General features: G+C 70.5%; 110 protein-coding genes and 1 pseudogene (2 of these 111 only partly in view). 60 read left to right on the top strand and 51 right to left on the bottom strand.

The genetic code is table 11. The features are described from left to right. The 5 genes in view from GON04_RS07905 to GON04_RS07885 are tightly spaced (at most 26 nt apart) and all read right to left on the bottom strand, a layout consistent with a single transcriptional unit that may run on beyond the window. A protein-coding gene (locus tag GON04_RS07905) for an Ldh family oxidoreductase (protein ID WP_157397370.1) crosses the window boundary here: on the bottom strand, positions 1-460 show its start. 662 nt of this gene lie to the left of the window's left edge; the window shows 460 of its 1,122 coding nt (coding positions 1-460); it begins with the start codon at positions 458-460; its stop codon lies off the left edge, out of view. 26 nt (positions 461-486) lie between these two features. Next, positions 487-2,046, bottom strand: a complete 1,560-nt coding sequence (locus GON04_RS07900) for a UxaA family hydrolase (protein ID WP_157397369.1) — start codon at positions 2,044-2,046, stop codon at positions 487-489. Next, entirely contained in the window at positions 2,046-3,233 is a 1,188-nt protein-coding gene (locus GON04_RS07895) for a fumarylacetoacetate hydrolase family protein (protein WP_157397368.1), read from the bottom strand. The genes GON04_RS07900 and GON04_RS07895 overlap by 1 nt, the downstream gene beginning before the upstream one ends. Beyond that, complete coding sequence (locus GON04_RS07890) at positions 3,233-4,192, bottom strand: tripartite tricarboxylate transporter substrate binding protein (RefSeq protein ID WP_157397367.1); 960 nt, start codon at positions 4,190-4,192, stop codon at positions 3,233-3,235. Before GON04_RS07890 ends, GON04_RS07895 begins: the two co-directional genes overlap by 1 nt. A 26-nt stretch (positions 4,193-4,218) precedes the next feature. Continuing rightward, entirely contained in the window at positions 4,219-5,517 is a 1,299-nt protein-coding gene (locus tag GON04_RS07885) for an L-fuconate dehydratase (protein WP_338050921.1), read from the bottom strand. A gap of 103 nt (positions 5,518-5,620) precedes the next feature. Here GON04_RS07885 and GON04_RS07880 point away from each other — a divergent pair, with 103 nt between their 5' ends. Continuing rightward, positions 5,621-6,589 (top strand): LysR family transcriptional regulator, encoded by a 969-nt coding sequence (locus GON04_RS07880; protein ID WP_157397366.1) that lies wholly within the window; start codon positions 5,621-5,623, stop codon positions 6,587-6,589. Between the two features lie 7 nt (positions 6,590-6,596). Here GON04_RS07880 and GON04_RS07875 read toward each other — a convergent pair whose 3' ends face one another. Beyond that, the gene (locus tag GON04_RS07875; RefSeq protein WP_157397365.1) at positions 6,597-7,499 is read right to left on the bottom strand and encodes a LysR family transcriptional regulator; all 903 of its coding nucleotides are present in this window, start codon (positions 7,497-7,499) and stop codon (positions 6,597-6,599) included. A gap of 81 nt (positions 7,500-7,580) precedes the next feature. On the opposite strand from GON04_RS07875, the gene GON04_RS07870 reads away from it, so the two are divergent. Genes GON04_RS07870 through GON04_RS07850 form a run of 5 tightly spaced genes read left to right on the top strand, consistent with a single transcriptional unit; the run spans position 7,581 to position 11,420 of the window. Then, positions 7,581-8,468, top strand: coding sequence for an amidohydrolase family protein (locus tag GON04_RS07870; RefSeq protein ID WP_181653938.1), 888 nt, complete (start codon positions 7,581-7,583; stop codon positions 8,466-8,468). Further along, a complete protein-coding gene (locus tag GON04_RS07865) occupies positions 8,465-9,292 on the top strand; it encodes an SDR family NAD(P)-dependent oxidoreductase (protein ID WP_338050920.1) in 828 nt (275 codons plus the stop codon). The genes GON04_RS07870 and GON04_RS07865 overlap by 4 nt, the downstream gene beginning before the upstream one ends. 27 nt (positions 9,293-9,319) lie before the next feature. Next, positions 9,320-10,294, top strand: coding sequence for a Bug family tripartite tricarboxylate transporter substrate binding protein (locus tag GON04_RS07860; RefSeq protein WP_157397364.1), 975 nt, complete (start codon positions 9,320-9,322; stop codon positions 10,292-10,294). Continuing rightward, positions 10,294-10,812, top strand: a complete 519-nt coding sequence (locus tag GON04_RS07855; RefSeq protein WP_157397363.1) for a carboxymuconolactone decarboxylase family protein — start codon at positions 10,294-10,296, stop codon at positions 10,810-10,812. The genes GON04_RS07860 and GON04_RS07855 overlap by 1 nt, the downstream gene beginning before the upstream one ends. Before the next feature lie 5 nt (positions 10,813-10,817). Further along, positions 10,818-11,420 carry a hypothetical protein gene (locus GON04_RS07850; protein ID WP_157397362.1) on the top strand — a complete coding sequence of 201 codons (603 nt, stop codon included), beginning with the start codon at positions 10,818-10,820 and terminating at the stop codon, positions 11,418-11,420. A 394-nt stretch (positions 11,421-11,814) separates the two neighbouring features. Here GON04_RS07850 and GON04_RS07845 read toward each other — a convergent pair whose 3' ends face one another. Continuing rightward, positions 11,815-12,282, bottom strand: a complete 468-nt coding sequence (locus GON04_RS07845; protein ID WP_157397361.1) for a hypothetical protein — start codon at positions 12,280-12,282, stop codon at positions 11,815-11,817. A 242-nt stretch (positions 12,283-12,524) separates the two neighbouring features. Between GON04_RS07845 and ssuE the strand changes: the two genes are divergently transcribed. The 11 genes from ssuE to GON04_RS07790 all read left to right on the top strand — a co-directional run bounded on the left by ssuE (position 12,525) and on the right by GON04_RS07790 (position 22,937). Next, a complete protein-coding gene (gene ssuE, locus GON04_RS07840; RefSeq protein WP_157397360.1) occupies positions 12,525-13,106 on the top strand; it encodes an NADPH-dependent FMN reductase in 582 nt (193 codons plus the stop codon). 359 nt (positions 13,107-13,465) lie between these two features. Next, positions 13,466-13,681, top strand: a complete 216-nt coding sequence (locus tag GON04_RS07835; RefSeq protein WP_157397359.1) for a TOBE domain-containing protein — start codon at positions 13,466-13,468, stop codon at positions 13,679-13,681. Between the two features lie 8 nt (positions 13,682-13,689). After that, a complete protein-coding gene (locus GON04_RS07830; RefSeq protein WP_157398409.1) occupies positions 13,690-14,721 on the top strand; it encodes a methionine ABC transporter ATP-binding protein in 1,032 nt (343 codons plus the stop codon). Beyond that, on the top strand, positions 14,714-15,376 hold the full coding sequence (locus GON04_RS07825) for a methionine ABC transporter permease (RefSeq protein WP_157397358.1): 663 nt from the start codon (positions 14,714-14,716) through the stop codon (positions 15,374-15,376). Before GON04_RS07830 ends, GON04_RS07825 begins: the two co-directional genes overlap by 8 nt. Positions 15,377-15,410: 34 nt before the next feature. Continuing rightward, positions 15,411-16,202: a MetQ/NlpA family ABC transporter substrate-binding protein gene (locus tag GON04_RS07820; protein ID WP_157397357.1), complete on the top strand. Its 792-nt coding sequence runs from the start codon at positions 15,411-15,413 to the stop codon at positions 16,200-16,202. A gap of 83 nt (positions 16,203-16,285) precedes the next feature. Then, the gene (gene epsC / locus GON04_RS07815) at positions 16,286-17,197 is read left to right on the top strand and encodes a serine O-acetyltransferase EpsC (RefSeq protein ID WP_157397356.1); all 912 of its coding nucleotides are present in this window, start codon (positions 16,286-16,288) and stop codon (positions 17,195-17,197) included. After that, on the top strand, positions 17,194-18,192 hold the full coding sequence (locus GON04_RS07810) for an MYG1 family protein (protein WP_157397355.1): 999 nt from the start codon (positions 17,194-17,196) through the stop codon (positions 18,190-18,192). Before epsC ends, GON04_RS07810 begins: the two co-directional genes overlap by 4 nt. 116 nt (positions 18,193-18,308) lie before the next feature. Then, positions 18,309-18,563 carry a hypothetical protein gene (locus GON04_RS07805; protein WP_157397354.1) on the top strand — a complete coding sequence of 85 codons (255 nt, stop codon included), beginning with the start codon at positions 18,309-18,311 and terminating at the stop codon, positions 18,561-18,563. Between the two features lie 276 nt (positions 18,564-18,839). Further along, complete coding sequence (locus GON04_RS07800) at positions 18,840-20,156, top strand: hypothetical protein (RefSeq protein ID WP_181653937.1); 1,317 nt, start codon at positions 18,840-18,842, stop codon at positions 20,154-20,156. Between the two features lie 441 nt (positions 20,157-20,597). Beyond that, positions 20,598-22,337: a multicopper oxidase family protein gene (locus GON04_RS07795; protein ID WP_232532955.1), complete on the top strand. Its 1,740-nt coding sequence runs from the start codon at positions 20,598-20,600 to the stop codon at positions 22,335-22,337. Between the two features lie 12 nt (positions 22,338-22,349). Beyond that, positions 22,350-22,937, top strand: coding sequence for an SCO family protein (locus tag GON04_RS07790; protein ID WP_157397352.1), 588 nt, complete (start codon positions 22,350-22,352; stop codon positions 22,935-22,937). A gap of 18 nt (positions 22,938-22,955) precedes the next feature. Here GON04_RS07790 and GON04_RS07785 read toward each other — a convergent pair whose 3' ends face one another. The 7 genes from GON04_RS07785 to GON04_RS07755 form a co-directional block, all read right to left on the bottom strand. Continuing rightward, the gene (locus GON04_RS07785) at positions 22,956-23,825 is read right to left on the bottom strand and encodes an ABC transporter permease (protein WP_157397351.1); all 870 of its coding nucleotides are present in this window, start codon (positions 23,823-23,825) and stop codon (positions 22,956-22,958) included. After that, entirely contained in the window at positions 23,822-24,676 is an 855-nt protein-coding gene (locus GON04_RS07780) for an ABC transporter ATP-binding protein (protein ID WP_157397350.1), read from the bottom strand. Before GON04_RS07780 ends, GON04_RS07785 begins: the two co-directional genes overlap by 4 nt. Then, a complete protein-coding gene (locus GON04_RS07775; RefSeq protein ID WP_157397349.1) occupies positions 24,657-25,658 on the bottom strand; it encodes an ABC transporter substrate-binding protein in 1,002 nt (333 codons plus the stop codon). The genes GON04_RS07780 and GON04_RS07775 overlap by 20 nt, the downstream gene beginning before the upstream one ends. A gap of 8 nt (positions 25,659-25,666) precedes the next feature. Continuing rightward, the gene (locus GON04_RS07770) at positions 25,667-26,542 is read right to left on the bottom strand and encodes a TauD/TfdA dioxygenase family protein (protein WP_157397348.1); all 876 of its coding nucleotides are present in this window, start codon (positions 26,540-26,542) and stop codon (positions 25,667-25,669) included. A 4-nt stretch (positions 26,543-26,546) separates the two neighbouring features. Next, positions 26,547-27,179 carry an RBBP9/YdeN family alpha/beta hydrolase gene (locus GON04_RS07765; RefSeq protein WP_157397347.1) on the bottom strand — a complete coding sequence of 211 codons (633 nt, stop codon included), beginning with the start codon at positions 27,177-27,179 and terminating at the stop codon, positions 26,547-26,549. A 336-nt stretch (positions 27,180-27,515) separates the two neighbouring features. Further along, on the bottom strand, positions 27,516-28,523 hold the full coding sequence (locus GON04_RS07760; protein WP_157397346.1) for an ABC transporter substrate-binding protein: 1,008 nt from the start codon (positions 28,521-28,523) through the stop codon (positions 27,516-27,518). 209 nt (positions 28,524-28,732) lie between these two features. After that, a complete protein-coding gene (locus GON04_RS07755; RefSeq protein ID WP_232532954.1) occupies positions 28,733-30,373 on the bottom strand; it encodes an adenylate/guanylate cyclase domain-containing protein in 1,641 nt (546 codons plus the stop codon). Here GON04_RS07755 and GON04_RS07750 point away from each other — a divergent pair. Both GON04_RS07750 and GON04_RS07745 read left to right on the top strand, forming a co-directional pair. Then, on the top strand, positions 30,367-31,059 hold the full coding sequence (locus GON04_RS07750) for a Crp/Fnr family transcriptional regulator (RefSeq protein WP_157397344.1): 693 nt from the start codon (positions 30,367-30,369) through the stop codon (positions 31,057-31,059). The genes GON04_RS07755 and GON04_RS07750 overlap by 7 nt on opposite strands. A 453-nt stretch (positions 31,060-31,512) precedes the next feature. After that, the gene (locus GON04_RS07745) at positions 31,513-32,931 is read left to right on the top strand and encodes an ATP-binding protein (protein ID WP_198349234.1); all 1,419 of its coding nucleotides are present in this window, start codon (positions 31,513-31,515) and stop codon (positions 32,929-32,931) included. On the opposite strand, the gene GON04_RS07740 is transcribed toward GON04_RS07745, so the two are convergent. From GON04_RS07740 to GON04_RS07715, 6 genes are read right to left on the bottom strand one after another with little or no spacing between them, the layout of a single operon-like run. After that, positions 32,932-34,104 (bottom strand): PP2C family protein-serine/threonine phosphatase, encoded by a 1,173-nt coding sequence (locus tag GON04_RS07740; protein ID WP_157397343.1) that lies wholly within the window; start codon positions 34,102-34,104, stop codon positions 32,932-32,934. Next, positions 34,101-34,970 (bottom strand): patatin-like phospholipase family protein, encoded by an 870-nt coding sequence (locus GON04_RS07735; protein ID WP_157397342.1) that lies wholly within the window; start codon positions 34,968-34,970, stop codon positions 34,101-34,103. Before GON04_RS07735 ends, GON04_RS07740 begins: the two co-directional genes overlap by 4 nt. Then, positions 34,960-35,856: a patatin-like phospholipase family protein gene (locus tag GON04_RS07730; protein ID WP_157397341.1), complete on the bottom strand. Its 897-nt coding sequence runs from the start codon at positions 35,854-35,856 to the stop codon at positions 34,960-34,962. The genes GON04_RS07735 and GON04_RS07730 overlap by 11 nt, the downstream gene beginning before the upstream one ends. Before the next feature lie 13 nt (positions 35,857-35,869). After that, the gene (locus GON04_RS07725; protein ID WP_157397340.1) at positions 35,870-36,208 is read right to left on the bottom strand and encodes an anti-sigma factor antagonist; all 339 of its coding nucleotides are present in this window, start codon (positions 36,206-36,208) and stop codon (positions 35,870-35,872) included. Between the two features lie 21 nt (positions 36,209-36,229). Continuing rightward, positions 36,230-37,036, bottom strand: coding sequence for a response regulator (locus tag GON04_RS07720; RefSeq protein WP_157397339.1), 807 nt, complete (start codon positions 37,034-37,036; stop codon positions 36,230-36,232). Then, positions 37,033-38,427: an ATP-binding protein gene (locus tag GON04_RS07715; protein ID WP_157397338.1), complete on the bottom strand. Its 1,395-nt coding sequence runs from the start codon at positions 38,425-38,427 to the stop codon at positions 37,033-37,035. Before GON04_RS07715 ends, GON04_RS07720 begins: the two co-directional genes overlap by 4 nt. 74 nt (positions 38,428-38,501) lie before the next feature. Between GON04_RS07715 and GON04_RS07710 the strand changes: the two genes are divergently transcribed. The 3 genes from GON04_RS07710 to GON04_RS07700 all read left to right on the top strand — a co-directional run bounded on the left by GON04_RS07710 (position 38,502) and on the right by GON04_RS07700 (position 41,669). Next, the gene (locus tag GON04_RS07710) at positions 38,502-39,011 is read left to right on the top strand and encodes a GNAT family N-acetyltransferase (protein WP_157397337.1); all 510 of its coding nucleotides are present in this window, start codon (positions 38,502-38,504) and stop codon (positions 39,009-39,011) included. 371 nt (positions 39,012-39,382) lie between these two features. Next, complete coding sequence (locus GON04_RS07705; RefSeq protein ID WP_157397336.1) at positions 39,383-41,164, top strand: ATP-binding response regulator; 1,782 nt, start codon at positions 39,383-39,385, stop codon at positions 41,162-41,164. A gap of 52 nt (positions 41,165-41,216) precedes the next feature. Continuing rightward, on the top strand, positions 41,217-41,669 hold the full coding sequence (locus GON04_RS07700) for a VOC family protein (protein WP_157397335.1): 453 nt from the start codon (positions 41,217-41,219) through the stop codon (positions 41,667-41,669). A gap of 81 nt (positions 41,670-41,750) precedes the next feature. On the opposite strand, the gene trxC is transcribed toward GON04_RS07700, so the two are convergent. Beyond that, positions 41,751-42,206 (bottom strand): thioredoxin TrxC, encoded by a 456-nt coding sequence (gene trxC / locus GON04_RS07695; protein ID WP_157397334.1) that lies wholly within the window; start codon positions 42,204-42,206, stop codon positions 41,751-41,753. A gap of 102 nt (positions 42,207-42,308) precedes the next feature. Here trxC and GON04_RS07690 point away from each other — a divergent pair, with 102 nt between their 5' ends. Continuing rightward, positions 42,309-43,295, top strand: coding sequence for a CAP domain-containing protein (locus GON04_RS07690; protein ID WP_198349232.1), 987 nt, complete (start codon positions 42,309-42,311; stop codon positions 43,293-43,295). 22 nt (positions 43,296-43,317) lie between these two features. Here GON04_RS07690 and GON04_RS07685 read toward each other — a convergent pair whose 3' ends face one another. Further along, positions 43,318-44,445 (bottom strand): ABC transporter substrate-binding protein, encoded by a 1,128-nt coding sequence (locus tag GON04_RS07685; protein ID WP_157397332.1) that lies wholly within the window; start codon positions 44,443-44,445, stop codon positions 43,318-43,320. 265 nt (positions 44,446-44,710) lie between these two features. Between GON04_RS07685 and GON04_RS07680 the strand changes: the two genes are divergently transcribed. Beyond that, positions 44,711-45,985, top strand: coding sequence for a DUF445 family protein (locus GON04_RS07680; RefSeq protein WP_157397331.1), 1,275 nt, complete (start codon positions 44,711-44,713; stop codon positions 45,983-45,985). A gap of 19 nt (positions 45,986-46,004) precedes the next feature. On the opposite strand, the gene GON04_RS07675 is transcribed toward GON04_RS07680, so the two are convergent. After that, complete coding sequence (locus tag GON04_RS07675; protein ID WP_157397330.1) at positions 46,005-46,649, bottom strand: HD domain-containing protein; 645 nt, start codon at positions 46,647-46,649, stop codon at positions 46,005-46,007. Between the two features lie 345 nt (positions 46,650-46,994). On the opposite strand from GON04_RS07675, the gene sugE reads away from it, so the two are divergent. After that, entirely contained in the window at positions 46,995-47,315 is a 321-nt protein-coding gene (gene sugE / locus GON04_RS07670; protein WP_157397329.1) for a quaternary ammonium compound efflux SMR transporter SugE, read from the top strand. A 66-nt stretch (positions 47,316-47,381) separates the two neighbouring features. Here sugE and GON04_RS07665 read toward each other — a convergent pair whose 3' ends face one another. Further along, entirely contained in the window at positions 47,382-47,915 is a 534-nt protein-coding gene (locus tag GON04_RS07665; RefSeq protein ID WP_157397328.1) for a hypothetical protein, read from the bottom strand. A 388-nt stretch (positions 47,916-48,303) separates the two neighbouring features. On the opposite strand from GON04_RS07665, the gene GON04_RS07660 reads away from it, so the two are divergent. Together GON04_RS07660 and GON04_RS07655 are read left to right on the top strand one after the other, a co-directional pair. Then, entirely contained in the window at positions 48,304-48,708 is a 405-nt protein-coding gene (locus GON04_RS07660) for a hypothetical protein (RefSeq protein ID WP_157397327.1), read from the top strand. A 16-nt stretch (positions 48,709-48,724) separates the two neighbouring features. Then, entirely contained in the window at positions 48,725-49,177 is a 453-nt protein-coding gene (locus GON04_RS07655; RefSeq protein ID WP_157397326.1) for a DoxX family protein, read from the top strand. Between the two features lie 117 nt (positions 49,178-49,294). Here the strand turns inward: GON04_RS07655 and GON04_RS07650 are convergent, their stop codons facing one another. From GON04_RS07650 to GON04_RS07640, 3 genes are all read right to left on the bottom strand, one after another. Next, entirely contained in the window at positions 49,295-50,050 is a 756-nt protein-coding gene (locus GON04_RS07650; protein ID WP_157397325.1) for an aspartate racemase/maleate isomerase family protein, read from the bottom strand. Then, positions 50,047-51,021, bottom strand: a complete 975-nt coding sequence (locus tag GON04_RS07645) for a Bug family tripartite tricarboxylate transporter substrate binding protein (RefSeq protein ID WP_157397324.1) — start codon at positions 51,019-51,021, stop codon at positions 50,047-50,049. The genes GON04_RS07650 and GON04_RS07645 overlap by 4 nt, the downstream gene beginning before the upstream one ends. A gap of 284 nt (positions 51,022-51,305) precedes the next feature. Further along, positions 51,306-51,842 carry a histidine kinase gene (locus GON04_RS07640; protein WP_157397323.1) on the bottom strand — a complete coding sequence of 179 codons (537 nt, stop codon included), beginning with the start codon at positions 51,840-51,842 and terminating at the stop codon, positions 51,306-51,308. 240 nt (positions 51,843-52,082) lie between these two features. On the opposite strand from GON04_RS07640, the gene GON04_RS07635 reads away from it, so the two are divergent. The 3 genes from GON04_RS07635 to GON04_RS07625 all read left to right on the top strand — a co-directional run bounded on the left by GON04_RS07635 (position 52,083) and on the right by GON04_RS07625 (position 53,853). Further along, on the top strand, positions 52,083-52,595 hold the full coding sequence (locus GON04_RS07635) for a hypothetical protein (protein WP_157397322.1): 513 nt from the start codon (positions 52,083-52,085) through the stop codon (positions 52,593-52,595). 30 nt (positions 52,596-52,625) lie between these two features. After that, complete coding sequence (locus tag GON04_RS07630; RefSeq protein ID WP_157397321.1) at positions 52,626-53,375, top strand: class II aldolase/adducin family protein; 750 nt, start codon at positions 52,626-52,628, stop codon at positions 53,373-53,375. A 76-nt stretch (positions 53,376-53,451) separates the two neighbouring features. Beyond that, a complete protein-coding gene (locus GON04_RS07625; protein WP_157397320.1) occupies positions 53,452-53,853 on the top strand; it encodes a hypothetical protein in 402 nt (133 codons plus the stop codon). Between the two features lie 29 nt (positions 53,854-53,882). Here the strand turns inward: GON04_RS07625 and GON04_RS07620 are convergent, their stop codons facing one another. Beyond that, positions 53,883-54,812, bottom strand: coding sequence for a LysR family transcriptional regulator (locus tag GON04_RS07620; RefSeq protein ID WP_157397319.1), 930 nt, complete (start codon positions 54,810-54,812; stop codon positions 53,883-53,885). A gap of 75 nt (positions 54,813-54,887) precedes the next feature. Between GON04_RS07620 and GON04_RS07615 the strand changes: the two genes are divergently transcribed. Next, positions 54,888-56,069 carry an MFS transporter gene (locus GON04_RS07615; protein ID WP_157397318.1) on the top strand — a complete coding sequence of 394 codons (1,182 nt, stop codon included), beginning with the start codon at positions 54,888-54,890 and terminating at the stop codon, positions 56,067-56,069. 26 nt (positions 56,070-56,095) lie between these two features. Continuing rightward, positions 56,096-57,126, top strand: a pseudogene (locus GON04_RS07610) (aldo/keto reductase). A gap of 39 nt (positions 57,127-57,165) precedes the next feature. Here the strand turns inward: GON04_RS07610 and GON04_RS07605 are convergent. The 3 genes from GON04_RS07605 to GON04_RS07595 all read right to left on the bottom strand — a co-directional run bounded on the left by GON04_RS07605 (position 57,166) and on the right by GON04_RS07595 (position 59,507). Then, entirely contained in the window at positions 57,166-57,633 is a 468-nt protein-coding gene (locus GON04_RS07605; RefSeq protein ID WP_157397317.1) for an ester cyclase, read from the bottom strand. Between the two features lie 803 nt (positions 57,634-58,436). Continuing rightward, positions 58,437-58,880 carry a protein-tyrosine phosphatase family protein gene (locus GON04_RS07600; RefSeq protein ID WP_198349230.1) on the bottom strand — a complete coding sequence of 148 codons (444 nt, stop codon included), beginning with the start codon at positions 58,878-58,880 and terminating at the stop codon, positions 58,437-58,439. Positions 58,881-59,072: 192 nt separating this feature from the next. Next, entirely contained in the window at positions 59,073-59,507 is a 435-nt protein-coding gene (locus tag GON04_RS07595; protein ID WP_157397315.1) for a helix-turn-helix domain-containing protein, read from the bottom strand. A gap of 66 nt (positions 59,508-59,573) precedes the next feature. Here GON04_RS07595 and GON04_RS07590 point away from each other — a divergent pair, with 66 nt between their 5' ends. Then, positions 59,574-60,080, top strand: a complete 507-nt coding sequence (locus GON04_RS07590) for a hypothetical protein (RefSeq protein ID WP_157397314.1) — start codon at positions 59,574-59,576, stop codon at positions 60,078-60,080. 79 nt (positions 60,081-60,159) lie between these two features. On the opposite strand, the gene GON04_RS07585 is transcribed toward GON04_RS07590, so the two are convergent. Beyond that, the gene (locus GON04_RS07585) at positions 60,160-63,570 is read right to left on the bottom strand and encodes a CheR family methyltransferase (protein ID WP_157397313.1); all 3,411 of its coding nucleotides are present in this window, start codon (positions 63,568-63,570) and stop codon (positions 60,160-60,162) included. Positions 63,571-63,583: 13 nt separating this feature from the next. Between GON04_RS07585 and GON04_RS07580 the strand changes: the two genes are divergently transcribed. From GON04_RS07580 to GON04_RS07565, 4 genes are all read left to right on the top strand, one after another. Further along, positions 63,584-63,937 carry a CHRD domain-containing protein gene (locus GON04_RS07580; RefSeq protein WP_232532953.1) on the top strand — a complete coding sequence of 118 codons (354 nt, stop codon included), beginning with the start codon at positions 63,584-63,586 and terminating at the stop codon, positions 63,935-63,937. A 68-nt stretch (positions 63,938-64,005) separates the two neighbouring features. After that, positions 64,006-64,539 (top strand): hypothetical protein, encoded by a 534-nt coding sequence (locus tag GON04_RS07575; RefSeq protein WP_157397311.1) that lies wholly within the window; start codon positions 64,006-64,008, stop codon positions 64,537-64,539. Between the two features lie 109 nt (positions 64,540-64,648). Next, complete coding sequence (locus tag GON04_RS07570) at positions 64,649-65,617, top strand: Bug family tripartite tricarboxylate transporter substrate binding protein (RefSeq protein ID WP_157397310.1); 969 nt, start codon at positions 64,649-64,651, stop codon at positions 65,615-65,617. A gap of 135 nt (positions 65,618-65,752) precedes the next feature. Further along, positions 65,753-66,754, top strand: coding sequence for a ketopantoate reductase family protein (locus GON04_RS07565; protein WP_157397309.1), 1,002 nt, complete (start codon positions 65,753-65,755; stop codon positions 66,752-66,754). A 39-nt stretch (positions 66,755-66,793) separates the two neighbouring features. Here GON04_RS07565 and GON04_RS07560 read toward each other — a convergent pair whose 3' ends face one another. Then, positions 66,794-67,306, bottom strand: a complete 513-nt coding sequence (locus GON04_RS07560; protein WP_157397308.1) for a GNAT family N-acetyltransferase — start codon at positions 67,304-67,306, stop codon at positions 66,794-66,796. A 156-nt stretch (positions 67,307-67,462) separates the two neighbouring features. On the opposite strand from GON04_RS07560, the gene GON04_RS07555 reads away from it, so the two are divergent. Genes GON04_RS07555 through GON04_RS07535 form a run of 5 tightly spaced genes read left to right on the top strand, consistent with a single transcriptional unit; the run spans position 67,463 to position 72,384 of the window. Beyond that, positions 67,463-68,263 (top strand): ABC transporter substrate-binding protein, encoded by an 801-nt coding sequence (locus tag GON04_RS07555; RefSeq protein ID WP_157397307.1) that lies wholly within the window; start codon positions 67,463-67,465, stop codon positions 68,261-68,263. A gap of 43 nt (positions 68,264-68,306) precedes the next feature. Next, on the top strand, positions 68,307-69,299 hold the full coding sequence (locus GON04_RS07550; RefSeq protein WP_232532952.1) for an MBL fold metallo-hydrolase: 993 nt from the start codon (positions 68,307-68,309) through the stop codon (positions 69,297-69,299). A gap of 4 nt (positions 69,300-69,303) precedes the next feature. Continuing rightward, a complete protein-coding gene (locus GON04_RS07545; protein ID WP_157397306.1) occupies positions 69,304-70,263 on the top strand; it encodes a Bug family tripartite tricarboxylate transporter substrate binding protein in 960 nt (319 codons plus the stop codon). A gap of 1 nt (position 70,264) precedes the next feature. Then, complete coding sequence (locus GON04_RS07540; RefSeq protein ID WP_157397305.1) at positions 70,265-71,635, top strand: MmgE/PrpD family protein; 1,371 nt, start codon at positions 70,265-70,267, stop codon at positions 71,633-71,635. Continuing rightward, positions 71,635-72,384: an SDR family NAD(P)-dependent oxidoreductase gene (locus GON04_RS07535; protein WP_157397304.1), complete on the top strand. Its 750-nt coding sequence runs from the start codon at positions 71,635-71,637 to the stop codon at positions 72,382-72,384. Before GON04_RS07540 ends, GON04_RS07535 begins: the two co-directional genes overlap by 1 nt. A gap of 42 nt (positions 72,385-72,426) precedes the next feature. Here GON04_RS07535 and GON04_RS07530 read toward each other — a convergent pair whose 3' ends face one another. Then, entirely contained in the window at positions 72,427-73,491 is a 1,065-nt protein-coding gene (locus tag GON04_RS07530; RefSeq protein WP_157397303.1) for a beta-keto acid cleavage family enzyme, read from the bottom strand. Between the two features lie 30 nt (positions 73,492-73,521). Next, positions 73,522-74,442 carry a TauD/TfdA dioxygenase family protein gene (locus tag GON04_RS07525; protein ID WP_157397302.1) on the bottom strand — a complete coding sequence of 307 codons (921 nt, stop codon included), beginning with the start codon at positions 74,440-74,442 and terminating at the stop codon, positions 73,522-73,524. 275 nt (positions 74,443-74,717) lie between these two features. Here GON04_RS07525 and GON04_RS07520 point away from each other — a divergent pair, with 275 nt between their 5' ends. Then, positions 74,718-76,811, top strand: coding sequence for an alpha/beta hydrolase domain-containing protein (locus GON04_RS07520; RefSeq protein ID WP_338050917.1), 2,094 nt, complete (start codon positions 74,718-74,720; stop codon positions 76,809-76,811). A gap of 60 nt (positions 76,812-76,871) precedes the next feature. Here the strand turns inward: GON04_RS07520 and GON04_RS07515 are convergent, their stop codons facing one another. The 3 genes from GON04_RS07515 to GON04_RS07505 form a co-directional block, all read right to left on the bottom strand. Further along, entirely contained in the window at positions 76,872-77,750 is an 879-nt protein-coding gene (locus tag GON04_RS07515) for an EamA family transporter (RefSeq protein WP_181653935.1), read from the bottom strand. 61 nt (positions 77,751-77,811) lie between these two features. Beyond that, complete coding sequence (locus GON04_RS07510) at positions 77,812-79,314, bottom strand: tripartite tricarboxylate transporter permease (RefSeq protein ID WP_157397301.1); 1,503 nt, start codon at positions 79,312-79,314, stop codon at positions 77,812-77,814. 17 nt (positions 79,315-79,331) lie between these two features. After that, entirely contained in the window at positions 79,332-79,793 is a 462-nt protein-coding gene (locus GON04_RS07505; RefSeq protein WP_181654038.1) for a tripartite tricarboxylate transporter TctB family protein, read from the bottom strand. Between the two features lie 146 nt (positions 79,794-79,939). Between GON04_RS07505 and GON04_RS07500 the strand changes: the two genes are divergently transcribed. Continuing rightward, positions 79,940-80,359: a MarR family winged helix-turn-helix transcriptional regulator gene (locus GON04_RS07500; protein ID WP_370530041.1), complete on the top strand. Its 420-nt coding sequence runs from the start codon at positions 79,940-79,942 to the stop codon at positions 80,357-80,359. A 28-nt stretch (positions 80,360-80,387) separates the two neighbouring features. Here the strand turns inward: GON04_RS07500 and GON04_RS07495 are convergent, their stop codons facing one another. Then, the gene (locus GON04_RS07495) at positions 80,388-82,169 is read right to left on the bottom strand and encodes an ABC transporter ATP-binding protein (RefSeq protein WP_157397299.1); all 1,782 of its coding nucleotides are present in this window, start codon (positions 82,167-82,169) and stop codon (positions 80,388-80,390) included. Continuing rightward, the gene (locus GON04_RS07490) at positions 82,159-83,901 is read right to left on the bottom strand and encodes an ABC transporter ATP-binding protein (RefSeq protein ID WP_157397298.1); all 1,743 of its coding nucleotides are present in this window, start codon (positions 83,899-83,901) and stop codon (positions 82,159-82,161) included. The genes GON04_RS07495 and GON04_RS07490 overlap by 11 nt, the downstream gene beginning before the upstream one ends. A gap of 650 nt (positions 83,902-84,551) precedes the next feature. Between GON04_RS07490 and GON04_RS07485 the strand changes: the two genes are divergently transcribed. After that, on the top strand, positions 84,552-85,166 hold the full coding sequence (locus tag GON04_RS07485; RefSeq protein ID WP_157397297.1) for a DUF1003 domain-containing protein: 615 nt from the start codon (positions 84,552-84,554) through the stop codon (positions 85,164-85,166). Here the strand turns inward: GON04_RS07485 and GON04_RS07480 are convergent. Next, positions 85,132-85,950: an IclR family transcriptional regulator gene (locus GON04_RS07480; protein ID WP_157397296.1), complete on the bottom strand. Its 819-nt coding sequence runs from the start codon at positions 85,948-85,950 to the stop codon at positions 85,132-85,134. The two genes, GON04_RS07485 and GON04_RS07480, sit on opposite strands and share 35 nt — an antisense overlap. A 102-nt stretch (positions 85,951-86,052) precedes the next feature. Here GON04_RS07480 and GON04_RS07475 point away from each other — a divergent pair, with 102 nt between their 5' ends. The 9 genes from GON04_RS07475 (at position 86,053) to GON04_RS07435 (ending at position 94,004) form a co-directional block, all read left to right on the top strand. Then, a complete protein-coding gene (locus tag GON04_RS07475; protein WP_338050916.1) occupies positions 86,053-87,057 on the top strand; it encodes a TRAP transporter substrate-binding protein in 1,005 nt (334 codons plus the stop codon). After that, complete coding sequence (locus GON04_RS07470; protein WP_157397295.1) at positions 87,054-87,500, top strand: type II 3-dehydroquinate dehydratase; 447 nt, start codon at positions 87,054-87,056, stop codon at positions 87,498-87,500. The genes GON04_RS07475 and GON04_RS07470 overlap by 4 nt, the downstream gene beginning before the upstream one ends. Positions 87,501-87,555: 55 nt before the next feature. Next, a complete protein-coding gene (locus tag GON04_RS07465; protein ID WP_157397294.1) occupies positions 87,556-88,248 on the top strand; it encodes a TetR/AcrR family transcriptional regulator in 693 nt (230 codons plus the stop codon). 114 nt (positions 88,249-88,362) lie between these two features. Then, positions 88,363-88,917, top strand: a complete 555-nt coding sequence (locus tag GON04_RS07460; RefSeq protein ID WP_181653934.1) for a TRAP transporter small permease subunit — start codon at positions 88,363-88,365, stop codon at positions 88,915-88,917. Continuing rightward, positions 88,914-90,191 carry a TRAP transporter large permease gene (locus GON04_RS07455; RefSeq protein WP_157397293.1) on the top strand — a complete coding sequence of 426 codons (1,278 nt, stop codon included), beginning with the start codon at positions 88,914-88,916 and terminating at the stop codon, positions 90,189-90,191. Before GON04_RS07460 ends, GON04_RS07455 begins: the two co-directional genes overlap by 4 nt. 83 nt (positions 90,192-90,274) lie before the next feature. Next, a complete protein-coding gene (locus GON04_RS07450) occupies positions 90,275-91,279 on the top strand; it encodes a DctP family TRAP transporter solute-binding subunit (RefSeq protein ID WP_181653933.1) in 1,005 nt (334 codons plus the stop codon). A gap of 5 nt (positions 91,280-91,284) precedes the next feature. Beyond that, the gene (locus GON04_RS07445) at positions 91,285-92,148 is read left to right on the top strand and encodes a shikimate dehydrogenase family protein (RefSeq protein ID WP_157397292.1); all 864 of its coding nucleotides are present in this window, start codon (positions 91,285-91,287) and stop codon (positions 92,146-92,148) included. 30 nt (positions 92,149-92,178) lie between these two features. After that, on the top strand, positions 92,179-93,093 hold the full coding sequence (locus tag GON04_RS07440) for a VOC family protein (RefSeq protein WP_157397291.1): 915 nt from the start codon (positions 92,179-92,181) through the stop codon (positions 93,091-93,093). A gap of 41 nt (positions 93,094-93,134) precedes the next feature. Further along, the gene (locus tag GON04_RS07435) at positions 93,135-94,004 is read left to right on the top strand and encodes a sugar phosphate isomerase/epimerase family protein (RefSeq protein WP_157398399.1); all 870 of its coding nucleotides are present in this window, start codon (positions 93,135-93,137) and stop codon (positions 94,002-94,004) included. 85 nt (positions 94,005-94,089) lie between these two features. On the opposite strand, the gene GON04_RS07430 is transcribed toward GON04_RS07435, so the two are convergent. Then, positions 94,090-95,370, bottom strand: coding sequence for a hypothetical protein (locus GON04_RS07430; RefSeq protein WP_157397290.1), 1,281 nt, complete (start codon positions 95,368-95,370; stop codon positions 94,090-94,092). A 545-nt stretch (positions 95,371-95,915) separates the two neighbouring features. Here GON04_RS07430 and GON04_RS07425 point away from each other — a divergent pair. From GON04_RS07425 to GON04_RS07415, 3 genes are all read left to right on the top strand, one after another. Further along, positions 95,916-96,611, top strand: coding sequence for a DUF2306 domain-containing protein (locus tag GON04_RS07425; RefSeq protein ID WP_157397289.1), 696 nt, complete (start codon positions 95,916-95,918; stop codon positions 96,609-96,611). A gap of 164 nt (positions 96,612-96,775) precedes the next feature. Next, positions 96,776-97,192 (top strand): PPC domain-containing DNA-binding protein, encoded by a 417-nt coding sequence (locus tag GON04_RS07420; RefSeq protein WP_157397288.1) that lies wholly within the window; start codon positions 96,776-96,778, stop codon positions 97,190-97,192. Between the two features lie 66 nt (positions 97,193-97,258). Continuing rightward, positions 97,259-98,386 carry an ASCH domain-containing protein gene (locus GON04_RS07415; protein ID WP_157397287.1) on the top strand — a complete coding sequence of 376 codons (1,128 nt, stop codon included), beginning with the start codon at positions 97,259-97,261 and terminating at the stop codon, positions 98,384-98,386. 143 nt (positions 98,387-98,529) lie between these two features. Here the strand turns inward: GON04_RS07415 and GON04_RS07410 are convergent, their stop codons facing one another. Beyond that, positions 98,530-98,940: a PaaI family thioesterase gene (locus GON04_RS07410; protein WP_157397286.1), complete on the bottom strand. Its 411-nt coding sequence runs from the start codon at positions 98,938-98,940 to the stop codon at positions 98,530-98,532. Between the two features lie 185 nt (positions 98,941-99,125). On the opposite strand from GON04_RS07410, the gene GON04_RS07405 reads away from it, so the two are divergent. After that, positions 99,126-99,941 (top strand): class I SAM-dependent methyltransferase, encoded by an 816-nt coding sequence (locus GON04_RS07405; protein WP_157397285.1) that lies wholly within the window; start codon positions 99,126-99,128, stop codon positions 99,939-99,941. Between the two features lie 6 nt (positions 99,942-99,947). On the opposite strand, the gene GON04_RS07400 is transcribed toward GON04_RS07405, so the two are convergent. From GON04_RS07400 to GON04_RS07365, 8 genes are all read right to left on the bottom strand, one after another. Continuing rightward, positions 99,948-100,664, bottom strand: a complete 717-nt coding sequence (locus tag GON04_RS07400; protein ID WP_157397284.1) for a ribonuclease activity regulator RraA — start codon at positions 100,662-100,664, stop codon at positions 99,948-99,950. 35 nt (positions 100,665-100,699) lie between these two features. After that, positions 100,700-101,743: an Ldh family oxidoreductase gene (locus tag GON04_RS07395; protein ID WP_338050915.1), complete on the bottom strand. Its 1,044-nt coding sequence runs from the start codon at positions 101,741-101,743 to the stop codon at positions 100,700-100,702. After that, positions 101,740-102,708, bottom strand: a complete 969-nt coding sequence (locus GON04_RS07390) for a Bug family tripartite tricarboxylate transporter substrate binding protein (RefSeq protein ID WP_157397283.1) — start codon at positions 102,706-102,708, stop codon at positions 101,740-101,742. Before GON04_RS07390 ends, GON04_RS07395 begins: the two co-directional genes overlap by 4 nt. Before the next feature lie 33 nt (positions 102,709-102,741). Beyond that, complete coding sequence (locus GON04_RS07385; protein ID WP_157397282.1) at positions 102,742-103,731, bottom strand: Bug family tripartite tricarboxylate transporter substrate binding protein; 990 nt, start codon at positions 103,729-103,731, stop codon at positions 102,742-102,744. Between the two features lie 10 nt (positions 103,732-103,741). Continuing rightward, positions 103,742-104,689 (bottom strand): 2-hydroxyacid dehydrogenase, encoded by a 948-nt coding sequence (locus tag GON04_RS07380; RefSeq protein WP_157397281.1) that lies wholly within the window; start codon positions 104,687-104,689, stop codon positions 103,742-103,744. Beyond that, positions 104,686-105,669, bottom strand: a complete 984-nt coding sequence (locus tag GON04_RS07375; protein ID WP_157397280.1) for a tripartite tricarboxylate transporter substrate binding protein — start codon at positions 105,667-105,669, stop codon at positions 104,686-104,688. Before GON04_RS07375 ends, GON04_RS07380 begins: the two co-directional genes overlap by 4 nt. Positions 105,670-105,681: 12 nt before the next feature. Next, positions 105,682-107,427 carry an L-arabinonate dehydratase gene (araD, locus tag GON04_RS07370; protein ID WP_157397279.1) on the bottom strand — a complete coding sequence of 582 codons (1,746 nt, stop codon included), beginning with the start codon at positions 107,425-107,427 and terminating at the stop codon, positions 105,682-105,684. Between the two features lie 264 nt (positions 107,428-107,691). Next, positions 107,692-108,681, bottom strand: a complete 990-nt coding sequence (locus GON04_RS07365) for a Bug family tripartite tricarboxylate transporter substrate binding protein (protein WP_157397278.1) — start codon at positions 108,679-108,681, stop codon at positions 107,692-107,694. Between the two features lie 99 nt (positions 108,682-108,780). On the opposite strand from GON04_RS07365, the gene GON04_RS07360 reads away from it, so the two are divergent. Continuing rightward, positions 108,781-109,512: a GntR family transcriptional regulator gene (locus GON04_RS07360; RefSeq protein WP_157397277.1), complete on the top strand. Its 732-nt coding sequence runs from the start codon at positions 108,781-108,783 to the stop codon at positions 109,510-109,512. Between the two features lie 157 nt (positions 109,513-109,669). After that, positions 109,670-110,367, top strand: partial view of an IclR family transcriptional regulator domain-containing protein gene (locus GON04_RS07355; protein ID WP_338050914.1) — the beginning only. It continues 880 nt past the right edge of the window; only the first 698 of its 1,578 coding nucleotides appear in the window; it begins with the start codon at positions 109,670-109,672; the stop codon falls past the right edge of the window.

Below are 110,367 nucleotides of genomic sequence, written 5' to 3'. Positions count from 1 at the left end.
AGCAGGCGAGCAGCAGCAGCAGGCCCTGCTCGGCCGCGCGGCGGTGGTAGCTGGCCAGGCAGGCGATGTGGTGGCTGCGGCGGATGACGACCGTGCCGGTCCCTTCGCTGGCCGCCAGCCGCGATGCCTCGTCCAGGGCGCGCAGCACCAGCCAGGGACCCGGCAGCCGGCGGCCGTCCCACAGCTGCGACGCCGGCCGCGACGACAGCACGGCGGGGTCGCCGTCCAGGGCCATGCCGCCCTTCTCGATCTCGGCCAGGTAGGGCGCCAGCAGCTGCAGCCCGTGCGTGGTGTGGCCCATGAGGTCGCCGTCCACCAGTACGGTGGCGACGGCGCGGGCCTTGTCGGCGGGCATGCCCGCCCTGGCCAGCAGGGCGTCGGCGAAGGCGGTGAGTTGCGCAGGGGTGAAGCGGTCGCGGCCGGGCGCGTCCCCGCTGTCGCCGATGGGGTTCTGGGCCATGGGTGTCTGGAGTTCCGGGAAAGGGGTCAGGTGATCGCACCGAGCTGCCAGGGCACGAACTCGTTCTGGCCGTAGCCGTGCAGCTCGCTCTTGGTCCGCTCGCCGGAGGCGACGCGCAGGATGTGGCGGAAGATCTGCTCGCCCATGGCATCGATGCCCACCGCGCCGTCGGCGATGGGGCCGCAGTTGATGTCCATGTCGGCCTGCTGCCGCTGCCACAGCGCGTTGTTGGTCGCCAGCTTCAGCGAGGGCGCCGGCGCACAGCCGTAGGCCGAGCCGCGGCCGGTGGTGAAGCAGATGAGGTTGGCGCCACCCGCCACCTGGCCGGTGGCGCTCACCGGGTCGTAGCCGGGGGTGTCCATGAAGACCAGGCCGGGCGTGCGCACCGGCTGCGCGTACTCCAGCACGTCGACCAGGTCGGTGCTGCCGCCCTTGGCCACCGCGCCGAGCGACTTCTCCAGGATGGTCGTCAGGCCGCCGGCCTTGTTGCCCGCCGAGGGGTTGTTGTTCATGTCGGCGCCCATGCGCTCGCAGTACGCCTCCCACCAGCGGATGCGCGCCAGCAGCTTGTCGGCCACCGCCCGCGACCGCGCGCGGCGCGTCAGCAGGTGCTCGGCGCCGTAGATCTCGGGCGTCTCCGACAGGATGGCGGTGCCGCCGTGGCGCACCAGCCGGTCCATGGCCGCGCCCAGGGCCGGGTTGGCGGTCATGCCCGAATAGCTGTCCGAGCCGCCGCACTGCAGCCCGACGACGAGGTGGCGGGCCGCCACCGGCACCCGTTCGACGCGGTTGGCCTCGGGCAGCAGCGCCCGCACCGCCTCGACGCCGCGCTGCACGGCCAGCTCGGTGCCGCCCGCATCCTGGATGTTGTAGGCCTGCAGGGCCGTGCCCGTGGCCAGGCCTTCCTGCTCGATCCAGCCGGCGATCTGGTTGGTCTCGCAGCCCAGGCCGATCACCAGCACCGCGGCGAAGTTGGGATGGCGCGCGTAGCCGGCCAGCGTGCGGCGCAGCACGCGCAAGCCCTCGCCCTCGGCGTCGACCGCGCAGCCGGCGCCGTGGGTGAGCGCGACCACGCCGTCGACGTGGGGGAAGTCCGCCAGCGCCTCGGGCCGGATGTCGCGCCGGAAGCGGTCGGCGATGGCGCGCGCGACGGTGGCCGAGCAGTTCACCGAGGTGAGCACGCCGATGTAGTTGCGGGTGGCGACCCGGCCGTCGGCGCGCACGATGCCCTGGAAGGTCGCTTCCTCCTGCGCCGGCGCGGTGGGCCGGGCATCCAGGCCCGCCACCGCGGCGGCGTCGCGGTCGAAGCTGCCCATCGCCAGGTTGTGCACGTGCACGTGCTGGCCGGCGGCGATGGCCTGGGCGGCGAAGCCGATGATCTGGCCGTAGCGGCGCACCGGCTGGCCGGCGGCGATGTCGCGCACCGCCAGCTTGTGGGCCGGCGGCACCAGCCCCTGGACGCGTACGCCTTCCTCGGCCAGCCAGGTGCCGCCGAGCAGCTGCTGGCGGGCGATGACGACGTCGTCGTCCGGATGCAGGCGGATGGTGCGCGGCGCCCCGGCCACGGCGCTGTCGGTGGCGTCCATCACAGCCCCCGGTCCAGCAGGCCGCGCCGCGCCAGGTTGGCCATCAGGGCGCGCAGGCCGAAGGTCCAGGGCGCCGCCCGCTCGCTGTGGGTCACCCGGTTGCACAGCTCGCCCAGCCGGGCGCTGCGGATCGAGACCCGGTCGCCCAGCTTGTGGGTGAAGCCGCCACCCGGCGCGTCGCGGTCCTGGGTGGGCGCGAACAGCGTGCCCAGGAACAGCATGAAGCCGTCCGGGTACTGGTGGGCGGCCATCGTCTGGTCGACGATGTCCTGCGGCTCGCGGCTGATGAACGCCATCGAGTTGAGGCCTTCCAGCACGAAGCCCTCGGGTCCGTCCACCCGCAGGTCGACCGTCTCGCGGCGCACGTCGACCAGCCCGAAGCTGGCATCGAACAGGCGGATGAAGGGACCGATGGCGCAGGAGGCGTTGTTGTCCTTGGCCTTGGACAGCAGCAGCGCGCTGCGGCCCTCCAGGTCGCGCAGGTTGACGTCGTTGCCGAGCGTGGCGCCGACGATGCGGCCGCGGCTGTCGACGGCCAGCACCACCTCGGGCTCGGGGTTGTTCCAGCTGGAGTCGCTGCGGATGCCGATGTCGGCGCCCGTGCCAACCGAGGACAGCACCGGCGCCTTGCTGAACACCTCGGCGTCGGGGCCGATGCCCACTTCCAGGTACTGCGACCACAGGCCCTTGTCCTGCAGCAGCTTCTTCAGGGCCATGGCCTGCTCGGACCCCGGCTTGAGTTTGGACAAATCGGTGCCGATGCTGGCCACCACCTGGGCGCGCACGTCCTGCGCCTTGCCCGGGTCGCCGTCGGCCTGCTCCTCGATCAGGCGCTCCAGCAGGCTGGTGGCGAACGTCACGCCGGCCGCCTTCACCACCTGCAGGTCACAGGGGGCGAGGAAGAACGGCCGGCCCGCATCGCGGCCGGCTTCGTCGCTGTTGGCGAGGAGGTCGTCCACGCTGCCCAGGCGCTCGCCGCTGGCCGCGCGCGCGGCGCCCGCGGGGTCGGCCTGCTCGAGCAGGGTGGCCATGGTGGGGAAGGCCGCGCTCAGGTCGACCACGCCCTGCTCGCGCAGGGCCACCACTGCGGGGCCCTGCACGTCGGGCCGCCACGCGCGCGCCACCAGGGTGCCGGCGTAGCCGTCGTCCGGCAGGAAGCGCCGTGCTTGCAGGTCCAGCCCGGCCATCACTGACCCTTCAGGCCGAGCTTCTGGATGAGGGCGCGGTAGAACGCATGGTCCTTGGCCATCACGGCCGCGAAGGCGGGACCGTCGGCGTAGGCATAGCCCATGTTCTGCTTGTCCAGCGCCTCGCGCAGGCTCTGCTCCTGCGCCGTCTTGGCGGTGGCGGTGCGCAGCACGGCCACGACGTCGGCCGGCGTGCCCTTGGGCACGGCCAGCCCGCGCCAGGTGCCCACGGAAATGTCCAGGCCCTTTTCCTTCAGCGTGGGCACGTTCTCGAAGCCCTTGACGCGTTCGTCGGACATCACCGCCAGCAGCTTGAGCTTGCCGGCCGCCACGTGCGGGTAGACCTCGGCCGCGCTCACCGTGATGGCCTCGATGTGGCCGCCCAGCAGCGACAGCGCCGCCGGGTTGGCGCCGGCGAACGGGATGTGGTTGAACTTGGCGCCGGTCTTGTCCTCGATGGCCGCGGCGGCCAGGTGCCAGGTCGAGCCGTTGCCGCCGTTGCCGATGCGGAAGTCGCCCTTCTTGGCGGCGGCGACGAACTCCTCGACCGTGTTCCAGGGGGCGTCGGCGCGCACGGTGATCGCGGCGGGGTCGTAGTTGAGGCGGGCGATCGGCGTGAAGTCCTCGTGGGTGATCTTGGTCAGGCCCATGTTCGGCTGCGTCATCAGGTCGGTGGCGAGCACCACGACCTTGTAGCCCGGCTCGCGGCCGTTGAGCACGTCGGCCCAGCCGATCGCGCCGGCGGCGCCGGGCTTGTTCACCACCACCAGGGGCTGCGGCAGGTGCTTGACGGCGGCCAGCGCGAAGGCGCGGGCCAGCACGTCGGTGCCGCCGCCGGCCGGATACGGCACGACGAGTTCGATCGGCTTGGACGGGAAGGACTGGGCCAGCGCGGCGGTGGGCAGCGCCAGGGTGCACAGCAGGGTGGCCAGCAGGCCGCGGCGGGAAGTCATGGTCATGGGGAAGTCTCCTGTGGGGATGGTGGTCAGGCCCAGGCCGGGCCCTGCGGGAACTCGAACTGCTGCAGCGAAGCGGCGTGCATCTCGATGCTGTAGCCGGGACGCCGCGGCGGCATGTAGCGACCGGCGCGGATGACGACCGGGTCGACGAAGTGCTCGTGCAGGTGGTCCACGTACTCCAGCACGCGGCCCTCCAGCGAGCCGGACACGGCGATGTAGTCGAACAGGGACACGTGCTGCACGTACTCGCACAGGCCCACGCCGCCGGCGTGCGGGCACACCGGCACGCCGAACTTGGCGGCCAGCAGCACGACCAGCAGCACCTCGTTCAGCCCGCCCAGGCGGGCGGCGTCGAGCTGGCAGTAGTCGATGGCCCGGGCCTGCAGCAGCTGCTTGAACATCACCCGGTTGTGGCAGTGCTCGCCGGTGGCCACGCCGATCGGCGCGATGCGCTGGCGGATGGCGGCATGGCCGAGGATGTCGTCGGGGCTGGTGGGTTCCTCGATCCACAGCGGGTCGTAGGCCGCCAGGCGCCGCATCGCCTCGACGGCGGCGTCGACCTCCCAGACCTGGTTGGCGTCCATCATCAGCTTGCGCTCCCAGCCGATCTCCTCGCGCAGGATGGCGGCGCGGCGCAGGTCGTCCTCGAGGTTGCCGCCCACCTTCTGCTTGAAGTGGGTCCAGCCCTGGGCCACGCCTTCGCGGGCCAGGCGGCGGACCTTGTCCTCGGTGTAGCCGAGCCAGCCGGCGGAGGTGGTGTAGCCGGGGTAGCCGCGCTCCAGCATCTCGCGCTCGCGCGTCGCCCGGCCGGGCGCGGCACGCCGCAGCAGGGCCAGCGCCTCGTCGGGCGTGAGCGCGTCGGTGACGAAGCGGAAGTCGAGGCAGCGCACCAGCTCCTCGGGGGCCATGTCGACCAGCAGCTTCCAGACCGGCTTGCCTTCGGCCTTGGCCCACAGGTCCCACACCGCGTTGACGATCGCGGCGGTGGCCAGGTGGATGACGCCCTTGTCGGGGCCGAGCCAGCGCAGCTGGCTGTCGCCGGTGATGGCGCGCCAGAAGCCGCCCATGTCGGCGGTGATCTCCTGCAGCGTGCGGCCGACGATGAAGGGCTCGAGCGACCTGACCGCCGCGACGCAGATCTCGTTGCCGCGGCCGATGGTGAAGGTCAGGCCGTGGCCCACGTGGCCGTCGCCGGCGTCGGTGTGCAGGGTGACGTAGGTGGCCGAGTAGTCGGGCGCCGCGTTCATGGCATCGGAACCGTCGAGCGAGCGCGACGTCGGAAAGCGGATGTCGCGCACGGCGAGCTGGGTGATCCTGGCGGCCACGGGGTCCTTTGCGAATCGGGGGGCAGGGACGCAGCTTAGGCAGGCTTGCGATACCGATCCAATCGTCTTTTATGATGTGGCGATCCCATTTCCGGAATCAGTCATGGCGCAGCCACCGGCCACCACCCCGCCCGCCGACCTGTTCCGGCGGCTGCGGATCAAGAGCCGGCAGATCATGCTGCTCGACGCCCTGGACGCGCACCGCAACCTGCGCCGCGCCGCGGCGGCCATCCACACCACCCAGCCGGCCGCCACCACGCTGCTGCAGCAGCTCGAGGAAGGCCTGGGGGTGCCCCTGTTCGAGCGCCATGCGCGCGGCATGGAGCCCACGCTGTACGGCGAGGTGATGATCCGCTATGCCCGTAGCGTCCTGCACGACTTCGAGCACGCCGGCGACGAGATGGCCGCCCTGGTCGCCGGCCAGGCCGGGCTGGTGCGCATCGGCACCGTGATGGGCGCGATGCCGGTGCTGCTGACCGAAGCGCTGGCGCGCTTCAAGGACGGGCATCCGCGGGTGCGCGTCACCCTGCAGGTGGACACCAGCGACCTGCTGATTCCGGCCCTGGTGCGCGGCGACCTCGACGTGGCGCTGGGCCGGCTGCCCGACCAGTTCGAGGGCGGCGAGCTGGAGATCGAGACCATGGAGGGCGAGGCCATGGCCGTGGTGGCGCGGCCGGGCCACGCGCTGTTCGACCGGGCGGACCTGCAGGTCGCCGACCTCGTGGCCGAGACCTGGATCCTGCACCCCACCGGCAGCCCGATGCGCCGGCGCATCGAGCAGGCGCTGCAGGAAGCCAGCATGGCGCCGCCGCCGGACATCGTGGAGACCTCGTCCATCCTGGCGACCACCGCGCTGCTGGAGTCGACCGACATGGTGTCGGTTGTGCCGCTGGACGTGGCGCGTCACTACGCCAACTACGGCATGCTGGCCATCCTGCCGGTGGAGCTGCCGATCAGCATGGCCAAGCTGGGCATCCTCACGCGCAAGCAGAAGGACCTGTCGCCGGCGGTGCGGGCCTTCCTGCGCACGCTGCAGGAGTGCAGCGCCGAGCGCACGGCCGCGGGCAGGTGACCGGGGGCTAGGGCGCGCCCGGCGGCTTGCCGAACTGGCGCTGCACTAGCTCGCGCAGCAGCTGGGTGCCGGCCTGCAGCAGGCGGGTGGCCGGGCGCGCGGTGGGCACCGCCAGCACCAGCTTGTTGCGCACCACCGGCGCGTGGATGGCCGCCACGTGCAGCGGCGCCAGGCCGGGGGCCAGCCGCGGCGCGCTGGCCGGCAGCACGGCGTCGGCGACGCCGCGCGCCACCAGGTTCAGCACCGTCTGCACCGAGTCGACCTCGGCCACCAGCTGCAGCGACAGCCCGCGCGGGGCGGCGTGTTCGTCGAGCAGGCGGCGCAGCGCGTTGGGCGCGCTGGGCATCACCAGCGGGCGCTGCACCACCTCGGCCAGGCGCAGGCGCGGCGGCAGCGGCCGGCTGCTCACCAGCACCAGTGGTTCGCGCACCAGCGTCTCCAGCGCGATCTGCGGCGACGGCGCCGGGTCGAACAGGATGGCCATGTCGGCGCGGCCGCCCACCAGCCATTCGCGCAACCGCAGGCTCAGGCCTTCCATGATGGTGATGCCGGCCTCGGGGTAGAGGGCATGGAAGCGCTCGACCAGGTCGGCCGTGACCACGTGCGCCACCCGCGGCGGCAGCCCGATGGTCAGGCGCCCGCGCGGGTTGCGCTGGCGCTCGGCCATGTCGGTGCGGGCGCGCTGCGCCAGCTCCAGGATGGCGCGCGCATGGCCCAGCAGCGCGGTGCCGGCCTCGGTGGGGACGGCGCCGCGCCCGTGGCGCTCGAGCAGCCGCTGGCCGACCTCGGCCTCCAGCAACTGCACCTGCCGGCTGAGCGACGACTGGGTCAGGTGCAGGGCGGCCGCCGCGCGGCTGAAGCTGCCCGCCTCGGCCACGGCGGCGAAATACTGCAGGCGGGTCAGGTCCATGCGGTCGATTATGTGCAACGTCGATAGCTGGTAGCGGATTCCCCGTCGGCTGGCGGGCCCGGACGCCGACACAATCGCCCCGTGCCCCACGCCGATCCATCGCTCGTCCTGACCTACGACCCGACACCCGCCGCGCCGCGCCTGCGGCTGCCGGCCGGCGCCTGCGACACCCACGTGCACGTGTTCGGGCCGGCGGCGCGCTTCCCGTACGCGGCCAGCCGCAACTTCACGCCGGTCGACGCGCCCAAGGAGGCTCTGTTCGCGCTGCACCGCACACTGGGCATCGAGCGCTGCGTGATCGTGCAGTCGGCCGTGCACGGCACCGACAACCGGGTCGTGGAAGACGCCATTGCCGCCGGCCAGGGCCGCTACCTCGGCGTGGCGCTGGTGGCGCCGGACGTCGCCGACGCCGAACTCGCGCGGCTGGCCGGGCTGGGGTTCCGCGGCGTGCGCTTCAATTTCATGCGGCACCTGGCGGGCGCGTCCATCGATGCCGTGCTCGCCCTCACGCCGCGGCTGGCCCGGGCCGGCCTGCACCTGCAGGTGCACTTCGAATCGGCGCTCGTGCACCAGCTGGCCGCGCCGCTGGCGCGCAGCGCCGTGCCGGTGGTCATCGACCACATGGGACGAGTCAACGCCGCGCTTGGCGCCGACCACGCCGACTTCCGCGCCCTGGTCGACCTGCTCCGCAACCCGCTGTTCCGCGTCAAGCTGAGCGGTATCGACCGCATCGATGCCGCTCCCGCCGCGGCGCCGGCGTACCGCGATGGCGTGGACCTGGCGCGCCGGCTGCTCGAGGCCTTCCCCGAGCGCTGCCTCTGGGGCACCGACTGGCCGCATCCCAACCACACCCACGTGCCGACCGACGCCGCGCTGGTCGACGCGCTCGAGCGCATCGCGCCCACGCCCGCCGCCCGCGAGCAGCTGCTCGTGACCAATCCCGCCACCTTCTACCGCTTCGCCCCGTGACCACCACTCCCTCCCTCCTGTCGCTACAACGCCGGCTCGCCGGCAAGGTGGTGCTCGTCACCGGCGCCGGCTCGGTCGGTCCCGGCTGGGGCAACGGCCGGGCCATCGCCTGCCGCTTCGCCGAGGAAGGCGCGCAGGTGATGGGCGCCGACCGCGACCCGGCGCGGATGGAGGAGACGGCGCGCCGCATCGCCGAGGCCGGCGGCGTCTTCACCGCCACCGCCTGCGACGTGACCAGCGGCGAGTCGGTGGCGGCGCTGGTCGCCGCCTGCATCGCACGCTACGGCCGCCTCGACGTGCTGGTGAACAACGTCGGCGGCTCGGCCAAGGGCGGGCCGGTGGAGATGAGCGAGGAGGTCTGGGACGCCCAGGTGGACCACAACCTCAAGAGCGTGTTCCTCACCTGCAAGCATGCGCTGCCGCACCTGGTGGCGGCCGGCGGCGGCGCCATCGTCAACGTGTCGTCGACCTCCGGCCTGCGCTGGACCGGCGCCGCCCAGATCGCCTATGCCGCCACCAAGGCCGGCGTCATCCAGTTCTCGCGCGTGCTGGCCGTGCAGTACGCCGCCGATCGGGTGCGCGTGAACACCGTCGTGCCCGGCCAGCTGCACACGCCCATGGTCGAGGCGCGCCTGGCGGGCCAGCGCGCCGGCGGCGACGTCGAGGGCCTGCTGCGCCAGCGCCAGTCGCGCATCCCGCTGCCGTTCATGGGCGATGGCCGCGACACCGCCGGCGCGGCGCTGTTCCTGGCCAGCGACGAGGCGCGCTTCATCACCGGCACCGAGATCGTGGTCGACGGCGGCATGTCCGTGCGCTGCGACTGAACACCACCCGCAAGAGGAGACACAGCCATGGCAACCAACTCGATCACCCGCCGCACGCTGGCGCTCGGCGCCGCCGCCGCGCTCGCGCTGCCGTTCGGCGCCCGCGCGCAGGGCGCCACCACCCGCCTGATCGTCGCCTTCCCGCCCGGCGGTCCGGTCGACTTCGTCGCCCGCACCATCGCCGAGGCGCTGGGCAAGGAGCTGGGCCAGCAGGTCATCGTGGAGAACAAGGCCGGCGCCAACGGTGCCATCGCCGCCGAATACGTCTCGCGCGCCGCGCCCGACGCCAGCACGCTGTGGCTGACCAGCGTCGGTGCGGTCGCCATCAACCCGGCGCTCTACGACAAGCTGCCGTACGACGTCGAACGCGACCTGGTGCCGGTGTCGCTGGTGGTCAACAACGTCGAGGTGCTGGTGGTGGGCGCCAACGCGCCCTACAACACCGGCGCCGAATTCGTGGCCGCTGCGCGCCAGCCGGGCGCCAAGCTGACGCTGGCCTCCTCGGGCACCGGCAGCGTGCCGCACCTGGCGATGGAGCTGTTGAACGACGCTGCCAAGCTCAACGTGCTGCATGTGCCCTACAAGGGCGCAGCACCGGCCATCACCGACGTGATCGCCGGTCACGTGAACGGCTTCTTCGGCGACATCCCGGGCCTGATCGGCCACATCAAGAGCGGCAAGCTCAAGGCCATCGGCATCGCCGCGCCGCAGCGCCATCCGCTGCTGCCGCAGGTGCGCACCTTCGACGAGATGGGCGTGGCCGGCGTCGATTCCGACAACTGGTACGCGCTGTTCACCTCCAAGGGGACGCCGGCCGATGCGGCCGGGCGAGTGGCCGCGGCCCTGCGCAAGGCGCTGGCCAGCGAGACGGTGAAGGCGCGCCTGCAGGACTCCGGGGCCCAGCCGGCGGCGTCCACGCCGGCCGAACTTGCGGCCCTGCTGAAGAAGGACACCGCCAAGTGGACGCGGGTGGTCAAGACCAAGGGCATCAAGGCCGACTGATGCGCATCGCCCCCATCACGCCGGGCACGCGGCCCGAACTGGCCGAGCAGGAGAGCCGGATCCTGGCCGAGCGCGGCCGCGTCTCGCCGCTGTACCAGGCCCTGCTGAACAGCCCGCCGCTCGCCCACGGCTGGGAGCAGATGCTGTCGGCCGTGCGCAACCGCAGCACCGTGCCGCCCGACGTGCGCGAGCTGGTCATCCTGCGGGTGGCGGTGCTGAACCGGGCCGGCTACGAGTTCGACGCCCACGTGCCGCATGCGCTGGCCGCCGGCGCGCCGCAGGCGGCGATCGACGCCATGCGCGAGGTGCCGCTGCGCGACGACGCGCCGCTGTCGCCGCCGCAACGGCTGGCGGTGCGGCTGGCCGACACCATGACGCGCGAGATCGAGGTGCCCGACGCCCTGCACGAAGCGGTGCACGCCGCCTTCGGCACCCGCACCCAGCTCGACCTGGTGGCCACCGTTGCCGCCTACAACATGGTGTCGCGCCTGCTCGTGGCCCTGCACATCGGACATTGACGCCCATGGACGCCCGCCCCACTGACGTACTCCTGGTGCGCTGCAGCCTGGCCAGCCCGGACGGCCTGGCCGACGCGGCGCGCCGCCTGGTGGCGAACGCAGGCTGGCCCGCCACGCTCCAGCGCGCAGCCTGGTCGGCGCCAGCGCAGCTGGCCTACGTCTACCTGCAGCTGACCCGCGAGCAAGCGATCCCCGCCGGCGCGCTGGCCGACCTGGCGGCGCAGTGGCGCACCCTCTGCCCGCAGGCCGAGGCGATCGACGTGGCACGGCTGCAGCGGGCGCTGGACCTGGCCGGCGTTTCGGCCGGCGCCACGCCGCGCAACCACTACACCGTGGAGACCGATCCGCGCGAAGGCTGGGCGGACGAGATCGAGCGCTGGTACGCCGTGGAGCACCTGCCGGGGCTGGCGGCGGTGCCCGGCTGCATCCTGGCGCAGCGCTACCTGAACCACGACAGCGGGCCGCGCTCGCTGGCCTGCTACGACCTGGTGGCCGCCGAGGTGCTCACGACCCCGGCCTGGCTCACGGTGCGCGAGACCGAGTGGAGCGACCGGGCGCGCCCGCACTTCACGAACACGCGGCGCACGATGATGGAGGTGGTGGGATAGGGCGGCGCGGGGCTTGACCCGCATGACCCGATTCCCGTCATTGCGCGGCTTGACCCGGTGCCCGTCATTGCGGGCTTGACCCGGTGCCGGTCATTGCGGGCTTGACCCGCAATCCAGCTCCCGCGTCAGGTCCAGGTGCGGCCTGGTTCCGGAGATGGATGCCGGGTCAAGCCCGGCATGACGGCTGTGAGCCCGTCACGACGCTTGACGTGGTTCCGGCGGGGTCGATCTGAACCCCGTTACGGCGGACTCGACCCCGATGCCCCGCCATGGCGGGCGCGACCCGAAGCCCTGGTCATTGCGGGCTCGACCCGCAATCCATCTCCCGCATCAGGTCCGGGTGCGGCCTGGTTGCCGGAGATGGAAGCCGGGTCAGACCCGGCAGGCCGTGGCCTTACTTCGCCTGCGACTTGTAGTTCGCGTACGCGTCATCCATGCGCTGCTCGCGCGAGCCGCTGTCGGCCGGCGTCGCCGCCATGCGGTCCTTGTCGCGCGCCTTGCCGGCGCCCATGGCACGCGTGTCCTTGTCGTGCATGGCCTTGTCATGGTCCTTGCCCATGGCCTGGTCCTTGGCGTGCTTGTCCTTGCTGCTGTCCTTGCCGGCGCCCATGGCGTGGGTGTCCTTGTCGTGCGTGTCGGCCTTGGCCTCTTCCTTGGCGTTGTGCGCCTTGCCGGTCATCTTGTTGAACGCCTTCTTGGTGGACTGGCCCGCGTGCTTGGCGCCGTCCGTGATCTTGTGGCCGAACTCGGAGGCCGACTGCTGGGGCTGCGAGTCGCGCGCGACGGCAGCCTCGTTCTGGGCCAGGGCGGCCGAGCCACCAATGGCGAGGGAGCAGGCGAGGGCGATGTGCGAGAACTTCATGGTCATTCCTTCCTTGGGGAACTGGATGACGCCATGACACCGCAGCTGGACTGCATGTCCTGTCGGACCGGCACGGCATCGGCTGTCAGGGTCGGACGGGCCTGCACGCCGGGCGGCATCCCCTCGGGCCGTCGTCACTGCCGGATGTGCTTATGCGCATATCGTTGTGAGAACTCTGTCGTTCCCCCGCGCGGTCCGGCTGCCTACAGTGCGGGCACGACGAACGAAGCAGAGCCACCCGCATGTCCATCCTCCTCCTGGCCGGCAGTCCCTCCGAGCGCTCGCGGTCCGCGGCGCTGCTCGATGCGGTGGCGCTCGACCTGCGCGGGCGCGGCCAGCGGGTCGACCGGCTGCTGCTGCGCGAGCTGCCGCCCCAGGCGCTGCTGCTGGCCGACGCGGCCCACCGCAGCATCGCCGCCGCCATCGACCGGCTCCTGCGGGCCAGCGCCGTCGTCATCGCCACCCCGGTCTACAAGGCGGCCTACAGCGGCGTGCTGAAGGTGTTCCTCGACCTGCTGCCGCAGGCCGCGCTCAAGGGCAAGACCGTGCTGCCGCTGGCCACCGGTGGCAGCCCGAACCACATGCTGGCGCTCGACTACGCGCTGCGGCCGGTGCTGCAGTCGCTGGCGGCGCGCCACATCCTGCCCGGGGTGTACGCCACCGACGCGCAGGTCACGCTGCTGCCCGAGGGCGGCCACCACCTCTCCACCGACATCGCGGCGCGCCTCGGCGAGGCGGTGGCGCAGCTGCAGGCCGAGGGCCTGCGCGCGCCGATCGGCAGCTTCGCGCCGGTGCCGTTCGAGGCGGTGCGATGTAGCGTCTGAAGGCGCCGCCGCGCGCCTTCGCACCTCCCCGCATTCCCCTTCGCATTCCCGCCGTCAACCGCGGGCAGGGCGCAGCCTTGCCCGCACCGTCCCACCGGACAGAAAAGGACCTCGCCATGAACGATCGATTGCTTGCCCGACGCCTGCTCGCTCCCGCCCTCTCGCCGCTGCAGCGCCGGATGCTGCAGATCCGGGGCGTCACGGCCGCCGCCTGGGGCGTGCCGGCGCACTGAAGGCGGACGCCCGTCCGCGGAAGACGTGGAAGACGCCCCGAACAGTTTTCTGCGTCCGGGAGTCCCTCCCGCCCAACGACACCGTGACAGCAGTTATCCCGGCACCACCCACTGAAAGGACCCCCCATGGCCATCCAGGCAATCAACGTGCGCAACCAGTTCAAGGGACAGATCAAGGAGATCCTGCGCGGCGACGTGCTGTCCGAAGTCGACGTCCAGACGCCCTGGGGCGTCGTCACCTCGGTCATCACGACGCGCTCGATCGACGAGCTGCAGCTGAAGGTCGGCTCGGACGTGGTGGCGCTGGTGAAGTCGACCGAGGTGTCGATCGCCAAGCTGTGACGGCGCCCCTGATCGAGCTGCGCGGCATCCGCCAGCGCTACCCGGGCGCCGCCGAGGACGCGCTGCGCGGCATCGACCTGGCGGTGCGCCCGGGCGAGGTGTTCGGCATCATCGGCCGCAGCGGCGCGGGCAAGAGCTCGCTGGTGCGCACCATCAACCTTCTCAGCCGGCCCTCGGCCGGGCAGGTGCTGCTGGGCGGCGAGGACCTCACCGCGCTGCCGGCGGCGCGCCTGCGCGATGCCCGCCGGCGCATCGGCCTGGTGTTCCAGCACTTCAACCTGCTGTCCTCGCGCACCGTGCACGGCAACGTGGCGCTGCCGCTGGAGCTGGCGGGCGTGGCCCCGCGCGAGATCGCCGGCCGCGTCGACTCGCTGCTCGAACTGGTCGGCCTGGCCGAGCTGCGCGACCGCTACCCGGCGCAGATCAGCGGCGGCCAGAAGCAGCGCGTGGGCATCGCCCGGGCGCTGGCCAACCGGCCGCAGGTGCTGCTGTCCGACGAGGCCACCTCGGCGCTCGACCCCGAGACCACGCGCTCCATCCTGGCGCTGCTGCGCCAGATCAACCGGGAGTTCGGGCTGACCATCGTGCTGATCACGCACCAGATGCAGGTGATCAAGCAGGTGGCCGACCGGGTGGCGGTGCTCGACGCCGGCCAGCTGGTGGAGCAGGGCACGGTGCTGGAGGTGTTCGGCCATCCGCAGCACGCGGTCTCGCGCAGCCTGCTGGACGACCTGGTGCCGCAGCAGCTGCCCGACTCCGTGCTCGCCCGCATCCGCTACCTCATGGCCTGCAACGTGCAGCCGGCGCGGCTGCTGCGGCTGGCGTTCACCGGCGAGGAGTCGGACCGGCCGCTGCTGTCGGAGCTGGTGCGCCGCTTCGGCATCGACCTGAACATCGTGCACGGCCAGGTCGACGAGATCCAGGGCCGGCCGTTCGGCTCGCTGGCGGTGCTGGTGCGCGGCGCCGCCGGGTCGCTGGCGGCCGCGGTGCAGCACCTGCAGAGCAACGGCGTGCGCGTGCAGGAGGTGCCGCATGGGTAGCTTCTCGCCCCAACTGCTGGAGCTGTTCGCGCAGTCGTTCGGCGAGACGCTGGTGATGGTCGGGCTGTCCGGCCTGGCCGGCGCGCTGGCCGGCATTCCGCTGGGCGTCTACCTGCGCCTGTCGGACCGCGGCGGGGTGCTGGAGAACGCCGCCGCCAACCGCATCGTCGGCGGCCTCGTCAACGCGGTGCGCTCCACGCCCTTCATCATCCTGCTGGTGGCCATCATCCCGTTCACGCGGCTGGTGGCCGGCAGTTCCATCGGCACCGCCGCGGCGGTGGTGCCGCTGACCCTCGCTGCCGCGCCCTTCGTCGCCCGGCTGGTGGAGGCCTCGCTGCGCGAGGTGGACGCCGGCCTGGTCGAGGCGGCGCTGGCAATGGGCGCGACGACCCGGCAGGTGGTGTTCCGGGTGCTGCTGCCCGAGGCCCTGCCCGGCATCGTGGCGGGCCTGACCATCACGCTGGTCAGCCTGACCGGCTATTCGGCGATGGCCGGCGCCATCGGCGGCGGCGGCCTGGGCGACCTGGGCATCCGCTACGGCTACCAGCGCTTCCTGCCCGAGGTGATGCTGGCCGTCGTGGTGGTGCTGGTCGCCTTCGTGCAGGCCGTGCAGAGCCTGGGCGATTGGGCGGTGCGCCGCCTGTCCCACAAGTGATTTCCCAACCAAGCCATTCCCAGGAGGAGTTCCCATGCAGAAACGAACCATGCTGAGCGCGATCGCGCTGGCTGCCGCGGCCTTCGCCGCGCCCGTGCTGGCGCAGGACAAGCCGCTAAAGATCGGAGTGACGGCGGGGCCGCACGCGCAGATCCTCGAGCAGGTGAAGAAGATCGCCGAGAAGGACGGCCTGAAGCTGCAGATCGTCGAGTTCAGCGACTACATCCAGCCGAACGCCGCCCTGGCGGCGGGCGACCTGGACGCCAACAGCTACCAGCACAAGCCCTTCCTCGACCAGCAGGTGAAGGACCGGGCCTACCGCATCGTGCCGGTGGGCTACACGGTCAACTTCCCGATCGGCATCTATTCGCGCAAGGTCCACAACCTGAAGGACCTGAAGGAGGGCGCGCGCGTGGGCATCCCGAACGACCCCACCAACGGCGGCCGCGTGCTGCTGGTGCTGCAGGACCAGGGCCTGATCCGGCTCAAGCCCGAGGCCGACCTGAAGGCGACGCCGCTGGACGTGGTGGACAACCCGAAGAAGCTGCGCTTCGTCGAGGTCGAGGCGGCCCAGCTGGCCCGCACGCTGGACGACCTCGACGCCGCCGCCATCAACACCAACTACGCGTTGCCGGCCGGCCTGAACCCCGGCAAGGACGCCATCGCCCAGGAAAGCGCCAAGAGCCCCTATGTCAACCTCATCGCGGTGCGCGAGCAGGACAAGGACAAGCCCTGGGTCGGCAAGCTGGTCAGGGCGTACCAGTCGGACGAGGTGCGCAGGTTCGTCCAGGCCGAGTTCAAGGGCGCGGTGCTGGCCGGGTTCTGAACGGGGGCGTGGCGGCCGGCACAGGGGGCCGGGACGGTTCTGCGGTAAGGTTCGATCCCCGCGATCCATCCTTTCGCACCGCCATGACTTCCCCCTACGACGTTGCCGAGATCGTGCGTGGCCTGCACGCCGCCCGTGACGAATGGCGCACCGCCCGCAACCGCGGCGGCGAGACGCGCGGGCGCGAGCTGCCGTCGCCGCAGGCCGTGGAGGCACTGGTCGACGACCTCAAGGGTGCGCTGTTCCCCATGCGGCTGGGTCCGCCCGAGCTGCGCCAGGACACCGAGGACTTCTACGTCGGCCACACCATCGGCGCGGCCCTGCAGTCGCTGCTGGTGCAGGTGCGGCTGGAGCTGCGCCATGCGGCGCGCGACATGCCGGCCGCGCAGGAGGTGCTGGAGGCGCGGGCCACCACGCTGCTGGGCACGTTCGCCAAGGCCCTGCCGGCCATCCGCCGCGTGCTCGACACCGATGTGCTGGCCGCCTGGCACGGCGACCCGGCGGCGCGCAGCGTCGACGAGGTGCTGCTGTGCTACCCCGGCGTGCACGCCCTGATCCACCACCGCCTGGCGCACCAGCTGTACCAGCTGGGGCTGCCGCTGCTGGCGCGCATCGTGGCCGAGATCGCGCACGGGCGCACCGGCATCGACATCCACCCGGGCGCCACCATCGGCCCGGGCTTCTTCATCGACCACGGCACCGGCGTCGTGATCGGCGAGACGGCCATCATCGGCGAGCGGGTGCGGCTGTACCAGAACGTCACGCTGGGCGCCAAGCGCTTCCCGGTCGGCGAGGACGGCCAGCTCACCAAGGGCCTGCCGCGCCATCCGGTGGTGGAGGACGACGTCGTCATCTACGCCGGCGCCACCGTGCTCGGCCGCGTCACCATCGGCAAGGGCGCCGTGATCGGCGGCAACGTCTGGGTGACGCACGACGTGCCGGCCGGCGGCAGCCTGTCGCAAGCGCGCAGCAGCGAAGGGCACGGGGTCGGTTGAAGCGCATCGCCACCCACAGCGGCTCGTTCCATGCCGACGACGTGTTCGGCGTGGCCGTGCTCGCGGCCGTCTTCCCCGACCACGCCATCGTGCGCACGCGCGACGCCGGCGCCCTCGCGGCGGCCGACTTCGCCGTCGACGTCGGCGGCGAGTGGGACCCGGCGCGCGGCCGCTTCGACCACCACCAGCGCGGGTTCGACGGCGCCCGCACCCGGCTCGAGGCCGATGGCCGCACCGTGCCGGCCGAGGGCTACGCCGGCGCCGGGCTGGTCTGGCGCGAGTTCGGCAGCACCTACGTGGCGCAGGCCGCGCGGGCCCTGGGGCGCGAGCTGGAGGCCGGCACCGTCGCCGCCATCGCGGCCGACGTCGATGCTGCCCTGGTGCGCTACCTCGACCTGGTGGACACCGGCGCCGCCGACGTCGCGCCCGGCATCTTCGGCATCTCCAGCCAGGTCGCGCTGCTGAACACCACCTGGCTGGAGGAGCAGGGCCTGGGCGCCGACGCGCTGGCTGCCCTGCAGCTGGAGCGGTTCCGCCAGGCCATGGCGTTCCTGGGCCGGTCGCTCGAACGCTTCGTCCTGCGCGCGATCGGCCAGGTGCTGGCCGCCGACAGCGTGCGGCGGGCCGAGCGCCTGTTCGATGGCCGGGTGCTGCTGCTGGCCGACGGCGGCATGCCCTGGACCCGCGTCGTGGTCCGCGAGATGCCGCAGGTGCAGCTGGTCGTCTACCCCGAGTCTGGCCGGCCCCAGTACCAGATCCGCACCGTGCCGGCCGCCGAGGGCACGTTCGCCTCGCGCATCGACCTGCCGCGGGCCTGGGCCGGCCTGCGCGACCAGGAGCTCGTCGACGTGACCGGGGTGGCCGACGCGGTGTTCTGCCACCTGAACCTGTTCATCGCCGGGGCGCGCAGCCGCGAGGGCGCGCTGCGGCTGGCGCAGCTGGCACTGGACGGCGCCGCCGGTGACACGGGCGAGCCCGGCGCGCCTACACGCTGACACCACGGCGCCGTCGAGGCGCCTCGCAGCCGTCCTACAGCAGAACTTGCCAGGCGGAACACCGGGGGCGGCGCCCGCTTCGAACAATGGGCCACCGACACGATCAGGAGCCCTCCATGGCAGACGTCGCCGACCTCGCATTCGATTCCGAGCAGCGCTACCTGGCGCAGGCGCTGGCCGCCCAGACCCGCCAGCGTGTGCTGCAGCCGATGGGCAGCTGCCACCACTGCGGCAACGATGCCATCGGCCAGGGCCTGTTCTGCGATCCCGATTGCGCGGCCGACTGGGAGTACCAGGACGCGCTGCGCCGCAGGCTGGGATTGCCGGCCCGGGGCTGGACGGCGGACGCAGCCGCTGCCACGCAGCACTAGGCACCGGTCCGGCCGGGTCGCCGCGAGGCGCCCGGCGCTGGCACAGCCTCGGCTGGTCACAGCGCCGCGAGGGCCGTTACTGCCGCGTGGTGGAAACGGCCAAGCGGTCGCACCAGAATGAAGTGTCCTCGTGCGTGACGGTGGTACCGGCGGCGCGATCCCGGTCCTGGGCCGTCGCCTGCGCGGCCCGGGTGGCAGTCCGGCAGGCGAGTGGGGGACACCATGGTCGCAGCCCAATCCTGTCGCGCCGCGCGTCGGCGGCCATCCCGCTGGCCCATGCTCGTCCTGCCGCTGGCGTTGCTGGTGGCCGACTGCGGTGGCGGCGGAGGCGGTGACGGCACGGTGGCCACCACGGCCGGCGGCGATGCCGGCGCGGCCGCCGGCGGCCCGCCGGTGAGCAGCCCCGCGACGCCTACGACCACGACCACGCCGAGCTCACCGTCGTCGCCGACCACGCCCACCACCCCGGCCACGCCGCCGGCGGGCTCCGGCGCGACGCCTCCCGCGGGGCCGGCGGTGCAGCAGGCCACCTGGACCGTCGTCTTCAGCGATGCCACCGGCCAGGCTGGCCCGCGCAGTCTCAACCGCAACGGCCAGCTGGCCTTCACCGGCCTCACGGCGCTGGGCCCGCGCGCCCGCTACTTCGACGGCACGACGGTGCATGAGCTCGATGGCGGCGCGGCCAGCGCGGTCAGCGTCAACGAGGCCGGCCAGGTCGTCGGCCATTTCGAGGCGGGCGACTTCACCCGCGCCTTCCGCTGGCAAGCGGGCACGCAACAGCCGCCGCTGGTCCTCGACACCTCGCCCGACGTGTCGTCGGACGCGGTGTCGATCAACACCGCCGGCGTGGCGGCCGGCACGGAGAGCAGCCGGCGCAACCTGCCCGGCAGCGCGATCCGCTGGGCGGGCGGCGGGCTGGCACAGGCGCTGGCGCCGCTCGAGCCGTCGCCGCCGGGCAGCAGCCAGGGCCGCTTCATCAACACGGCCGGCGCCGTCGCCGGAGTGGCGCTGGGCATCGCCGGCAACCACGCGGCCTTCTGGGGGCCCGGCAGTGCGGTCGTGCTCGACGTGGGCACGCTCGGGGGCACCGAGTCGCAGCCGGCCGCGCTCAACGATGCCGGCCAGGTGGCGGGCCAGGCCACGACCGCCGACGGCCGCGAGCGCGCCTTCCTCTGGAGCGAGGCCAGCGGGATCCTGGACCTGGGAACCCTGGGCGGGCCGACCTCGAGCGCGAACGCCATGAACGCCGCCGGCTCGGTGGTGGGCACGGCCGACGCCGCCGATGGCTCCACGGCCGCCTTCCTCTGGCGCGACGGTGCCATGCGGGCCCTGGGCACGCTGGGGGGCCGCACCTCCGCCGCCTCGGCGATCAACGCCAGCGGGCTGGTCGGCGGCAACGCGGCCACGGCCACCGGCGTGCCGCACGCCTTCGTGTGGACCGAGGCGACCGGCATGGTGGACCTGAACGACCGGCTGACGGGCACGTCGCCGGGCGTGCTGCAGTCGGTGCTGGCCGTGTCCGATGACGGCAGCGTGCTCGCAATGGCCGACGGCGGCACGCTGGTGCTGTTGCGTCCGACGGCCAGCCCCTGAGCCCAAGCGGGGGTCGCGGTTGCCAACCTTGCAATCGGTGACGTAGCCCAGCCACTCATCCCTGACCACGGCCTGACCAGGGCCTGACCAAGGGCGGGCGCGGTCCGCGGGGCGGGCGCGCAGGCGGTGCCGCGCTCCTGTTTTCTGAGGATTGCCGGGTGCCCAGGCCGGCCGTCGAATGGGGTCATCCACTCCCTCCGCACCACGGAGCCACCCGCGTGAAAGCCGATCACCCCCGCGTGCCCGCGCACCCGCGCGACCGATGTTGACGGCTCCCTCGCTCCACCGGCCCGCACCGGCGTGAGCCCGGCCGCAGCGCCTCGCGGCGCCGCGCCGGCCACGCGACCACCCCGACACCCGCTGGCGGCCTGAACGCAGGCCGCGCGGATGGCCACGCCCTCGCGGCACGCCGCGCCCGCCCACCACGACCCACCAGCGACCATGCCGAGCAGCCATCCTTCGTCCCCCACCGATCCGGCCCGCCGCCGCTCCCTGCAGGCCGGCCTGGCGGCCACCGCCGCCGCGCTCACGGCGACCCAGGCGACCTCGCCCGCACAGGCCAAGGACCCGCCGCGGCCGCGCCGCGTCACGCCCTTCGTCACCGCGCTGCCGATGCTGCTGGTCAAGCAGCCCGCGGCCGCGCTGTCGCCGCCGCCCGGCGAGCTGGCCGTGCTGGGAGAGGCCGAGCGCGAAGGGCACCAGAAGTGGGCCCGCCACCTGCCGCAGAAGGTCTACGAACTGGACGTGGGGGCCGGCCAGCACTCGTTCCACCCGGAACTGCCGACGCAGACGATCTGGGGCTACGACCGGGTGTTCCCGGGCCCGACCTTCGTCGAGCGCTACGGCGTGCCGACCACGGTGCGCATCCGCAACAACCTGCTGCCCGACGCCAACGGCCCCGGTTCGCCGCAGATCTCCACCCACCTGCACAACCTGCATTCGGCCTCGGCCAGCGACGGCTACCCGGGCGACTTCTACCCGCGCCTGGCGGGCGCGCCGCCCGGCCAGTTCCGCGACCACCACTACCCCCACTGCTATGCCGGGGAGGAGGACGCGCGCTACAGCGCGACCGACGGCGACCCGCGCGAATCACTGGGCACGCTCTGGTACCACGACCACTGCCTGTTCTTCACCGCGCCCAACGTCTACCGCGGCCTGGCGGGCTTCTACCTGCTGTACGACGCGGTCGATTCCGGCAACGAGGCTGATCCGTCCCCTGCCGCGCTGCGCCTGCCCAGCGGGGTGAACCGCTACGACATCCCGCTGCTGGTGAACGATCCGCGCATCGACGCCAGCGGCTACCTGCAGTTCGACCAGTTCGACAACGACGGCCACCTGGGCAACCTGTTCTGCGTCAACGGCAAGGCCTACCCGTTCCACCGGGTCGAGCGGCGCAAGTACCGGCTGCGCCTGCTCAACGCCAGCGTGACGCGCTTCTACGAGTTCTACCTGTGCAGCGCGGACGGGGCCAACCAGGGCTTCGCCCACATCGCCAACGACGGCAACCTGCTGCCGGCGCCGCTGCGCAACCAGCGCAAGCTGGCGCTGGCACCGGCCGAGCGGGGCGACATCGTGGTGGACTTCTCGGCCTGGCCGATCGGCACCAGGCTGTACCTGGTGAACCGCCTCATCCAGACCGACGGGCGCGGCCCGGAAGGCGCGGCGGTCAACGTGCGCGGCAGCGATGGCCTGCTGCGCGCCGCCGGCACGCAGATCCTGCGTTTCGACATCGACGCCGATCCGCCGGTGGCCGATGCGAGCCAGGTGCCCGACCGGCTGCGCGACCTGCCCGAGATCCCGCAGTCGGAGGTGGTGCGCGAACGCACCTGGGAGTTCGACCGCGAGAACGACGTCTGGACCGTCAACGGGAAGATCTTCGACGACACCCGGCCGGCCGCCATCGTCAAGGCCGGCACCGCCGAGATCTGGCGGCTGCGCGGCAAGGGCAGCTGGCACCACCCGGTGCACATCCACATGGAGGAGGGCCGCATCCTCAGCCGCAACGGCAAGCCGCCGCCGCCGCACGAACAGGGCCGCAAGGACGTGTTCGTGCTCAACCCCGGCGAGGACGTGCGCGTGTACCTGCGGTTCCGCGACTTCGAGGGGCGGTACGTGATGCACTGCCACAACCTGATCCACGAGGACCACGACATGATGGTCCGGTTCGATGTCAAGCGCTGACCAGGAGGCACCATGCAGACCGAACAGGCGCAACCCCGGGAGCGGCGGGACTGGTTCAAGCGCGTGGTGGCCGGCGCCCTGCCGGCTGCCGCAGGTGGCGCCGCGGCGGCGCCTCCGCCCGCCCGTTTCCCCAACCTGCCGGTGGTCACGCACGAGGGCCGCGCGGTGCGCTTCTACGACGACCTGGTGCGCGGCCGCACCGTCGTCTTCAACATGATGTACACGGTGTGCACCGGCATCTGCCCGATCAGCACGGCCAACCTGCTGCAGGTGCAGCAGGCGCTGGCGCCGCGGCTGGGCCGCGACCTGTTCATGTATTCGATGACGCTGCAGCCGCAGTTCGACGACCCGCGGGCGCTGCGCGACTACATGCAACGCTACGGCATCGGGGCAGGCTGGACCTACCTCACGGGCAAGCCGCAGGACATGGACGTGCTGCGCCGGGCGCTGGGCTTCTTCGATTCCGACCCGGCGCTGGACGGCGACCTGCGCACCCACACCGGCATGGTGCGGGCCGGCAACGACGCGCGCAACCGCTGGCTGATGGTGCCGGCCGCCAGCACGCCGCAGCGCATCCTGGGCGCCGTGCAGCGGCTCTGACGCCGGCACCCGCGGCCCTCAGCGCTGCATGCCCCAGCGCCGCACCGTCACGCGCTCCAGCGTCTGGAACACCACGCCCTCGACGGCCAGGCCGATCACGATCACCAGCGCCAGCCCGGCGAAGACGCGGTCGGTGAACAGCTCGTTGCGGTTCTGGAAGATGTACCAGCCCAGGCCGCCCTTGCCCGAGGACGCGCCGAACACCAGCTCGGCGGCGATCAGCGTGCGCCAGGCGAAGGCCCAGCCGATCTTCAGGCCCGACACGATGGCCGGCAGCGCCGCCGGCACCAGGATCTGCAGCACGTAGCGCAGCCCGCGCAGGCCGTAGTTGCGGCCGGCCATGCGCAGCGTCTCGGGCACGCCCTGGAAGCCGGCATAGGTGTTGAGCGCCAGCGGCCACAGCACCGAGTGCACCAGCACGAACACCAGGCTGCCACGCCCGAGACCGAACCACAGCAGCGCCAGCGGCAGCAGCGCGATCGCGGGCAGCGGGTTGAACATGGCGGTGAGCGTCGCCAGCAGGTCGCGCCCGACCTGGCTCGACACGGCCAGGGCCGTGAGCACGAAGGCCGCGAGCACGCCGGCCAGGTAGCCCTGCAGCAGCACCAGCAGGCTGATGCGGGCCTTCTCCACCAGCTCGCCGCTGGCGAGGCCTTCGCCGAGTGCGCGTGCCGTCTGCAGGAAGGTGGGCAGCAGCAGGTCGTTGGCCTGCCAGCGCGCCAGCACCTCCCAGGCCAGGGCCAGCAGCACCAGGATCAGCCCGCGCCGCAGCCCGGGTTGCTGCCACAGGCGGGTGCGCCAGGGCAGCGGACGCGCGGCCGCGCGCTCGGGCAATGCCGCCACGGCAATTTCGTATTCGGGCCGGATCGGCGGGTTTAAAGCGCTCATGCCGTCCTCCGTGCGGCGTCGGCCGGGACCGGTTCGATGGCCTGGTCGAACAGCAGCCCGTGCACGCGGCGGATGGCGGCCTGGAAGGCGGCGCCCTCGCTGGCCAGGCCGAATTCGTGGCTGTTGATCTCGGCGCGCATCCGCCCGGGGTGCGGCGACAGCACGCCGATGCGGCTGCCGACCACCAGTGCCTCCTCGATGCCGTGGGTGACGAACACCAGCGTGAACCGCACCTCGTCCCACAGCGCGAGCAGTTCTTCCTGCATGCGCCGGCGCGTCAGCGCGTCGAGCGCGGCGAAGGGCTCGTCCATCAGCAGCACGCGCGGCTGCATCGCCAGGGCGCGGGCGATGGCCACCCGCTGCTTCATGCCGCCCGACAGCTGGTGCGGGTAGGCGTCGGCGAAGCGCGCCAGCCCCACCTTGTCGAGCCAGTGCGCGGCGCGCTCGCGGGCTTCGCGCCGGGCCGCGGTGCCCGAGGCGACGAGCGGGAAGGCGACGTTGTCGCGCACGGTCTTCCACGGCGGCAGCTGGTCGAACTCCTGGAACACGACCAGCCGGTCGGGACCGGGGCCGCGGACCGGGCGCCCGTCCAGCCGGATCTCGCCTTCCACCGGCGACAGGAAGCCGCCGATGGCCTTGAGCAGGGTGGACTTGCCGCAGCCCGAAGCGCCCAGCAGCACGAAGCGCTCGGCCCGGTGCACCTCGAAGCTCACCTGGTGGGTGGCCCGCACCAGGCGGTCGGGCGTGCGGTACTCGAGGCTGACGCCGTCGACCTCGAGCAGCGGGGCCGCCTCGCGCGGCGGGTGCAGGGGCGTGACGGTGGCCACGGTCTCAGCTCCCCGGCTGGGCATGGGCTTCCTCGAAGAAGTAATCCTTCCAGGAGCCGGCGCGGTTCTTCAGGACGCCCAGCTTGTGCAGCTCGTCGGCGTAGACGAAGGTGCGGTGCGGCGAGGCGGTGAAGTCGTTCTCCGGGTCCTCGATGATCCGCCGCACCAGCTCGCGCGACAGCCTGGACTTCTGCACGCGGATGAAGACGTCGGCCGCCTTCTGCCGGTCGGCGCGGATGACCTGGGCGGCCTCCAGCAGCGCCGCGTAGAACGCCTTGTAGGTCTTCGGGTTCTCGTCGTGGAACTTCTGCGTCGTGTACAGCACGTTGAAGGTGGCCGGCCCGCCGAGGATGTCGTACGAGCTGAGCACCTTGTGCACCCTGGGGTTCTCCAGCGCCTGGTAGTAGAACGGTGCGCTCGAGAAGTGGGTGTTGATCTCCGAGCCGCCGGCCACCAGCGCCGCGGTGGCCTCGGGGTGCGGCAGGCTCACCGAGATGGTGTCGAAGCGCTTGAAGTCGTCCCTGCCGAACACGCGGGCGGTCTCGATCTGCAGCGTGCGCGACTGGAAGCCGGTGCCGGCGGCCGGCACCGCGATGCGGTCCTTCTCGCCCAGGTCCTTCAGCGTGCGCACCTTGGGGTTGTTGGTGATCAGGTAATTGGGCAGCGAGCCCAGCGCCGCCACGGCCTTGACGTTCTGGCGGCCGCGCGTGCGGTCCCACAGGGTCAGCATGGGCGGCACGCCGGCCGACACCACGTCCAGCGAGCCGGCCAGCAGCGCCTCGTTCATGGCGGTGGCGCCGGAGATCTGGCTCCACTCCACCTGGATGTCCAGGCCCTGGGCCCTGCCGTGCTTCTCGATCAGTTTCTGGTCCTGCACGACGTCCAGGATCAGGTAGCCGATGCCGAACTGCTGCGCGATGCTGATGCGGCCCTCGGCGTGGGCGGCGGCGCCGGCGAGCAATGCGGCGGCCAGCGCCAGGCGGCGCAAGGTGGTCTGGAATGGCATGGGGGTCCTCAGAACGGGCGGTCGCCCTCGATGGTGGTTCGGTGGAGCTTGCGGCGCAGGTGGTCGGGCGTGCCGGCCGCCAGGTGGACGACCGAGCGGTTGTCCCAGAACACCATGTCGTGCTCCTGCCACTGGTGGCGCAAGACGAAGGCCGGACGCACGCTCAGCGCGAACAGCTCGTCGAGCACCGCGCGGCTCTCGTCCTCGGGCAGGCCGACGATGCGGGTGGTGAAGTGCTCGCTGACGAACAGTGCCTTGCGGCCCGTCTCCGGGTGGGTGCGCACCACCGGGTGGATCACCGGCCGTACCTCGTCGAGCTGCTGCTGCGTCAGCGCGGGGCGCCACGGGCTGCGCGCGCGCAGTTCCTCGTAGCGGGCCACGTAGGTGTGTTCGGCCGTCAGCGGCTCGACGAGGTCGCGCAGCGCCTGCGGCAGCGCCTCCCAGGCGGCATGCTGGTTGGCGAACAGCGTGTCGCCGCCCTCGGCCGGCAGCTCCTGTGCGTGCAGCAGCGAGCCGAGGCTGGGCTTGTCCTTGTACGACAGGTCGGAATGCCAGAACACGCCGGCATCGCCCAGGCCGATCGGGCGGCCGTTTTCCCGGATGTTGGACACCACCAGCACCTCGGAATGCCCCGGCAGCTGGAAGTCTCGCAGCACGTGGATCTGCAGCGGGCCGAAGCGGCGGCTGAAGGCGATCTGCTGCGCCGGCGTGATGCGCTGGTCGCGGAAGACAAGCACGTGGTGGTCGAGGTGCGCGCGGTGGATGCGGCGGAAGTCCTCGTCGGGCAAGGGCCGGGTGAGGTCCAGCCCCAGCACCTCGGCGCCGAGCGCGTTGCTCAGGGGGCGGATCTCCAGGCGCTGGAGCGTTGCGGTTGCGGATGCCATGGGTTCAGATCGCGATGTGGTGGAGGGGAACGGAGGCGACGGGAAGGAGCGACTGCAGCAGGGCCAGGCCGAGCGGCCAGTCGCCGTGCCCCGACTCGACGTTGATGTGCCCCGCGTCGGGCAGGCGCACGAACTCGCTGCCCCACGACCGCGCATAGGCGCCGGCCAGGCGCACCGGGCAGTAGGGATCGTTGCTGCTGGCCACGACGATGCTGCGGTAGGGGAGCCGACCGCTGGGGACCGGCGCGAAGCTGTCGAGGACGGCGCGGCGCTCGGGGTCCGCCGGCGCCACGAGCAGGGCTGCATGCACGCGCGCCGCGGCCGCAGGCGGCAGGTGCGCCGCCGCGATGCAGCCGAGGCTGTGCGCCACCAGCACCACCGGCGCCGGGGCGCGCAGGACCGCGGCGGCCAGCGTCGCCACCCAGGCGTCGCGCGCGGGATGCAGCCAGTCGTCCTGCACCACGCGCTGCGCACCGGGCAGGCGCTCGGCCCACAGTGTCTGCCAGTGCCCCGGCCCCGAATCGCGCCAGCCCGGCACGATCAGTGGGGTCGCGTGTGCCGCATCGGGTGGCGTCCAGTGGCCGGCGATGGCATGCGACCGCTGCGGGGTCCATGGCGTAGAGGTGCTGGCTTGCATGCGCCGCATTCTCGGCAGCGAGGGCCCGCGCACCAACGAACATTTCGTCGCTAACTTATGGGCATGTGCTCATGCCGATTCGTGGCTGAAGGGAAATGAACGTCGTCGATGCGGGCTTGACCCGCGTCCCGGTCCGGCGCGATCCGCGCACCGGAGATGGATGCCGGGTCGAGCCCGGCATGACGACGAGGAGCGCCAAGGGCTGGTGAGCGATTCCCCAACCCCGTCATTGCGGGCTTGACCCGCAATCCACCTCCCGACCGGGGTCCAGGTGTGGCCGTGTTCCGCAGACGGCTTCAGGGTCGCCACCCGGACTCGGTCCGGGTCGGCGTGTCATCAGCTGCCGCCGGCGAGGTGCGCATCGGGGAAGAAGTAGTCGCGCACGCTGGACGGCCTGTTGCGGATGGCGCCGACGCGGTGCAGGAAGCTGGCCAGGCCGAAGGTGTTCTGCGGCGTCGCCTTGAACTGCACCTCCGGGCTGCGGATGATCTTCACCAGCAGGTCGCGGTCGGTCTTCGCGCCGGTCACCCGCAGGTAGGTGTCGGCCGCCTTCTCCGGGTTGGCCGTCGTCCACTGCGCGGCCTCCTGCAGCGCATCGACGAAGGCCTTGTAGGTCTTCGGGTTGTCGGTGCGGAACTTCTCGGTCGCGTACAGCACGGTGGCCGAGGCCGGTCCGCCCAGCACGTCGTAGGAGTTCAGCACGATGCGCGCGCGCGGGTTGGCGGCCAGCTCCTGCTCCTGGAACGGCGGGTTGCCGAAGTGGCCGGTGATCTCGGTGCCGCCCTTGACGATGGCCGCCAACGCCTCGGGGTGGGGCAGGGCGACCTGCAGCTTGTCCAGCTTGTTGTACTGGGCGTCGCCCCACAGCTTCGCCGACGCGAACTGCAGCACCCGCGACTGCACCGAGACGCCGACCGCCGGCAGCGCGATGCGGTCCTGGTCGGTGAGGTCGGCGATGGTCCTGACCGCCGGGTTGTTGCTCACGAGGTAGTAGGGGAAGTTGCCCAGCGAGGCCACGCCGCGCACGTTCTGCCTGCCCAGGGTGCGGTCCCAGATCGTCAGAAGAGGCCCGACGCCGGCGCCCGCGATGTCGATGTTGCCGCCCAGCAGCGCGTCGTTCACGGCCGATCCGCCGGACAGCTTGATGTAGTCGACCTTCACGTCGATGCCGGCGGCCTTGGCGTGCTTCTCGACCAGCTTCTGGTCCTGCACCACGTTCAGCAGCAGGTAGACGATGCCGAACTGCTCGGCGATGCGCAGTTGTCCCTCGGCGTGGGCGACGGGGACGAGGGCGGCGGCCAGCAGCAGGGCGGCGGCGCGGGAGGCGAGGCGAGGGGCTTGCATGCGAGGTCTTCCGACAAAGCGTCGCACTGTACGGACGCGGTCGCCGCAGCGGAAATAGACATTCGGCGGAAGCTCAGAACGAAATCATCCGAGGCCCCGCTCGGATGATGGGGTTGTTTGCCTGGCGACGACGGGTAGCGGCCGTCCGGCGTGGAGGGACGCGCGCCGCCGCTGCAGGTGCGTGAACGCACACGAGCGCCGAAGCGAGCTCAGCGCAGCGTCAACGTGGCCGGCGAGCCGATGGGATACACGCCGAGCTCCTGCTGGCGACCGCGGATCGACAACGCTTGCCGTGCGAGTCCGCCCGGGTCGACACCGGCCGCGTCCAGGACGACCTCCGACACCACGAGCCGCACCTCGAAGGCCTTGCACAACTCCTGCAGGCGCGCGGCGGTGTTGACCGCGTCGCCGACGGCGGTGAACGTGCGGGTCGCCTGCCAGCCCACCTCGCCGACGGCCGCCCGCCCCGCGTGGATGCCGATGCCGAATTCCAGCCGCTGTCCGAAGTCGCGGTGCAGGCGCTCGTTGCCGGCCGCCAGACCGGCCTCGATGGCCTGGGCGCCCCGCAGGGCCTGGCGGCAGGCGGTGGGGAGATCGGTGTCCAGCCCGAAGATGGCCATCACGCTGTCGCCGATGAACTGGTTGGGCAGGCCGCCGGCGGAGCGCACGCCATCGCCCACGATGGCAAAGAACCGGTCCAGCACGTAGGCCAGGTCGTGCGGCAGGTGCTGCTCCGACAGCGTGGTCCACCGGCGCAGGTCGACGAACAGGATCGCCAGTTCGCGTTCGGTGCCCGCCTCCTGCATGACGCGCGGATGGCCGTCGGCGCGCAGCAGGGGCGTGACGGCAAGATCGCCGGTGGGCCGTAACTGGCACGCCAGGCGGACGTCGGCGGCGGCGCCGATGCGGTCCAGGGTGTGTCGTTCCGCGGCACCCGGCGGGGGACAGCTGGTCGCCTGGCCGGCGACACGCACGCGGCAGGTCGAACAGCGTGCGCGTCCGCCGCACAGGGACAGGTGGGGGATGCCGTGCGCACGGCTGGCCTCCAGCACCGACCACCCACGCGGGACCGAAATCCTGCGGCCGGGGTAGGCCAGCGTGATGGTCAGGCCCGCGCGCTTGTCGCGCCACGCGCGCCACCCCCGGGCGCCCAGCACCAGCACCAGCGCCGCCACGTATCCACCGGCCAGCATGTCCACGGCAGCCGATAGCCGGGAATACACGACTGCGTCGACCGGGCCGCGCCCGTGGACGGGTGGAAGGTGCTCCAGCTCGCGCGCCATCGCCAGGAAACCCAGTGCGGCCAGCACGGGCAGCAGCAGCGCCGCCGCGAAGGCGAAGTGCAGGTTGTTGCGATAGGCCGGACGATGGCGCAGGACGAAGTGAACACCGAGGCAGCCGTGCAGCCAGGCCATGGCCATCAGGATCATCTGCCGGATGCTGTTGGGGCCTTCCCAGAGGATGCCGACCACCCGCGCGTAGTCGTCCTGCAGGCCGAACCACTCATGGGCCAGCCGCGTGCCGACGAAGTGCGCCGCCAGCAGGACGGGCACGCACAGTCCGAGCACGATCCGCCCGGCCTCGAGTGGCGGCACGCGCAGGGTGCGGCGGGCGAGCAGGGCGGTCAATGCCAGTACGATGTGGACCGCCAGCGCGCCATAGAACAAGACGGTTCCCGGCAGGCTGCGCCAGGCGGCGAGGAACCACTCGCGTCCCGCTTCCGCCGCGGCCAGCGACACCAGGCCTGCCGCGTGGTTCAGCAGGTGGGTGGCGACATAGGTGAAGAGGACGATGCCGGACGCGAGGCGCAGCCCGCGAGCGGAAACGAATTGCGATTGAGGCGATGCCAAGAACGATCCAGCCATCCAGCCTGGGACTGAGAACCATCGACCTGCTGCAGGATCTGCCGGTCAGCCGGCTCGATGCCATCAGCCAGCAGTGCGACTGGCGGCATTATGAGGCGGGCCAACCGCTCGTGGCGCGGGACGCGGCGGACCGCGACCTGCACATGATCGTCAGCGGAACCGTCCGCGTGACCAGCTACTCCGAAGGCGGGCGCGAGACCAGCTTCCGGGACCTGCAGGCCGGCACCTCCTATGGCGAAGTGTCCGCACTGGACGGCCTGCCGCGATCCGTCGACGTGGTCGCCCTGACGTCCGCCGTCATCGCTTCACTGCCGCCGGCAGCGTTCCGCGCCTTGTTGCGCGACGAGTGGATGGTCAACGAGCGCGTGCTGTTGCGCCTGACCGACCTGGTGCGGCGCCTCACCGGCCGGGTCCTGGATCTCAGTACCCAGAGCGTGCAGCAGCGGCTCTGCGCCGAACTGCTGCGGTTGTCGCTCGCCGCCGGTACCGAGGGGAACACGGCGCGCATCGACCCGGCGCCGCGGCACGCCGACCTGGCGAGCCTGGTCAGCACCTATCGCGAGCAGGTGACGCGCGAACTGTCGGCGCTGGTCAAGCAGGGCGTGTTGGCCAAGGACGGCTCGGCGCTGCTGGTGATCGACCTGCAGCGCCTGCGCTCGCTGGTGCCCTGAGGTCGCTCAGGGAACCGCCCGGTCCGCGGGCGCATGGCCCGCGATGCGGGTCTGGGTGCTGCGGCGTGGCCGGTCCCCGGCGTGTCATCCCAGCCACGCCGGCCCTGGAAATCGCCGGCCTCGGGCCGCGCTGCCCAAAAATTCAGCAATCCGTTGCAGGCCGCGCCGTTGCTCGATTGCGCACGGTTGCCAGTCGGTTCTCCACAGGTTTCTCCACGCGCCCTGTGTCCTTGCACGGGCCGGCCTTGTGGTAAGCCCGTGCCTGGCCATGAACGGCTCGAGGCGCCTGGCCGGCCCCGACGTCCGCTGCCCTCGCCACCCATCCCGGACGCCACCCCACCTTCCTGGGGGCTGCTGGGCTAGCATAGGGTTCGACGCGGAGGTGAACGATGGCCAGCCAGGTCCCGACAGCGCGGTGGATGCACGACAACACGAGCGGACCGGAGGTGCGCCGTGGTTAGTCTGAGCCAGTGGCGCAACCGCTCCGCCGGCCCGTCCGTTCTGCTGGAGCAGCAGATCCGGATCGACCCGCAGGAGGCTGCGCTCTACAGGACGCAACGCCGGCGCCACTTCAACGTGGCCGTGCACCCGATGGTGCGGGCCCTCGGCTTCCAGCTGCTGCTCCTGGTGCTGCTTGGCCACAACGCAGCGCGGCCCGACGTCGGCTCCTGGAACGCCACGGTGGCCTACATCGTCGTCGTCGAGCTGTACTGCCTCCTGTCCTGGCGTGTCCTGGTCCACGCCTACGACCGGGTCAAGGCGTTCGACCTCGGCCTGGTGTTCCTCACATGCGACCTGCTCCTGTGGACCGCCGCCGTCTACGTGTCCGGCGGCTACCGGAGCTGGCTCTTCTTCCTGCTCGCCTTGCGCGTGGCGGACCAGAGCTTCGTCAGCTTCCGCCGCGCCGCCGCGTTCACGCACCTGGCCCCGGCCTTCTACCTCGCCATGGTCCTCTACCAGCGGTTCGTCGATGGCACCGCCGTCGACTGGCCGGCAGCCGTCGCCCAGCTCCTGCTGCTCTATCTCTCCTCGTTGTACCTCCTGCTGTGCGGACGCAGCGCCGAACAGCTGCGCGAGCGCACCACGGCAGCCGTTCGCCTGGCCCGCGAGTCCGTCAAGCAGGTGCAGGAACACGCCGAACAGCTGGCGCGCGCCAAGGAGGAAGCCGAGGCCGCCAACGCGGCCAAATCGCAGTTCCTGGCCAACATGAGCCACGAACTGCGCACGCCGCTGAACGCCGTGATCGGCTACAGCGAGATCCTGGAAGAGGAACTGGCGGAAGAGCGTGCATCGCCAGCGGTCCTGGACGACCTGGGCAAGATCAAGGGCGCCGGCGAGCACCTGCTGGCCCTGATCAATGACGTCCTGGACCTCTCGAAGATCGAGGCAGGGCGCATGGAGTTGAGCGTCGAGCAGTACGACCTCGGCCAGATCGTCCACCAGGTGTGCGCCACCGCGCAGCCGCTGGTGGCGGCCAATCGCAACCGTCTCGTCGTCGAGCTGCCCGACAACCCCGGGGAGCTGCGCGTCGACGCGACGCGGTTGCGCCAGGCCCTTCTCAACCTGCTGTCGAATGCGGCCAAGTTCACCAGCGACGGAACGATCACGTTGCGCGTTCGGCGCGAGGCGTTGCCGGACGGCGAGCGGGTGGTCTTCGACGTGCAGGACACGGGCATCGGCATGACGCAGGAGCAGATGGCCAGGCTGTTCCAGTCCTTCGTGCAGGCCGACTCGTCGACCACCCGCAAGTACGGCGGCACCGGCCTGGGCCTGGTGATCAGCCAGCGGCTGTGCCGCATGATGGGGGGCAACGTCGTGGTGGAAAGCGAGCCGAACCGCGGCAGCTGCTTCACCGCGAGCGTGCGGGCCTGATCAGGGGCCACCGGCGCCGGCGCGCGCCACGCACAGCAGCGTGATGTCATCGTGCGGCTCCAGCGTTCCGACGTGCTGCGCCACCCGCTCCTGCAGGCGGCGGATGAGTCCCCCGGGGGCGTCGAAGGGCTCCGCGACACTCGCCAGGAGTGCCGGTTCGCCGAAGGCGCCGTGCAGGCCCATGGCCTCCGTCACCCCGTCCGTGTAGGCCAGCAACCTGGCGCCGGGTTCGAGGGTCGCGGTGCCGATCGCCCAGCGCTGGCCTTCCACCAGGCCCACGGCCGGGCCGGTGGGCTCCAGCCGCGACGTCCCTGCGCTGCCCACCAGGAGAGGCGACTCGTGCCCCGCGTTCAGGTAGTGCAGGCTGCCGTCATCGAGCCGCAGCAGCGCGAAGAAGAGGGTCGAGAACATGTTCTCGTGGCCGTGCACGCTCACGCTGTAGTCGTTGACGAAGCCGACCGCGCGCGCCAGCGTCGCCGCAGGCGCCTCGTCCGGGGCACCGTGCGTGGACATCGCGCGCAGCAGCGTGCGGAACAGTGCCATGTAGAGGGCCGCGCCCACGCCCTTGTCGCACACGTCGGCCAGAACCAGGGCCAGCGCTCCGGACGGCAATTCGAAGACGTCGTAGAAGTCACCCGAGACCTGGCGCGCAGGGACGCAGCAGGCCGCCAGCTCCCAGCCCGACGGACGCGGGAGGGCCTGCGGCAGGAAGCCGCGCTGGATGCGCCGCCCGATCGCCAGCTCGCGGGAGAGCGCGTCGTACCGCGCCCGCCGGTGGTCGGCCAGCCGCTTCTTGGCCAGGGACGATTCGATGCGCGCCTGCAGGAGCACCGGATTGAAGGGCTTGACCAGGTAGTCATCGGCGCCCAGTTCGAGGCAGCGCACGACGCTGTCGATCTGGTCGATGGCGGAAACCATGATGACCGGGGTATCGGCGATGGCGGGGTCGGCCTTGATCCGGCGCAGCGTTTCGTAGCCATCCATGCCGGGCATCGTGATGTCCAGGAGCACCAGGTCCCAGGCCTGGGCACCCAGGAGCTCCAGTGCGGCCACGCCGTCGACCGCCGTGCGCGCTTCGTGGCCCAGGCGGGACACGCGCCGCACCAGCAGGTCGCGGTTGATCTCCAGGTCGTCGACGACCAGGATGCGCATCGTGCGTTCGGCGTCGCTCATGCTGCACGCAGCGGCGCCGCCTCGAGCAACCGCCGCAGGTAGGGCATCTCGCGCTCGGCCGCGAGAGCGCCCTGTTCCACGAGCCAGGGGACGAGATGGACGTCGCCCAAGCCGACGGGGCGGTCGAATTCGGGCATCACCAGGACCGTCTCGGCGTCATGGGCGAGGTTGAAGAAGGCGTACTGCGCACGCAGCAGCTGGTTGACCATCAGGCTCGTGACCTGCCGCACCAGTCCCATGCCCGAGTGGAACTGCAGCTCCAGCGGGTTCTCGAATCCGACCGCGACGATGATGTCCGCGCCCTCGCGCACCGCGACGTCCACCGGCAGCGGGTCGCACACGGCGCCGTCGACCAGCATGCGCCCGCCTTGCGGCCAGGGCGGCAGGATCAGGGGCAGCGCGATGCTGGCGCGGATGGCGTCGAACAGGCGCCCGCTGGAGATCACGATCTGTTCGCCGGTCTCGAAATCGGTCGCCACCAGTTGCAGCGGCGTGTCGAGGTCCTCGAACCGGAGCTGGCCGAACTCCGCTGCGATCGCGGCGTTGATCGCACGGTCCCTGACGATGCCGCGTTTCGGCGTGAAACCCAGCCAGCGCGGAAACACCGACGCCAGGATGGCGCCGTAGTCGACCTCGTCGAAAGCACCGCCCCAGCCGCGCGCGAAACGCTCGGCGACCGCCTGGGCGTCGCCGCCGCCCGCGGCCAGCCAGGCTGCGCAGAAGGCGCCGCCGCTGCATCCGATGATGCGTGCAATGGGGATCCGATGGTTCTGCAGCACGCGTGCCACGCCGTAGGCGGCGGCGCACTTGAGCGAGCCCGCGCCGATCACCAGCGCGACGCGCGGCTCGCGCCCCTCAGGCCGCACGCAGTTGCCCTTCGGCCAGCAGTCGGTGCAGGTACGGCAGCTGCTGCAGCGCGGCCTGCTCGCCTTCGTCGATGATGTAGGCCAGCTTGCCGGTGTCGAACAGGCGCACGCGTTGCTGGAACTCCGGCAGGATGATGATCATCTCCGAATGGTGCGCCGCGCTGTGGAAGGCCAGCTTGGCGCGCAGCAGGTTGTTCGCGAGGATTGCGCTCAGCTGGAAGGCGAACCGCCCGGCGCTGTCGACGCGCTCCTGGTACGGGTTCTCGAAGCCCACGGCGACGATGACGCGCGCGCCGTGCTTCATCGCCACGCTCACCGGCAGCGGGTCGGCCAGGTAGCCGTCGACCAGCAGGCGGCCGTCCAGCTGGTGCGGAGTGAAGGCCAGCGGCAGCGCAAGGCTGGCGCGGATGCCGTCGACCAGCGAGCCGCGCGCCAGTTCCACCAGCTCGCCGGTCGCGAAATCGGTGGCTGTCAGGTGCAGCGGGATCGGCGCGTCCTCGATGCGCTTGTCCCCGAACGCGGCCTCCAGCCGCTGCAGCAGGAGGCGATCGTTGCGCAGCGAGAACTCGGCCGCCTTGAAGCCGAACAGGCGCGGCGCCAGGGCGCGCAGCAGGCCCAGCGTGTTGCGCTGGCCCGTCAGCTCGCGCGTCCACAGGCGCATCGTCATCGCCCTGGATTCATCGGTGGAGAACCCGAAGGCGATGAGGGCGCCGAAGATGGCCCCGGCGCTGCAGCCCACGACGCGCTCGATGCCGATGCCGGCGTCCGCCATGGCCTTGGCGACGCCCAGGGCCGCCGCGCACTTGACGCTGCCCGACCCGATGACGAGCGTGACCTTGGGCGACGCGGCGTCCACGGGTGAGAAGGCGGGAAGGGTCGCAGCCATGGCGCGTCGTCCCTCAGGCCTGGTAGCTCGCCACCGCGGCTTCGACGTCCGGGAACACCTTGATGATGCTGGTGAAGCCGGCGATCGCGAGCACGCGCTCCACCTGCGGCTGCAGCCCGGCGATGCGCAGGTCGCCGCCGCTGCGGCGGCTGTCCTTCACGGCCCCCAACAGCGAGCGCAGGCCGGCACTGCTCGTGTAGTTGACGCGCGAGAAGTCGGCGATCAGCCGCACGCGCCCCTGTGCAATGGGCGGGGCGAACGTGGCGCTGAGCTGTTCGGCGTTGAGGCTGTCGACGCTGCCGGTGATCGTGATGATCGTGGCGTTGTCGCGCTCGGTCAGGATTGCTTCCACTCCGGGACCTCCAAGGTTCTGTCAGTGATTCAGGCGCCGCGACATCACGAACACGTTTCCGCGCACGGGATCGCGTTGGTACGTCAGTTGGTCGCACAGCTCGCGGATCAGCGGCAGGCCCAGGCCGCCGATCTCGCGTGCCTCCGCACTGGCGGTGAGGTCGGGGGCGGCCTGGGCCAGCGGATCGAAGGGCCGGCCCTGGTCCTCGATCGTCAGCAGCATGCTCGGCTGCCCGTCCAGGCGCCCCGGCCGCACGGTCAGCGTCAGGGGCCCGGGCGCGCCGGCGGGGTAGGCGTGGCGCATGACATTCACGCACGCCTCCTCGGCCACGAGCTTGAGGTCGTGGCGCGCTTCGGCAGGCACGGCATGGCGGTCGCAGGCAGCGTCGACGACCGCCAGCAGGCGCGGCAGCGCGGCCAGTTCGGCCGGTGCGGTGATCTGCAGCGGATCGGCCGCCGCCGCGGGCACGCGCTGGAGCAAGGCGTCGATCTTGGTGAACAGCCGCTCGAACTCGACCGGCTTGGTATCGAAGTCGTCGCAACCCGCGGCGAGCGCCTTCTCGCGGTCACCCGACATCGCGTGCGCGGTCAGCGCGATCACGGGCAGGTGCGCGATGGCGGGGTCTGCCCGCAGGCGGCGCGTGGCCTCCCAGCCGTCGATGACCGGCAGGCTCATGTCCATCAGCACCACCGCCGGCTGCTCGCTGGCCGCCATGGCCAGCCCCTGGGCGCCGTCGACGGCGATCGCCACCTCCCAGCCGCGCCGCTTCAGCCGGCGCGACAGGATGTCGCGGTTCATCTCGTTGTCTTCGACGACCAGGACTTTCATGCCGCTCCCATCTTGTCGGCCCGCACGACGGCGGTGAAGACGCTGCCGACGCCGGGGGCGCTGGTGGCCGTGACGTCGCCCCCCAGCATCCGGCAGAGGCGCCGGCTGATCACCAGGCCGAGCCCCGTGCCGCCGTACTTGCGGGAGGTCTCGGCGTCGGCCTGGACGAAGGCCTGGAACAGCTTGCCCAGTTGCTCCGGCGTCATGCCGATGCCGGTGTCGGCCACCTCGAAGGTGGCCACCGGGCTTCCCTGGTCGTCGGTGTCCATGCGCACGGCCAGGCGGATCGTGCCTTCGTGCGTGAACTTCGCGGCATTGGCGAGCAGGTTGAACAGGACCTGGCGCAGCCGCGTCGCATCGGTGCGGATGCGGCCGATGCCCGGGCCGAGTGACAGGTCGAAGCGGTTGCGGTTGACGGCCAGCAGCGGTTGCGTCGTGGACATCACCTGGTCGAGGAGCTCGGGAAGCTCCACGTCCTCGAAGGACAGCTCGATCTTGTCAGCCTCGATCTTCGACAGGTCCAGGACGTCGTTGATCAGGCCCAGCAGGTGGCGCGCCGCTGTCTCGATGCGCCCCAGGTCGGTCATCGTCGAGGGCCCGACCGGCTGCCCCTCCGCGAATTCGTCGGTCAGCAACTGCGCGTAGCCGATCACGGCATTGAGCGGCGTGCGCAACTCGTGGCTCATGTTGGCCAGGAAGGCGCTCTTGGCCCGGTTGGCATGTTCGGCCTGTTCGCGGGCAAGTTCCGCCGCCTGGCGCGCCTGGTCGAGTTCGAACGTCTGCTGCTCGATCAGGCGATTGCGTGCCTTGACCTCCCGGTTCGCCTGGATGGCGGCGCGCGTCTGGGCGTGCGACTGCACGCCGAACATGATCATGAACAGGCACCAGGTGATGGCCGTGAGCAGTTGCGTCGTCTCCGACGCACGCAGGTAGCCACGGAAGTCGCCGGCCGCCGCGCCCAGGAATGCGCCGAGCAGGAAGACGGCCACGCTCCAGGTCGCGAAGCGCTTGCCGCCCACGCTCAGGTTGGTGGTGAGCATCCCCATCAGGAAGACGGCCGTGACCAGGATGTCGAAGCCGAGCTGGCCCGCCCAGAAGGCGAGGATCAGCGTGTCGGTCAGCAGCCATGCGAGCTCGGCGCGCTTGCTGTCCTGGGCGCGGCGAGCCAGCCAGTACGCCAGGTGGGGCCACACCAGCGCCGTGAATGCCAGCCATGCCCAGAGGGGCGCCGACGGCGGCCGCGAGAGGAGAACGGAAATGATGACCGATGCGCTGGCCAGGTGGCCGACGATGCGGATCGGGTAATCGAGCTTGACGATGGGGTGCACGCGGCGCGCGGGCGCCGGCGCTTCGTCGGCGACCGCGGTGGCCAGTGCCGCGGCGCCGCTCATGCTGCGGCGCTGCTTGTGCCCCGGCAGGCCCAGCCGTAGACTGCCCGTCGTCCGCAACCTCCGGTGCCGCGCCGATGTCCGACAACCCGTCCCCCGCCGTGTTCGTCCGCCGCGCCCGCCACGAAGACGTCCAGTGCATGCGCGACTTCGTGCAGCAATTGAGCAGCACGTCGCGGCGCAACCGCTTCCATGGCGTCGTGAGCGGCGACTCGCCCCAACTGCTGAACACCCTGCTCGACGACGATCGCGAGCGCCACGGCGCCTGGGTCGCCTGCGTCTGGGGACCGAATGGCGAGCAGATCATCGGCGAGGGCGGCTGGCACATCGTCGATGCGGCGCAAGGGCGCGCGGAACTGGGCCTGAGCGTGCTCGACTCGTGGCAGGGATCGGGCGTGGCGCACGCGCTGATGACCAAGCTGATCGACGGCGCGCGCGAGGCCGGTGTCCAGTCGCTCTACGGTGAGGTGCTCGAATCGAACGAACGCATGCTGGCGTTCATGCAGCGGTACGGGATGCAGCAAAGCGCCGACGACTGGCCCTGGGACCGGGGAGGAGCGATCCGCATGGAGCGCAAGCTGGCCTAGGCCGGCCGCACCAGGCGACGCCGCGTCGCCTGCCAATGCTTCCAGATGCCGCTGGTTTGCCATGCTGCTCCTTGAGTGGATGGCTCAACTCGTGGTCGGTCGCTGTGCAAGCGATGTGAACGGGATGCATTCTCGATGAGAATGTTGGCGATAGCAACAAGGTGCAGCGAAGTACAACGGCGGTGCCGATGAGCGGCCGCCGGCTCCCAGGTCGCGCTGCTCCCTGAAGCGTTGCTACCCGCTGCGCAGGCTGGAGACATCACCGGCTCTGCCCCCAAGGTCCCCGATGAGTTCGCCGGAAGCGGACTCTTCGCGAACCCGTCCGCGCCGACAATGTGCGAGCTGTGGCAAGTCACGCGCAAGGACAAGCAATGCATACCAAGGAGGACCGCACCAGCGAGGGGACAGCCCTGGACGGCGAGTTCACGCGTCGCAGCCTGGGCATCATGCTGGCCCAGACGCGCGCCAGTGCAGTGGCGCTCACCCTGGCAGGCCCCCTGTATGGCCTGGTGATCGTGCCCCGGACGGGATGGCTTCCCTGGCTCGTTTGGTACGTCACGCTGGTGGCCAGCCTGCTGCTGCGCCAGCGCTACTTCATGCACCTGGTGGCCCGTGACGGCTACACCGGGCAGACGCTGCACCGGGTGTCGCTCTGGGCCGGCGTGACGGGCCTGCTCACGGCTGCCTGCGTGCCGTTGTTCGTTCACTGGCTCACCCTGACCGAGGTCGCCATCATGACGGTGCTGACGCTGGGGCAGCTGCTCGTTGCGGTGATCGGCGTCAAGCCCCGCATGTACGCCGTGTACATGGCCGGGTCGCTCTCGATGGTGTATGTCGGCTGGCTGGTGCACGGGACCGGTATCCACAAGCTCGTCATCGGGCTGGCGATGGTGCTGGGCGGCACCATGATGCAGCGCGCGGTGCACACCTACTGGAAGACGCTGCGCGACAACGCCGAGATGGGCGCGAGCAAGGCGCAACTCGTCGACCAGCTGCGCGCCGCGCTCGAGAGGCAGCACGACATCCAGCTTGCCCGGTCGCGCTTCCTCGGCGCCGCCAGCCACGACTTGCGGCAGCCGGTGCAGGCGCTGATGTTCCTCACGGACATCTTCAAGCGCACGAGCGACATGGCTCGGCGCGAAGCCATCGCGCCGCAGATCGTCCGCACCGGAGAGTCGATCGACACGATGTTCAGGCACCTGGTCGACTTCGCGCAGATCGAAGCGGGCACCTTGCGGGCCAATCTTCAACCGGTGCACCTGGGGCGGCTGATCCAGGCGATCGTCGCGGGCTTTGCCGAGAAGTGCGCGGCCAAGGGCCTGCGATTTCGCGTCGACATGCGATCGGACGGCGCCGTGATGGCGGACCCCGTGCTGCTCGAACGCGTGCTGCGCAACTTCCTCGACAACGCCGCCAAGTACTCGCTGGTTGGAGAGATCGTCCTGACGGTGCAGCAGTCCGGCGAGGACCTGGAGATCAGCGTCGAAGACCAGGGCGTGGGCATGGACGAGGAGGACCTGGCGCTGGTCTGGAACTCCTTCCACCGGGGCCGGTCCGCGGCACTGGCGGAAGCCGAAGGCATCGGCCTCGGTCTGGCGATCTGCCGCCACATGGCCGACATGATGGGCGCCCGCCTGGGGCTGTCCTCGCGGCCGGGCCAGGGCACCCGCGTGACCATCTGCCTGCCGAGGCCTGCCGAGCCGGTGTGCGTGGCGCGGCTCGATGACAACCTGCGCGAGCTGAACCTGCAGGGCCGCCTGATCGCGGTCATCGAGGACGATGGCGCGACCCGCCGGGCCCTGACGTCGTGGCTGCAGGATGCCGGCGCCGCCGTCGTGGCAGGCGCCGGCTTGAGCGAGACGCAGGAGGCGCTGCTGGCGTCGGGACGCCGTCTCGACTGCATCCTCGCGGACTACCGCCTGTCCGAAGGCGACGGTGTCACCGCCATTGCGGCGCTGCGCCAGCAGCATGGGGCGGTGCCGGCCCTGATCCTGTCTGCCGAGCCCGACCTGCAGGAGCGCGGACTCGGTCTGCCGTGCCTGCAGAAGCCGGTGGCGCCCGAAGCCTTGATGGCGCATCTGCGGCAGCTGTTTCCCGACCCGGGCAGATCGCTGGAGAGCCCGGATCGAGGCGAGACGAGCGTCGCCGTGTGACAGGCCATGAACACCGTCCCGGACATTTTGGTCAAGAGAAAGCGGGGTTGAGATGGGTCTCAAGCGGATGGACAACGTCGGCATCGTCGTCGAATCTCTGGATGCCGCCATCGCGTTCTTCCACGAGCTCGGCCTGAAGCTCGAAGGGCGAGCCATGATCGAAGGAGAGTGGGCCGGGCGCGTCACCGGATTGCCGGACCAGCGCGTCGAGATCGCCATGCTGGTCACCCCGGACGGCCACAGTCGGCTCGAGCTGTCGCGGTTCCTGACGCCGCGCGTCGTCGCCGACCACCGGAACGCCCCGGTGAACGCGCTTGGCTACCTGCGCGTCATGTTCACGGTGGACGACATCGACGCCACGCTCGACAGACTCCGTGGCCTTGGAGCGCAGCTCGTCGGCGAAGTGGTCCAGTACGCAGACGCGTACCGACTCTGCTACATCCGTGGCCCCGAAGGACTTCTCATCGGGCTCGCCGAGGAGCTCAAGTCCGGTGACCCGGCGTAGGCGCGATCGTCGGGGGCGAGGACTGCTTGCCGCCATGCCTGTTCCCGGCCGGGAGTGGCCGAAGGCGGCAGGCAGGGTTGCTCAGGCGTTCGGCTGCCCCGCGTGCATGCGGGCCCACTGCTGGATCTGGGCCGCCGATCCCATCGCGCCTGCCTGCCGCGCGGTTTCGCGGCCACCGATGAACAGCGCCAGGGTCGGAATGCTGCGGATCCCGAACCGGCTGGCCAGTTCAGGGACCGCTTCGGTGTCGACCTTGCACACCCGCATGGTCGGCTCCAGCGCGGCCGCAGCCTGGCGGAACGCTGGCGCCATCATCCGGCACGGCCCGCACCACGGCGCCCAGAAGTCGACCAGGATCGGGACCTGCGTCCGCGCGACGATCCGGTCGAACGCCGCCGCCGTCGCGATGTCCACCGGCTCGCCCGTGAAAAGCGGCCGCTTGCATTGCCCGCAGACCGGTTCGCTGCCGAGCTGTTCGGCGCGGACGCGATTGGTGGCCAGGCAGTGCGGACAGGAAACGTGCAGGGGTTCGGTCATGCCTGCAGGTGGGGACGGCCGGGTTCGCGTTCAAGCGCCGTGGATCGAACACCTCGCTTGCGGAAGAGGTGAACCGTGGGCGCGCTGCGGAGTCGACCGGTGATGGCGTCGGCAGGCATGGTGTCGAAACGGTTGCGCACGGCAAGCCAGCTCGTCTGGGTCGCGGCGCTGCTCGCCAGCGGCTGTGGTGGCGGCGGCGGCGGTGGCGGCGGTGGCGGTGGCGGTGGCGGTGGCGGCGACAGCGCGCCGGCGACCGCGCTGCCCACGGTCGCCGTCGACAGCGCCAGCTACGCCCCTGGCAGCCCACAACGGCTGGCCTATGACCAGCTCAATGCCGCCCGGTCGCGCTGCGGTTTCGGGCTGCTGGCGCAGTCGGCGCCGCTGGACCAGGCTGCGGCTGCGCATGGCAACTACATGAGCCTCAACAGCGAATTCGGCCACGGCGAGGTTCCCGGCAAACCCGGCTTCACCGGCGCCACGCCGCTGGACCGCACCCGGGCCGCGGGCTATGCCGCCCGTGCCGTCGGCGAGGACCTCTCGGCAGGCGGATCGTTCAGCGGCTCGACGGCAGCCGACGCGATCCGCAACCTCATGGCCGCCCCGTACCACGCCCAGTCCCTCCTGACCGGCTTTCGTGACGTGGGCCTCGCGTGGAACGTCGTGGGTTCGCTCAACACGTTGACCGCCGACCTGGGCGTTCCCGTTTCGGCGCAGTTCCAGTCACCGCAGGGTGTGGCCACGTTCCCTTGCGCGGGCACCACCGATGCCGTGCCCCGCGGCAGCAATGAATCGCCGTCCCCCTTCCCGTCCAACCCGGACGCGCAGTGGGGCCAGCCCGTCACCGTGACAGGGCCCGATTCGCTGCGCCTCACCTCGGCCACCATCACCAGCCCCTCCGGACCCGTGGCTCTCCTGGTCATCTACGGCTCGGGCGCGACCGTCGACCCGAATGGGGCCTTCACCGACGGATGGTTCTCCGTCATTCCGGAGGTGCTGCAGCCCAGCACGAGCTATGCGGTCGCGATCGACTACACGGTCCTGGGAACTCCCGGCGCTGCGCGCTTCACGTTCACGACGGGCCCGCGCTGACGCCCGCTGGCACGCCGGCCCGTCAGCGGATGAATTTCCCGCCGGCGTCCACCATCGTGATCTCGACGAAGCTGGAGCCGTGCCGCCTGCGGTTGTCGAAGGCGAGACGGTAGCCGCCCAGGTCCACCTCGCCCATGCGCTCGAGCGCGGCCTGCACCGTGGCGGGCGTCGCGCGCGGGCCGGCGCGCCGCAACACCTCCACCAGGATCGACGCATTGAGGAAGCCCCACAGGCGATCGTAGGTCGGTGCGAGCCCCGCCGCGGCCGCCGCTGCCGTGAAGCGCCGCGCGAGCGCCGTGGTCGCCCGCTGCGGTGAAGGGATCACCTGCGTGAAAGCCATGCCGCGCGCCACCGGTCCGAGCTCTTCGAGAAGGGCGGTGGTCCCGGCGAGCGACAGCGCGTACACCGGCACGCGCACGGCCGGCAGCGACTTCATGAAGCCGATCACCGCGGCCCCCGCCGCCAGCAGCAGGATGGCCTGCGGCTCGCGGGCGGTGATCGCTGCGGCCGCGTCCCGCGCGTTGGAGCCATCCGGTGCCACGGCCGCCTTGGCCACGAGCTGCACCCCGTGCTGGTCGGCGATGGCTTGCACCTGCGGCAGCATGAAGCGCCCCAGCTCGTTGTCCTGGTAGGCGACCGCCAGCTTGCGCGTGTTCAGGGTCGCCAGGTTCTGCACCATCGCCTGCACCTCGTCGCGCAGGCTCGCGGTGGTCGTGAAGAGCCAGGGGTGCGGGTCCCGGCGCACGACATCGGCCCCGTTGTACACACCGATCAGCGGGACCCGGCGCTCGTCCAGCAGCGGCAGCGCCCGGACCAGCCCGGGAACGAAGGCATATCCGAACAGCGCCACCACCTTCTGGTCGTCCAGCAGGGAGCGGGTCAGCTCCTCGGTGCGCGCGGGCTGGGTGGTGTCGTCGAGGGTGACCAGATCGATCGGCGTCCCCTGCAAGCCGCCCTGGGCGGCCACGGAGGCGAGCAGCAGTTGCTGGCCTTCTGCAATCGGCTTCACCACCGGCGCGAGCGGTCCGGTGAGCGGCAGGCATTGGCCGATGCGCAGCGGCGCCGTGGCAGCGCGCGCGGTGCCCGCGAAGGGCAGGGCGCAGGTGGCGGCGAGCAGGGCGCGACGGCCGACGGCGGGTTGTCCCGACATGTTGACTCCTGAGGATGGGACCGTGACCGTAAGCAGGCCCATGCGGATGCTTCCCCCCGCCGGTGGGGGGGGAGGGGTCAACCCTGAGGACCCCGCCGCCGCGGGAGAACACCCGTGCGGGAATGCGATCTCTCCCCGAAACTCGCGCTGACCGGGTCTGGACACCGCCTCGGCCAAGGGATGACGGGCATCCGCCTCTGGCAGACTGCATTGCGGCGCGTGCCCGGACCTTGCGCCAGGACCCGGCCGCACCGGAGAGGGCATCGTGGAGCACAAACGGAAGGAACTCGCGCACGCCAAGCGCCAGGCCAGCTTGCTGCTGGCCCTCGCGGCGTGCATCTTCGGGATCACGATGCTGGTGACTCCCAACCCGTGGGTGCTCGCCATCCGCGCGATCACCGAGGCGGCCATGGTGGGCGGGCTGGCCGACTGGTTCGCGGTGAGCGCGCTGTTCCGGCGCATCCCCACCGGCATCCCCTTCATCACGGCGCACACGGACGTCATCCCGCGCAGCAAGGACCGCATTGCCGACAACCTCTCCGCCTTCGTCAGGGAAAAGTTCCTGGCGCCCCATACGCTGGTCGACCTGATCCGCCAGCACGATCCCTCGCGGTTCGTCGCCGACTGGCTGACCGACCCGGCCAATGCGCGGCGCCTCGGCGCGCACCTGGCACGTGCCATCGAAGGTGTCCTCCACGTGGTCGAGGACGCCCGCATCGAACAGCTGGTGCGCGACGCCGCACGCGAGGTGTTCAAGGGCGTGGACCTGACCGGCTCCCTGCGCGGCGTGCTGGACACGCTGACCAGCGATGGCCGCCACGACCAGCTGCTGGAACAGGCGCTGGACCGCGCGCTGGGGCTGATGGACCGCCCGGAGACCCGCGCGTGGATGGCCGCGCAGGTGATCGACTGGCTGACCCATGAGCATCCGCGCAAGCAGAAGCTCCTGCCCAAGCAATGGATCGCGCGGAACGTGGCGACCGCCATTGCCGATGCCGTCACCGCTCGCCTGGAGAGCATCCGGGCCAATCCGGCCCATGCCTACCGGCAGCTGTTCGACCAATGGGTGCGCGATTTCGTGCTGCGGCTGCAGTCGGACCCCGCGCTGCAGGCGCGCGGCGAGGACATCAAGCAGTACCTGCTGAACGATGCCACCTTCGGCAGCTACGTCGGCAGCCTCTGGGGTTCGTTCAAGACCTGGCTGGCAGAGGACCTGCGCAATCCGCAGTCGGTGTTCCACCAGAACGTCGCCGCCGGCGGCACGTGGCTGGGCGAGCAACTGACGCGAGACCCGCAGCTGCGCCAGGCGCTGCGCTCACAGCTCGAGGATGCCGCCACCCGGCTCGCGCCGGACTTTGCCGAGTTCCTGACCCGCCATGTGCGCGACACGGTGCGCGCGTGGGACGGTCGCGAGATGGCCGACCAGATCGAGCTGAACATCGGCAAGGACCTGCAGGCGATCCGCGTGAACGGCACGATCGTGGGCGGAGCGATCGGCCTGGGGCTGCACCTGCTCACGTATCTGGCGTCAGGCGTGTGAGCGCTTCAGTCAGGCGGGTTCATCCATGCCACTTCGACGCATGGATGACGGTGCACATGTCGACCCGGTGGAAGTGCGGATCCTTGTGCGCGAGGAAGTCGTCGTTGAACGTGCCGATGGTGCTGTCGGGGCGGTGCTTCATGCCCTGGTAGAAGGCGTCGATGATTCCGCTCTTGAAGTCGGCTTCGCGCGGAAACGCGGCGAGCACGGCCTTGCGCTGCGCGTCGGTGAACTGGTCGTAGCCGCGACCGGCGACATCCATGCCCGCGCCCGCCTGCACCAGCGCGATCTCCGGCCGCATGAACTGCGGAATGCCGGGCGTCGAGTGCAGCGCCACGGCGTTCCAGACCGTCTCGATGTCGCTTTCGGCAATGCGGTGGCTTCGAAGAAAGTCGCGCGCCGCATTCGCGCCATCCACTTCGAAGCGCAGCTGGCTGTTCTCGTAGCGCGCGGTGAGCCCGATGTCGTGGAACATGGACGCCGCGTAGAGCAGTTCGGCGTCGAACTTCAAGCCCATCCGGTTGCCCGCCAACACGCCCCAGCAATAGACGCGCAGGGAGTGGTGATAGAGCAGGTCGCTTTCGGTGTCACGAATGAGCTGGGTCAGTTCGCGGGCGAGCTGGCTGTCCGGAATGCGGATCCCTGGGACATCTGTGGGCGTCATGATTTGATCGAGCGGTTGATCGAATGGCAGGGTGCCGCGTCGCGCTGCAAGCGTGCAGGGCCTGGCGGCCTGACAGCGATCATCCGCGATGACATCGCTCGATGGAACTGAACTCTGTGCAGATGCACCGTGCAGCCCATTCAAGTGGGCCGCCGGTCCTTGACAGGTCGACGGTGACAGTGACGCCGGGAAATGCAGCAAGCGCGAACGTTGTGCGGCAACCACCCACGTGCGATGCGGGCATCTCACCCTTCTCCGTGCTCATGCCTCCACTGCGCTAATCTGTCGCTGCGGGGACGACCCCGCCCATGCATCGCAAGGGGACGGCTCCTGCAAGGGGCTTCCATGTCCTGGTTCATCCTGATCGTCGCCGGCATCTTCGAGATCGGCTGGGCGGTCGGACTCAAGTACAGCGGCGGATTCACCCGTCTCTGGCCGTCGATCGGTACCTTGGGCGCGATGTCGGTGAGCGTCGTCCTGCTCGGTCTGGCCATGGAGCAGCTGCCCGTCGGCACCGCCTATGCAGTCTGGACCGGCGTGGGCGCCATCGGCACCGCGCTGCTCGGCATCCACCTGTTCGGTGACCCGGCGTCGGTGGCAAGGCTCGCCTGCCTCGCGTTGATCGCAGCAGGCATCATCGGCCTGAAGCTGGTGTCGAGCAGCTGAACCTGCGAAGAGGTCCGGAACGCGCCGTCCCGTCAGGCTGGGTCGGAGTCGACCGGAGCCGAGGAGTCAGGCCGGCATTCCCGTGCGCATGTCGAGCCTGACCTGCTCGCCCATGACATCGACGTCGATTTGCTCTCCTTCCACCTCGTAGCTCCAAGGAGGTTCCACGAAGCGGGACCAAAGCCTCGTGCCTTGCGTCGTCCAGACGGATAGCTCGAGTTCACAGGCCATCACCACCAGGTTTCCGTGCTGCTGCCAGCCCGAGAAGCCAACACTCGTCTCATGGCACTCGATCAACGCGGGACTCTCCAGCGAGTAGCTCCGGGCAACGGTGCCGGCGCCGATGAACGCCACGGCAGTTTCCGGAACGACCAGGATGCCGGGAAGGAACCCGCTCCTTGGCCCCGGCGAGTACCACCCGTTCACCAGGAGCAGTGCGCTGCTCCCTCGCCGCCAGATTGCGATCGAAAGGTAATCACGGTCGTCAGCTTCGCATTCCAGGCGGCTCCGCAGAACATCCCTGGAATCCGGCATGTCCATCGCCTCGTCCGGCGAGAGCGCCACGGACACGACGTAGGGGACGACACTGACTTGAAGCATGGGCTCTAGCGTCTGACTGAAGCGGCGCGGTCAGGCCTGCGCTGGAAGCCTGTGACCTGTGCGCCCTGGCGCTCCCATGCGAGTCTAGGCCTGCGATGGGCGCCTTTCAATGGACGTGTCCGTGCAAACGCTAGAGAGCCCGTAGCGGTGCTGCGAAGTGCGCTCTGGCGGTCGAGCACGTAGCCCGGGAACACCAGCGCGGGATGGATGCGGTGCGGCCCTCGCGGGGCGTGGACCAACCGGTCGACGGGCCGATCGGCTCAGGTTTCATTTTCTGGTGCGTGAACGCACATCCGGCGCGGCGGCACGTGGACACAATTTCTCCTGTCGGCAGCGCAGTCCTCTGCGACCGCTGATCGAAACCTCACCACAACCGCCAGGATTGACCATGAACAAGCTCCACCTCACCCTCGCCACCGTCGCCCTCGCCCTGGGCGCGCAAGTCGCCTCCGCGCAGGTCGCCGGCCCGTTCGAGGGTGGCCAGTCGGCCAATGCCCTCGCCACCGCGCCTTTCGCGGGCGGTGCCGACCGCGCGACCGTGTCCGCCGAGGGCCGTGAGGCCGCGCGCCGCCTGAATTCGCGAAGTGGCCAGCAGAACGAGACCGAGCGTGTGATCAACTCGCGCTTCGCCGGCACGCTCAGCCGGGATTCGGTGCGCGCCGAAGCCTCGGCCTCGCTGCGCGACGGCGGTTCGCAGGTGTTCGAAGGCGGCCAGGCCGGCACCATCACCAGCCGCGCCGTGGCGCCGGTGCCGTCCACGCTCGCCAGCGGCACGCCGGTGATCGTGCGCTGAAGACAAGGAATCCTCCATGGCAACCCTGACCCACGGCGCCACCCGCGTCGTCACCACCGACTCGTCCGACACCGCGCAGAACCTGGCCACCCTCATCGGTCGCGTGCTCCTGGCCTGGCTGTTCGTGCCGGCGGGCTTCGGCAAGATCGTCGGCTTCGCCGGCACGGTCGGCTATATCGCCTCCAAGGGTGTGGCGATGCCCGAGGTCAGCGCGGCCCTCGCGATCGCGGCCGAACTGGGCCTGGGCTTGCTGCTGCTGGTGGGCTGGCGCGCACGCTGGGCGGCGCTGGGGCTGGCCGTCTTCGTGGCCGTGATCACTCCGCTGTTCCACAACTACTGGGCCGTGTCCGAGGCGCAGCGCATGATGCAGTCGCAGGCCTTCTGGAAGAACATGGGCGTGCTCGGCGGCCTGCTGTTCGTCTGGGCCTTCGGTCCGGGTGGCTGGAGCCTGGACGGCGCCCGTCGCTGACACACCTTCTCTCTGGCCGCCGCCTTCGGGGGCGGCCGCGCTTCTGCGGACCGCGCGGCCGCGGTCTCCCACCGCCAGGCGCCGCTCCCTGGCGCCCGTCCAACGCCGGGGGCAGGGTTAAGTTGACAACACCATTCCCCACCGCGGGTCAGCACGGGGAGTCTCGGCCGAGCCCGTCTCCTTGGCACGCGCGCGCAAGGCATTGGCGGTGGTGCTCAAGATGTTCAGCAACACCGGTCGCTTGAACTCGGCCTCCAGGATCGGTGCGGCGTGAATGGCGAACCACAGGCCGCCAGGCATCAGGAGAGCTTCGGCTTGCGGTGCCGCAGTCAACACCTCACGCCCCAACTTGAGCGCCAGTTCATGGTCTGCCAGGGCGTTGGCGGTCTTGTTTTGCGACAGGGACCGGCCGTGGGAGCGGTGCGCCAGCACCTCGATGCCGGCCAGCTTCAGATACGCAATCAAGGCGTTATTCACCGCGTCGGACCAGCGCGTGGCCAAGGCAATGCGGCTGACGCCGAGGTGCTTCAAGGTAGCGATGTGCGCTTCCAGATCGGTATCACAGACCAGGCCCGTTCGTTCGCTGGCCTCGCCAATCAGGCGCAAGGTACGCTCACGACCCAGCGCGGCGGCCACCGGCACTCCGCTGAGCGCAATGCGGTCCACCGCCTTCTGGGCCAGCAGATCCAGGCAGGCGGAAAACGCAGGCATCTGCGCTTCCACCGAGGCCAGGGTGTATTCGGCCAGGTCCAGGCCGGTGGTGACCAGCATCATCCCTTCCGGCGCGACCTTGTAGAACTGGTACGCATCAAGGTCCGTGTACCGATGCGGAATGATGTAGCCGAGTTGATACCAGGGAGCGATGGGGTTCATTCTGCTTTGATCCCCGCGGCCTTGACGACCTTGGACCATTTGACGATTTCCTTGTCGATGTATCTGGTCAGTTCTTCCGGCGAACTGCCAATCGGGTCGATGCCGTTGCTGACCAGGAGCGTCTGGAAATCGGGTTGCTGGAGGATTTTCAGGATCGTTGTGTTCAGCTTCATCACGATGTCCCTCGGCGTCCCTGCCGGTGCCAGGACCCCATACCAGACGCTGGAGTCATAACCGGGGACGCCAGCTTCGGCCAGTGTGGGGACGTTGGGCAGACCGGCCGACACCCTGGTACCCGTGATGCCCAAGGCGCGCAAGCGTCCGCTCTTGACGTGTGGGCTGGCGCTGACCGGGGGCGCAAAGAGAACCTGCACGTGACCCGACAACACATCCGACAGCGCTTGGCCGCCCCCCTTGTAAGGGGTGTGAACCATGCGGGTGCCGGTCATGCTGTTGAACAATTCGGCGGCCATGTGCGCCCCGCTGCCGTTGCCGGACGTGGCGTAATTCAGCTCGCCCGGCTTGGCCTTGGCCAAGGCAATCAACTCGCTGACCGAATGGACCGGCAAGGAAGGGTTCACGACCAGCAGATACGGTCCCTCGGCCAGCAGCGTGATGGGCGCGAAGTCGCGTCGAGGGTCGTAGGGCAGCTTGTCGAACAGGCTGAGATTGACGGCCAGTTGAGGCGTCAGCGCCAACAGGATGGTGTACCCATCGGCCGGTGCGCGCGCCACGTACTCCATTCCGATATTTCCGCCGGCGCCGCCACGGTTATCCACGATCACGGGCTGGCCGAGTTCGGCGGCCAGCCTGAGCGCCAAGGGACGCGCCAATGTATCGGTGCCCCCTCCCGGCGGATAGGGCACCACCAACCTGATGGGCTTGGTGGGATAGGTCTGTGCGCTGGCAGGCGAAACCAGCGCAAAGCAGGCCAGTGCCAGCGAACCGATGAGTGATTGGAGTTTTCTCATTTCATTCCCACCTCTGTCACCGCCAGCGTGCCTGCGTGCGTCCGCTGGCGTGGCCGAGTTCAGATGCTATTTCAAGCAATTGATTCAAGCAAGCGTTTTATTTGATGTTCCGCCGAGGCAGCCGGCAAGCGCAGGCACTGGGCGGCCTTCGACGCGGGCCATCCCAAGCCGGCGGAGCGCAGACCGACGTCTCGACACCGAGGCTGCTTGAAACGACGGCTGTCTTCGGCCAGGAGCAGGCGCCACGCCAGCGAGCGCACCGCGACCCGGAATGCCGTGGACTGCTAATGCCGGGCCTTGTCCTTGTTGACCTGGGACAGTCGCTTCCCGAGCCACTCCGCCGCAAGACGCAGGCGGTGAAGGTCGTTGCTCGTGGACCCGTCGACGACATCCGTGCTGAAGGCGCAGAGCGTCCCGTACACGGCGCCATCCGTGAGCCGGATCGGCGTGCCCAGGTGCGTTCCGATCTGCATGCTTGCCTGGGGGACCACGCCCGCATCGATCCAGCTCTTCGCATCCAGGACGAACTCCGGCAGACGTCCACTGACGACGCTGTAACACCAGGATCGCTCCAGCGGCTCCGTCGTCCCCTGCAGGAATGAAACGACCGCCGGCTCACTTTCCACCAATTCCAGGATACGGGTGCCATCCTTGAAGCGGGACACGAAGATCACGTCCTGACCGAGCTTCAGGCGCAGCTGCGCCAAGGCGCGCAGCGTGGCAGGGTCTTCGAGCGGATCGCTGCCCTCGTTCCCGAGCAGCTGCGCGACCTTGAAGTCGGAGTCGTCGGGTTCGTCGCCGGGTGAGCTCAGTTCTGCCACGACCGCATTCTGTTCCGCGAGACCGGCGGTCGGAGGTCGGTGTGACGGTTTGCGTCAGCGGCGGGATTCGCGTGGGTTGGCCGGAGCGGCGCTGCCATCGTGGCCGCATGTTGCTGGCGCCGTGCGTCCGGCACGAGATGGACCCCATGCGGGGCCAAGTGCCTGTCGAACCGATCGCCCTTGAAACGGAACCGGATCAGGACGAAGATGCCTGGAGGCGAGACCCAACTCGGAGCGTGTATGACAGGCATCCTGCGACCCCTGGTGGCGACGGTCGGCACGGTCTGCGTGCTGGTCCTGGTGGGCTGTGCAACCGGCTACAACCTGCAGCCGGGCGCGAGCCGCGAAGAGGTGCTCAGCAGCATGGGGCGCCCTACCGCGGTGGTGAAGCTGCCCAACGGCAACGAGCGCCTGCAGTACTCGCTGCAGCCGGCCGGCCAGTACGCCTACATGGTGGACCTCGATGGCAACGGGCGCATGGTGTCGCTGCGCCAGGTGCTCAACGCGAACGACCTCGGCCGCCTCAACACCGTCGGCATCGGCCAGTGGACGCGCGCCGACGTCGAGCGCGAGTACGGCCGCCCGGCCCGCATCGAGCATGTCGCCAGCTGGAAGGGGGACATCATGACCTACCGCTGGAACGAAGGCCCGGAGATGGACCGCTTCTACTGGGTCTACCTGGATCCGCAGAACGTGGTGCGGCGCGCGCACCCCGGCATCGAGACGCTGCGCGAGGGGCCGACGCGGGATTAGGGCGGGACGCATTCCCGGGGACCTCCATCGATGAGTCAAGAGAACGACGACGACGTCTGGCGCGCTCGCGTCCATCTGGCTGCGGCGAACCGGCTGGCTGTGTACGACGACCTGGAAGAGGGCATCGACAACCACTTCACGATGCGTGTTCCGGGCCAGGAGGACCGGTATCTGGTCCTGCCGTTCGGCCTGCACTGGTCCGAGGCGAGGGCGAGCGACCTGATCATGTTCAACGAGGCGGGCGAGGTGCTGGAAGGCACCGGCAGCCTGGAGCTGAGCGCGCGGAGCATCCACGCGCCGCTGCACCGGATCACCGGCGCGAACGTGATCCTGCACACCCACCAGACCTGGGCGCTGGCGTTGAACATGCTGGAGGACAACCGCCTGCTCCCCGGGAGCCAGACAGCCGCGTTCCTCACGCGGAGCATTGCCTACGACGACGGCTACACGGGCCTGGCCGCTTCGCTGAGCGAAGGGGAACGGCTCGCGGCCGTCCTGGGCAACCGGCAGATCCTGTTCATGAGGAACCACGGTGTCCTGGCGATCGGCGACACCGTCGCGCAAGCGTACCGGCGCCTTTACAAGCTGGAGCGCGTCTGCCAGGCGCAGGTCCTGGCCATGTCCACCGGCCGGCCGCTCGCGCTGCTCGACGACGAGATCGTCAGGAAGGTGGAGACTCCGAACCCGCGCAACAGCCACTCGCAGGCGGAGCGCGAGGCGCTCTACTTCGCCGCGATGATGCGCGTGCTGGATCGGGTGATGCCCGGCTATGCGGATTGAGGGCGCCTGACGCCTGCTTCTCGCCGGAAGCAGACGTGCAGGGGCGCGGGGGCTTGTTCATCGATGGGGAAAAATGATGTCAAGCGATTGGAAACGCCGCGGCAGGCTGTTTGTCCAGCGCTTCTGGCAGCCGACCAGCGCGTGCATGACATGCATGCCGGGTAGCTGGGGCAATCTCCTGAGCCTTGCCCACTGGACACTTGCGCTGCAGACAGGTCTCGCCACCGGAATCCTGGCCGTGGTGCTGACGTGGACACCGGCGGCCAAGCTCTACTCGAACCGATACGGCAATGCCCTGGTGGTCGGCTGCCTCACGATGCTGGGCGACGCCTACTCGCACGCCAATCATTACGGCATTCCGTTGGCGGAGGCCATCGTGACGGGTGTGGTTTCGGGTCTGCTGACACTGGCCGGCTCCTATCTCTTCGAAGACCGCGCCCGACGCGTGCGGGCGATCTGGGCGAGGATGACTGGATAGCCAACGCCGGCGCGGCCGTTCGCCACGCCTCAACGTCGGACGGGCTTCGGCGAGCCGTCGATGCGCGCGTGCAGATCCAGGAAATCCAGGAAGGCCCGCACCCGGGCCGGCAGCCTGCCGCCCTTGCCGAGATAGACCGCGCTGACCGGCTCCATCTCGCCGGGGTTGCAGTTCTCCAGGACAGGAACGAGGGCGCCGCTGGCGATGTCGGCGCGGATATGGAACACCGAAAGACGCGCCAGGCCGGCGCCTGCCAGCACCAGGTCACGCAGCGCCTCGCCATCGCCGGCCCGGACACTGCCCGTGACGGGGATCTGCAGCAGGCGTCCCTTCGTGCGCAGCGGCCAGTCGCTGGTGCTGCGACGGAAGCTGAAGCCCAGCAGCTCATGCCTCTCCAGGTCAGCGGGCTTGAGCGGGGTGCCGCGGCCCGCAAGGTACGCCGGCGACCCCACGATGACCTGGGCGGTCTCACCCAGGCTGCGCGCGACGAGGTCGGACGCCGGCAGCCGGCCCCAGCGGATGGCCACATCGGCACGCTCGTCCATCAGGTCGACCACCCGGTCACTGAGGGTGATGTCCAACGTGATCTGCGGATGCATCTGCAGGAACAGCGGCACCTTGGGGATCAGGTAGTGGCGGCCGAACGGCACATTGGCATTGACGCTGACCCGCCCGCGCGGCGCCGCGGACACGGCCGCGCAACTCTCGGCCTCGTCCATGTCCGCCAGTACCCGCACGCTGCGTTCGTAGAAGGAGCTGCCCTCGGGCGTGAGCTGCAGCTTGCGTGTGGAACGATGCACCAGCTGCGTGCCCAGCCGGGCCTCCAGCCGACCCACGAGCTTGCTGATGGCCGAGGGCGTCATTTCCAGCGCCCGCGCGGCCGACGAAAAACCGCCGCTTTCCACCACCCGCACGAAGGCTTCCATTTCACCGGAGCGGTTGACGTCGAGCCGTGGCATTGTGAATTCAGTTCACAGGTTCATGTCCATTCTTCATTCTAGTCAAGGGCTCCGCGCGTCCGCACAGTTCGGGGCATGCCCATCGCCCTTCTCGCCCTCACCGCCGGTGCCTTCGGGATCGGCACCACCGAATTCGTCATCATGGGGCTGCTGCTGCAGGTCTCGGCGGACCTGCAGGTCTCCGTCGCCGCTGCCGGACTGCTGATCTCGGGCTATGCGCTCGGCGTCGCCGTCGGGGCCCCCTTGCTGACGGTGGCCACCCGAAAGCTGCAGCGCAAGACCGTGCTGCTGGCCCTGATGGCGATCTTCACCCTCGGCAACCTGGCCTGCGCCCTGGCACCGAGCTACGAATGGCTGATGGCAGCGCGCGTCGTCACGTCGCTGGCGCACGGCACGTTCTTCGGCGTCGGCTCGGTGGTGGCCACCGGGCTGGTCCCACCCGAGCGCCGCGCCTCCGCCATTGCCATCATGTTCACCGGACTGACGGCCGCCACGCTGCTGGGCGTGCCCGCGGGCGCCTGGCTCGGCCTGCACTTCGGCTGGCGCTCGGCGTTCTGGGCCGTGACGGCGATCGGAGTCGCCGCTTTCACGGTGCTGGCAGCCTTCGTGCCGCGCGGCACGGTCGAGACCGCCCCTTCGGCGCTGCGCCACGAGCTGTCCGTGCTGGGGCGGCCGCAGGTGCTGCTGGGTCTGGCCATGACGGTGGCCGGGTATGCCGGTGTGTTCGCCGTCTTCACCTACGTGCAACCACTCCTGACGCGGATCACGGGCCTGGCCGACAGCTCGGTCTCGGGCGTGCTGCTGCTGTTCGGCGCCGGCATGGCGGCCGGCAACCTGCTGGGCGGCAAGCTGGCGGACGGCGGACCGATCCGCGCGGTGCTGATCACGCTGGCGGCGCTGGCCGCCGTGCTGGCCGCGATGGCGCCGGTCATCGCCACGCCGGCCGGGGCCATCGTCTTCTTCGGCGTGCTGGGCATCGTCTCGTTCGCCACCGTGGCGCCGTTGCAGATGCGGGTGCTGGAAAAGGCGGATGGCGCCGGGCAGAACCTCGCCTCCAGCCTGAACATCGCCGCCTTCAACCTGGGCAATGCCATCGGCGCCTGGGTGGGCGGGATGGTGATCGAGCGGGGCCCCGGCCTGGCCGCACTGGGCTGGGTGGCCGCCGTCCTCACGCTTGCGGGGCTGGGCCTGGCGACCTGGAGCCGTCTCATCGACCGCCCGGGCAGCACGGCCGACGCTGCGGCGGCATGTGCCTGAACGCCACATCACTTCGAAAGCAACTCATGGAACAACGATTTCTCGGCCGCTCCGGCTTCAAGGTGCCCGCACTGGGTTTCGGCGCCGGCACGTTCGGTGGACAGGGGCCGCTGTTCGGTGCCTGGGGCAACACGGACGAGGCCGCGGCGCGCCGCATCGTGGACATCTGCCTGGATGCCGGCGTGAACCTGTTCGACACCGCCGACGTGTACTCCGCGGGGGCGTCGGAGTCCATCCTGGGGGCCGCCGTGCGGGGCCGCCGCGACAAGGTCATCCTCTCGACCAAGCTGTCGCTTCGATCGGGCGACGGACCGAACGAGGTGGGCGCCTCGCGCCACCACCTCCTCGCCGGAACCGATGCCGCGCTGAAGCGCCTGGACACGGACTACATCGACATCCTCCAACTGCATGCCTCGACGCCATGACGCCGGTAGAGCAGGTGCTGGACACGCTCGATGGCCTGGTGCGGGCGGGAAAGGTCCGGTACATCGGCGCCTCGAACTTCTCCGGCTGGCAGCTGATGAAGTCGCTGGCCGCAGCCGACCGGCTGGGCCTGCAGCGCTACGTGGCGCACCAGGCGTACTACTCCCTGATCGGTCGCGACTACGAGTACGAACTCATGCCATTGGGTCTCGATCAAGGGGTCGGCGCGATCGTGTGGAGTCCGCTCGGCTGGGGTCGGCTGACCGGCAAGGTCCGGCGCGGGCAACCCCTTCCGCCGGGCAGCCGCCTTCACGAGACAGCGGGATTCGCCCCGCCGGTGGACGAGGAACGCCTGTACCGGGTGGTGGACGCGCTGGACCTCGTCGCGGCCGAGACGGAAAGGACCGTGCCCCAGGTCGCCCTGAACTGGTTGCTGCGGCGCCCCACGGTCTCCAGCGTGCTGGTGGGCGCACGCGACGAGGCGCAGCTCCGGCAAAACCTGGGCGCCCTCGGCTGGACGCTCACGCGCGAACAGGTGGCGCTGCTGGATTCGGCGAGCGCGGTGACGGCGCCCTACCCGTACTACCCGTACTGGAACGGGCAGTTCTCGGAGCGCAGCCCGGCGCCGGTCTAGTCACGGTGGCAGCGCACGCGGCGATGCGAGTCGGTCCCGCTATTGGCCGCTGGCGTCTTGCGCACCCGGCGCCCCTTGGAGACGGCCGATGAGGCCATGGATGTCGCCCAACACCCAGAGGTCTCGGACCAGGTTGCCGTCGAAGGTGAAGATCGGAGTGCCGTACCACCAGACATGACGCCCCGAGGGCTGGACGTCGAAGAGTTCGCCCCGGTGGTATCCATGGAAGCGAAGCTTTCCGAAGACCTGGTTCCCCTCTTCCCCGAGGGCCAGGATGTCGGACGTGTAATGCTCGAGCGCGCCGGTCACAAACCTCACGTAGCCGATGAACTCTTCGTGCCCGACGAGCTGTGGGCCCAAGGATCCGCGGAAGGTGAAGTCCGGGTGAAAGATTTGCGGCACGAGAGACGTATCGGCGTGATCCCACATTTCCTTGTAGAAGACCCGTACGACCTCCTTCTGGGGAGACCAGTGGGCCTTCGAGAGATCCAGGATCGCTTCGTGCATTGGGGGGCGAGGGGAGGCATCTGACGCTGTCGGAGCTCATTGTCAACCGCTTGAGGGGCCTCCAGGTCGTCCTGCGCTCACAACCGGTCCAGCTCGACTTCCGGAAGCCGAGCCCGGATAGCCGCTCTTGCGGAGGGCGGTGCACTCCTCAGCTGGGTTGGCGTTGAACGGTCGACTGCCTGCGCAAGGCAGAGCGCCGTCCATGCTGGATCGGGAACCTGTCTCTGCGGCTGTCGCATGGCCCAGCCACGGGCCTTGCTTGAATCCCACGGCCACCACGCCATACTGGTCGCTTCCTCGCGGAAAGGAGCCAGTGATGTGTCTTCTAGCTCGTGAACGTGAAGCCGCCCAGTCATTGGGCGGCATCGACACACCGCCCAGCCCGGGCCGGTTGCGTCCGCGCTGGATCGGCGCGGGCCTGGCTCTGGCGGCCGGCATGGCCGTGGCTGCCTGGGTGCTGCCACCCTCGGCCAGCCCACCGCCCACAACGAAGCAAGTGCAGGAACCCGCGGCGGCAGCCGTCCCGGTGACGCTGCGTGCCACCATCGGCGGGGGTGGCACCGAGCAGCCATTGGCCATGGACGATGACGTCCCGACTGCAGTGACGTCCAGCACACACTGCGCACACGCGCATTGAGCGCATCTGAGCGGCGCCTCTCGCTGGGCGAGGGCGGACGTTGGCGTCGCAAACGGTCCCTTGAGCCCGTGGGCCCCGCCTCCGGGCCTGCCGAAACGCCAGACCTGGCTCGTCGTGCTGGCGCCGCCCAAGGCCTTAGGCCATGCTGGTGCGGCCCCCAGCGCGTTCAGGCTTCCGGTTGTCCCGACAAGGCCAGCATGGACGAGCGCACCCAGGTCTTGTATTCCTCGAAGGCGCAGAAGGGTGCGTCGTCGAGTTCTGCCGCATGGATGACCTCTGCGGGCGTCACGCCGGCCTTGAGCCCCGCGTACATGTAGGCCACGGCCGAGGACCTCGGGCCCGCGCGGCAGGAGACCAGCGTCGGCCGCGGCAGGACATCGAGCGCCGCGACATGCTGGCGCGCGAGGTCCAGGTCGAGGACGCGAGGCGGATCGCTCACCACGCGGGCAGTGTGTTCGACCGCCTGTTGCACCTGCGCGTAAGACATGCCTCCCTCCATGGAGGCAAACTCGTCGCCGACGATGAACAGCCAGGAACGGACGGCCCGGTCTTTCGCATAGGCGAGCGGATCCTCGATGCGGGATCGGTTGAACTTGAGGTCGTCGGGCAATCGGAAGCCTGCCATTGCTGTCCCTTCAGAGGTGGTGGGGTCGGACGCGTTTGGCCCTGATGGTGCGCCCGTGAGCTGGAGATGGGGGCACATTCAACGCGTCGACTCGTCAGGATATTGCATCGACGTGGTCGAAGCAGGATCCACCAGCACCTGCTGAGCCCTCGTGGCCACTCCGTGCGCGCAGCCGGATCAGGCAGGCTCTCCGAGCCGCCGCTTCCTGCCAAGACCAGTCGTCTCGCGCGTCCCAGCCGCCGCCGCGCGCAGCAGCCGCTGGAAGGTCGGGCACTCCGAATGGCTGGGCGCAGGGCAGACCGCCGCATGCCGCAGGCTCTTGCTCACGGCCTGCAGGCGCCTGATGGTCCGCTCGATCTCATCGGCCTTCGCGGCCAGCATCTCCCGATCCAGACTCGGCCGGCCGTCCGGCGAGAACATCGACCGGATCTCGTCGAGCGCGAAGCCGGCGGAACGCGCCAGGGCGATGAGGGCCAGCTGGTCGAGCACGCCCGGCGCGAAGCGGCGCCGCAATCCATCCCGGCCGACCGAGGTGATCAGTCCCTTCTCCTCGTAGAAACGCAGCGTGGAAGCAGGCACGCCGGAACGCTTCGCGACTTCCGCGATATCCATGGGCAACCCCTTGACTTCAAGTGCACTTGAACTTCTATCCTGCCAGAACCATTCCAGGAGAACCACATGACCATGACACTCGATGCCCTTGCCCGTGAATGCCGCAGCCTGCTCCAGGCGGACGGCTCGCCTGCCGGCCGCGCGCAAGTGGCGGCCTTGCTCGGCCGGGCACTGCGCGATCGGGAGTTCGTGCGCGCCCAGTTCGCCGGCGGCATGCCGGAACGCAAGATCCTTCATGAGGACCGCGAGCTCGGCTTCTGCATCCTCGGCCACGAGTACCACGACGCCAGGGAAGGCGGTCCGCACGACCACGGCCCGTCCTGGGCGATCTACGGGCAGGCCGAGGGCGAAACGACGATGACCGATTTCGTGGTTGTCCAGCCGGCTGGCGGCGGCATGGCGGGCAAGGTGCGGCGGGGCCGCAGCTATGCGCTGCGCCCTGGAGACGCCCACCTCTACAACGAAGGCGCCGTCCACGCGCCGAGCCGCAGCGGACCCACGCGGCTGATCCGGATCGAGGGGAGGGACCTCGCGAAGGTGGCACGCGGGACTTACGAGGTGGTGGCCGATTGAACCGCGCTGCGTCCGGCTGAGTGGTTGCCAGGAGCGCAAGGCCGGGTATGCGGCGGGCTCGTGCCCGTACCGCGGGTTCCTAGTCCTTCTGCCGCACCGGAGCCGAGGCAACGAGCCGCGCCAGCGCATCGATGTCAGCCGGCTTGACCAGGCGGGCATCGAATCCGGCGCTGGCGGCCAGCGCGGAGTGATCGGTCGGCGCCCAGCCGCTCAGGGCGACCACCAGCATCTGGCTGCGCCAAGGCTGCGCGGCCAGACGGCGCGCGACTTCGTAGCCGCTCATGCCGGGCAGCCCGATGTCCAGCAGGATGACGTCGGGTTGCCAGCTTGCGGCCAGATCGAGCGCCGCCGCGCCGTCGTGCACGACGCGGGCGGTATGCCCCCTCGTCTCCAGCACCAGGGCCAACGATTGCGCGCCGTCGGGGTTGTCGTCCACCACCAGCACCCGGCGCGGCGCCACGGGCGCGACGTCCTGTGCCGGCGCGGCCTCTGGCGGTTCTGCCTCGATCGCCATGTCCGGCAGGGGGAGCCGGACCACGAACTCGCTCCCGCGGCCCACGCCCGCGCTGTGGACGGACACCGTGCCGCCGTGCGCCTCGATCAGCTGCCGGGCGAGGGTCAACCCCAGGCCCAGCCCGCTGCGCGAGCGCTCCAGCGACGGGTCGACCTGCATGAACAGGTCGAAGATCTTTGCCAGGTGGTCGGCCGCCAGGCCGATGCCGGTGTCGGCGACGGTCAGGACCGCAGTCGCCGCCTCGCGCTGCAAGGTCACGGTGACCTGCCCGCCGGCATCGGTGAACTTGCAGGCGTTGCCCAGCAGGTTGGTGATGACCTGGGTCAGCCGGGTGGGGTCGGCGTCGATCGGCCAGGGACCCACGGGAAGGTGGGCGGTCAAGGCGACCCGCTTCGCTTCGCAGCCCGGCCGCGCCGACTCCACGGCCTCCTCCACCAGTTCGACCAGCTCGATGCGCCGCGGACGAACCAGCACGCGGCCATGATGGATGCGTGCCACGTCCAGGAGGTCATCCACCAGCTGCGTCAGGTGGCCGACCTGCCGATCGATCGTCCCCAGCATCCGGCTCGCCGTCTCCTCGCGCACGCCCGGGCTGGTCAGCACATGATGGGCATTGCGCAAGGGCGCCAACGGGTTGCGCAACTCGTGCGCCAGCAGCGACAGGAAGGTGGTGCGGCTGCGGTCCAGCGCATCGAGCTCGGCGACGTGCTGGTTCACCTGCTCGGCCAGGCGCTCGATGTCGGTCCGGTCCTCGATGGCCAGCAGGATGCGCGAGGCGACCGAGCCGTCGCGGACGATGCGGCGAGCGCCCAGGCGCATGACCTTGAAGCCAATCCCCTCGAACTCGTGCCGCACGTCGAATTCGACGACCTCGCCGGGATGCGCGAACACGTCGACCAGGCGCCGGTGCAGCGCGTCGATGCGCCACTGCCCGTTGCCCAGCTCGTCGAGGCGCCGGCCGATCGTGTCATGCGGGTCGACGCGGAAGGTGGCATAGAACGCCGCATTGGCCGTCTCCACGCGCAGGTCCTGGTCGAGCACCAGCAGCGATTCGCGCATCGTCTCGACGATGGCGCGCGCGTAGTCGCGCTCGTCGGCCAGGCTGTTCTGCGCCACCCGCAGGTCGCTGATGTCGACCAGCGCCAGCACGGCGCCATCGATGCGGTGGTCTGACGTGCGGTACGGATGGACGCGCAGCTGGTACGTCCGGCCGTCGTTGCCGCGGACCTCCAGCACCTGGGGCTGCACGGTCGCGATCACCTGGGCCACCAGCGCATCCACGTCCGGCAGGTCCAGCGCGGTCTTGATGTGGCCGATCGGACGGTCGATGTCGCCGGCCAGCAGGCCGAGCAGGCGGCCGGCCGCCGGCGTGAAGCGCCGCACGCGCGCCTCGACGTCCAGCACCAGGACCGCAGTGCCGCTGCTCGTCACCAGGTTCACGATGTCGTCGTTCAGGCGCGCCAGCTCGGCATTGCGGTGCTGCAGCTGCTCGTTGACGGTGGTCAGCTCCTCGTTGACGGACTGCAGTTCCTCCTTGGCCGTCTCCAGTTCCTCGTTGGTGCTTTGCAGTTCCTCGTTGCTGGACAGGATCTCCTCGTTGGCCGCCTTCAGCTCCTCGTTGGCCGCGGCCTGCTGCTGGATCAGCGATTGCAGGTAGTCGCGGGTGGAGGCCAGTTCCTGGCGCAGGTGGTGGGCATCGGCGGCCTCGTCCACCGGCACCGGCGAGGGGGGCGGCTGGACCCCGTGCAGTTTCTCCTCGAACAGCACCAGGTAGCACTGTTCGCCTGCGATGGGCAGCTTGATCGGCACGACGTTCAGCTCGATCTCGCGGTCGGCGACGTCACCGCGGATCCGCACGTCCGGCTGCCGCACGGCGGCGCCGGTGCGCTGGCAGGCGGCCACGGCGGCGCGCACCGCGACGAAGAGCCCTTCGCGCGCCATCTTCAACAGGTTGTTGCTCGGCTCCCCGGGAGCGGGGGACAGGAACGCGCCGGTGTGGCCCCGGAACTGCAGGATGTCGAAGTTCTCGTTCACCAGCACGCCCGGGGGCACGTACAGCCCGGTGGCCACCCGGTCGGCTTCGCGCTGCCAGTCGGCCGGACCGGCGCGCGGCGTGGCGGTGAACTCCTGCCCGCGGCCGGCGCGCGTACGGTGGTCGTCGGGGCGAAAGTGCGGGTAGGTGCGCTGCGCGGCGCCGGACTTGCGCACGTAGACGCGGTGCGTCGCATCCACCACGCCGAATAGGTCGGTGTGGCTGCCGATCGTTTCCGACGCGCCCAGCACCATGAAGCCGCCCGGGCTGAGCGCGTAGTGGAAGGTCGGAATCACGCGCCTTTGCAGCGCCGACCCCAGGTAGATCAGCAAATTGCGGCAGCTCACCAGGTCGATGTGCGAGAACGGCGGGTCGGCCGCCACGTCCTGGCGCGCGAAGACCACTACCTCGCGCACCGCCTTGCTGATGCGGTAGTGGTTGTCCTCGCGCTGGAAGAAGCGGCGCAGCCGTTCGGGCGAGACGTCGGCCTCGATGCTGTCGGGGTAGAGCCCGGCGCGCGCGCGCTGCAGCGACACGTCCTCCGACAGGTCGGTGGCGAAGATCTGGATCCGGGGCGCGTCCACCTTGTCCTGGAGAAACTCGATCAGGGCCATCGCGAGCGAATAGGCTTCCTGGCCGGTCGAGCAACCCGGCACCCAGATGCGGATCGGCGCGTCGCCGCGCTTGGCGGCCAGGATCTCGGGGAACACCCGCTCCTTGAGCAGTGCGAACAGGCCCGGTTCGCGGAAGAACTTGGTGACGTTGATCAGGATGTCCTGGTACAGAGCATCGATCTCGCCCCGGTTGCCACGCAGCCGAAGGGCATAGTCGTCCAGGCTCTTGGTTTCACGCCAGTCATTTCTCTGCGGCGCCGCTGCAGGCGCAGTCGCGATCATCCTCGGGGGGTGCAGCCAGATGGGAATGGGCGGCGGTTCGGGTGGCATGGCCTCCTCGGGCATGGAAACCTACCGCGCCGCGCTGTCCGCCTCGCAGGAAGTGCCGCCCAACGCGAGCATCGGCACTGGCAGCGCAGAAGTGATGGTGAACCCCTCGACCATGGACATGACGTACCGCGTCACCTTCTCCGGCCTCAGCGGCCCGGCGACCATGGGCCACATCCACGGCCCGGCGCCGTCGGGACAGAACGCCGGCGTGAAGGTGCCGTTCCCGAGCGTCGCGCAGTCGCCCGTCACGGGAGGCGGAAAGCTCACCGCCGAGCAATACGCGGACCTCAAGGCGGGGCGCTACTACGTGAACATCCACACGGCTGCGAACCCCGGCGGCGAGATCCGCGGCCAGCTGTCGCGCTGAGAGACGTCCCCGCAGGAGGACGGCGCCGGATCCGGTTTCCAGTCGGGCCCAGGATGCAATGGAAGGACATGCGGACCGAGCTCGCCGCCGTCGCGGTGACGATCCTGGCCTTCCTGGCGGCCCTGGCGATCAACCATTGGCTGTTCGCGTCGCTGGAATTCGTGCCGGGCATCAACTGGGTCTACCTGCCGGCCGGCGTCCGGTTGCTGGCAACGCTTCTGTACGCAGAGGCGGGCGCGATCGGACTGCTGATCGTCTCCTGGCTGGTCAGCTTCTACATCTTCTTCCCGAACGACCACACCCGTGCATTCATGGGCGGGATCATCGCTGCGGTGGCCCCGTACCTCGTCTACCTGGGTGCCCGGCACTGCTATGGCGTGGGCCGCAGCCTGGCGCAGCTCAGTGCGGAGCAGCTTTTTGCGCTGAGTCTCGCGTATTCCGTGGCAAGTCCCCTGCTCCATCACCTGTGGTTCGCGTCGCAAGGCGAGGATTCCGTGCTGCCGGGGTTCTCGGTGATGTTCGTCGGAGACCTGACCGGCACCTTGCTGGTGCTCTTCATGGTCAAAGGCGTCCAGAGGCTGCTGCGCGGGCGGCGCGCATGAGGGCCGGCGACGCGAGAACCGTTGTCAGCGTGCGCATCATGTCCTCCTCATCCGCAGCCGCGCCATCCGGCTAGACTGAGATCCAGTCAACGACTCGAAGGAGATCCCGATGGGAAAGGCAATCGGATGGGTCTTGGCGGCCGCGCTCGCAACGGTTGCCGGAGCCGGTTCGGCCCAGACGTACCCGACCAAGCCCGTCAAGGTGGTCGTGCCGCAAGCCACGGGTGGCGCGACCGACGTCTTCGCGCGCTACGTGGCGCAGAAGCTGGCGATCGCCTGGGGACAACCGGTGGTCGTGGAGAACAAGGCGGGAGCGGCTGGGGTCATCGGCACGGAAGCGGTCGCCAAGGCACCGGCTGATGGCTACACATTGCTCTTCACGTATGCAGGTTCGCAGGCGGTCAACCAGAGCCTCTACGCCAGGCTGCCGTTCGACTCGGTGAAGGACTTCGCCACGATCACCCCCGTGGCGACGACGCCCTTCTTCCTGGTGGTCGGGGCCACATCGCCGGTGCAGAATTTCCGGGACCTCGTGGCCCGCGCCAAGGCCGGCCCGGGCAAGGTGACCTATGCGACTTCCGGCAACGGCTCGATCAACCAGCTCCTGTCGGAGTCGCTCAACGTCGAGGCCGGAATCAGGATGACGCATATCCCCTACAAGGGCATTGCGGCGGCGCTGACGGACGTGATCAGCGGCCAGGTGGACAACGCATTTGCTGCGGTGCCCTCCGCGCTGCAGCTGGTCAAGGGCGGCAAGCTGCGAGCCATCGCCGTCTCCAGCGCAAAGCGCAACGGCAGCATGCCAGACGTACCGACGATCGCCGAGATGGGCTACCCGGGCTTCAACGTCAGTCCATGGTGGGGCTTCCTGGCTCCTGCCGGTACGCCGAAGGCCGTCGTTGACAAGGTGCAGGCAGACATCGTGAAGGTCGTGCAGGCTCCGGAAGCCCAGGCCTTCTTCCGCGACCAGGGCGCCGATGTCTACACCACCACGCCGGAGGAGTTCCAGAAGGTCCTGGAAGCCGACGTCGTGCACTGGGCCAAGGTCGTGAAGGCATCCGGTGCCAAGCTTGATTGAGGGCATGAGCGAAGCGCGCGTCCATTTGGGCGTGATCGCCGGGCCGGCGACGACTGCTCTGTGCCAGGCCGGAGCCGCGCCGGCCTGGCAGAGGCTCGGCATCGCTGAGCGGGACGCGGCTGTCGACCACGACGCATGAAGATTTGCATCTTCGGCGCCGGGGCGGTCGGCGGCTACCTGGCAGCCCGGTTGCTGAAGGCTGGACACCACACGGTGTCCTTGGTGGCCCGCGGGGAGCAGTTGGACGCGATCCGCACGTCAGGTCTGCGACTGCTCGCGGAGCAGGAAGACTTCACCGTCCGGCCAGCCGCCGTGACAGACCGCGCGGGCGACCTCCCGCCGCAGGACCTCGTCATCACGACCCTCAAGGCGCACTCGCAGCCGGCTGTTGCCCGTGACATCGGAGCCTTGCTGGGCGACACCGGCTGTGCCATGTTCGCCAACAACGGGATTCCCTGGTGGTGGGAGTTTCGGGGCGCCGGCTCGCCGGGAGCGCCTGTGCCACTGCTCGATCCGGACGGCCAGCTTTGGCGCGAAGTGGGTCCCCAGCGCGTGCTGGGCTGCGTGATCTATTCGGCCAACGAAGTTGTCGAACCCGGGGTCGTGCGGCATACGGCCAACAATCGCTGGGTTCTCGGCGAACCCGACGGCAGCCACTCGGGGCGCCTGGAAGCCGCATGTGACCTGCTGCGTGCAGCCGGCGTGAATGCGCAAGCATCGGACGACATCCGGCGCTGGATCTGGAGCAAGCTGCTGCGGAATGCTCCATTGAATTCCGTCTGCGCCTTGACTCGGCTCCCGATCAACGGTCTCGCAGGCGAGCCAGCCCTGATCGAGCTTTGCAGTGCGGTGGTTGACGAGGTCGCTGCCGTGGCGGCCTCGCATGGCGTCGATGTCTCCGATCAGGTCGGGGCTGCCAAGGCCGCACCGCGCCTGGGCGGCGCTGCCGATGGAGCGTCAGCTCTGGGCATTCGTCCATCGATGCTCCAGGATGTCGAGCAGGGAAGGCCCATGGAGATCGAAGCCATCGTCGGCCAGGTGCAAGCCCTTGGGCGTGCGACGGGTACCCCCACGCCCTCGCTGGATCTGCTCGTGCCGCTGCTGCGGGGGCTCGATCGGAGGCGCGCGCAGCGGTGATCAGGTCCGGGCCCGTCGACCGGGTGCCGGAGCGCGACGCTAGGTCGCAGGAGGCGGCGGTTCGCCCCGGGCGAATGTCGCCAGCGCGTCGCCGGCAAGGCGGTACCGCACCCATTCGTCCAGGGGCACCGCGCCGATCGATCGGTAGAACGCGATGGCCGGTTCGTTCCAGTCCAGGACGCTCCATTCGAAGCGGCCGCAGTTGTTCGCTTGGGCCACGCGCGCCAGGTATTGCAGCATGGCCTTGCCGGCACCCGCTTGCCGGTGGGCAGGCGAGACGTACAGGTCTTCGAGGTACAGCCCCTGCCGGCCTTGCCAGGTGGAGTAGTTGAAGAAGTAGACGGCAAAGCCGGCATCCTCACCCGCCACCCGGCAGATCAGGGCATGTGCCCGAGCCCCTTGGCCGAACAGGGAGGCGCGCAGGCCAGCCTCGGTCGCCACCACTTCATGCTCGGCCTTCTCGTACGCGGCAAGTTCCCGGATGAAACGAAGAATCAGCGCGATGTCGCCGACGGTGGCCGGGCGGATGTCGATCTGCGGTGAGCCGGGCATGCGCGGATGATGGTGGACGCAACCGCATGACGCGTCAAGGGCGTTCCGGGGAACGATGGGGACACATTTATGCAGCCGGTGCAATAAAAGCTCAGTAACTTGCAATATACAAGTTGAGCTCCACACCGGAAGATGCGGCGCAAAAGGAGACAACGGATGGACGTGAGCCGCCGCTCATTCGTCGCGGCCGGCACGGCGACGCTCGCCGGCTGTGCGACGCAAGGACCTTCGACCAGCGCCGCGCGCGCGCAGATCGCGCCTGCGGGCAGGCTGCGCGCCGCGATCAATTTCGGCAATCCGGTGCTCGCCTCGCGCGGTTCCGGTGGCGAGCCGCAGGGGGTCTCGGTCGACCTCGCGCGCGAAGCAGCCAGGCGGCTGGACCTGCCGATCGAGCTCGTCACCTTCACGTCGGCAGGCAACACCGTCGAAGCCGTGAAGGCCGGCAAGGTCGACCTGGCCTTCGTCGCAATCGACCCGGTGCGCGGCGCCGACATGGACTACACCGCGCCCTACGTCGTCATCGAAGGCGCCTACCTCGTCCGCAACGACTCGCCCATCCGGAGCAACGAGGAAGTGGACCGGCGGGGCACGCGGGTCGTCGTCGGCAAGGGGAGCGCCTACGACCTCTTCCTGACGCGGGAACTGAGGGCTGCGACGCTGGTGCACGCACCGACATCGCAAGCCGTCACCGACCTGTTCCTCGCCGACAGGTACGAGGTTGCCGCCAACGTGAAGCAGCAGTTCGAAGCCGACGCGAAGCGCGTGGGCGGTGTCCGCTTGCTGCCCGGCCGCTTCATGGTGATCGAGCAGGCCATGGGAGTGCCCAAGGGCCGAACGGCGGTGCAGCAGTGGCTGAGCAGCTACATCGAGGACATGAAGGCATCGGGCTTCGTTGCCGATGCGCTGAAGCGCCATCGCATCGAAGGTGCGTCCGTCGCACCTCCCTCGCGCCCCTGATCCCGCCAGAAGACCTTTCCACCAACCCCCAAAGAGGAGACAGATGAACCGACTGCACGCATTCATGCTCGCCGCGGCCGCCGCTGCGCTGGCCGGCTGCGCCGCCCCCCAGGCTTCCGCGCCCGCGCCCGCGAACAGCGGCGTGGTAAAGGTCACGTCCCTCGGTGGCTTCGACGGCGAGTTCTGCGCGCAGGATCGCGCGCTGGTCTTCGAGGACCCGAACGGCACCCGCGTGCTGTACGACCCGGGCCGCACCGTGATGGGCCCGAACGACCCGCGGCTGGGCAAGATCGACATCGTGCTCGTCACGCACACCCACGGCGACCACCTCGGCAATGCCTACACGAAGGCGATCGGCGCCGGCACGTGCGCTGCGCCCGATTTCTCGGTGTCCGCCATCCCCAACGGCAACGCGACGAACATCGCGCTCGCCAAGAAGGCCAAGGTCGTCACCGGCAGCGACATGCCCTCGTTCTTCGCAGCGAAGTTCCGCGCCAATGGCGGCAACCCGGCCGATTCGATCCTGGCGCGCTTCGGCGGCAGCGTGACGGTTGGCGGCGTGAAGATCGCCACCGTCACCGCGATGCACAGCAACGGCCTCGACCCGGACTACATCCCGGGTGAGCTCGGCAAGAACATGAAGGAGGCCGGCATCTGGGGTGACGTGGGCCTCGCCACCGGCTACGTCGTGGTGTTCAGCAACGGGCTGTCGGTCTACCTCTCGGGCGACACCGGCGTCACGGCCGACCAGCAGACGGTCGTGCGGGACCTGTACAAGGTGCAACTCGCCGTGATGAACATCGGCGACGGCTTCACCACCGGCCCGACCGAATCGGCCTACGTGATCAACGACCTGGTCAAGCCCAACACGGTCATCGCATCGCATGCGAATGAAGCCGGAACGCAGGGCGGCAAGGTCCGGGAGGGCTCCAAGACCGCGCGCTTCATCCAGCTGTCGAAGGTGCCGGTGGTCGTGCCGCTGTCGGGCCGCCTGATGCAGTTCGACGGCAACGGCCGGTGCACGGCGGGTTGCTGATTCGATGAAGCGCCGCACCCTTCTCCTCAGCCTGCCGTTCTGTGCGGCGCCGCTCGGCGCGCAGGAGACCTATCCCGCGCGCGCCGTGCGCATCATCGCGCCCCAGGCGCCGGGCGGCGGTGTCGACCTCATCGGCCGGATCGTCGCCGACCGGCTCAGCCGCGTCGTCGGCCAGCCCTTCGTCATCGACAACCAGGCCGGTGCCGGCGGCTCGATCGCCACGCAGATGGCGGCCCGCGCCGCGCCCGATGGCTACACGCTGATGCTCGGGTACGTGGCCACGCACGCGACCAACCCGGCGGTGCGCAAGGTGCCCTACGACGCGCAGCGCGACTTCACGCCCATCGCGATGATCGGCGGCACCCCCAACCTGCTGGTCTGCCGGCCTTCGCTGCCCGTCAGCAACCTGGCGGAGTTCGTGACCTATGCCAAGGCGCAACCGGACAAGGTCAACTACGGCACGTCCGGCAAGGGCACGCTGAACCACCTGGTGATGGAGCAGTTCAAGAACGCCGCCGGCTTCCAGAGCCTGTCGGTGCCGTACCGCAGCATCGGCCAGGCGTTCACCGATCTCATCGGCGGCCAGGTGCAGGCCATCTTCCCCGGCCTGGCCGCCGGCCTGCAGCACGTCCGTGCGGGCAACGTGCGGCCGCTCGCCGTCACCGGCACGCGGCGCCACCGCTTGTTGCCGGACGTGCCGACCCTGAAGGAGGCGGGCTACGAGCACTTCGAGGGCGTCACCTGGTACGGCATCGTCGGCCCGGCGCGCCTGCCGCCTGCCGTCGTCCGCCGGCTCAACGAGGAGGTCAACCGCCTGCTCGCGCAACCCGATTTCCGTGACCAGCTCTCCGGCGAGGCGCTGGATCCGATGCCGATGACGCCGCCCCAGTTCGGCGACTACATCGCCGCCGAGATCCGCCACTGGACGGAGGTCGCGCGGACCAACCACATCACCGGGGACTGATATGGGCCGTCCGCTACCTTCCGTCACCGCCACCGAGCAACTCGCCGCCGCGTTCGGCACCGATCCCGTCCTGCCTGACGGCGTTCGCACGATGGGCGACGCGCTGCTGATGGACCTGGCCGGCATCTGCGTGGCCGCGCGCAACAGCGACTACCTGCTGGCCACCGTCGCCGCCAGCGACGAGACCGGCCCTTGCACGATCATCGGCCGCGCCCAGGGCGCCAGCCCCGCGGCCGCCGCGCTGTGCAACGGCACCGCCGCACACGGCGAGGACTACGACGACACCTTCGAGGGCGGCCCCGTCCATGCCGGCGCGGTCATCGTGCCGGCCGTGCTCGCGACGGCGGAACGGCATGGCCTGTCCGGTGCGCAGGCGCTGGCCGGCATCGCCGTCGGCTGCGAGGTGATGTGCCGGCTCTGCCTGGTGGCGCCCAAGCGCGTGCACATGGCCGGCTTCCACCCGACGGCCGTGTTCGGCGCGCTCGGCGCCGCGGCCGCCGTGGCCACGGCGCTGCGCCTGCCCGCCGCCCAGTGGGTGAACGCACTGGGCATCGCCGGCAGCATGGCCAGCGGCATCATCGAATACCTGGCCGAAGGCGCGTGGACCAAGCGCATGCACCCCGGCTGGGCCGCGCAGGCGGGCTACCGCGCGGCGCGCATGGCGCAGGCCGGCTTCACCGGGCCGCGCACGCTGCTCGAGGGCGAGCACGGTTTCTTCCACGGATTCGCCAACACGCGAGAGGGCAACCTCGCGGCCATGCTCGATGGCGCCGGGCGGCAATGGCTGTGCGCCGACATCGCGTTCAAGCCCTACGCCTGCGGCACGATGGCCCACCCGTTCATCGACTGCGCGCGCCGCCTGGTGGCCCAGGGGCTGCGCCCCGACGACGTCGAGTCCATCGAGTGCGAAACCGCCGAGGGCATCGTGCACCGCCTGTGGGAACCGCTCGCGTCCAAGCACGCGCCGCCGAACGGCTACGCGGCCAAGTTCAGCATCCCCTACGCCATCGCCGTGGGCATGCTGCGCGGCGACGCCGGCCTGGCCGACTACGAGGAGGCCGTGGTGCACGACCCGGCCGTGCGCGCGCTGGCGTCCAGGGTGCGCTACGTGGTCGATCCGGCCAATCCCTACCCCGACCGCTTCACCGGCCACGTGAAGGCCACCCTGCGCGGCGGCGCCGTGGTGGAAGCGCGGCAGGACCATTTCCGCGGCGGCCGCGACGAACCGCTGTCCGCCGACGACCTGGCCGCCAAGTACCGTGCCAACTGCGCCTACGGTGGCTGGTCGGCGGCCCAGGCCGACACCGCGTTGCAGGTGCTGCGCGCGCTGCCGTCCGCGGCACGCGTCGACCTGTCGGCCTTGCGCGCCTGATGACTGCTCCCAGCCTGGCCGGACGCACGGCGCTCGTCACCGGCTCGGGCCGCAACATCGGCCGCGCCATCGCGCTGGCGCTGGCCGCCGAAGGTGCGCGCGTGGCGGTCAATGTCCGCGCCAGCGTCGCCGAGGGCCAGGCCGTGGTCGACGAGATCCAGGCTGCGGGCGGTCAAGGGCTGCTTGTGCGCGCGGACGTCACCCAGCGCGCCGAAGTCGATGCGATGCTGGCGGCGGTGCTGGCGCGGTTCGGCCGGCTCGACGTGCTCGTCAACAACGCGTCGGTGCGTGCAGAAGCTCCCTTCCACACGCTGCCGTACGCGCAGTGGCGCAGCGCCTTCGACCTCACGGTGGACGGCGCCTTCCACTGCACGCAGGCGGCCTTCGACGCGCTGTGTCGCAGCCCGGCGGGGACGATCGTGAACATCAGCGGCATGACGGCCAGCACGGGAGCACCCGGTCGGGCGCACGTGGTGGCCGCGAAGGCGGCACTGGAAGGCCTGACCCGCGCACTGGCCCATGAGTTCGCGCCGCACGGCGTCACGGTCAATTGCGTGTCGCCGGGGCTGGTGGACACGGTGCGCAGCGGCGCCGCGCCCCGGCACCACGCGGCGAGCGCCACGCTGCTGGGCCGCCGGGGCCAACCGGGCGAGATCGCCGCCGCCGTCACGTGGCTGGCAGGCGACGGTGGCCGGTTCGTCACCGGCCAGGTCCTGCACGTGAACGGCGGCGCGTTCCTGGGCGGCTAGGGCTGAGGGGCGAGGGGGGCTGCGCGGCCGCCCCTCACACGGTCAGGCGGCCAGCGCGTGCTGCACGAATCCGCGTTGTCCCGCCTTGCGGTTCGGCGTGAATCCGTTGCGCGCCAGGGTCTCCTCCGCGCTGGCGTAGAACTCGCCGATGCGGTAGATGCGGCGGGCCTCCTGGCCGTTCGCGACCTCGCGGCCGAACTCGCGCGAGATGCGCGTGAGCTGCTCGATCTGCCGCACGGTGGACATCTTGGAGCTGCGGTCCTGCGCCCAGATGTTGTCCTCGATGCCGCAGCGCACGTGCAGGCCCATGGTGATGGCCTGCATGTTCAGGGGCAGCACGTTGAGCATGGAGCTTTCCAGCGTGAGGACCGCGCCGTCCGGCACCGCACGCACGAAGTTCGCGAGGTTGTAGATGTTGGGCTGGTCGAAGCCGCCGCCGATCGCGACCCAGGTGAGCACCAGCGGCACGTTGCACACGCCGCGGCGCATCATGCGCTCCACCGTCTCCAGCTGCGTGATGTTCGCCAGCTGGAAATGCGTCTGGATGCGTTTCCTGCTCAGCCGGCGGATGTGCTCCTCCACCCACTCGGGACCGGCGGGAATGGTCATCTCGCGGTACGCGTGCATGCCCTCGGGCGTGGCCAGGGAGGTGCCCTGCACGTCCTGCGGCAGCATCTGTTCCACCACGTTCATCTGGTTGGTGTTGATCGCGATGGTGACCTGGTCGGGCACGGGCAGCAGTTCGGCGAGCATGTGGCGCGTGTCGTCGGACAGCCACCTGGCCGTGTCTCCCTCCTTTTCGGGCGCGAAGCTGATCGAGCCGCCCACCTGCAGGATCATGTCCGGCACGCGGGCGCGGATGCCCGCCAGCAGCTCGTTGAACTTGGATAGGCGCTTGGAGCCCTTGCCGTCGTCCTCGCGCACGTGCACGTGCAGCACGGTGGCGCCGGCGTTGTAGCAGTCGACCGCCTTCTGGACCTGGTCCTTCATGCTGACTGCGATGTCCTGCGGGAAATCCGCCGGCATCCACTCGGGACCGTAGGGCGCGGCAGTGATGACCAGCTTCTCCTGGTTCTCGGGATAGTAGGAGCCGTCCTGGAAATTCATGGTGTGTGTCCTGGTGCGAAGTGGAGGGTCTCAGAAGGGCTTGTCGCCGATGATCCCGGCGCGTTCCATCTTGCGATGGCAAGGGGGGTAGTCCATCACGGCGTAGTGCTGGGTCGAGCGGTTGTCCCACATCGCCATGCTGTTCGGGCGCCAGCGGAAGCGCACCTGGTATTCCGGTACCTGGGCCTGGCTCACCAGGTACTGCAGCAGCTGCGCGGCGCCGGGCGCGTAGTCCTGGCCGTAGCGCACGTTCTGCTCGTTGTGGAAATTGGTGAAGTGGGTGGTGAACGGGTTCACGAAGAGCACCTTCTCGCCCGTCTCCGGGTGCGTGCGCACGACGGGATGCTCGGGATCGGGAAACTGCGCCTTCAATGCGAGGCGCTTTTCGATCGGCATGGCAGCGCCGAAGGTCGCCTCGATGCTGTGCCGGGCGCGCAGGGGGTCGATCTGCGTCCTGATCGCCGCCGGCAGCTTCTCGTAGGCCAGCACCATGTTCGCCCACATGGTGTCGCCGCCCACCGCCGGGCCTTCCACGCAGCGCAGGACGCAGCCCATCGGCGGCTTCTCCCGCCAGGTGGCGTCGGCGTGCCACGCGTTTTCGTAGCGGTCGTTGGGGACGTCGGGGGACTTGTAGATGCGCACCAGCCCGGGGGTCTCCGGGTCGCTGCCGGCAACGGGGTGGTCCTCCAGCGCGCCGAAATGCCGCGCGAATGCCACGTGCTCGGCGCGCGTGATGTCCTGGTCGCGGAAGAACAGCACCTTGTGCTGGAGCAGCAGCTGGTGCAACTGCGTGACGAGGTCCTTGTCGCGTGATGCGACGCCGAGGTTCACGTTGCCGATCTCGGCACCGATGGCGCAGGTGAGCTGCTCCACCCGGACCGATTGCAGTCGCGATGTCGAACTGATGATGGCCGGGCCCTGCGGGGCAGCGGCGGCCTGGTTGAATGCCATGTTGACCTCCTGTTGGGAAGCCAAAGCGTAGAAATGCAGTCAAGACGGTTCCCCCCACCCCGCGGGGGGTGGCGAGGCGCCTTTGACCTGGATCAGTAACGCAGCGCGTTCCGGGTCAGTGCCGATGGACAAGCGTCACGGGCCCGAGCAAGCACCTGTCCCGGTCGCTCCGTCGCCCGGCATGCCAGCAGGGTCGCGTGTGGTCAGCCCCGGGTCCGGCACGCTTGTGCACCCCGGAACCGCTGGCTAGCATCCGCGCCACAACAGGAGACACCGTGCCCAGATGCATCCCCCGTGCGGCGATCGTCGCGCTTGCCCTCGCGGCGCCGCTGGCCCAGGCCCGCGTCACGCGCATCGTCATCGACGAGACCCGGCCGCTGCCGGCCGCGGCTTCGGGCGGCATCGCCACCGAGCAGATCGCCGGGCGTGCGTTCGGCGAGCTCGATCCCGGCTCGCCGGCCAACAGCCTCATCAACGACGTGCTGCTGGCCCGCGACCCGGACGGCAAGGTGCGCTACGTCGCCACCTTCGTCCTCACCAAGCCGGTCGACCTGGCCCGGGCCAGCGGGATGCTCTGGCACGAGGTCCCCAACCGCGGCCTGCGCCGGCCCAACGTGCCGGCCGAACGCGGCAACGGGGACATCGACCTCACCAGCGCCTGGCAGGGTGACAACGCGGGCGCGACGGCGGTGCGGGCGACGGCGGCGGTCGAGCAGCCGCACTGGCTGCAACTGCCGATTGCACGCCAGGCCGATGGCTCGCCGGTCACCGGCGAGGTGTTCGGGCGCATCGTCAACCGCGCCGGCCCCGGCTCGCAGCCGCTGATCGTGCAGACCAACCCGGTACCCTACAAGCCGAGCAGCCTGGACACGCGGCGCTCGCGCCTGGTCTCGCGCGTGGCGGAGTCGACGCGCGGCGAGGTGATCGGCGAGACCGTGATTCCCCCTACCGACTGGGCCTGGGCGCGCTGCGACGCGTCCCAGCCGTTCCCCGGCACGCCCGACCCGACCCAGATCTGCCTGAAGAACGGCTTCGACGCGAGCCGGCTCTACCAGGTGGTGTTCCCCTCCGCCGACGCCTACGCGCTGGGCGTGGGCTTCGCGGCCTGGCGCGATGTCGGCATGTTCTTCAAGACGGCACGCGCGGACGACACCGGCACGCCCAACCCGGTGGCCGGCGCCGTCACGCACAGCATCGGCCGCGGTGTCTCGCAGTCGGGCAATTTCCTGCGCGGCTGGCTGCACCTCGGGTTCAACCGCGACGAGGCCGGCCGGCAGGTGCATGACGGCCTGTGGCCCATCATCGCCGGCCGCCGCATCGCGCTGAACTTCCGCTGGGCCCAGCCCGACGGCGTGCTGGAGCTGTACCAGGCCGGCAGCGAGGGTCCGCAGTGGTGGCTGCCGCACCCCGATCCGGTGCGCGGCGGGGCGGCCGCCGGCCTGCTCGACCGCTGCACCGCCACGCGCACCTGCCCCAAGGTGATCGAGCATTTCGGCGCCGCCGAGGTGTGGGCGCTCAAGCTCACGCCCGAGTGGGTGGGCACCGAGGGCCGCACCGACCTGCCGTTGCCGCCCAACGTGCGGCGCTACTACATCGCGGCCAGCAACCATGGCGGCGGGGCGGGCGGCTTCGACACCAGCGTGCCGGGCGCGGCGCTGCCGACGACCGGGCCTGTCTGCCCGGGCAACAACTACGGCACCGGCGTGCTGCCGGCCAACCCGGTGCCGCACACCGAGACCGTGAATGCGCTGCGGGTGCATTTCCGCAACTGGGTGATGAAGGGCGTGGAGCCGCCGCCCAGCCAGTGGCCCCGCCTCGCCAACGGGACGCTGGTGCCGGCGCACAAGACGGCGCTGGGGTTTCCCACCCTGCCGCAGCTGCGTCCCACCATCCCCGAACCCGACTTCATCATGCCGGTGCTCGACTACGACTGGGGGCCGCAGTTCAACGCCGCCGACGGCTCCGGCGTGGCCGGGCACGCGCCGCCGCCGATCCGCCAGGTGCTGCCGATGTACGCCCCCAAGGTCGATGCCGACGGCAACGAGCTCGGCGGCGTGCCGGTGGTGCTGCTGGACGCGCCCCTGGGCACCTACCTGGGCTGGAACATCACCGCCGGCGGCGCGCGGCCGTTCCACCAGGGCCAGATCTGCAACTACGTGGGCGGCATGGTGCCGTTCGCGAAGACGCGGGCCGAACGGCAGGGCAGCGGCGATCCGCGCCTGTCGCTGGAGGAGCGCTATCGCTCGCACGAAGGCTACGTCGCCGCCGTTCGCAAGGCGACCGAGCGGGCCCTGAACGCCGGCTTCCTGCTGCCCGAGGACGCCGAGCGGCTGGTGCGCGAGGCGGATGCGAGCCGGGTGCTGCGCTGACCCTGCCGTCCTGCCGGGCCTGACCCGGCATCCAGCCCCGGTCGCTTCCGGAGTCGCCCCTCAGGAGGCTGCCAGCGTCACCACGCCGATCGTCAGCAGCACGCAGCCGGCCAGGCGTGCCACGCCTACCGGCTCGCGCAACAGCAGGACGCCCAGCACCGCCGCCACCATCATCGACAGCTCGCGCGCCGGCGCCACCAGCGACAGCGGCGCCCCCGAGCGCAGCGCGGTGAGCACCAGGATGTAGCCCAGCGGAGCCAGCGCCCCGATGGCGACCGCCAGGCCCCAGTGGCCGCGCATCGCCTCGCGCCAGCGCCGGTCGCGCACCACCCAGGGGGCGATCATGGCCACCCGCACCGCGTTGGCGAACCAGTCCAGCAGCACCGGCGCGATCAGCAGCACCTTCACGCCCCAGGCGTCGACGACGGTGTAGGCGGCGATCAGCGCGCCGGTGGCCAGTCCCCAGCGGATGCCGGCGCCGACGTCGGCGTGCCCGCCCGCCGCCGGTGCGCGGCGCGGTGCGCCGGCCGCGATCAGGCCGATGCCGCCCACCACCAGCAGCAGCCCGCCGACGCCCCGCAGCCCCGGCCGCTCGGCCAGCAGCAGCACCGCGCCCAGGGTCGACAGCGCCGGCCCCGAGCCGCGCGCCACCGGGTACACCACCGACAGGTCGGCGACGCGGTAGCCGCGCTGCAGGCACAGGCTGTAGACCAGGTGCAGGGCGCCGCTGGCGAGCAGGCAGGCCACGATGGGCCCGCTCCAGGCCATGCCCTCGTGCCACAGAACCCAGGCCACCCAGGGCAGGTACAGCACGCCGCTGGCCAGCGTATAGGCGAAGACGAAGGCGGGGCCGACGTGCGAACCGCGCTTGGCCAGCAGGTTCCAGGCGGCGTGGATGACCGCGGCGAGGACGACGAGGAGCAGGGCGGTCAGCGGCACCGCGGCAGCGTAGCAGCTCGGCCGCGGGCTGCCCGGCGGGCCCGGGCGCGCGGGGCGCCGCTCAGGCCTCCTGGAAGGCGTCCTCGCGCGTCTTGCGGATCGCCGGCAGGGCGACGATGGCGACCATGGCCAGGGTGGCGACCAGCAGCCCGGCCGACAGCGGCCGGGTCACCAGCGTGGAGAAATCGCCGCGCGACAGCAGCAGGGCGCGGCGCAGGTTCTCCTCCATCATCGGCCCGAGCACGAAGCCCAGCAGCAGGGGAGCGGGCTCCATGCCGCAGCGCGCGAACAGGTAGCCGGCGACGCCGAACAGCACCGTCATGAAGACGTCGAAGGCGTTGTTGTTGATCGAGTAGACGCCGATGCAGCAGAACACCAGGATGGCCGGGTACAGGTAGCGGTACGGCACCTTGAGCAGCTTGACCCACAGGCCGATCAGCGGCAGGTTCAGGATGATCAGCATGGCGTTGCCGATCCACATGCTGGCGATCAGGCCCCAGAACAGCTCGGGGTTGCTGGTCATCACCTGCGGCCCCGGCTGGATGTTGTGGATGGTCATGGCGCCGACCATCAGCGCCATCACCACGTTGGACGGGATGCCCAGCGTCAGCAGCGGCACGAACGAGGTCTGCGCGCCGGCGTTGTTGGCGGCCTCGGGGCCAGCCACGCCCTCGATGGCGCCGCGGCCGAACTGCTGCGGCCGCTTGGATAGCTTCTTCTCCAGCGTGTAGGAAGCGAACGACGACAGCGTGGCGCCGCCGCCCGGCAGCATGCCCAGCACGGTGCCCAGGGCGGTGCCGCGGATGGCCGCCGGCAGCATGCGGCGGAAGTCGTCCATGGTGGGGAACAGGTTGGTCACCTCGTTGGTGAAGGTCTCGCGGTGCTCGCGCTGCTCCACGTTGGCGATGATCTCGGCGAAGCCGAACAGGCCCATGGCCACCGCCACGAAGTTGATGCCGTCGGTCAGCTCGGGGATGTCGAACGAGTAGCGGGCGACGCCGGAGTTCACGTCGGTGCCCACCAGGCCCAGCACCAGCCCCAGCAGGATCATGCCGATGGCCTTGACCAGCGAGCCCGACGCCAGCACCACCGCGCCGACCAGGCCCAGCACCATGAGCGAGAAGTATTCGGCCGGCCCGAACTTGAACGCCAGCTCCGACATCGGCACGGCGAAGGCGGCCAGTACCAGGGTGGCGACGCAGCCGGCCAGGAAGGAACTGATGCCCGCGGTCGCCAGCGCGGCGCCGGCGCGGCCCTGGCGGGCCATCTGGTAGCCGTCGATCGCCGTGACCACCGAGGACGACTCGCCCGGCAGGTTGACCAGGATGGCCGTGGTGGAGCCGCCGTACTGGGCGCCGTAGTAGATGCCGGCCAGCATGATCAGCGCGGCCACCGGCGGCAGCGTGTAGGTGACCGGCAGCAACATCGCGATGGTGGTCGCCGGCCCCAGGCCGGGCAGCACGCCGATCAGGGTGCCCAGCAGGCAGCCGAGGAAGGCGTAGGCGAGGTTCTGCAGGCTCAGGGCCGTCTCGAAGCCCAGGGCGAGGTGGGAGATGAGGTCCATGGCGGGCGTTCGGTGGTTCAGTTCATCAGGAAGGAGGGCCACAGCGGAATCTGCAGGCTGATGCCCCAGATGAAGGCGCCGATGCTGAAGACGACCAGCACCACGGTGTTCAAGAGGGCGCCCCTCCAGGCGAACTCGTGGCTGCCGCGGCTGGACACCAGCACCAGCGCCACCAGCGCCAGCACCAGGCCGAGCGGCTGCAGCAGCAGGCCGAACAGCACCACGGCGCCCAGGATCCAGGCCATCGCGCCCAGTTTCGGGCGCTGCAACTGCTCGGACGCGGCGCCGGCCCGCACCGATGCGCCGGCGACGAGCAGCCCCACGGCGGCGAGCAGGATGCCGATCCAGAACGGGAACCAGCCGGGCCCCATGCGGGCGGCGTCGCCGATGTGGTAGTTGAGCGCGCCGATGCTGAACCCGGCGCCCGCCAGCAGGTAGATGAGGCCGGCGGCGAAGTCTTTCTGGTTGCGGATGGTCACTTTCATGCGGATGTTCCTGACTGGAGCCTGATCCGCTTTTATATCATGACGTGACATAAATAGATCATGCCGTGATGTAAATGCGCCGGGAGTGTGCGGTGTACAGTGGCCCGCGCGCCGGCAGCGGCCGGCAACGGATGGGGACGATGGAATCGACGAAATTGGCGCCGCTCGACAAGGCGGAGCTGGAGCGGCAGTCGCTGTTCCGCTACGAACTGCGGCGCTTCCTGCGCTTCGGCGAGGAGGCCTCGCGCGCCGCCGGCGTCACGGCGGTGCAGTACCACCTGATGCTGCACACCCAGGGCTTCCCGGGGCGCGAGTGGGCCAGCATCGGCGAGCTGGCCGAACGCCTGCAGACCCAGCCCCACGGGGTGGTGGCGCTGGTCTCCCGCTGCGAGGAGGCCGGGCTGGTGCGCCGCAAGGACAACCCGCTGGACGGCCGGCTGGTCGAGGTCCACCTCACGGCCAAGGGACGGCGCTGCGTCGACAAGGTGGCGGCGCAGCACCGGGCGCAGATGGGCGCGCTGGCGGCGGTGATCGAGGCGGCGAGCGCCTCGAGCGGCTGACGCCCCGGCCGGTCCGGCCGGCGGCCGCTCACTCGTCTTCCAGCTGCTGCAGCTCGTACAGGCGGCGGTAGATGCCGCCCGTGATCGCCATCAGGTCCTCGTGCCGCCCCAGCTCCGCGATGCGGCCATGGTTGAGCACCAGGATGCGGTCGGCATCGCGCACCGTCGACAACCGGTGGGCGATGGCGACCACGGTCACCCGGCCGCGCAGCGCCGCCAGGGCTTGCTGGACGACCTGCTCGGTGTCCGAGTCGATGTGCGAGGTGGCCTCGTCCAGGAACAGGATGCGCGGCCGGCCGGCCAGCGCCCGCGCGATCGCCAGCAGCTGCTTCTGGCCCACCGACAGGCGGGCCCCGCCTTCGCCCAGCTGGGTGTCGTAGCCCTGTTCCAGCGCGCTGATGAACCCGTGCGCATGGGCTGCGCGCGCCGCCGCCACGACCTGGGCGTCGTCCAGCGGCCGGCCCATGGCGATGTTCTCGCGCGCCGTCGCCGCCAGCAGGAAGGGCTCCTGCGGCACCAGCCCCACGCGGTCGCGGAAGTGGTCCTCGCCGATCGCCTCCAGCGGCGTGCCGTCGATGCGGATGCGCCCGGGCGGTGCCGGGTAGAAGCGCAGCAGCAGTGACAGCAGGGTGGTCTTGCCGCTGCCGGTGTGGCCGACGATGCCGTGGAAGCTGCCCGGCGCCAGCTCGATGTCGATGCCCTGCAGCACCGGATGCCCGGGCTGGTAGGCGAAGTCCAGGTGGTCGATGCGGATGCCGCCGGCGTGCACCTCGCCGGCGGCGGCGTGGGGCGGGGTCTCGGCTTCGCGCAACAGGGTCTGCACCCGCGCGGCGCCCACCAGGGCCTGCTGCAGCTGCGAGAACTGCATCGTGATCTGGGTCAGCGGCTCGGTCACCCGGGCGATGTAGCCCATGAAGGCGTACAGCACGCCGATCTCCACCGCGCCCAGCGGCGCACCGGCGCTGCGCAGGTCGAACACGAAGATCACCAGCGCCAGCAGCAGCGTGTTGAGGAAGTCCAGCATGGGCCGCAGCAGCCAGGCGTTGGCGCGCAGCTCCTGCTGGCGGGCCGCGTAGTGGGCCTCGTTCAGCTGGGCGAAGCGGGCCTCGAAGCGCTCGCCGGCATTGCTGGCCTGCAGCACCGGCATGCCGGCGATCGATTCGGCCACCTGCGCATTGAGCTCGCTGCGCAGCTGGCGCGAGCGGGCCACGGCCGGCCCCGACAGCCGCTGGTACAGGGTGACGATGAGCGCCATCGCGGGCGCCAGCATCGCCACCACCAGCATCAGCCGCCAGTCCAGCCAGAGCATCGCGAGGCCGGCGCCGGCCAGCACGATCAGGCTGTCCAGCATCACGAACAGCACCTGCACGTACAGCGTCTTGACCGCCTCGGTGTCGTTGGTGACGCGGCTGACCAGCTGGCCGGTGATGGCGCGGTCGAAGAACGCCATCGGCAGCTGCAGCACGTGGCCGTAGACCTCCTCGCGCACCCGCTGCACCGAGCGCATCGCCAGCCCGGCCAGGCGGATCAGCTGGGCGTAGCGCAGCCAGCTGGCCAGCATGCCGGCCACCAGCGCGCCGGCCAGCAGGCCCCCGATCTCGGCCAGCCGCGCCTGCCGGGGCACCAGGTAGTGGTCGATGAGGAACTTGCCCACCAGCGGGCCCAGCGCTTCCAGTCCCGCCGCCAGCATCAGCCAGGCGATGGCGATGCCCAGGTGCCGGCGCTCGGGCGTGGCGGCGCGCACCAGCAGCCTTGCGGCGTCGCCCAGCAACGCGCGGCGGTCGTGCACGGCCTCGGGTTCAGTCTGCATCCAGGCTCGCCTGTAGTTGCTGGTAGCGCCACTGCCGGGCGTACCACCCACCGGCCGCGACCAGCTCGGCGTGCGTGCCCTGTTCGACGACATGGCCCTCGCGCAGCACCACCGTGAGGTCGGCGTCGGCGACGGCGCTCAGGCGGTGGCTGGCGATGACGACGGTGCGGCCGACGCGGGCCTGCCGCAGGTGGGACAGGATGCGCGCCTCGGTCTCGGTGTCGACGGCCGACAGCGCGTCGTCCAGCAGCAGCAGCGGCGCGCCGGTGAGCAGGGCGCGGGCGATGGCGATGCGCTGGCGCTGGCCGCCCGACAGCGTGACGCCGCGCTCGCCCACCGGCGTGTCGTAGCCGCGCGGCAGCCGCAGGATGTCGTCGTGCACGGCGGCCAGCCGCGCCACCGCCTCCACCTCCGCGCGGCTGGCCGAGGGCCGGGCGAGGGCGATGTTGTCGGCCACCGAGGCCGAGAACAGGAAGGCCTCCTGCGGAACCCAGGCGATCGCCTCGCGCAGTGCGCCCAGCGTGTAGTCCTGCAGGTCGGTGCCGCCCCAGCGCAGCGTGCCGGCGGCCGGGTCGTGGTGGCGCAGCAGCATGCGCAGCAGCGTCGACTTGCCGGCGCCGGTGGGCCCCACCAGCCCCAGCGTGCGGCCGGCCGCCAGCTGCAGCGAGATGCCGTCCAGCGCCGGCCGGGCCTGGCCGGGATGGGCGAAGCGCAGCGCCGTAGCCTCGATCGGTCCCGGCGCCACCCGCTCGATGCGCCCGTGGTCGTGGATGGCCAGCGGCGCCTCCAGCACCGGCCGCAGCCGGTCCCAGGCCGCCTGCCCGCGCTGCAGCAGCGCCAGCACCCAGCCGGCCGCGAACATGGGCCAGATCAGCTGGCCGAGGTACATGGTGAAGCTGGTGAGCTGGCCGATGGTGAGCTGCTCGCGCCAGACCAGCCAGCCGCCCACGCCCAGCGTCAGCACCGTGGCCGCGCTGAGGGTGAAGCCGACCGCCGGCTCGTAGGCCGCCTCCCAGCTCTGCGCCGCCAGGCTGCTATCGGCGGCGCGCGCCGCCAGCTGGCGGAACTGCGCCCGGCTGCGCGCCTGCAGGCCCAGGGCGCGCACCGTGCGCACGCCCGCCAGCGTCTCCTGCGCATGGTCGTTGAGGTCGCCGAAGCGCTCCAGCGACGCCCGCGAGGCCGCGTGCACGTGCTGCGAGATCCAGCCGAAGGACAGCGCCATCAGCGGGAAGGGCAGCAGCGCGCAGGCCGCCAGCCGGCCGTCGACGCCGACCGCCATCACGGCCACCACCAGCAGCAGGGTGAGGGTGCCGTCGAAGCCGGCCAGCATGCCTTCGCCGGCCGCCATCTCGACCGCGTCGATGTCGTTGGTGGCCAGCGCCATCAGGTTGCCGGTGCGGTGCTGCTGGAAGAACGCCGGGCCCTGCGCCGCCAGGCGCGCATACAGGCGCTGGCGCAACTCGACGCCCAGGCGGTAGGCGGCCGCATAGAGCGTGATGCGCCAGCCCACCCGCAGGCCGTAGACCGCGGCGCCGGCGGCGGCCAGCCAGCCGAGTTCGCGCAGCAGCGCCGTGCCGCCGAGCCGGTCGGTGACCAGCCCGTCGACCATGTGGCCAACCTGGCGCGGAATCCAGACGATCAGCAGTGCGATGCCCACCAGCATCACCGCCGAGACCGCGTAGGCGGCCCAGTGGCGGCGGAGGAAGGAGCCGATCAGGCGGTAGAGGGACATCGGGCGGCAGCGCCGAACCCGGCGTGAGCGGCGCATTCTAGGAGCGGAGGCGGTGCCTCGTCCGGACTGTCGTCATGCCGGACTTGATCCGGCATCCATCTCCGAAGTCCTGCCGCACCCGAACCGCGTTCCGGAGATGGATTGCGGGGCAAGCCCGCAATGACGGGGTTCGGGAAGAGCTTGTCAGGCCGGGATGACGAGACGAGGGCAGGGCCGTCGTGCGACACCTCGTGAATCGCGCAGAGCGCCTCCACGCGGCAGGTGGTGCCTGGCAGGGCACGATTTGTGGGACGGCCGCGTCAGGCGGGCCGGGGCGGAGCGCGCGTCAAGCGCGCATCGTGAACTGGCTCCGGCTCACTGTTTGAACGGAGAGTGCGTAGCACTCGCAGTGAGTTTGAGCCGGCAAGCCCCGGCCTGCGCTCGACGCGGCGCAGTCGCCGCGCGCGCAGCGAAGCGGAGACCGGCACACCATGAGGCCCTGACAGGCGCCGCCTGCCGCGCAGCCCCAACCACGACCACAACCACGACCACGACCACGACCACGACAGCCGCGCCCGACAAGCTGCGCTCCCCGCCTACGCGCCGAGCCATCCGGGCGGCGGCACACTCGCGCAGCCGGCGGCCGGCCGGCGTTTCCCGGAGTTCCGCCCATGTCCGCTTCCGCCCGCGCCGCCCACGCCCATCCGTCCGTGTCACCCCGCGTGCGCGACCTGGTGCGTCGCAACATCAGCCGCATGCGGCAGATGGAGGAGTGGTCCAAGCGCGACCGCAGCTTCGCCGACCGCGCCGCCGACGCGGTGGCGCGCTTCTGTGGCCAGATGGGCTTCGTGTGGATCCACGCCGTGCTGTTCGCCGCCTGGCTGGGCTGGAACACGCTGCCGCACCTGCCGCACTTCGATCCCTACCCGTTCACCTTCCTCACGCTGTGCGTCTCGCTGGAGGCGATCTTCCTGTCGGCCTTCATCCTGATCTCGCAGAACTACGAGATGCGGCTGACCGAGCGGCGCACGCAGTTGGACCTGCAGATCAACCTGCTGGCCGAGCAGGAGAACACCAAGATGCTGGCGCTGCTGCAGCAGATCGCCCGCAAGATGGGCGTGCTGGACGAGGACGACCCGGAGGTGGCCGCGCTGTCCGAGGCGGTGCGGCCCGAGATGATCGGGCGCCTGATCGAGGAGGCCTACGCCGAGGACCCGGCGCACGCCCACCCGCACCCGGGCACGCAGCCGCCTAGCGTGCAGCCGCCATCCGGCCGCGCTGGGTGAACAGGGGCGAGGTGCTGCTGGCCAGCGCCAGTTCAGCGGCCGCGGCCACCAGCGGCGCGCCCAGCGCCTGCATGCGCGCCGGCGTCAGCCGCTGCAGCGGACCGGCTACCGTGATCACGCCCACCGTCTCGCCGCCGCGCCGCGCCACCGGCGCCGCGATGGCCGACATGCCGGGCGCGTACATCTCGGCCATGAGGCTGAACCCGCGCTGCCGGTCCTCCTCCAGGATCTTCATCAGCGCCTTGAAGGTGGTGGGGGCGCGCGGGCCGAACTCCTTCGGGCTGCCGAACCCCTGCCGGGCCACCAGGGCCGTCGCGCGCTCCTCCGACAGCGTCATCAGCCAGGCGTGGCCGCCCGCGCTGCACGACAGGCGCACGTCGATGCCCATGTCGGGGTCGTAGCGCAGGCCCGAGCGGGCGCCCTGCGCCTTGGCCACGAAGGTCAGCCGGTCGCCGTCCACCAGCGCCAGCCGCACCAGCTCGCCCGACACCTCGGCCAGCCGGTCGATCACGGGCTGCGCCATGTCCACGATGCCGGCATTGCCCAGGAAGCTCAGGCCGAGCGCCGGCAGCTTGGTGGTGAGCGCGTAGTCGCCCTGGGTGCGCAGCTGGCGCACGTAGCCGTGGCGGGCCAGGTCGGCCAGCAGCCGGTGGCAGGCGCTGCGCGGCATGCCGATGTCGTCGGCGATGGCGGCCAGCGGCATGCCCTCGGGCTCGTTGGCCAGCGTTTCCAGCAGCCGCAGCACGCGGTGGACCGTGCCGGTGGCGGGTTCCTGATCTTGCATGGCGAAATGAGATTCCGGTCTGGAATGGTGTTCTGGGGGCGTTCCTATCATGCCGCACCCGCCGCCCGGAGCGCGGCCGGACCCACGCAAGGAGACAGACCCGTGAAACCGTTTTTCCGCCTCGCCGCGGCCACCATCGCGCTGGCGTTCGCCGCCGGCACCCAGGCCCAGGACGTGCAGGAACGCACCATCAAGTTCGGCCACCTGAACAACACCGACCACCCGGTCAGCCTGGGCGTCAAGCGCTTTGCCGAGCTGCTCGCGGCCAAGAGCGGCGGCAAGCTGAAGGTGCAGGAGTTCCCCTCCAACCAGCTGGGCAACGAGATGCAGCAGCAGTCGGCCCTGCAGGGCGGCGTGCAGGAGATGTCGGCGCCGGCCACCACCTCGCTGGCCGGCATCGTCAAGGAGTTCGGCCTGGTCGACTTCCCGTTCTCGGTGGCCACCTACCAGCAGGCCGACGCGCTGCTGGACGGCCCGCTGGGCCAGGCGCTGATCGCGCGCCTGCCGGAGAAGGGCCTGGTGGCACTGGGCTACTGGGACCTGGGCTTCCGCAACGTCACCAACAGCCGCCGCGCCATCTCCAAGGTGGAGGACTTCGACGGCCTGAAGCTGCGCGTGATCCCGAACCCGGTGTTCCTCGACACCTTCAAGGCGTTCAAGGCCAACCCGGTGCCCATGCCCTTCGCCGAGCTGTACGGCGCGCTCGAGTCCAAGGCCGTCGACGGCCAGGAGAACCCGTTCGCCGTCATCCTGTCGAACAAGTTCTTCGAGGTGAACAAGTTCGTCAGCGCCACCAACCACGTGTACGCCGCCAACATCGTGCTGGTGAGCAAGCGCTTCTGGGACCGCCTGTCGCCCACCGAGCAGCGCCTGATGCACGAGGCCGCCAACGAGGCCCGCACCTACCAGCGCCAGACCAGCCGCGCCGCTGCCGCCAAGGCCGTGGAGGAACTCAAAGCCAAGGGCATGCAGTACAACGAGGTGCCGGCGGCCGAGCAGGCCCGCATGGCGCAGATCGCCAAGCCGGTGACCGACAAGTTCGCCGCCAGCTACGACCCGGCGATCGTCAAGCTGTACAACGACGAGCTGGCACGCCTGCGCAAATGAAGATCCTCGTCCTACACGGCCCGAACCTGAACCTGTTCGGGCGCCGCGAGCCGCACATCTACGGCACCACCACGCTGGCGCAGATCGACGCCATGCTGGCCGCCCTGGCCCAGGAGCTGGGCGTCGAGCTGGCGACGATCCAGTCCAACCACGAGGGCGCGCTGGTCGACTTCCTGCACCAGCACATCGACTCCGCGCAGGGCGGGCTGGTCAACCCGGCCGGCCTCACCCAGCACGGCGTGCCGCTGCACGATGCGATCAAGGCGATGCCGTTCCCGATGCTCGAAGTCCACATGTCGAACATCGCGGCACGCGAGCCCTGGCGCAGCCACTCCATCATCTCGCCGGCAGTCAAGGGCACGATCCAGGGCCTGGGCCCGCAGTCCTACCTGCTCGGCCTGCGCGGCGTCGTCGACCTCGCGCGCCAGGCCGGCCGCGGCTAGGCACGGCACCCACGCCGCATTGCGCCCGCCGGGAAGCGCGACCTATACTCGATGAATGAACGAACCAGTTCGTGTCGAGCGTGCGAGGACCGCCCCGGCGGCGCGCCAGGCCGCGCGCCCGGAACCCGGCCGCACCAACGACCCGGAGCGCACCAAGGCCGACATCCTGCGGGTGGCGGAGGCCGAGTTCGGCGAGAAGGGGCTGGCCGGCGCGCGCATCGACGAGATCGCGGAGCTCACCCGCACCAGCAAGCGGATGATCTACTACTACTTCGGCAGCAAGGAGGGCCTGTACCTCGCCGTGCTGGAGGAGTCGTACCGCCGGGTGCGCGACATCGAGTCGGAACTGCACCTGCAGGACCTGGAGCCCGAGGACGCGCTGCGCCGGCTGGTGGCTTTCACCTTCGACCACCACCTGGACCACGAGAACTACATCCGGCTGGTGATGTCCGAGAACATCCACCGCGGCGAGTACCTGGCGCAGAGCCGGCGCATCCAGGACCTGAACGTGCCGGCCATCGCGGCCATCCGCAACCTGCTCGACCGGGGCGTGCAGTCCGGCCTGTTCCGCAAGGGCCTGGACCCGGTGGACATCCACGCCTCCATCTCGGCGCTGTCGTTCTTCAACGTGTCCAACCGGCACACGTTCAGCCTCATCTTCAAGCTCGACATGCAGTCCAAGGCCTACATCGCGCAGCGGCGCGAGAACGTGGTCGAGATGGTGGTGCGCTTCGTGCGCAAGCTCTGAGCGTCCGACCGTTCGTCGGAGCGCCGCAAGGCACGGCGCGATCCGAGGGTTAACCCCCGGATTCAAACTAACCAGTCCGTACAAAATCGGGTTCAAACCCGCAGGAGACATCCCGTGCTCGATCGACTCATCGACCAGCTCTGCCGCGTCTTTGCCTTCCTCATGGTCGTCGCCCTCGCGCTGATGGTCGTGATGGTGTTCGGCAACGTCGTGCTGCGCTACGGCTTCAATTCCGGAATCACCGTGTCGGAGGAGCTGTCCCGCTGGCTCTTCGTCTGGATGACCTTCCTGGGCTCGGTGGTCGCGCTGCGCCACCACGGCCACCTGGGCACCGACACGCTGGTGTCGCGCCTGCCGGTGCTGGGCAAGAAGATCTGCCTGGGCGCCACCCACCTGCTGATGCTGTACCTGTGCTGGCTCATGGGGCAGGGCGGCTGGCAGCAGACCATGATCAACCGCACCACCACCAGCGCCGTGATGGAGGCCTCGATGGCTTGGTTCTATGCCAGCGGCGTGGTGTTCGCGGTGCTCGCCGGGATCATCATCGCCAGCGAGTTCTGGAAGCTGGTCACCGGCCAGCTCGCCGACGACCAGCTGATCGGGATCGTCGAATCCGAGGAAGAAGTGGCGGACGACGCCCGTGCCAGCACCGAAGCGAGGCCCGCATGACCATCACCATCTTCCTGGGCTCCCTGCTCGGCGCCATGGCGCTGGGCGTGCCCATCGCCTTCTCGCTGCTCGCCTGCGGCGCCGCGCTCATGTGGCACATGGGCATGTTCGATCCGCAGATCCTGGCGCAGAACACGCTCGAGGGCGCCAACAGCTTCCCGCTGCTGGCCGTTCCCTTCTTCATGCTGGCCGGCGAGATCATGAACACCGGCGGCCTGTCGCGGCGCATCGTCCACCTGGCCATGACGCTGGTGGGCCACGTGCGCGGCGGCCTGGGCTACGTGGCCATCCTGGCCGCGGCCCTGATGTCGGCGCTGTCCGGATCGGCGGTGGCCGACGCGGCCGCGCTGGCAGCGCTGCTGCTGCCGATGATGACCCGCGCCGGCTACGACAAGGCGCGCTCGGCCGGCCTGCTGGCCTCGGCGGCGGTCATGGGCCCCATCATCCCGCCCAGCATCGGCTTCGTCGTGTTCGGCGTCGCCGCCAACGTGTCGATCTCCAAGCTGTTCATCGCCGGCATCGTCCCCGGCATCCTGCTGGGCGGCGCCCTGTGGGTCACCTGGTGGTGGATGGTGCGCCGGCAGAAGATCGATCCGCCGCCGCGCGCCAGCCGCCAGGAGGTGCTGGTGGCCCTGAAGGACGCCACCTTCGCGCTCGGCCTGCCGCTCATCGTGCTGGTGGGCCTGAAGTTCGGCGTCTTCACGCCGACCGAGGCCGCCGTCGTGGCCGCCGTCTACGCCTTGTTCGTCTCGATGGTGATCTACCGCGAGCTGAAGCCGTCGCAGCTGTACCCGCTGTTCCTGGCCGCCGCGCAGACCACCGCGGTGGTGATGTTCCTGGTGGCTGCCGCCATGGTGTCGGCCTGGATGATCACGGTGGCCAACCTGCCGGCCGAACTGGTGAGCCTGCTGCAGCCGCTGCTGGACCGCCCGACGCTGCTGATGCTGGCCATCATGGTGGTCACCATGGTGGTGGGCACGGCGATGGACATGACGCCCACCATCCTGATCCTGACGCCGGTGTTCATGCCGCTGGTCAAGGCCGCCGGCATCGACCCGGTCTATTTCGGCGTGCTGTTCATGATCAACAACTCCATCGGCCTGATCACGCCGCCGGTGGGCACCATCCTCAGCACCGTGGCCGGGGTGGGCAAGATCAGCATGGACGAGGTGACCCGGGGCGTCTGGCCCTTCATGCTGGCCCAGTTCGCCGTCATGTTCCTGATGGTGTTCTTCCCGCAGCTGGTGCTGGCGCCGTTGCGCTGGCTGTACTGATCCCGCGCTGCGCCGGCGTGGGGTACGCCGCCGCCGCAGCCCCCGACCTTCCCGCGTCCCGCCAAGCACACAGGAGACATGCCGTGAAACGACTGTTCGTCAAGACCCTGGTGGCCACCGCCGCCGTCGCCGTCCTCGGCATCGCCCCGCTGGCGCAGGCCCAGACCCGCACCCTCAAGTTCGCCAACCAGAACGCCAAGGGCCATCCCATCGTGCTGGGCATGGACAAGTTCGCCGAGATCGTCAATGCCAAGTCCGGCGGCAAGCTCAAGGTCACGGTGTTCCCCGGCGGCGCGCTCGGCAGCGACCAGGCCAACCTGTCGTCGCTGCAGGGCGGCACGCTGGAGATGGCCGCGATGAACTCGGGCATCTTCGCCAGCGTCGTGAAGGACTTCGCCGTCTACGACTTCCCCTTCCTCGTCTCCAGCCCGAAGGAGGCCGACGCCCTGCTCGACGGCCCGGTCGGCAAGCAGCTGCACACCAGGCTGGAGGAGAAGGGCCTGGTCGGCCTGGCCTACTTCGACCTGGGCTTTCGTGAGCTGACCAACAGCAAGCGCCCGATCGCCAAGGTCGAGGACATCGCCGGCCTGAAGCTGCGCGTCATCCCCAACCCGATCAACGTCGACTGGGTCTCCGCGCTGGGCGCCAACCCGACGCCGCTGCCGTTCCCCGAGCTGTACGCCGCGCTGGAGCAGAAGGCGGTGGACGGGCAGGAGAACCCGGTGGCCACCATCCAGGGCGCCAAGCTCAACGAGGTGCAGAAGTACATGACCCTCACCAACCACCAGTACAACCCGCAGTCGGTGGTGATCAGCAAGAAGGTCTGGGACCAGCTGTCGGCCGACGAGAAGAAGCTGCTGCAGGATGCCGCCACCGAATCGGCCAAGTACCAGCGCGAGCAGACCCGCACCGCCGGCAGCACCATCCTGGAGGCGCTCAAGAAGGGCGGCCTGCAGGTCACCGAACTGCCCGCGGCCGAGGTGGGCAAGCTGCGCGACAAGATGAAGCCGGTGATCGCCAAGCACTCGGCCGGCATCGAGGCCACCGTGAGCGCCGTGCAGGCCGAGCTGGACAAGGTCCGCAAGTAAGCCGGATGAACGCCCGCAGCCACCCGCGCGCCATGCAGATCGACGGCCACACCGAACTCATCGCCCACCTGGGGTGGCCGACGCACTCGTTCAAGGCGCCGATGATCTACAACCCCTACTTCGAGTCGGTCGGCGTCAACGCCGTGGTCGTCCCGATGGGGGTGCGCCCCGACAGCTTCGCGCCGGTGCTGCGCAGCCTGTTCGCGCTGGAGAACATCCGCGGCGCGCTGATCACCATGCCGCACAAGGTGAGCGTGGTCGAGCTGCTCGACGAGGTGACGCCCACCGTCAAGGTGGCCGGCGCCTGCAACGCCGTGCGGCGCGATGTCGCCGGGCGGCTGACGGGCGACATGTTCGACGGCGAGGGCTTCGTGCGCGGGTTGCGCCGCAAGGGCCTGCAGGTGGCCGGCGCGCGCGCGCTGGTGGTCGGCTGCGGCGGCGTCGGCTCGGCCATCGCGGCGTCGCTGGCGGCCGCCGGCGTCGCGGCGCTGGCGCTGTACGACGTGCACCAGCCGTCGGTGGAAGGCCTGGCGCAGCGCCTGCGCACGCACTACCCGGCCATCGACGTGAGCATCGGCAGCAACGACCCCGCCGGCATGGACCTGGCCGTCAACGCCACGCCCATGGGCATGAACCCCGGCGACCCGCTGCCCATGCCGATGGACCGGCTCGAGCCGCGCACCTTCGTCGGCGAGGTGGTGATGAAGACCGAGATGACCGCCTTCCTCACCGCTGCCCAGGCGCGCGGCTGCCCGGTGCAGGTGGGCACCGACATGCTGTTCGAGATGATCCCGGCCTACCTCGAATTCTTCGGCTACCCGACGACCGACGCCCAGACCCTGCGCTCGGTCGCCCGCCTGCAGTACTGAGGGGCCGCGGCCCGCGAGAGGTTTTCCGACATGAGCGACCTGCTTGTCCATCCCGACCACGCCCGCGAGCCGCTGCAGGCCTCGTTCAGCGACGAGTCCAACCCGCTCGGCCTGGACGGCATCGAGTTCGTCGAGTTCTCCACCTCCAAGCCGCAGGCGCTGGGGCACGTGCTCGAGATGATGGGCTTCCGCCCGGTGGCGCGGCACCGCTCGCGCGAGGTGCTGCTGTACCGCCAGGGCGGCCTGAACGTTGTGGTCGACGCCCACCCGGTCGACGGCGAGGCGGCGCCCCTGTCCGAGGTTCCGGCCATCAGCGCCGTGGCCTTCCGCGTGCGCGATGCCCGCTCGGCCTACCGCCGCGTGCTCGACCTGGGCGGCTGGGAGGTGCCCACGCATCCCGAGGCGATGGAGCTGAACATCCCGGCCATCCATGGCGCCGGCGGCAGCCGCCTGTACTTCGTCGACCGCTACAAGGAGTTCTCGATCTGGGACGTGGACTTCGTGCCCATCCCCACCGTCGACCAGCGCCCGCCGGCCGTGGCCGGCATCCACTTCTTCGGCGTGGTGCAGTACATCGGCGCCGGCCGCAGCGCCGACTGGATCGCGTTCTACGAGGAGCTGTTCGGCCTGTCGCTCATCCCCGACGAGCAGCGCTTCGGCATCCTGCCCTCGGGCAAGCTGATGCGGGCTCCGAGCCTGGACCTGGCCAACCAGTTCATGCTGCAGCTGATCGAGCCCGAGCCCGACGTCGACGACGGCCGCGAGCGGCTGCAGCGCATCGGCCTGGGCGTGCCCGACGTGCTGGCCGCGGTGCAGGCGCTGCGCGCGCGCGGCATGGAATTCGTCGAGTCCGAGGCCGCGCACACCGAGCGGCGCGGCGCCATCACCAAGACCTACCTGGGCGGCGTGGTGTTCGAGCTGGTGCACGACGAGGGGCCGGCGTGAAGGACCCGCGCAGCCTGCGCCAGGCCATCGCCGGCTTCGGCATGGACACCATCACCCTGGCCGGCCCGCTGGAGGCCAAGCTGGAGGCGATGGCCGAGGCCGGCTTCGGCCAGGTGATGCTCAAGGCCAACGACCTGGTGGGCCATCCGCAAGGCTGGAAGGCTGCCGCGCGCGCGGTACGCGCCAGCGGCCTGCGCGGCACCGGCTTCCAGGTGCTGCGCGACTTCGAGGGCCTGTCGGGCCATCTGCACCAGTACAAGGTGGACATCGCGCGCGCCATGCTGGAGATGTGCGCCGAGCTCGGCTGCACGGTGCTGCTGGCCTGCTCGTCGACCTCCACCCACGCCACCCAGGACCTCGACCACATCGCCCGCGACCTGCGCAAGCTGGCCATGCTGGCGGTGCCGTTCGGCATCCGCATCGCCTACGAGGGCCTGTCGTGGGGCCGCACCGTCAACGAGTTCACCACCGCCTGGGACGTGGTGTGCCGCGGCGACTGCCCCAACCTGGGCCTGGGGCTGGATTCGTTCCACCTGCTGGCGGCCAACACCGGGCTGGATGCCATCGACGAGCTGGATCCGGATCGCGTGTTCCTGGTGCAGCTGTCCGACTTCATGTGGCAGGAGACCCGCACCTTCGAGGAGCGCATGGCCACCGCGCGCACCTTCCGCGTGTTCCCGGGCGAGGGCGTGCACACGCCGGCGCTGGTGGAACTGGTGCGCCGGCTCGACGCCCTGGGCTACCGCGGCGACTACAGCTTCGAGGTCTTCAACGACGACTACGTGCAGATGCCGCTGCCCTTCGTGGCCCAGCGTGCCGCACGCTCGGCGCTGTGGCTGGCCGAGGATGTGCTGCGCCGCTCGGTCCCGCTGCCCGACGCCCTGCGGTTGCGCCGCGCCGCGCAGGGCTGAGGCCCTCCTGCACGAACCGGGCGCCGGCGTCGCTCGGACGCGCCGCCCGTGCGCGCCCTGAGCCGCTCGCCGGCGGCGGCTGCGCTCAGGGGCGCAGGCGCTGGGTCATGACGTCGGTGTCGCCGCCGGCGTCGGTGGTCCAGGCCAGGCCCAGGCTGCCGCCCTGCAGCACCGCGCCCTGCGGCGCCAGCGCACCGGGCGCCACCGCGAAGGCATCGCCCTCGCGCTGGCCGCCGGCGTCGAACCGCTGCCCCGACAGCTCGGCACCACCGCTGGCCGAGAAGGTGATCCAGCCGCCGCCCGGCAGCGCCACCGCCGCCAGCGGCATGGCCGGCAGCGAGGTCGAGCTGCCCGCCGGCTGGCCGTCACCGGCATAGCGCTGCACGCTGCCGTAGGTGTGTGCCGGCGCGAACAGCACCATCCCACCACCTTCCAGCGGCAGCAGCAGGCTGCCCTCGGCCGTCCCGAGCGCGCCGGCCGGGAAGACCGGCGCGACCGCGCCGTCGAAGCCGGCGTACTGGATGAAGGTGCGGCCCATCACGCGCTGTGCCGTGGCCACGATGTAGCCGCCGGTGGGAACGGCGATGAGCTGGTAGCTGGTGTCGGCATCGGCGCGGCCGGCGACCACCGGCGAGCCGATCGGGTTGCCGAGCGCATCGAAGCGCTGGGTCCAGGCCTGCGGCGTGCGCACGCCCGCCGTCTCTTCGATGACCTGCCAGCCGACCACGAAGCTGCCGTCGGCCCAGCGCGCCACGGAGGGCTGGGCGACGTAGCGCATGGTGGTCGCGCCCGTGCGGTCCTGCGTGATCGCCGCCACCTCGACCGGCGCGCGCGCCGGGCTGCCATTGGCATCGTGGCGGCGCACCACGATCGAGCTGCGCGTGATCCACGGTTCGGTGTCGGCGCCGGTGGCGACCACGGCGGTGGCCACGGCCAGACCGCCGTCGGGCAGCACCGCGGCCGCCACGCCGTTCTGGCCGGCATCGAGCGTGACGGCGTGGTCGGCACCGCTGCGCGCGCCGGTCGCGTCGAAATGCTGCAGCCGCAGCGCGGCCGTGGCGCCGGGTGGCTGCGAGAACCAGCTGACGCTGTAACCGCCGTCGCTGGTGGCGCCGATGGCGCGCAGCGTCTGCGCGCCGGCGCTGTCGGTGTTCACGCGGGTGGCGGGATCCGGGGCGAGCGCGGCGGCGCCCGCGGGCTGGCGGTCGGTCTGTGCGGTCACGGTGGATCCCGTCGGCTGGCTGGTGGCGTTGCTGGACACGGCACCGCCGCCACCGCCGCAGCCGGCGAGGGCTGCGGCGAGGACGGCCAGGGTGAAGAAGTGTGTCACGGGGCTCCCGGTGACGCGGGTACTGCGGGTGTTCATGTCCGTCCTCGTTGTCGATGGATGAGATGGGGTGAAGTCATCCTGATCCGAGGCTCTTGCATTGGATGTAGGACAGGAACGGCCGAGGCATGCCGCCAATGGATGACCCGGCCGTGGCGGGCGCGAGACAGCGGCGCCGGTTGCTGCGGAGGCAGCCTGGGCCCCATCTCCTGGCACGTGACGGAGTTGGCCGCGCCGCGCCGTTCACGCGACGGCTGACGGTGGGCCAGGCCGCCGCCCGACGCACGGTCGGCTTCCTCGGTTGACCATCGGCACATGGAGCGCTCGGGCTGCGGTGCGCCAGACGCCTGTGCCTCGACGGGCGAGGGCGGGACGGGCGGCAATTTCGGCGTAACTGTTACGCCCGTCACGTCCGGCAACAAGGCGGGGTCGCGAGGCCTGGCGCGGCCTGCCCGCTCAGCCGTCGTGACGTCGGCACGTCCGGGCCAATCAGAACGCAGGATGGCCGGCTGGCTGGGCAGGGCGTTCAATGACAACCACGCGCTGAATCCCCTGGATCCCGAAGCCCGCCTGCGGAGGTAGCCATGCAGTTCAAGAGTTCCGCCTCCCTGGTCCGCTGGCTCCTCACTCCGTTCGTGCGGGTCGCGCCGACGCCCGTCCAGGTAGTCCTGCTGCTTCTGCTGGCGGCGTTCGCGGCGCCGGTTTTCCTGGTGGTCGAGGCGCCGCTCCTGCTGGGCCTGGACCAGGCCTGGTCCGCGCGCATCCGGCCCTACGGCTGGCTGCTGCACCTGCACGCTGCCTGCGGCGTGCTGGCGTTGCTCACCGGGCCGTTCCAGCTCGTCCCCGGGGTGCGCGTGCACTACCCGCGGGTGCATCGCGTGCTGGGCTACGTGTACCTGTCGACCATCGCCATCGCCGCACCGGTGGCGATCTGGATCGCGGTCTTCCACATCGAACCGGCGGAGCGGCTGGCATCCGTCGCCCAGGCCCTGCTGTGGCTGTTCACCACGCTGGCCGCGCTGGTGGCCATCCGCGCCACGGACGTCGCGACGCATCGCCTGTGGATGGCGCGCAGCTATGCACTGACGCTGACCTTCGTCATCGTGCGCTTCACCACCGAGGTGCTCGGGTTCCGGTTCCCGGCCGATGCCGGCGGCGCCGCGGCCATGATCTGGCTGTCGACGGTCTGCGTGGTCCTGGCAGCCGATGCGATCGTGGCGTTCTGGCGGCCGGCCGCGCGACCGGCGCCACGGGGCCCGGCGGCCCGGCGCTCGGCCTGAGGTCGCCGCCCTGCCGGGCTCGGCCCGGCATCCGAATTGCAGGGTCGCTGGCCGGTGACTATGCTGCCGGGGCTGGAAGCGAGGACCGACCACATGCTGGAGCAGCGCACAGGAATGCCGACGAGTCTGTCCGGGGTGCTGCCCGGGACGCGGGCCTGACGGCGATGGACCGGTTGCCCCTTCGCCTGCCGCCCGGCGTGGACCTGCGGCGCGCCCTGGAAGACGCTGCGGCGAGACCCGGGATGGAGTCCGCGTTCGTGGTCGCCGGGATCGGCAGCCTGGTCGAGGCCCGTCTCCGGTACGCGGGCGCGGCCACCGACAGCGTGGTCGCCGGTCCCCTGGAAATCCTCACCCTCTCGGGCACGCTCGGCGCGTCGGGGGCGCACCTGCACATGGCGGTCTCCGATGCGTCCGGCCGCGTGTCCGGCGGCCACGTCGGCTACGGCAACACGGTCCGCACGACAGCCGAGCTTCTTCTGGTTGCGCTCAGCGACTGGTCGCTCACGCGCGAGCACGATCCGGCCACCGGCTTCCACGAGCTCGTGATCCGTCCACGGGGAGGAACGCGGCATGCGGCTTGATCCACCCACCGTCCCGCCAGCGCTGGGCCGGGCGGCCTGAGCCTGTCGGCCGCAGCCGCGCACGGCATGTCGTTCACCCCCATCCCCGACGCCGACCCGCGCGCCGCGCGGGCACGGGCCGGCCGGCGCGATGTGCGGCAGGACGCCGAGTGCGCGGCCTTCTGGGACGGCTTCACCGCCTCGCTCGCGGGAGGCGACCCGCGCCGCACGGCCTGGCCCGACGCCTTCGGCTTCGGTGGCGAGGGCCCGTTGGCCGATGAGCTGGCCGCCCTGGTCCTGGCCGGCCGCAAGCGGGCCACGGCCAGCCTGCCGGTGGAGTACACGGCGCTGGGCGAGGCGCTGCCGGTGGCGGGCGACCTGAGCATCGTCCTGGACGGGGCCGGCCATCCCGTGGCCATCATCGAGCGCACCTCGGTGCAGCTGGTGGCGTTCGAGGCCGTCGACGCCTCCTTCGCGGCCCGGGAAGGCGAGGGCGACGGCAGCCTGGCGGCCTGGCGGCAGGCCCATGCGTGGTACTTCGGCCAAGTCTTCCGCGAGTGGGGCGGCCGGCTGCAGGACGACACTCCGGTCCTGTGCCAGTGCTTCCAGGTCGTCTGGCCGCCCACCGTCGCCGATGCGCGCCCGGTGGCCGTCGCCCGCGCGTTCGAGGGCCAGGCGATTTCCCCCGCCGAGGCGATCGCCGCCTACCTCCGGGCCAAGGACGGCAACCGGCCCTACCTGCTCGACGCGGCCTTCGCGCCCGACGTGCAGCTGCGCATGGTCGTGCGCACCGACGCGATCTCGTTCCCGCCGGCATCGGCCGGCCGCGAGGCCCTGGCCGAGACGCTGGTGCGCCGCTTCAACCAGGAGTACGAGAACGTGCACAGCGTCTGCCTCGGCGCGCCGCCGCCGCCGGACGCGGTGGCCTTCGGCTGCCGCTGGCTGGTGGCCATGTCGGCCAGGCAGGACGGCGCGGTGCGCGTGGGATGCGGCCGCTACGACTGGGCGTTCGCACCGGCCGACGGCCGGGTCGCGGCGCTCACGATCCGGATCGACGCCATGGAGAGCCTGCCGCCCGACACGCTGCAGACCGTCATGGCCTGGGCCGCCGCCCTGCCGTCGCCCTGGTGCCCCGAGCGGGTCGCCGTCGATGCGCTCCCTGCGCTGGCGCCCTTGCGCCAGGTGGCGCAGGCCCTGCAGCGCGCGGATGCCTGAGGCGCGATCCCCGCTTCCTCGCCGTCATTGCGGGCGTGACCCGCAATCCATCGCCCGATCGTGGTTCCGGTGCGGCCTTGTTCCGGAGCTGGATGCCGGGTCGAGCCCGGCATGACGAGGTGTCGAGGCGAGCCCGCGCAGGCTCAGCCGCGGGCGTCCATCACCAGCTGCGTCTGCGTCACCTGCGCGCAGAGCCGCCCGGCGTCGTTGGTGATCGACGTCTGCCAGACGTGGGTGGTGCGCCCGCGGTGCAGCGCCACCGATTCGCCGCGGACCGTGGTGCCGGCCATGGCGCCGGCCATGAACTTGGTGCTGGAGTCGGTGGTGGTGGTCGACTTGCCGGGCGGCAGGTTGACGATGGTGCCCACGGCGCCCAGCGTGTCGGCGAACGCCATCACGGCGCCGCCGTGCAGGATGCCGCCGGCCGTGCACAGGTCGGGCCGCACCACCATCTCGGCCACCACGCGCTCGGGCGTCGCCTCGAGCAGGCGCACGCCCATCAGGCCGGGGAAGAGGGGTTGCAGCACCTGCTGCAGCTGCGTGAGATCGGTCATGGGCTGTCCTTGCCTCGGGATCGGAAGGTCCCGCGATGGTGGCACGGTGCGGCCGGGCTGGGCGGTGCCCCTGCCGGGCAACGGGAAGGCAACCCATCGATGGACTTCCTGCGGAGCCGGGCGTAGCCTGCGCGGCGGGCCAGGGCCGGGGCTTGCGGCCAACCCGTCCAACCGGGAGCAATGGGATGAATCCGAACAAGGCCTTGTGGGAAAAGGGCGACTTCACGCGCATCGCCGACAGCATGCGCGCCAGTGGCGAAGCGCTGGTCGCCACGCTGGGCCTGCGGCCCGGCATGCGGGTCATGGACCTCGGCTGCGGCGACGGCACCACCGCATTGCCGGCGGCCCAGCTCGGCGCCGACGTGCTGGGCGTCGACATCGCCGAGAACCTGGTGCGTGCCGGCAACGACCGCGCGCGTGCTGCCGGGCTGGCCAACATCCGCTTCGTCGAGGGCGATGCCAGCAATCTCGAGGGCATCGAGAACGGCAGCTTCGACCGCGTGGTCTCGGTCTTCGGCGCCATGTTCGCGCCGCGGCCCGCCGACGTGGCGCGCGAGATGGTGCGCGTCACCCGGCCGGGTGGGGCCATCGTGATGGGCAACTGGATCCCGAACGACCCGACGCTGGTGGCGCAGATCCTCAAGATCAGTTCGGCCTATTCGCCGCCGCCGCCGCAGGGATTCGTGAGCCCGATGACCTGGGGCGTGCAGGACCACGTGCTCGAACGATTCGGCGCCGCGGGCGTGCCGGCCGATGCGGTGGCTTGCCAGGCCGACACGTTCACCTTCCGCTTCCCCGGTTCGCCGGAGGCCTTCGTCGACCTGTTCCGCCGCTTCTACGGCCCGACCATGAACGCGTTCGAGGCCGCTGCGAGGGAGGGCCGCGAGGGGCGGCTGCGCGAGGAGCTCGAGGCGCTGTTCGCCGCCCAGAACCGCAGCGGCAACCCGCAGTCGACCGAGATTCCGGCCAACTACCTGCGGGTCACCGTGCAGGTCGCCTGAGGCGCTTCAGCGTCCCTTGGCGCGGCGCCAGGCGGCGAAGTCGTCCTTGGTGCGCGGGTCGGTGGCCGGGTACAGGCCCAGGATGCTGCGGCCCTTGAGCACCTCTTCGCTCACGAAGTCCTCGAACGCGGTCATCTCGTGGGCTTCGGCCGCGACCTCGTCGGCCAGGTGGGCGGGGATGACCACCACTCCCTCGCGGTCGCCCACCACCACGTCGCCCGGGAACACGGCCACGTCGCCGCAGCCGATGGGCACGTTGATGTCCAGCGCCTGGTGCATCGTCAGGTTGGTCGGTGCGCTCGGGCGGTGGTGGTAGGAGGGGAAGGTCATGGCGCCGATCTCGGGCGAGTCGCGAAAGCCCCCGTCGGTCACCACGCCGGCACAGCCGCGCACCATCAGCCGCGTGACCAGGATGGAGCCGGCCGAGGCGGCGCGCGCGTTCTTGCGGCTGTCGATGACCATCACCGCGCCTTCGGGGCATTGCTCGACGGCCTGCCGCTGCGGGTGGTTGCGGTCGAGGAACACCGTGATCGGGTTCAGGTCCTCGCGCGCCGGGATGTAGCGCAGCGTGAAGGCCTCGCCCACCATGTTCGGCAGGTTGGCGTTCAGCGGGTGCACGTCCTGGATGAACTGGTTGCGCAGCCCGCGCTTGAACAGGGCGGTGCACAGCGTGGCCGTGCTCACGCCCATCAGCTGGGCCTTGGTGGTCGGGTTGAGTGCCATGGTCGGGTCCGGAGAAGGAAAGGAACGAAAAGGGGTCAGGCGGGCAGTGCCACCCGCAGCTGGTCGGCCCAGCCGGCCAGGGCCGACCAGGTGGGAGCGTCGTAGGCGATGCCCTCGCGCTGCGCCTGCGCGATGCCGGCGGCCGCGGCATCGCCGGGCAGGCGCACCGGCTTGCGCGCGTCGATGGGGCGGTTGGCCCGGCAGCGGTCGGCCAGGTGGTCCATCTGGTCGGCGAAGGCGTCGCGGCCGGCGAAGCGGGCCGGGTCGATGACGAGCAGGAAGACGTTGCCGCCCCAGCGCCTGGGGGCGTCCTTGCGGCCGTGGCCCGACAGGCCCTGCGACAGCGCCTCGATCATCAGCGCCAGGCCGAAGCCCTTGTGGCCGTATTCCTGCCCGCCCATCAGCTGCAGTGAACCGCGCGGGCTGGCGTGCTCCAGCACGGCGGGGTCGCGCGTGGGCACGCCGTCGGCGTCGAGCAGCCAGGGGTGCTCGAACTGTTCGCCGGCCGCGTGCTTCTGGCGCGTCATGGAGGTGGTGGTGATGGAGGCGCAGATGTCCACCAGCACCGGGTGGTCGTCGCCCGGATAGCCGATCGCGAACGGGTTGGGCGTGAACAGCGCCTCGGTGCCGCCATAGGGTGCCACCCGCTGGCCGGCCGGGTCGGAGTTGGCGATCTGCGCCACGAAGCCGCGGTCGGCCGCCTGCTTGACCAGCGCCGCCAGGCAGCCGATGTGGTGGCTGCGGCGGATGGCCACGGCGGCGAGGCCCGATTGCGCGGCGCGCGGCAGGGCGGCCTCGATGGCCTGTTCGACCAGCCACAGGCCGGGCAGGTAGCCGCCATCCCAGACGGCGCACAGGCCGTTGTCGGTCACCACCTCGGGCTGGCCGCGCCCCTGCATGCCGCCCTTGGCCAGTTCGGCCAGGTACAGCGGCGCCATCGCCAGGCCGTGCGTGCGCCGGCCCATGGCGTCGGTGAGCACCTGCAGGCGCGCCACGGCCGTGGCCTTGTCGGCGTCCATGCCGGCCGCGACGTACAGCGCCGTGCCGAAGGCCTGGAGCGCCGCGAGGGTCTGGCTCACGCGTTGCCTTCGATGGTCTTGCCGGCGCGCTCGATCACGCCGGCCCAGCGCTTGCGCTCGCTGCCCAGCCACTGCGTCGTCTCGGCCGGCGACGAGGTCATCACCTCGGCGCCCAGCTCGGTCAGGCGGGCGCGGATCTCCGGCGTGCGGATCACTTTCACCAGCGCCGCCGACAGCGCCTCGACCGCCGGCCTGGGCATCGATGCCGAGACCACGACGCCCTGGTAGGTGCCCGACTCGAAGCCGGTGACGCCCTGTTCGGCCAGCGTGGGCACGTTGCCGATGACGGCCATGCGGGTGCGCTTGGACACGCCGATCATCTTCAGCTTGCCCGACTGCACCAGCGGGTAGGTGGCCACCATGCCGTTCAGCAGCATCTGGGTGGTGCCGGCCATGGTGTCGTTGATGGCCGCCGCGCCGCCGCGGTAGGGCACGTGCTGCCACTTCATGCCGGTGGTCAGCGCGATGTCGACGATGCCCAGGTGGTTGGGCGTGCCGCTGCCCGAGGAGGCGGCATTGAGCTTGTTGGTCTGCGACCAGGCGGCCAGCTCCTTCACGTTGTTGGCGGGCACCGAGGGGTGCACCACCAGCAGGTGGGGCGAGTAGGCCAGCATGGTCACGCCCTGCAGCTGCTCGATCTTGAACGGCAGGTCCTTGGTGACCAGCGGGCTCACGGCCAGTGCGCCCAGGTCGGACAGCAGCATGGTGTGGGCGTCGGTGGCGTTGGCCACCACGCCGGCGCCCAGGTTGCCGGAGGCGCCGGTGCGGTTCTCGATCACCACCGGCTGGCCGAGCGCGTCGGACAGCGGCTTGGAGATGATGCGCGCGATAACGTCCGAGGTGCCGCCGGCCGCGAACGGGATCACGATCTTCAGCGGCTGGCTCGGCCAGGTGGCGGCGAACGCGGGCAGGCTCACGGCGGCGGCGGCGCTCACCTGGAGGAAATGGCGGCGGGTAGCGGTCATGGGATGTCTCCTGGGTCTCTCGTGGCGCCGGCCTCAGTCGGCCGACAGGTTGTTCTCGGTGATGATGCGCGCGTAGCGCTTGCGATCGCTGGCGATGAGGGCATTGAACTCGGCCGCCGTGCCGAAGCGCGCCACCGCGCCCTGGGCCTGCAGCTGCTGCTGCACGTCGGGCATGGCCAGCACCTGCCTGACGTCCTGCGCCACCTTGTCGACCACCGCCTGCGGCGTGCCGGCGGGGGCCAGCAGGCCCAGCCAGGAGCCCGATTCGGCGCCCGTGACGCCGCTTTCCTCCAACGTCGGCACGTCGGGCAGGGCGGCCACGCGCTGCTTGCCGGCGATGGCCAGCGCCTTGAGCTTGCCGGCCTTGATGTGGCCCGACAGCTCGAGCACCGAGGCGAACATCAGCTGCACGTTGCCGGCGATGAGGTCGGTCATGGCGGCGCCGCCGCCCTTGTACGGCACGTGCAGGATCTTGGTGCCGGTGGCGATCTTGAAGGTCTCGCCCGACAGGTGCGGCGAGCCGCCGCTGCCGGAGCTGGCGTAGCTCACCTTGTCGGGCTGCGCCTTGGCCAGCGCCACAAGCTCGCGCGCATTCTTCGCCGGCAGCGAGGTGGTGGCGGCCAGCACGAACGGCAGTTCGGCGAACTGCGCGATCGGCGTGAAGGCGGTGTCGGGGTTGTAGCTGAGCTTCTTGTACAGCGTGGGGTTGATCGACTGGGTGCCGACGTTGCCGGTCATCAGCGTGTAGCCGTCGGGCTTGGCACGCGCGACGATGTCCAGGCCGACGTTGCCGCCGGCGCCGCCGCGGTTGTCGACCACGACCGACTGGCCCCACAGCTGCGAGAGCTTCTGCGCCACCACGCGGGTGCCGATGTCGGTGCCGCCGCCCGGGGCGAAGGGCACGACGATGGTGACCGGCTTGCTGGGCCAGGCCTGGGCGGACGCGGCGCCGGAGGCGAGCGCCAGGGCGGCCATGGCGCAGGCGCGCAGGGCGGCGCGGCGCGCCGGGGAGGTGGTTGGCATCGGTGTCTCCTCAGGCGGGATGGGGGATGGCGACCGGCACCTGGCCGGTGGCGAAGAAGGCGTCGAGGTTGGACAGCGTGAGCTCGCCCATCGCGCGCCGGGTCTCGTTCGTGGCGCTCGCCACGTGCGGCAGCAGCACCACGTTGTCGAGCGTGAACAGCGCCGGCGGCACGTTGGGTTCGTCGTCGAACACGTCCAGGCCGGCGCCGGCGATGGTGCGCTCCTGCAGCGCCTTCACGAGCGCCCGTTCGTCGACGACGGAGCCGCGCGCCACGTTCACCAGGAAGCCCTGGGGGCCGAGCGCGCGCAGCACCTGCGCATCGACCAGGTGGCGGGTGCCGGCGCCCCCGGCGGCGATGATCACCAGGAAATCGCACCAGGCGGCCAGCCCGGCGAGGGTGGGCTCGTAGGCGTAGCCCGAGCCCTCGACGGGGCGCCGGTTGTGGTAGCGGATCTCCATGTCGAAGCCGGCGGCGCGGCGCGCGATCACGCGGCCGATGCGGCCCAGGCCGACGATGCCCAGCCGCTTGCCGCTCACGCGGGTGGTGAGCGGGAAATTGCCCTTGAGCCAGTCGCCGCGGCGCACGAAGCGGTCGCTGGCGCTGGTGCCGCGCGCCACGTCCATCAGCAGCGCGAACGCGGTGTCGGCCACGCAGTCGTTCAGCACGTCGGGCGTGTAGCCCACCGGGATGCCGCGCGCGCGCACCTTGTCGATGTCGATGGCGTCGTAGCCGACACCGAAGCTGGAGATCACGCGCAGGTTGGGCAGCGCGTCCAGCAGCGCGGCCTTCGCGCCGGCCTTGCCCGACGTGGCCATGCCCTCGATGCGCGCGCCCTGCTCGCGCAGGAACGCCTGCGGATCGGCCTGCTTGTGCAGCGGCAGCACCTCGTAGCGGGCGGCGAGCTGCTCTTCGAGCCAGGGGGACAGGGGGCCGTTCTGGAGGATGACGTGTTTCATTCGGGTTGGATTCCTGCGTCTCGGGCCACCTTGGCCCACTTGACCATCTCCTTCTCGAGGAAGGCGCTGACCTGCTCGGGCGTGCCGTGGCCCGGCTCGATGCCGGCGTCCTGCAGCTTCTGCTTGACGTCCGGCAGCGCGAGGATGCGCGTGACCTCGGCATTGAGCCGGGCGACCACCGCCTTGGGCGTGCCCGCGGGCGCGAGCAGGGCGCCCCAGGTGCTGGTGTCGTAGCCGGGCAGGCCGGACTCGGCGATGGTCGGCACGGCCGGCAGCACCGAGCTGCGCTGCAGTGTGGTGACGCCCAGCGGGCGCACGGTGCCGGCCTTGATCTGGACGTTGATCGCGGCGACGGTGTCGAACATCAGCGAGGTGCGCCCGCTGATCAGGTCGGGATGGGCGACGGTGCTGCCCTTGTAGGGGATGTGCACCATGTCCAGGCCGGCCATGCTCTTGAACAGCTCGCCGCTCATGTGGGGCGCGCCGCCGGGTCCGCTGGAGGCGAACGACAGCTTGCCGGGGTTGGCCTTGCCGTAGGCGATGAGTTCCTTCACGGACCTGGCGGGCACGGTGTTCGACACCACCAGCACCAGCGGCACGATGTGGGTGTGCGCCACGGGTTCGAAGCTCTTGAGCGTGTCGTAGGGGAGCTTCTTCACCATGCTGGGGTTGATCGCATGGCTGCTGGCCACCAGCGCGAGCACGTGGCCGTCGGGCGCGGCCTTGGCGACGAACTCGGTGCCGATGATGCCGGTGGCGCCGGCCTTGTTGTCCACCGTGACCGGTTGGCCCCAGGCCTCGGTCATCTTCTGGCCGATCAGGCGGGCCAGCAGGTCGATGGCGCCGCCGGGCGAGGCCGGCACCACGATGGTCATGGGTTTGCTCGGGAAGGCCGGGGCCTGCGCGAGCGCGCCACCGGCCAGGGCCAGTGCGAGGGAGGCGGCGGCGACCTGCCGCAGTGCGTGGCGTCGGTTCTGCATGCGGTGGCGGTCTCAGTAGATGGCCGGCTCGCCGATGGCGGGACCGAAGCCGGTTTCGAGGTAGTCGAAGTCGCAGCCCTCGTGGGCCTGGAGGATGTGCTGGCTGAACATGTAGCCGTAGCCGCGCTCGAAGCGCCTGGGCGGCGGCGTCCAGGCGGCCTTGCGCCGGGCCAGTTCGGCGTCGCTCACGTCCATGTGGATGGTGCGCGCCGGCACGTCGACCGTGACGATGTCGCCGGTGCGCACCAGCGCCAGCGGGCCGCCGACGTACGACTCGGGCGAGACGTGCAGCACGCAGGCGCCGTAGCTGGTGCCGCTCATGCGCGCGTCGCTGATGCGCAGCATGTCGCGCACGCCCTGCTTCACCAGCTTGGTGGGGATGGGCACCATGCCCCACTCGGGCATGCCGGGGCCGCCCTGCGGGCCGGCGTTGCGCAGGATGAGGACATGGTCCGGGGTGACATCCAGGTCGGGGTCGTCGATGGCCGCCTTCAGCGCGGGGTAGTCGTCGAACACCAGCGCCGGCCCGCTGTGCTGGAGCAGGTGGGGAGCGACGGCGCTGGGCTTGATGACGCAGCCGTCCGGCGCGAGGTTGCCGCGCAGCACCGCCAGCGCGCCTTCCTGGTAGATCGGGTTGGACAGCGGGCGGATGACGTCGGCGTTGTAGACCTCGGCGCCTTCCAGGGTCTGGCCCAGGGTCTGGCCGCTGACGGTCATGGTGTCCAGGTGCAGCAGGCCGCCGTCGGCCAGCGTCTTCATCAGCCCGCGCATGCCGCCGGCGTAGTAGAAGTCCTCCATCAGGTAGGTGTCGCCGCTGGGGCGGATGTTGGCGATGACCGGCACCTTGCGCGAGAAGGCGTCGAAGTCGTCCAGCGACACCGCGCAGTCGCCGCCGGCGCGGCGCGACATGGCCACGAGGTGGATGATGGCGTTGGTGGAGCAGCCTTCGGCCATCGCCACCGTGATGGCGTTCTCGAAGTTCCTGCGCGTGAGCACCCTGGACGGCGTCAGGTCGTCCCAGACCATCTCGACGATGCGGCGGCCGCACTGGGTGGCCATGCGCTGGTGGTTGGCGTCGACCGCCGGGATGCTGCTGGCGCCGGGCAGGGTGAGGCCCAGCGCCTCGGTGATGCCCATCATCGTGGCTGCCGTGCCCATGGTCATGCAGGTGCCGGCGCTGCGCGCGATGCTGCCTTCGATCTCCATCCACTGGGTCTCGGTGATCTTGCCGGCGCGCCGTTCGTCCCAGTACTTCCAGCTGTCGGAGCCGGAGCCCAGCACGTTGCCCTTCCAGTTGCCGCGCAGCATCGGGCCCGCCGGCAGGTAGATGCACGGAATGCCCATGCTCAGGGCGCCCATCAGCAGGCCGGGCGTGGTCTTGTCGCAGCCCCCCATCAGCACGGCGCCATCCATCGGATGGCTGCGCAGCAGTTCCTCGGCCTCGATGGCCAGCAGGTTGCGGTACAGCATGGTGGTCGGCTTGACGAAGCTCTCCGACAGCGAGATGGCGGGCAGTTCGATGGGAAAGCCGCCGGCCTGCAGCACGCCGCGCTTGACCTCCTCGACGCGCTGCTTGAAGTGCGAGTGGCAGGTGCTGATGTCGCTCCAGGTGTTGAGGATGGCGATCACCGGTTTGCCCTGCCAGTCGGCATGGTCGTAGCCGATCTGCAGGGCGCGCGAGCGATGGCCGAACGAGCGCAGGTCGTCGGGCGCGAACCAGCGCGCGGAACGGAGTTGGTCGTAGGTCTTGCGGGTCATGGGGTCGGTGCGGAGACGACGGGAAGGAACGGGAGGAGACGAGGCGAGACGGGGCAGGACTTCAGCTGCCGTCATGCCGGGCTCGACCCGGCATCCGGCTCCGGAGCGCGGATCGGGCACGACCAGACGCGGGAGATGGATCGCGGGTCGAGCCCGCCATGACGAGGGAAAGGCTCATGGGACGGCTTAGAGGCGCATGGCGTTCGTGGGTCCCGGCCTGCGCCGGGGCGGCGGGCAGCCGCAGGAGGGCGCGGCGCAGCCGCATCACTCCTCCTTGATTCCCGCCGTCTTGATCACCTTCACCCAGCGGTCGTGCTCCTCGTGCACGAACTTCGTGTACGCCTGCGAGCCCTGGGGCGGCACCACGAAGCCCTGCGACTCCATGCGCTGCCTGATCTGGGGCGACTGCATCACGGCGACCAGGGCGGCTTCGAGCTTGTCGGCGATGGGCTTGGGCGTGCCCTTGGCAACCGACATGCCCGACCACGAGAGGGCGGTGAAGTTGGGGTAGCCCGACTCGCCGATGGTGGGCACGTCCGGGTACAGCGGGTTGCGCTCGGCACTGCTGACGGCCAGCGGGCGCAGCTTGCCGGCCTTGATGTGCTGCAGCGCGACGTCCTGGTTGATGAACATCAGCGGGATGGTGCCGCCGAGGATGTCGGTCATCATGGGACCGCCGCCGCGGTAGGGGATGCCCACCATGAAGATCTTCGCGGTCTGCTTGAGCAGTTCCATCGCCATGTGGCCGGAGGCGGCCGGCGTGTAGCCGTAGCTCAGCTTGCCGGGGTTGGCCTTGGCGTAGTCGATCAGGTCCTTGAAGGTCTTGAACGGCGTCGACGGATGCACCACCAGCACGTTGGGGCCGGAGTGCACCTGGGTCAGGTGGATGAAGTCCTTGTCGGTGTCGTACGGCACCTTGGCGTTGATGCCATGCGCCACCGCGTTCTGGCCCACGCCGGTCTGGATGAGGGTGTAGCCGTCGGCCGGCATCTTCAGCGCGCGGTCCATGCCGATCACGCCACCGGCGCCGCCGATGTTCTCCACCAGCACCGGCTGCCCGAGCCGCTTGCCCAGTTCGTCGGCCACCATGCGGCCCATCACGTCGCTGGTGCCGCCGGCCGGGAACGCCACGATCATCTTGATCGGCTTGTTCGGGTAGTCGGCCTGCGCATGGGCCGCCAGCGGAAGGACACAGGCCAGGGCGGCGGCTGCGGCGTGCCGCAGCCAGTGACGCCTGGAAGAAGAGCTGGACATCGGTGTCTCCTTTGCTAACATACTAGTATCCTAGCAGCGTCGCCCGTCGCTGCCATCAGGGTTTCAACGGAAAGTGTCCCAACCGGCAGCACGCATCGCATGGCCCGAACCCGACCGCACATTCCCGACCTGGCCGCAGCGCCCGCGCCTGCGCCCGACTCGGCCGAGCTGCCCGCGCGCGGCGCGATGGGGCGCGAGGCCTACACGGCCATCCGCCAGGCGGTGCTCGATTGCACCTTCCTGCCGGGCATGGCGCTGTCGGAGCAGGCCGTGTCGCAGCAACTGCAGGTGAGCCGGGCACCGGTGCGCGAGGCGTTCCGCCGCCTGGTGCACGAGGGGCTGCTGGAGGTGGTGCCGCAGCGCGGCACCTTCGTCGCCCGTCTCGACCGCGCCCGCATCGCCGACGCCATCTTCGTGCGCGAGGCGATCGAATGCAAAGCCGCGGAGCTGGCCGCGGCGGCGCCGCTGGCGCAGCGCAAGCAGCTCATCGAGATCGTGCAGCGCCAGGCGCGTGCCTCGGCCCGCAAGGACTACGGCACCCACCTGGCCACCGACGAGGAGTTCCACCGCGCCATCCTGGCGATCGCGGGCCATCCCCATGCATGGGCGCCGCTGCGGCTGGCGCGCACCGGCATGAACCGCATCCGCCACCTGGCCATCCCCTCGGTGGGCAGCAACCGCATCGCGATCGACCACCACCGCGAGATCGTCGACGCCATCGTGGCCGGCAAGGGCAAGCGCGCGGCCGACCTGATGCGGGCCCACATCCAGTCGCCGCTGACGTACGTGGACGCGATCTACGCCGAGCATCCGGAGTACTTCGACGAGTGAGCGCAGGCCGCGGGGCAGCGGCCGGCGGCGCGGGATGGTGGACGCGCTCCCTGGTGTCTCAGCGGGTGGGGATCGGCTATGGTGCGCCGTCGGTGCCGCCCTCCCGCCGCGCGGCCGGCCTGCCCTCTCAGGACTTCCAGATGCTGGGACCAACCCCGTGACCCGCAACGCCAACAGCACCGGCGAGGGAACCGGCGCGCTCGAGAAGGCGCTCGACGTGCTTGACGCGGTGGGCAGCGCGCCCGGCGGGCTCAGCCAGGGCGAGATCACCGAGCGGCTGGCGCTGCCACGCACCACCACCTACCGGCTGCTGGCCACCCTGGTCGCGCGCGGCCTGCTGCGGCGCGACCCGCTGCGCAAGGTGTACTGCCTGGGCCTGCGCTGCCTGGAGCTGGCGCGCCAGGCCCATGCGTCGCCCGACCTGGTGGCCGCTGCCGCCGGCGAGCTGCGCGGCCTGCGCGACCTGACCGGCGAGACGGTCGACGTCGCGACACTCGATGGGCTGGACGTGGTGTCCCTCGGGCACTGCGACAGCGCCCACGGCGACCACTCGGCGGCGCTGGGCCCGCGCAAGCCCCTGTACTGCACCAGCCAGGGCAAGGCCATCCTGGCGGCCCTGCCCGCCGAGGCTCGCGACGCGCTGGTCAGGGACCTGGCGCTCAAGCCGCTGACGCCGCACACCCTCACCCATCGCCACCGCCTGCAGGCCGAGCTGCGGATCACGGCCGCGCGCGGCTGGTCGATCGACGAGGAGGAAAGCGTTGCCGGCGTGCGCTGCGTCGGCGCGGCGGTCGTCGATGCGCAGGGCGCGGTGCGCGGCGCCCTCAGCGTCGCCGGGCCCGCCTGGCGCCTCAC

Origin of the sequence: Ramlibacter pinisoli (assembly GCF_009758015.1) — a bacterium.
Classification (GTDB): domain Bacteria; phylum Pseudomonadota; class Gammaproteobacteria; order Burkholderiales; family Burkholderiaceae_C; genus Ramlibacter; species Ramlibacter pinisoli.
This window is presented reverse-complemented; position numbering and strand designations above follow the sequence as displayed.

What these genes read in the sequence shown, in the direction of transcription:
- GON04_RS07720 (WP_157397339.1), bottom strand. Translation starts at nt 37,036, where the DNA reads ATGAAAGTCCTGGTCGTCGAAGACAACGAGATGAACCGCGACATCCTG.
- GON04_RS07650 (WP_157397325.1), bottom strand. Translation starts at nt 50,050, where the DNA reads ATGAACCCCATCGCTCCCTGGTATCAACTCGGCTACATCATTCCGCAT.
- GON04_RS07590 (WP_157397314.1), top strand. Translation starts at nt 59,574, where the DNA reads ATGACCATGACACTCGATGCCCTTGCCCGTGAATGCCGCAGCCTGCTC.
- GON04_RS07595 (WP_157397315.1), bottom strand. Translation starts at nt 59,507, where the DNA reads ATGGATATCGCGGAAGTCGCGAAGCGTTCCGGCGTGCCTGCTTCCACG.
- GON04_RS07895 (WP_157397368.1), bottom strand. Translation starts at nt 3,233, where the DNA reads ATGGCCGGGCTGGACCTGCAAGCACGGCGCTTCCTGCCGGACGACGGC.
- GON04_RS07585 (WP_157397313.1), bottom strand. Translation starts at nt 63,570, where the DNA reads ATGCCACCCGAACCGCCGCCCATTCCCATCTGGCTGCACCCCCCGAGG.
- sugE (WP_157397329.1), top strand. Translation starts at nt 46,995, where the DNA reads ATGTCCTGGTTCATCCTGATCGTCGCCGGCATCTTCGAGATCGGCTGG.
- GON04_RS07835 (WP_157397359.1), top strand. Translation starts at nt 13,466, where the DNA reads ATGGCCATCCAGGCAATCAACGTGCGCAACCAGTTCAAGGGACAGATC.
- GON04_RS07795 (WP_232532955.1), top strand. Translation starts at nt 20,598, where the DNA reads ATGCCGAGCAGCCATCCTTCGTCCCCCACCGATCCGGCCCGCCGCCGC.
- GON04_RS07780 (WP_157397350.1), bottom strand. Translation starts at nt 24,676, where the DNA reads ATGCCCAGCCGGGGAGCTGAGACCGTGGCCACCGTCACGCCCCTGCAC.
- GON04_RS07430 (WP_157397290.1), bottom strand. Translation starts at nt 95,370, where the DNA reads ATGAACACCCGCAGTACCCGCGTCACCGGGAGCCCCGTGACACACTTC.
- GON04_RS07805 (WP_157397354.1), top strand. Translation starts at nt 18,309, where the DNA reads ATGGCAGACGTCGCCGACCTCGCATTCGATTCCGAGCAGCGCTACCTG.
- GON04_RS07530 (WP_157397303.1), bottom strand. Translation starts at nt 73,491, where the DNA reads ATGAATTTCCAGGACGGCTCCTACTATCCCGAGAACCAGGAGAAGCTG.
- GON04_RS07470 (WP_157397295.1), top strand. Translation starts at nt 87,054, where the DNA reads ATGAAGATCCTCGTCCTACACGGCCCGAACCTGAACCTGTTCGGGCGC.
- GON04_RS07635 (WP_157397322.1), top strand. Translation starts at nt 52,083, where the DNA reads ATGACAGGCATCCTGCGACCCCTGGTGGCGACGGTCGGCACGGTCTGC.
- GON04_RS07665 (WP_157397328.1), bottom strand. Translation starts at nt 47,915, where the DNA reads ATGCTTCAAGTCAGTGTCGTCCCCTACGTCGTGTCCGTGGCGCTCTCG.
- GON04_RS07860 (WP_157397364.1), top strand. Translation starts at nt 9,320, where the DNA reads ATGGCAACCAACTCGATCACCCGCCGCACGCTGGCGCTCGGCGCCGCC.
- GON04_RS07675 (WP_157397330.1), bottom strand. Translation starts at nt 46,649, where the DNA reads ATGACGCCCACAGATGTCCCAGGGATCCGCATTCCGGACAGCCAGCTC.
- GON04_RS07385 (WP_157397282.1), bottom strand. Translation starts at nt 103,731, where the DNA reads ATGCCAACCACCTCCCCGGCGCGCCGCGCCGCCCTGCGCGCCTGCGCC.
- GON04_RS07730 (WP_157397341.1), bottom strand. Translation starts at nt 35,856, where the DNA reads ATGGCTGCGACCCTTCCCGCCTTCTCACCCGTGGACGCCGCGTCGCCC.
- GON04_RS07555 (WP_157397307.1), top strand. Translation starts at nt 67,463, where the DNA reads ATGGACGTGAGCCGCCGCTCATTCGTCGCGGCCGGCACGGCGACGCTC.
- GON04_RS07700 (WP_157397335.1), top strand. Translation starts at nt 41,217, where the DNA reads ATGGGTCTCAAGCGGATGGACAACGTCGGCATCGTCGTCGAATCTCTG.
- GON04_RS07575 (WP_157397311.1), top strand. Translation starts at nt 64,006, where the DNA reads ATGCGGACCGAGCTCGCCGCCGTCGCGGTGACGATCCTGGCCTTCCTG.
- GON04_RS07820 (WP_157397357.1), top strand. Translation starts at nt 15,411, where the DNA reads ATGCAGAAACGAACCATGCTGAGCGCGATCGCGCTGGCTGCCGCGGCC.
- GON04_RS07705 (WP_157397336.1), top strand. Translation starts at nt 39,383, where the DNA reads ATGCATACCAAGGAGGACCGCACCAGCGAGGGGACAGCCCTGGACGGC.
- GON04_RS07405 (WP_157397285.1), top strand. Translation starts at nt 99,126, where the DNA reads ATGAATCCGAACAAGGCCTTGTGGGAAAAGGGCGACTTCACGCGCATC.
- GON04_RS07375 (WP_157397280.1), bottom strand. Translation starts at nt 105,669, where the DNA reads ATGCAGAACCGACGCCACGCACTGCGGCAGGTCGCCGCCGCCTCCCTC.
- GON04_RS07545 (WP_157397306.1), top strand. Translation starts at nt 69,304, where the DNA reads ATGAAGCGCCGCACCCTTCTCCTCAGCCTGCCGTTCTGTGCGGCGCCG.
- GON04_RS07420 (WP_157397288.1), top strand. Translation starts at nt 96,776, where the DNA reads ATGGACCGGTTGCCCCTTCGCCTGCCGCCCGGCGTGGACCTGCGGCGC.
- GON04_RS07855 (WP_157397363.1), top strand. Translation starts at nt 10,294, where the DNA reads ATGCGCATCGCCCCCATCACGCCGGGCACGCGGCCCGAACTGGCCGAG.
- GON04_RS07580 (WP_232532953.1), top strand. Translation starts at nt 63,584, where the DNA reads ATGGAAACCTACCGCGCCGCGCTGTCCGCCTCGCAGGAAGTGCCGCCC.
- GON04_RS07750 (WP_157397344.1), top strand. Translation starts at nt 30,367, where the DNA reads ATGCCAAGAACGATCCAGCCATCCAGCCTGGGACTGAGAACCATCGAC.
- GON04_RS07445 (WP_157397292.1), top strand. Translation starts at nt 91,285, where the DNA reads ATGAACGCCCGCAGCCACCCGCGCGCCATGCAGATCGACGGCCACACC.
- GON04_RS07440 (WP_157397291.1), top strand. Translation starts at nt 92,179, where the DNA reads ATGAGCGACCTGCTTGTCCATCCCGACCACGCCCGCGAGCCGCTGCAG.
- GON04_RS07630 (WP_157397321.1), top strand. Translation starts at nt 52,626, where the DNA reads ATGAGTCAAGAGAACGACGACGACGTCTGGCGCGCTCGCGTCCATCTG.
- GON04_RS07620 (WP_157397319.1), bottom strand. Translation starts at nt 54,812, where the DNA reads ATGCCACGGCTCGACGTCAACCGCTCCGGTGAAATGGAAGCCTTCGTG.
- GON04_RS07900 (WP_157397369.1), bottom strand. Translation starts at nt 2,046, where the DNA reads ATGGACGCCACCGACAGCGCCGTGGCCGGGGCGCCGCGCACCATCCGC.
- GON04_RS07465 (WP_157397294.1), top strand. Translation starts at nt 87,556, where the DNA reads ATGAACGAACCAGTTCGTGTCGAGCGTGCGAGGACCGCCCCGGCGGCG.
- ssuE (WP_157397360.1), top strand. Translation starts at nt 12,525, where the DNA reads ATGTCCATCCTCCTCCTGGCCGGCAGTCCCTCCGAGCGCTCGCGGTCC.
- GON04_RS07565 (WP_157397309.1), top strand. Translation starts at nt 65,753, where the DNA reads ATGAAGATTTGCATCTTCGGCGCCGGGGCGGTCGGCGGCTACCTGGCA.
- GON04_RS07570 (WP_157397310.1), top strand. Translation starts at nt 64,649, where the DNA reads ATGGGAAAGGCAATCGGATGGGTCTTGGCGGCCGCGCTCGCAACGGTT.
- GON04_RS07410 (WP_157397286.1), bottom strand. Translation starts at nt 98,940, where the DNA reads ATGACCGATCTCACGCAGCTGCAGCAGGTGCTGCAACCCCTCTTCCCC.
- GON04_RS07845 (WP_157397361.1), bottom strand. Translation starts at nt 12,282, where the DNA reads ATGAAGTTCTCGCACATCGCCCTCGCCTGCTCCCTCGCCATTGGTGGC.
- GON04_RS07685 (WP_157397332.1), bottom strand. Translation starts at nt 44,445, where the DNA reads ATGTCGGGACAACCCGCCGTCGGCCGTCGCGCCCTGCTCGCCGCCACC.
- GON04_RS07645 (WP_157397324.1), bottom strand. Translation starts at nt 51,021, where the DNA reads ATGAGAAAACTCCAATCACTCATCGGTTCGCTGGCACTGGCCTGCTTT.
- GON04_RS07380 (WP_157397281.1), bottom strand. Translation starts at nt 104,689, where the DNA reads ATGAAACACGTCATCCTCCAGAACGGCCCCCTGTCCCCCTGGCTCGAA.
- GON04_RS07480 (WP_157397296.1), bottom strand. Translation starts at nt 85,950, where the DNA reads ATGCAAGATCAGGAACCCGCCACCGGCACGGTCCACCGCGTGCTGCGG.
- GON04_RS07605 (WP_157397317.1), bottom strand. Translation starts at nt 57,633, where the DNA reads ATGCACGAAGCGATCCTGGATCTCTCGAAGGCCCACTGGTCTCCCCAG.
- GON04_RS07495 (WP_157397299.1), bottom strand. Translation starts at nt 82,169, where the DNA reads ATGCAGACTGAACCCGAGGCCGTGCACGACCGCCGCGCGTTGCTGGGC.
- GON04_RS07660 (WP_157397327.1), top strand. Translation starts at nt 48,304, where the DNA reads ATGAACAAGCTCCACCTCACCCTCGCCACCGTCGCCCTCGCCCTGGGC.
- GON04_RS07390 (WP_157397283.1), bottom strand. Translation starts at nt 102,708, where the DNA reads ATGACCGCTACCCGCCGCCATTTCCTCCAGGTGAGCGCCGCCGCCGCC.
- GON04_RS07455 (WP_157397293.1), top strand. Translation starts at nt 88,914, where the DNA reads ATGACCATCACCATCTTCCTGGGCTCCCTGCTCGGCGCCATGGCGCTG.
- araD (WP_157397279.1), bottom strand. Translation starts at nt 107,427, where the DNA reads ATGACCCGCAAGACCTACGACCAACTCCGTTCCGCGCGCTGGTTCGCG.
- GON04_RS07415 (WP_157397287.1), top strand. Translation starts at nt 97,259, where the DNA reads ATGTCGTTCACCCCCATCCCCGACGCCGACCCGCGCGCCGCGCGGGCA.
- GON04_RS07655 (WP_157397326.1), top strand. Translation starts at nt 48,725, where the DNA reads ATGGCAACCCTGACCCACGGCGCCACCCGCGTCGTCACCACCGACTCG.
- GON04_RS07825 (WP_157397358.1), top strand. Translation starts at nt 14,714, where the DNA reads ATGGGTAGCTTCTCGCCCCAACTGCTGGAGCTGTTCGCGCAGTCGTTC.
- GON04_RS07850 (WP_157397362.1), top strand. Translation starts at nt 10,818, where the DNA reads ATGGACGCCCGCCCCACTGACGTACTCCTGGTGCGCTGCAGCCTGGCC.
- GON04_RS07880 (WP_157397366.1), top strand. Translation starts at nt 5,621, where the DNA reads ATGGCGCAGCCACCGGCCACCACCCCGCCCGCCGACCTGTTCCGGCGG.
- GON04_RS07710 (WP_157397337.1), top strand. Translation starts at nt 38,502, where the DNA reads ATGTCCGACAACCCGTCCCCCGCCGTGTTCGTCCGCCGCGCCCGCCAC.
- GON04_RS07485 (WP_157397297.1), top strand. Translation starts at nt 84,552, where the DNA reads ATGTCCGCTTCCGCCCGCGCCGCCCACGCCCATCCGTCCGTGTCACCC.
- GON04_RS07775 (WP_157397349.1), bottom strand. Translation starts at nt 25,658, where the DNA reads ATGCCATTCCAGACCACCTTGCGCCGCCTGGCGCTGGCCGCCGCATTG.
- GON04_RS07510 (WP_157397301.1), bottom strand. Translation starts at nt 79,314, where the DNA reads ATGGACCTCATCTCCCACCTCGCCCTGGGCTTCGAGACGGCCCTGAGC.
- GON04_RS07500 (WP_370530041.1), top strand. Translation starts at nt 79,940, where the DNA reads ATGGAATCGACGAAATTGGCGCCGCTCGACAAGGCGGAGCTGGAGCGG.
- epsC (WP_157397356.1), top strand. Translation starts at nt 16,286, where the DNA reads ATGACTTCCCCCTACGACGTTGCCGAGATCGTGCGTGGCCTGCACGCC.
- GON04_RS07770 (WP_157397348.1), bottom strand. Translation starts at nt 26,542, where the DNA reads ATGGCATCCGCAACCGCAACGCTCCAGCGCCTGGAGATCCGCCCCCTG.
- GON04_RS07540 (WP_157397305.1), top strand. Translation starts at nt 70,265, where the DNA reads ATGGGCCGTCCGCTACCTTCCGTCACCGCCACCGAGCAACTCGCCGCC.
- GON04_RS07490 (WP_157397298.1), bottom strand. Translation starts at nt 83,901, where the DNA reads ATGTCCCTCTACCGCCTGATCGGCTCCTTCCTCCGCCGCCACTGGGCC.
- GON04_RS07890 (WP_157397367.1), bottom strand. Translation starts at nt 4,192, where the DNA reads ATGACCATGACTTCCCGCCGCGGCCTGCTGGCCACCCTGCTGTGCACC.
- GON04_RS07615 (WP_157397318.1), top strand. Translation starts at nt 54,888, where the DNA reads ATGCCCATCGCCCTTCTCGCCCTCACCGCCGGTGCCTTCGGGATCGGC.
- GON04_RS07740 (WP_157397343.1), bottom strand. Translation starts at nt 34,104, where the DNA reads ATGAGCGACGCCGAACGCACGATGCGCATCCTGGTCGTCGACGACCTG.
- GON04_RS07800 (WP_181653937.1), top strand. Translation starts at nt 18,840, where the DNA reads ATGCTCGTCCTGCCGCTGGCGTTGCTGGTGGCCGACTGCGGTGGCGGC.
- GON04_RS07525 (WP_157397302.1), bottom strand. Translation starts at nt 74,442, where the DNA reads ATGGCATTCAACCAGGCCGCCGCTGCCCCGCAGGGCCCGGCCATCATC.
- GON04_RS07400 (WP_157397284.1), bottom strand. Translation starts at nt 100,664, where the DNA reads ATGGCACTCAACCCGACCACCAAGGCCCAGCTGATGGGCGTGAGCACG.
- GON04_RS07365 (WP_157397278.1), bottom strand. Translation starts at nt 108,681, where the DNA reads ATGTCCAGCTCTTCTTCCAGGCGTCACTGGCTGCGGCACGCCGCAGCC.
- GON04_RS07550 (WP_232532952.1), top strand. Translation starts at nt 68,307, where the DNA reads ATGAACCGACTGCACGCATTCATGCTCGCCGCGGCCGCCGCTGCGCTG.
- GON04_RS07715 (WP_157397338.1), bottom strand. Translation starts at nt 38,427, where the DNA reads ATGAGCGGCGCCGCGGCACTGGCCACCGCGGTCGCCGACGAAGCGCCG.
- GON04_RS07360 (WP_157397277.1), top strand. Translation starts at nt 108,781, where the DNA reads ATGGCCCGAACCCGACCGCACATTCCCGACCTGGCCGCAGCGCCCGCG.
- GON04_RS07875 (WP_157397365.1), bottom strand. Translation starts at nt 7,499, where the DNA reads ATGGACCTGACCCGCCTGCAGTATTTCGCCGCCGTGGCCGAGGCGGGC.
- GON04_RS07535 (WP_157397304.1), top strand. Translation starts at nt 71,635, where the DNA reads ATGACTGCTCCCAGCCTGGCCGGACGCACGGCGCTCGTCACCGGCTCG.
- GON04_RS07690 (WP_198349232.1), top strand. Translation starts at nt 42,309, where the DNA reads ATGGCGTCGGCAGGCATGGTGTCGAAACGGTTGCGCACGGCAAGCCAG.
- GON04_RS07425 (WP_157397289.1), top strand. Translation starts at nt 95,916, where the DNA reads ATGCAGTTCAAGAGTTCCGCCTCCCTGGTCCGCTGGCTCCTCACTCCG.
- GON04_RS07790 (WP_157397352.1), top strand. Translation starts at nt 22,350, where the DNA reads ATGCAGACCGAACAGGCGCAACCCCGGGAGCGGCGGGACTGGTTCAAG.
- GON04_RS07435 (WP_157398399.1), top strand. Translation starts at nt 93,135, where the DNA reads ATGGACACCATCACCCTGGCCGGCCCGCTGGAGGCCAAGCTGGAGGCG.
- GON04_RS07760 (WP_157397346.1), bottom strand. Translation starts at nt 28,523, where the DNA reads ATGCAAGCCCCTCGCCTCGCCTCCCGCGCCGCCGCCCTGCTGCTGGCC.
- GON04_RS07785 (WP_157397351.1), bottom strand. Translation starts at nt 23,825, where the DNA reads ATGAGCGCTTTAAACCCGCCGATCCGGCCCGAATACGAAATTGCCGTG.
- trxC (WP_157397334.1), bottom strand. Translation starts at nt 42,206, where the DNA reads ATGACCGAACCCCTGCACGTTTCCTGTCCGCACTGCCTGGCCACCAAT.
- GON04_RS07625 (WP_157397320.1), top strand. Translation starts at nt 53,452, where the DNA reads ATGTCAAGCGATTGGAAACGCCGCGGCAGGCTGTTTGTCCAGCGCTTC.
- GON04_RS07765 (WP_157397347.1), bottom strand. Translation starts at nt 27,179, where the DNA reads ATGCAAGCCAGCACCTCTACGCCATGGACCCCGCAGCGGTCGCATGCC.
- GON04_RS07560 (WP_157397308.1), bottom strand. Translation starts at nt 67,306, where the DNA reads ATGCCCGGCTCACCGCAGATCGACATCCGCCCGGCCACCGTCGGCGAC.